Here is a 115,343-nt window from a genome sequence, read left to right on the forward strand (position 1 = left end):
CCAGCCGCAAATCGCTGCGGCTGCTCGGCTCGGTGGGCGAGCCGATCAATCCGGAGGCATGGCGCTGGTATCACCATGTCGTGGGCGACGATCGCTGCCCGATCATCGACATGTGGTGGCAGACCGAAACCGGCGCAGGGATGATCGCGCCATTGCCCGGCGCGACTCCGCTCAAGCCGGGATCGGCGACCTGGCCACTCCCTGGCGTCGAGCCGCAACTGGTCGATGGCGAGGGTCACGTGCTGGACGGTGCGACCGAAGGAGCGCTGGTCATCGCGCGCAGCTGGCCGGGCCAGATGCGCACCGTCTGGGGCGATCACGCGCGGTTCTTTCAGACCTATTTCTCGACCTTTCCGGGCAAATATTTCACCGGTGACGGCGCGCGCCGCGACGCGGACGGCTATTATTGGATCACCGGCCGCGTCGACGACGTGATCAATGTCAGCGGGCACCGCATGGGCACCGCCGAGGTCGAAAGCGCGCTGGTGCTCCATCCGAAAGTGGCCGAGGCGGCAGTGGTCGGCTTCCCCCACGACATCAAAGGCCAGGGCATCTACGCCTATGTCACGCTGAACGTCGGCGAGGAGCCATCGGAAGACCTGCGGCGCGACCTGGTCAAGTGGGTGCGGGTCGAGATCGGCCCGATCGCTACCCCCGACGCGGTGCAATTCGCGGCTGGCCTGCCCAAGACCCGCTCGGGCAAGATCATGCGCCGCATCCTGCGCAAGATCGCAGAGGGCGACGTATCGAGCCTTGGCGACACCTCGACCCTGGCCGATCCGGCGGTGGTCGACGACCTGGTGGCGAACCGGGTCGGCGGTGAGCCGGTCAGCGCCTGAGGTCGACGCGAGGCAGCGCCTGTTCCTCGATCCGCGAGAAGAAATGGGCAACCGAGCGTTGCAATTCATAGCGCGCGGCCTGCAGCGCAGCGAAACGATCGGGAATCGCCAGATTCCCGGCCTCGACCGCGTCGAGCCCTTCTGCGACGGCGCGATCGAGCGTGTCGCGGAGCCATGATAGCCAATCGCGCGTCTGGTCGATGGCGGCGCCCGGCGTTGGATCGATGGGTCCATGGCCTGGTATCACCGCACGATGGCCGATCGTCCCCAGGCGGTCGAGCGAGGCCAGCCATCGTGCGATATCGGCGTGCGGCGTAGACGGCGCGCGATCGTGGAACACCAGGTCCCCGGCGATTAGCATGCCCGTCGTGGCATCCACGATGGCGAGATCGGCCTCGCTGTGCCCCGCGAGCGGGTAGAGATCGAGGCGGCGATCGCCGAACGTCTCATGGTCCTCGCCGAGCACCTTTCCCGGCGCGGCGAATTCGGTCCCACGCATCCAATCGCCGAGCAGCCGATACATGCCATCCGAAAAGCTCGGGCCGAGCGTTTCCAGCGATCTGGCCAAAGCGGGCGTCGCCGCGACGATCGAGCGATCGAATGCGGCCGCGCCATAGATGTGGTCGGGGTGCAAATGCGTCAGGTACACACGGATCACGGGCATGCCGGTCAGCGCTTCGGCCGCCGCTTTGAGCTGCTGGCCGTAGCGCAGTGATGGACCGCAATCGACGAGCACGGTCCCCGCTGCCGTGCGCAGGATCGAGATATTCGCGATCGCCCCGCCATTGGCATGGTCGATCGGCGCATCCACGCCTCGCACCACCCACAAGTCTGGAGCGACCGGCTGGGGATCGATCGTATAGCGCAGCGGCACTGCGTGAAGTGGCGCCGCCACGCCGGCGGCGAGTATGGCAAGCACCGCGCGACGATCGATCATGTTCAACGCGGCGCGGCAACGGTCGTCGGCATCAGCCGCGCGGCATAGTCGATGCCGTTGGTATCGCGTCCGGCCATGGCGATCTCCTCGCCCGGCAGAGCGTCGACGATTAGCGCAAATTCGGGATCCTCGGCGACCGACGCCTCGATCCGCAGGTCGCCGAACCGACGCCCCTCCGCACCGGTCAGCACCACCTCCTCGAGGTTGTAGGTCGGGATATTGCCGATCAGTCCGGTGTCCATCGGATGGCGAAAAGCCAGACGAACGCGCGTCGCGCCCGCGACCCGTCTGGCGACTCCCCGCACCTCCCCCAGGTGCTGCGCCCAATCGCCTTTGACGCGGCTGATGGGCGGCAGCGAGCATCCACCACCGGCCGCATCGATCCACCCACCCGAGACAAGCCAACTACCGTCGGCGAGTTGCACGGCCCCGCGCACCGGCGTGCGCTGATCGAGCTTGATGCGCGTAGAAAAATAGGGCTGCGCCGCGCCCAGCGTATAGTCGACCGCCAGCGGTATCGGATTGAGGTCGGCGAACAGCAGGATGCGCTTCACACCGACAATGCCGCGAGCATCGATCGCGACCGGAAATTGGCGCTGATTTTCGGCAATGTCGGGGAAAATCACCCGGACGCGCGGATCGAACCGTACCGGCGCGTCGCCGAACAGGCTCTTGCCGAGCCGTTGCCACATCGGGGAGCCGAGCGGATCGGCAGGCAATGCCGCCTGGGCAGGCGCGGCCACGACCATCGCCACGACGGCCGCCGAATAGGACGCAACCCTGCTCATCATAGCCTTCTCCCAAAGGCCAAGTTACCGGCCCAATGTGGCGGGCTACATTGCACCTTGGTCCAAGGAGCCAATCCGATGAGCTGGAGTATGGTCGCCGCGCTGGGACTGCTGGGACTGAGTTTGGCGCAGGACACGGCGCCTTTGTTCGATCCCGTCCAAGGCTATCGCCTGACGCATTATCGTGGCGTCGTGCCCGCGCCACCCGACGGCGTGACGCGGATCGACGGTGCGGCGGCACGGACACTGTGGCGCACGCGGCGCGCGATCTTCGTCGACGCGAGCCCGGCAGCAGGCGTCCGCGACGCCGCGACGGGGCGGTGGGCGCTGTACGAAGTGCATCGCACGATCCCAGGCGCGCACTGGTTTCCGGACAGCGGACGCGGGGTACTCGCAACCGGGATCGATCGCTGGCTGACGCAAGGAGTCCGGCGCCTGCAAGCGGGCCATCGCGGGAAGCCCGTGGTGGTGTTCTGCTACGCCGATTGCTGGATGAGCTGGAACGCCGCGCTGCGGCTGCGGCGTGCCGGCGTCCGCGACGTGCGCTGGTATGCGGAGGGGCTCGATGGCTGGCGCGATATGGACCTGCCGACCGTTGCCGCGACACCCGAGCGTTAGCGGGGGCCGGCACTGCAACAGTTTCGGCTTTGCTGACCCCGGACCTAGAAGCGGAAGCGCGCACCGATGCGGAGCGATCGCGGCGCCCCCGGCGCGCTGAAGGTCGAATATTGCAGCGGTCGCTCCCCGCCGATCACCGGCCCGGCGAACGGCCGAGCGACGAAATTCCCGTGCGCGTCGAGCCCCGTCGCCGCGAGTTGCGCGGCGGTCGCATAGCGCTTGTCGAACAGGTTGCCGACCTGGAGGAAGAAACGCACCGCCTTACTCGGCTTCAATTCCATTCCTGCATTGACCACCGCATAGCCCGCGGTTCGCCCCGGGCCGAGATAATAGACACCATCGGGTTGATGCGCATTGTTCTCGTTGCCGCGCGCATAGGCGCCTGACGAGGCGATCATGTCGAGATCGAGCGTCAGGAAGGACGCGACGTCCCAGCCGATCGCCGCCTTGAAAATGTCGCGTGGAACCAACGGAATGCGGTCTCCCTTCGCGATGGCGATAGCGCCGCCGAAACCCGGCGCGACGCCGTCCGCGCTGCTGTTCGCCGAGCCATCGACCAGTTCCGGGCTGCGATAGGTGGCGTCGAGCAACGTGTAATGTGCCGACACGCGCACGGGGCCGATCGTGCCGCTCAGGTCGACATCGATTCCCTGGCGTCGGGTGCGGCCGAAATTACGAAAATAGCCGAATCCCGAAGCCTGGCTGGCGACGAACAGGATGTCGTCGCGACTGACCGTGCGGAACAGCCCGATCCGCAGCGCGAACGACGCCACGGTCAGGTTCGTTCCCGCCTCCATCGTCGTTGCGATCACCTGTTTGAGCGGCGGGTCGCCGGCAAGCGCATTGGGCAACCGGCACGGACTCGCCGGGTCCGCGCAGCCCAGTTCGACTGCCGAAGGCGCGCGACTGGTCTGGCCGAGCGCCGCGTCGAACGTCACGCCACGAACCGGCCTCCAGCGAATGGCCGCGGACGGATTGACGCGCGCGAATACCTGATCGCTATCCAGACTGCCGGTGCCGCCGCCGGGAGAAATGCGGTCGCGGTTACGGATTGCCGTTCGGTCGTACCGTGCCGACAGGTCGATCGTCAGTTTGCCGATGGTCAGCGATTCCAGTCCGTAAGCGCTGAACGTCGCCGTCCGGCCATTGAGATCGACGCGGGCGTCGAACGCGTTCTCGGAATCCTGCGAGCCGTCGGCGAAGGCGCCGGGTCCGGTGACGGTCGCGACGCTGCGATTTGGCGTGAGATAGCCGAATTGTGATTGTTGCCAGAAATCGACCACCGATCGCACGTAGCCGAGCCCCAACGTCGTCCGGCTGCGCGCGCCCGCCAAAGGCCCTTCCCAGGTCAGTTCGCCGGAAGCGCCCCATTCGCGCTGGCGATCCCTCGACCGGTTCTGCAGCCCATTGCATTTCTCGTTGGGTTCGCTGTCGAGCAGGATATTCGCGATGCACCGCCATTTGGGGAACGGCGTATTGGCCTGCGTCTCCCCGTCCAAGGGAAAGCCCGAATAGCCGGCGGCCGCCAGCGCCGCACGCTCGGCTGCGTTGGGTTGATAGACATTCTCGCCCAACGCGTCGTCATTGATGTCGCCGTTGATCGTATCCGTGTCGATACGCCGCCAGAAGAGGGTACCCGAAAGCGACAGCCGATCGGAAAAGCGGTGCGCGGCCGACAGATTGACCAACCAGGCCCGGTTACGGGTCGTGTCGGGCTGAGAGTAGACACTGGCACGATCGGCCGCCAGCAACCGCATTTCCTGCAAGCCATTGCCGTTGAGGTCGGTATCGGCATGGCTCCCCGACAGCGAGACCGAGGTGTTGGCGCCGCGCCAGCGCAGTTTGCCGAACGCCTGAAACGCCCGCGATGGCGAGGCATCGCGCCAGCCCCGTTCCTCGAACCAGTCGCCGCTGGCGAACAGGTCCACGCCACCGCCGATCGACCCGCCGGCCTGCGCCTCCACGGTGCGACGACCCCACGATCCCCCGCTCACCTCCAGCTCGAAACCGCGGTTGGCCGCCCCGTCCTTGGTGACGATCGCGATCGCGCCGCCCAGCGAATTGCGCCCGAACAGCGGATCCGATCCCCGCACGATGCTTATGCGCGCGATGGCCGATTTGGGAATGAGGTCCCAACTGACGACGTCGCCGAACGGTTGGTTGAGGCGTACGCCATCGAGATAGATCGACAGCCCTTGCGGCGTTCCCAGCAGCGGCGACGCGGTAAAGCCGCGATAATTGACGTCGGGCTGCAGCGGGTTGTTCTGGACGTCGTTGATGAACACGCCGCCCGACATGCGGCGAAGATAGTCGGTAATGTCAAGCGCATGCGCCCGGTCGATATCGGCGGCGAGCACGATCTCGGCCGGCGGCGCCGGCACGCGATCGTCGCGATTGCCGAGCGGCGTCGCCACGATGACAATGTCGCTCGCATCGCCCTCCGGGCCCGCAGGCGGAGGCGGCATCGCGGCGGCAATGAGGGGGAGGAACCACGCCATTCCGAGGTCTGTCCGACGCCTCGATCCTGCTGGCAATTCTACTTTGGGAAGGTGGTGCGTTCAGGAATCTGCGGAAAACCGGAAACTGGGCAATTTTTCCTTGCCGCCGAAACGGCATTTGAGGCGTCATGACTTCAATCCGCAGCCTGATCCATTGGGTGACGATCGCTGCGGGAAAGCCGGTCGATGCCCCAGCCACGGCCGACCCGCTGGCGCCCGAACTGCCGGGCGACCACCAAGCGGATGATGCAAGGGGTAGCGGAGGAGGAATCCACGCTAACAGACAGATGATTGATATTAAAGCATTTCCATACCAAAGCCGGTCACGTCGGCGTGGCGGCACCCCAAAAGGTGCCGACCGGATTGCCAGTTGCCATTCCAGTTGCGGTGAGCGATCAGAGATGGCCGTCGAACCAACCGAGTACGCGGCGTTGGATATCGCGCTGGTGCGCGGGATCGTGGAACCAGTGCGGCTCGCCCGGATATTTCACCATCTCCGCCTCCTTCCCCAACATCTTCAAGCCGCGATAGAATTCGAGGCCCAACGTCACGGGTACTCGAGTGTCGCCCTCGCCATGCAATACGAGGACAGGCGTTCGGACATTCGCGAGCATCCGCGCCGATGAGCTGCGATCGTAAGCGGCCATATTTGTGGTGACATCGCCATAATAACCGAGCGGAAAGTCGGGCGTGTCGGTAATCCGTGCGAACGGCACGAGGTCCGTGGGCCCGGCGCCGACCACCGCGGCCTTGAAGCGGTCGCCATGCGTCACTGCCCAGGCCGACATGAACCCGCCATAGCTCCAGCCGCCGATGCCGAGCCGGTTGGGGTCGGCGACCTTCTGCGCGATCAGCGCGTCGACCCCGTCCATCACGTCCTGATAATCCATCCCGCCCCAGTCGTTGCCGACCGCGCGGGCAAAATCGGTGCCCTGGCCGTCCGATCCGCGCGGATTGGGCAGGAACACGACATAGCCGTGCGTCGCGAGCATCTGCGCCCATTCGTGCCAGCTGCCGAGCCAGCCCGACCACCATGCCCATTCGGGACCGCCATGTATCTCGACCACCATCTTGGTCGGCGTGCCGGGCACATAATCCGGCGGGGTGACGAGCACGCCGTAGATTGTCTTGCCATCCTTGCTGTTGCGCCAGCTGATCTCCCTGACCTTGCCGAGCTTCCAGTCGGCGACCTGGGCGTTGATCCTGGTGATCGCGCGCGCTTTCCCGTCGGCGATGGCCCAGACGTCGGCTGGGCGGTCGGGGCTGGAGAGCGCCGCGACCATCTGGCGGCCGTCGCGGCTGATGTCGAAGTCGCTCGATTCGCCGTCGAGTGCCGCGACCGGGACCACCGTCCCTTTTTGCCGGTCGATCCGCACGATAGTCGAGCGCGTCTTCTCGAACGACAGCGCCAGCACCGATTTGCCGTCGGCCGACCAGCGGACATTGGTGAACAGGCCGGGATGATCGTCGGCGAGCGGACGAACCGCGCCCGTGTCGAGGTCGAAGACGCGCAAACCCAGCCCGATGAAACCCGGCAGCCGGATCGCCTCGCCCAGGATCGATTTGCCGTCGGCCGACCAGAACGGCCCCTCGGCGGCATTCTCCAGCACGGTCTTGCCGATCGTGCCGTTCGCGGGGTCGAACAGGACAAGTCGAGAATGGTAGAAAAAATCGTTGATCCGGGTCGTGTCGGCGACGCGCAACGCCATCCGCTTACCGTCGGGCGACCAGTCCATCGCGCTGACATTGACCCCTTCGGGCGAGACGCGGCGCGCGGCGTGGCTGGCGAGGTCGAGGATCCACAGCCGGCTGAAATGGCGGTCGCCGTCGATCTCGGTCCAGTTCGCGCCGCCGGCGATCGCCTGTTTCTCCTGGGGCGATTGCGGGTCGACGCTCAGGAAGGCGATCTGCTTGCCGTCGGGCGACCAGGCGATATCGTTGACGTCGCCGGGCATCGCGGTCAGCGGGATCGCCTCGCCGCCGCTCACCGGCATCAGCCACAATTGGGTGGAGGCGGCGCCGGGCTCGGCCGCCCCTGCCGGCGGCGTGCCGGCGACCGGCGGATTGGGACCGGCGGCGGTCGTCATCGAGAAGGCGAAGCTCCCGCCCTTGTCGGTCGCCAGCGGGTTGGGCCGGTTGGACAGGAACGCGATCCATTTGCCGTCAGGCGACCAGTGCGGCGCGCTGTCGACGCCCGCGCTGACGATGAACGGTCGTGCCGAGGCGCTGCCATCGCTCGGCACCGCCCAGATGGTCTGATGCGGCGAGGCGAAGGTCGCCATCTGCGCCTGCACGGTGAACAGCGCCGTGCGGCCATCGGGCGACAATGCGACGTCGCGCATGTCGCGCAGCTTCATGATGTCGTCGGGCGTGACCGGTCCGCCCGATGCGGTAGGTACCGGCGCCGGCTCGTCCGCCCCCCGTACCATCGGCACGGGGGACAGCGCGATCAGCAAGGCGGCGGTGAGACGGCGGATCATGATCCGCACCGTTACAGCTTCCAGTCGATGCGAAGTCCATAGGTGCGCGGGCGCACGATCGAATAAGCGGGAGCGAACTGCGACGTGAACGGCGCGTTGAGGATGCCGTATTCGTTGAACATATTGTTGACGAAGCCGGTCAGCCGGAAATGGCTCGCCAGGGTGAACGAGGCGCGCGCGTCGAAGATGTTGAAATCGCCGCGCGTGCTGGTCGATCCGAACGCCACCGGGGCCTTCGACAGGTAACGATGCGCGATCTCGAACGACGGCTTGCCCGGCAAATCGTCGCGATCATAGCTGATCGTGTTCGCGACCGACCATTTGGACGATCCCGGCAGCGTCGATCCCGAGACGTAGCCGCCGCCCACCGCGAACGTATCGGGCAGGAAAGTGGTCAGCTCGGCATCCGAATAGGTGACGTTGGTGCTCAGCGTCAGTGCGTGTGTGGCGCGGAACGATCCGGCGAACTCGACACCGACGATGTTGGCGCTGCCGGCATTGGTGACATAGGAATAATATTGCGGCGCCGGTCCGAACAGGCGCGCCTGGATGCCGTGCCAGTCGATATTGTAGATCGAGGCGTCGATCGTCAGCCGGTTCCACAAGGTGGTCTTGATGCCGGCTTCGTAATTGTCGACCTTGTCGCTGGCATAAGCAGTGGGAATGGTCGGCAGCAGGCCGGCATTGGGATTGATCCCGCCGACGCGATAGCCGCGCGAATAGGTCATGTACGCGAGGAAATGCGAATTGGGGCGGAATGCCAGCGAGGCCTTGGGCGTGAAGCCATGGTCCTTCTGGTCGGTATGCCCCGACAAATCGACCGGGCTGCCGCTGACGAAGCCCGCTTTGTTGGTCACGTCGCCCTCGGCGCGGGTGCTGTAATAGCGTCCGCCGACGGTGATCTCGAATCCCTTGATCGGCTTCCAGGTCGCTTCGCCGAATACGCCGAAATCGGTGTTCAGCGTGTCCGACAGATAGCCGTAGATGCGGTCGTTGGGCGCCAGCACCGAGGCCGGATAGGCGAAGCCGCCCGGATTGGCGGTGATGTATGCATTGGCGCCCGGCGCGAACATCTGGTCGTAGGAGAATTTGGTCGCGCGCATATAGCTGACGCCGATCAGCCAGTTGAGCGGGCCGCCATTGTCCTTCGACGCGACCCGTCCTTCGATCGTCTTTATGTTCGCGTTGGCATTGGCATAATCATAGGCCACGTTCGGCCCGGTGAAGGTGCCAGTGACGTAGCCATAGGGGTCGGTGAAGAGCGTGTAGTTCTTCTTCTCGTCGATCGCGCCGAGCACGGTCAGCGTCGCGACGTCGCCCAGGTCCTGGTCGAGGCGCAGGCTGTTGAGGAAGAAGCTGGTCGTTTGCGGTTCGACCCGGCCGGTGCTGCGGCTATAGCTGTTGGCGTAGGTGATATAGGTCTGGTCGTCGAGCTTGGTGTCCTGATAGGCGCCGAGATAGGTGATCTTGGTCCCCTCGAACGGCGTGAACACGATCGATCCGCGCAAGCCGCGCGTGCGGAAATCATTGCTGCCCTTCTTCTCCGGCGTCAGCCCGATATTGTCGATGAAGCCGGCATCGTAGCGTTGTAGCGCCATCACCCGGACCGCCAGCTTGTCCTTGATGATTGGCAGGTTGACCATGACCTTGCCGGCATAATTGAGGTCGCCGCCGGAATGCGCGGTCGACCCGATCAGCCCTTCGGCCGCGGCATCGACCTTGGTCGGATCGGCGGTCTTGACGACGTAATTGACCAGGCCGCCCAGGGTCGACGACCCGAACAGCGTGCCCTGCGGTCCACGCAACACCTCGACGCGGTCGAGGTCGAACGTGTCGACATCGGGAATGCCGATCGGGAAGCCCGGCTCGACGACGTTGATTTCGTTGAGATAATAGCCGACCGTTGTCTGGCCCTGTTCGTGATAGGTGGTCGCCGCGATGCCGCGGATCACGACCTCCGACACACCTGGCTGATAATCGTTGAACACCACGCCGGGCAGGCGGTTGATATAGTCGGACAGGCTGTTGGCGTTCATCTTGTTGAGCTGATCGCCGCTGATCGCGCTGATCGGCATGGCGATCTGGCTCTGGCTCTCCGCGCGCTTGGTCGCGGTGACGATGATGTCCTGACCGTTGTTAGCGTAGCTGTCGTCGTTGGCGTTGGCGGGCGCCGTGGCGGCCGATTGCGCGTGCGCCATGCCGGGCGCGGCGAGCGCGATCCCGAGCGCCAGTGCGGCGACAGACGTGGTTCTGAGAGAGCGAGAAATGCGCACGTTGGACCCCTTCGTTCGAGCGCGGACAGGCCGCTGAGTGTCTCCTGCTGCGCCTCGCTCGGACTGTCTGTCGCTTTCGCCCGATGTCGCCGGCGCCCCTACACCGTTGCAGCTTGGTCCAGATTGGAGAACCGGAAACATCCAAAATGCGGATATCGACGGGTCCAATGCTTGGACCCGTCGCCCTCGCGAGCTTGGATGTTTCGCAATCGCGGTGGTAGCGAGCAGCATCGACCGGTCGCGAACGACAGGGGAGCAGATGATGGATCGCCGCACCTTTCTGGGGGCCACCGCCGCCGCCGCGCTGGCGATACGGACCGGTGCGCTCGCCGCCGATCGCGGGCTCGACGTCGCGTTGATCAACGGATCGTTCTGGACCGGCATGCCGGGGCGGCCGCGCGCGACCGCGCTCGGCATCGTCGGCGACCGCATCGCGGTGCTCGGTGCCGATGCCGTGAAGGCGCGGACGACGGCGCGGACGCGCGTGATCGATCTGGGCGGCGCGTTCGCCATGCCGGCCTTCACCGACGGCCATACGCATTTCCTCCATGGCTCGGTGACGTTGACTCAGCCCGATTTGCTGAGCGCGACCGACCGCGCCGATTTCGCCGCCAGGCTGGGCGCGGCAGCGCGCGCGCGACCGGGCAAATGGATCCTGGGCGGGACGTGGGACGAACAGAGGCTGGGCGGCGCCTTGCCCACCCATGAGTGGATCGACGCCGCGACCCCGGACACGCCGGTTTCGCTGCCGCGCACCGATCTGCATTCCTATCTGCTCAACAGCGTCGCGTTGAAGCTGGCAGGTATCGACCGCAACACCCCGGATCCCGCGGGCGGCGTGATCGTCCGCGACGCCCAGGGCAATCCGACCGGCGTGCTGAAGGACAATGCGACGAAGCTGGTCGATCGCGTCATTCCGCCGATGAGCGATGCCGACGCCGATGACGCCGTCCTTCTGGGTATCCGCCATGGCCTAGGCAAGGGCGTCGCGCACATTCACAATCCCGAAATCGATTGGACCAGCTGGGGTCCGTTGCGCCGGCTCCATGCGCGCAAGGCGCTCGACATGCGCTTCTACGCCTTCGTGCCGCTGGTCGATTGGGAGAAGATGGCCAAGATCGTCGCGGAAGAAGGACGCGGCGACGACTGGCTGCGCTGGGGCGGAGTCAAGGCGCTGACCGATGGCTCGCTCGGCTCGCGCACCGCGGTGTTCTATGACGATTATACCGATGCACCTGGCCAGCGCGGCGTGCGCGTGACGAGCCTGGCCAATTTGCGCGAGTGGATCGGCGCGGCCGACGCACATGGCTTGCACGTCGCGGCGCATGCGATCGGTGACCGCGCCAATGACGACATGCTCGATATTTTCGCCGATGTCGCGCGGACCAACGGGCCCAAGGATCGCCGCTTCCGCATCGAGCATGCCCAGCATCTGCGCCCGTCGAGCATCGGGCGTTTTGCGAAACAAGGCGTCGTCGCCTCGGTGCAGCCATTTCATGCGATCGACGATGGGCGCTGGGCAGTGAAGAGGATCGGCGAGAAAAGGCTGAATGGCACCTATGCCTTCCGCTCGCTGATCGACAGCGGCGCGCATGTCGCCTTTGGGTCGGACTGGCCGGTGGCGCCGCTCGATCCGCTGACCGGGCTCTATGCCGCGATGACGCGGCGAACGATCGACGGCGCCAATCCCGGCGGCTGGCTGCCGGACCAGAAGGTGACCGCCGAACAGACCTTGATCGCCTATACGCGCGGCAATGCCTGGTCGGGATTCATGGAAGACCGCACCGGTCAGCTCGCGCCGGGTTATTATGCCGATATCGCGGTGTTCGATCGCGACCTGCTGACGACCGATCCGCTCAAGGTCCAGGATGCGAAAGTGCTGCACACCTTCGTCGGTGGGAAGCAGCGCTACACGGCTGCCTGAGCCAGCAGCGCGATCGCGGCGCGCGCTTCGGCCTCGGTCGCACTGGCGAAGCCGAGCCGCAGCCCGCGCTCGGCATCGGGGCTCGTCGCGAACGAGCGTGAATCGGCGAAACGGAGACCCAGTGCCGGCGCCGCCCGCTCGATCCGCTCGAGTAATGCGGGGTCCGGAAAGCGCAGCCAGAAGGCCAGTCCGCCGTCGGGCACACGAATATCCGCCTTGTCGCCCAATCGTTCCCGCAATGCCTCGGCAAAAGCGCTGCGGCGTGTGGCATAGATTTGCGATGCCTTGCGCGCGTGGCGGCGAAGTTCGCCGCTTTCGATCAACTCGGCGACCGCATCTTCGGTGAAGCTGTTGCCCATCCCGTCGATCGTCGAAACCTGGTGGGCGATCGCGTCGATCAGCGGCGGCGGGGCCGCGATATAACCGATCCGCAGCGCGGGCAGCAGCAGCTTGGAGAGCGATCCGACATAGATGACGCGCGCCGGCGCATAGCTCGCCATCGGCAGCAGCGGCTGCGATTCGAAATGGAATTCGTGATCATAATCGTCCTCGATCAGCGCGAAATCGAACTGCCGCGCGAGCTCAAGCAATCGCAGCCGGCGTTCGGGACGCAGCGCCACGGTGGTCGGGAATTGGTGATGCGGCGTCAGGAAGATCGCCCGCACATTGTGCCTGCGGCAGGCGCGCTCGACATCGTCGACGTCGATCCCCTGGTCGTCCAGCCCCACCGGCACGATCCGCGCACCGCGCGCGGCGAACGCGGTGACCGCCGGTTCGTAGGTCAGTTTCTCGACCAGCACGGCGTCGCCCGGCGCGATCAGCAATTGGGTGGCGAGGAAGATGCCGTGCTGGCTGCCGCGCGTGATGCAGATATGGTCGGCGGTTACCGCCAGTCCGCGCTCGGCCTTCAGCATGTCGGCGATCGTCGCCCGCAACAGCGCCGTCCCGCGCGGGTCGCGATACGACATGCTGTCGGCGCGCGCGCTGCGCTTGATCGCGGTGCGGTAGGCGCGGCTCAGCACGTCGACGGGAAACAGCCGGCCGTCGGGCGACCCTTCGTCGAGCTTGATGCCACGATCCGCCGACCAGGCGAGCGGGCGTTCGGGGGCTGGCTCGAAGCGATAGGCAGGACGGTCTCGCTCCGCTTCCGCATTGCGCCGCGCGGCCGACGGCAGCGCCGGCTTGTCATCGTCGTGCAGCGTGGAGACCATCGTTCCGCGCGTGCCGTGCGATGTCAGCCAGCCCTGCGCGATCAAGTCCTCATAGGCGAGCACGACAGTCTTGCGATTGACCGACAGCAGCTGGGCGAGTTCGCGGCTGCTGGGGAGAAAGGTGCCCGACAACAGGCGTCCGCGCTCGATCTCGTGGATGATCGCATGGACGATCTGGAGATAGATCGGCGTCGGCCGACCGGGGTCGATCCGTTCGCCAAGAGTGATCTTCCAGGGGCGCAGCATTGGTCCCCACTTCTCCCGTTTTGGTCCGATATGGATGGGTCCAGCTTAGCCTAACCCAGGCGCGGCACAAGCGGGCGGTTGGTCCCCGCACTTTGTCGGACTTGGCGCTTGTCGCCTGGGCCAAAGGCGCGGAGCATCAGCGCCATCGATACCGGCAACGGCCGGGAACAGGGGCTGAATTTTGACCGAACCGAGCGGAGCCGACCCGGCGCAGGCGATCACGGAAGCAACTGGTTTTACGCTGGTCGACTTCTCGATCTATGCGATCGAGAATGAAGATATCGCGGCGCTGATCGCCGACTATCCGCTGGCCTGGGTGATGCCGCGCTGTGCCGACGCCCGCCAGCCGCATCTGCTGCCCTTGCTGGCGCGAACCGATGCCGAAGGGCGCGTCACCACGCTGATCGGCCATATGGGTCGCCGCAATCCACTGGTCGCAGCCTTCGAGCAATCGCCGGACGCGCTGATCCTGTTCACCGGACCGCAGGGTTACGTGTCCAACGGTCACGTCACCAACCCGCGTTGGGCGCCGACCTGGAATTACGGGCAAGTGCGCATCGAGGCCAGGATCACGCTCGAACCGGCCGGCGGTGACGCCGCGTTGCTCGCGCTGGTCGAGGCGATGGATGCCGAGGAACGGACCGGCTGGCGCCCGGCCGATGCCGGCCCGCGCTATCGCGCGATGGAAAAGGCGATCATCGCCTTTCGCGCCGACGTCACGCGGATCGAGCCGCGCTTCAAGCTTGGCCAGGACGAGAATGTCGAGACGTTGCGGGAGATACTCGACCGGCACCCCGATCCCACGCTGGTCCGCTGGATGCGGCGGATCAACCGCAGGCGGTTGGAAGCTTAGGCTGTTCTTCCAGCATCGACCGATACCACCCCGGCCTTCGCCTCACGGGCCGCTGCGGCGCGCTTGCGCCGGGCCTTGCGCGCCGAGACGCGCGGGCGGCGGCGCTTGAGCCAGAGATAGACTCCAGTGACGCACATGCCGAGCGTGACGACACCGAGCACCAGATCGAGCGCGATGCCGACCGCCCCGATCATCTCGCCGGTGTGAAGCGGATAGAGCGAGCGCATCAGCTTGAACCCGGCGCTGTCGCTGTAGGGATTGTCTTCGTTCACGAAACGCCCGTCGCGCCCATCGAACCAATAGGTTACCGGTCCGAGCGCGCGGTAATTCTCGATCCCGCCCGAGCTGAAGCGTAGCCCGACCAGCCCGCGATCGGGTTCATATTGCAGCGTCGCGGGTGCCCAGCCGAGATGGTTGCGTCGCCCAAGCGCCGCGCCCTGCGTAAGCACCTGACGATAATCGACCGTGCGCGCGACGGGATTCGCCAGCGCTGGCCCATCGAACGGCGAAGGCCGGGCTGGCGACAGAAGCTTCACCGCCGGGATCAGCGCTTCCCCGAAGAAGTTCATCGCAACCGAGGTAAAGGCGAGCACCGTCAGCGGCAGGATCAGCCACAGGCCGCTCGATCGGTGAAGATCGAGCAACAGGCGGGGCAGCGGGCTCGACCATTTGAAGGTCCAGGTCCGCTTCCAGTTACGCAGATATGGGCGCTTGAGCGGCCAGGTCAGGTAGATACCGACGAGATTGCTGATCAGCCAGGTCAGCGCGATCAAACCCATCAGCCAGCGGCCCCAATCGCCCGCGAGCAAGGTGAAATGGAATTGGTAGACACCTTGCATCAGATGCGAGCGGTCCCAGCCCGGGCCAGTTTTGCGCGTGCCCGCGAGTGCTCCGGTCGCGCGATCGAGGAAGACCTGATCGTAACCGAGCGCCGGTTTGCCGGGCGCGGCTTCAACCGCGACGGTCAGGTTGCGACCCGCCGTCGCGTTGACCGGGAAATAGGTCGCGACGAGGTCGGGATGGTTGCGTTCGAGGCGCTCGACCGCCGCGAGCGGTTCGACCAGCGCGGGGCTGCTCGGCCTGAACAATTCGGGGTTGAGCCAGGCGTCGAGCGGCTTTTCGAAGCATAATAGGCACCCGGTGGTCGCAGCGATCGCCAGGAAGACGAGCATTGCCAGTCCCGAATAGCGATGGATCGCCGTCCAGAATTGCCGCCGCTCGATCTGCGTCATCGGTTCACGCCCCTTCGATCCGATCAGGCTGCCGTCGTGTCGATCCCCGGTCTACCTCCAAGCTGGAGATCAGGACTGGTCCAAGTCGGGACGCAGCCGCGCCGCCAGCCGGGCGGAGCTCTCGGCAAAAGACACGATCGGCAAACGATAGATCGATACCGTCCAGGATCGCCCGACCCGAACAAATTCGCTCCTCATTCGGCGATGCCAGGAGCGGCGTGGGTTGAGGACCTCCCGCCACTACCCTGTGGCCGCGGGAGAGAACCAAGGTCAAGGCCGGCTAAACGGTCGAAATAGCCCAGTCGCGGCAACGGAGCACGAGCGTCTAAGCGGCTCCCCAGATTTCCGTGGGCACCGAGATCTTGCCATCGGCGTAGAGCCCGGCGGCGAACGTATCGTCGGCGAGAAACCACGGACCGTCCAGATCGACGATGTCGCAGAGCTGGGCCAGGACGAATGCCGGTGCCGCCGAAAGCGTCCCGCCGGCCATATTGCCGACCATGACGCCGAGCCCGAGCTGACGTGCGCGTTCCGCCATCATCAGCGCCTCGGTCAAGCCGCCGCATTTGTCGAGCTTGATGTTCAACACCTGAAAGCGCTGATGCTGCTCTTCCAATTCCTCCATATCCTGGATGCTTTCGTCCGCGGCGATGGGAATCGGCGACCGCCAGCCGTCGAGCAGCGCCTCTTCGCCGCGAGCAATCGGTTGCTCGAGCAACGATACGTCTTCCTCGACGAGCATCGCCGCGAGCCGGTCGAGATCGCCGCCGCCATATCCCTGATTGGCATCGACACCGAGCCACACGTCAGGCCGTGCGGCACGCACCGCCCGTACGCGGTCGGTGTCGCCCGCCAGATCGCCTTCCAGCTTCAGCTTGATGGAGGTCAGCGCGGGGAAGCCGGCCAGGCGGCGCAGAATCTCGGCTGGATCCTCTGCCGGCAGCGTGAAGGTCGTGACCATCGGCTCCGGTCGCCTGACCCCGGCAAGTTTCCAGACGGGCACGCCCGTTCTCAGCGATTCGAGTTCCCATAACGCACAATCCAGCGCATTTCGCGCGCCCCCCGGGGGAAGCAGGTCGCGCAATCCCCGGCGATCGATCCCTGCCTCAACCGCCGAACGGCACCGTTCGAGTTCGCGGTCGATATGATCCGGATCGTCCCCGAGATAATAGACCCCCGCCGCCTCGCCGCGGCCACTGACCCGCCCGTCGGAAATGGTCGCGATCACCGCGGGCATCGAGTCGAACAGATAGCCGGAGATCCGGAACGGCTCGCGAAAGACCATGGCTTCGCGGCGATGTGTGAGCGAAAGGACAGTATCCATGGCTCCCGTGTCTCACGGATGCCGCCTCGTTTCAATATCAGAAACAGTTTCCGATCAGCTATCGCCGTCGCCGGCTTCGCCAGAAACGCCCGTCCTCGCCGCCAAATTGGCGAACCTCTGCATTCCCGGCCCCGCACAAACCGACAAGACCTGACACGGTGCCTCGCCGATTCGGACATAGACGTGCGCCATGCCGCTATCGAAATAGACGGAGTCGCCTTGGGCCAGCGCCAGCGGCGCATAGAGGTCCGAATGCAGCTCCATCGCGCCGGTCAGGACGTAGAGATATTCCTCACCCGAATGGCGAATGAGCCCCCCCGCCTCCTCTACGCTGCGCGCCTTCACGTCGATGATGATCGGCACCATCATCTTGTCGAGCAAGTCGCCCGCCGGATAGAGGTGGGTGTAGCGCTCGGTAGTCGCCCCACTCCGCTCGCCCGCGCGCGAGACGCTACGGCGGCCGAGCGCGGCCGGCGGTTGTTCGGTCGGCGTGGCGCCTGCCACCAGGGTCCCGAGATCGAGGCCGAGCCCCTGCGCAAGCCTGACTAGCTTGTCGTAGGTCATCGCCATCTTGCCGTTCTCGAGTTTCGACAGGGTGGAAAATGGCATGTCGAGACGTGCGGCCAACGCCCTGAGCGTAAGCCCCTGTTCGATGCGCGCGCTCCGCAGCAAGCGCCCGGGATGATTGTTGCTCGTCGGTTTGGTCATGATCCCCTCGTGCCTACACGCTAGCGCAAAGGGCGCCCCAGAGGAACCGCCGTGCGCGTTGGAGAAAACAGTTGCCAAAAGTGAAACATGGTTCATGATGCCGTGGCATTTTAGGGGATTGGAAATGGCGTTCGCGGTTCGCGCAAGGACATGCTGGCTGGCTTCGACGGCGTTGGCGATCGGGGTACCGGCCGCGCATGCGCAATCAATGGACCCGACCAGCTCACCGCAGACAAGCGACAGTCGTGGCTATGATGACGACATCGTCGTGACCGCCCAGAAGCGAAGCCAGAATCTGATCGACGTTCCGCAGTCGATCACCGTCGTCTCGAGCCAGGTGCTCGAACAACGGCATGCGACCAGCTTGCTCGACTACACGTCCCTGATCCCGGGCCTCAGCATTCAGCAACAGAATGCCGGTGAGACCCGCATCATCCTGCGCGGTATCAACACCGGCGGCGCCAGCCCGACCGTTGCGGTCTATATCGACGACACGCCTTTCGGATCGAGCACCAGCCAGACCAACGCCGCGCACCTCGCCGGAGACATCGATCCCTTCGATATCGAGCGGATCGAAGTGCTGCGCGGCCCACAGGGCACGCTTTATGGTGCGAATTCGCTGGGCGGGCTGGTCAAATACGTGACCGCGGCCCCCAAGTTCGATCGCGTTTCGGTGCGCGGCCAGGCCGGGGTCGAAACCGTCGATGGCGGCGGCGTCGGCTGGTCGGGCAACGGCGTGATCAACGTGCCGCTCACCGACACGCTCGCGATCCGCGCGAGCGGCTTCTATCGTAACACGCCCGGCTATATCGACAGCGTCGGGATCGCCGCCAAGGACGTCAATCACTCGGCCAGCTATGGCGGACGCGTCTCCTTATTGTTCAAGCCGAGCGACAAATTCTCGATCAGGCTGACGGCGATGGCGCAGAACATCCGCGCTCGCGGGCGCGATACGATCGATGCCGATGCGGCGACGCTCGCGCCGATCACGTCAGACCCGTTTACCGGCGCGCCGGGATCGGGACTGCTCCGCTATCAGACCCTGCCGGAACGCAACGACGTCGATTACCGGCTCTACTCGGGCACGATCGACTATGATTTCGGCTTTGCGACGCTGACGTCGGTCACCAGCTACGCCACGCTCAAGCAGCACGAGGATATCGACGTCACCCCGCAACTGGGCGACATCAGCCCCTTTTACGGCGCGGCGGGGCCGTTCGGCACCGACGAGCCGTCGAACATCAGCCAGAAGAAGTTCGCCCAGGAGGTCCGGCTGACGTCCGCAAAATCGGACCGGATCGAATGGCAGATCGGCGGCTATTACACCCGCGAGCCGGGGCGCATCTTCCAGCTCTACCGCCCGTTCGATCCCGCTACCGGCGCCTTGCTGCCCGAGGCCGGGACCATCCCCCAGGACCTGCTCGGACCAGGAGTGCCCGCAGCCCCCTTCCCCTTCGCGCACTTCCTGACCGCCGAGCTCGACTCGACGTACAAGGAATATGCCGGGTTCGGGAGCGTGACCTGGCATATCACGCCGGCCTTCGACATCACCGGGGGCGTTCGTTACAGCCACAACGAACAGCGGACGACACAAAGCCTGCAGGGCGGGTTCGTCACGGTGCAGGGCGCCGACGGTACATTGCTCGGAAAATCATCGGAAGGCGTGTGGACCTGGTCGGTATCGCCGCGGTACGAGATCAATAAGCGGGTCGCGATCTATGCCCGCGTCGCCAAGGGTTATCGGCCGGGCGGCCCCAACGTCGTCCCGCCGGGCGCACCCGCCGACTATCCCGCGCAATTCAGGGCCGATACGCTGATCAGTTACGAGGCGGGCGTGCGCGCCGAGACGCCCGACCGGACGTTCGGGATCGATGCTTCCATTTACTATCTCGACTGGAAGAACACCCAGATCACCACGACGTTCGATACCTCGATCGGTCCGGTCACCGCGGACGGCAATGGCGAAGGCGCCAAAAGCTATGGCGGCGAAGTGACCGCCACGCTCCGACCGACGCGCGGCTTCATCGTCGTTGGATCGGTCGCCTACAATGATACCGCGCTCAAGGGGAACATCCTGGTCGGCGGTTCCGATGGCGACCAGCTCCCCTACGCGCCGCGATGGACCGCCAATCTTTCGGCCGACTATGACTGGGCCCTCAGCGGCAAGGTGAAGGCCTTTGTCGGCGGGTCGATCATGGCGATCAGCGATCGCCCCGCAGATTTCGACGCGGCCTATCAGGCGACGTTCGGTCACCGTCTCATCCTCGACGGCTATGCAAGCGTCGATCTGCGCGCGGGCATCGACATGAAGCCGTTTTCGGTGAGTATCTATGCCAAGAACCTCACCAATTCGGGGGGACAGACCTATGCTGGCCCCTATGGTGGACGATATGCCGGACTGATCGACATCGCCACGATCCGCCCGCGCACGATCGGCCTTACAGCGGGATTCGAATTCTGATGCCCACCGGATTCTTCAGCACCGCCACGCGCCTGCTTCGGCTCGCGCTGCCCTCGCTCCTGCTCGTGACATTGCCGGTCACCGCACAAGGGCCAAAACCGAATACCGGCGGTCCGCTAGCTCCGCCCCAGGATCGATCGGGCCAAGCGGCGTCCATACCGAGCGATGACGCGACCCCGACCCTGACCAAGACCGATGTCGATAGCTGGCTTGACGGTCTGATACCCTACGGCCTCGACGCCGGCGACATCGCGGGCGCGGTCGTCGTCGTGGTCAAGGACGGGAAGGTCCTCACGCAACGCGGCTTCGGCTATTCCGATATGAAGACGAGGGCACGGGTCGACCCCGACAATACGTTGTTCCGCCCGGGCTCGATCTCAAAACTCTTCACCTGGACCGCGGTCATGCAACAGGTCCAGGCCGGCAAGCTCGATCTCGACCGCGACGTCAACGACTATCTCGATTTCAAGATTCCGCCAGCCTACGGCAAGCCCGTCACGCTGCGCAATCTGATGACCCATACCGCCGGGTTCGAGGAAACCGCGAAATATCTGATCTCGACCGATCCGACGCACGTGACGCCGCTCGACGCGGCGCTCAAGCGCGCGGTTCCCGCCCGGATCTATGCTCCCGGCAGCATGCCCGCTTATTCGAATTACGGCGCGTCGCTGGCGGGTTATATCGTCCAGCGGGTTTCGGGTGAGCCGTTCGCCGCCTATGTGCAGCGGCATATCTTCGCGCCGCTCGGCATGGCGCATTCGAGTTTCGCCCAGCCCTTGCCGGCGAACCTGAAGCCGTTGCTCGCCAAGGGCTATGCCAACGCGTCCGGCGACCCGCAGGATTATGAGATCATTCCGATGTCGCCAGCGGGCGCTCTCTCGTCGAGCGGCGCAGACATGGCGAAGTTCATGATCGCGCACCTTTCGGCCGACAACCCGTTGCTCGACCGCAAGACGGCGGCGTTGATGTACGCGACCGCCAATACGCCGATCCCCGGTTTGCCGGGCATGGCGCTCGGTTTCTACCATGAGGACCGCAACGGCCTGACCATCATCGGCCATGGCGGCGATACCGACTGGTTCCACTCGGATCTCCACCTCTATCTCGACAAAGGCGTCGGCCTCTATCTGTCGTTCAACAGCGCGGGCAAGGATGCCGCGGCGCATGTCCTGCGCGAGCGCGTGTTCGACAGCTTCACCGACCGTTATTTTCCGTCGACGGCCGCGGCACTTCCCACGCTGGCGACCGCCGCCGATCACGGGCGCCTGATGGTCGGCAATTATGTCAGCAGCCGCGGTTCGGTAACCAATTGGCTGCGGATCGCCAACCTGATCGGCCAGCCGACCGTGGCGTTGAACGACGACAACACGATCACTGTCTCTGCCTTGACCAATGCGGCGGGCCTGCCGAAACGCTGGCGCGAAGTGGCGCCATGGCAATGGCAGGAAGTAGGCGGCGAGGATCGGCTCGGCGCCGTCGTGAAGGACGGCAAGGTAATGGCGTTCGCGCCGCGCGGATATGCGCCGATCTTCCTGTTCGTGCCAGCATCGACGGGCATGAACTGGGGCTGGATCATGCCGGTCCTGCTGGCGGCCCTGGCGGTCATGCTGGTGACGGCGCTAGGCTGGCCGATCGTCGCGCTCGTGCGTCGTCGTTACAAGTACAGCTCCGGCATCACGGGGCGCCCGCTGATGCTCCATCGCGCGACGCGGGCGACCGCCTGGATCATGCTGATCGTGGCGGCAGGCTGGATGGGCATGATCGCAGCGCTGAGCAGCGATGTCGGCAATTTCGACGGCCGGCTCGATGGCTGGATGCGGCTGCTTCAATTCCTGTCACTCCTCGGGATCATCGGAACCGCGCTGGCCTTCTGGAATGCCTGGGTGATCGCGCGGAACCCCGGCAAGCGGCGCCTCGCCACCCTCTGGGCGATCATCATCGCCTTGTCGGCGCTGTTCCTGGTCTGGCTGATGATCGATATGCGAACGCTGACGCTCAGTCTGAACTTCTAGGATGTCGCGCATCTGCAGTGGCGCGGCGTTGGGCAGGCGTGGTTCGGGAAGCGAGGTTTTCCGTGGCCGATAACGTGGCATCGGTGCGGCCGAGGACGCTCTTCGGCCATCCGCCCGGGCTGACCGTGCTGTTCATGACCCAGATGTGGGCCGAGTTTTCCTATTTCGGCCTGCAGGCCCTGCTCGTCTATTACATGACGCAGCATCTCGGTTTCGGGCAGGCGAAGTCGTCGCTGATCTACGGCGCCTATGGGGCGGCGGCGTTCTTCAGCCCGTTCTTCGGCGGAATCGTCGCCGATCGCTGGCTGGGACGAACGCGCAGTGTCGTCATCGGCGGAGCGCTGATGATGTGCGGCCATTTCGCGATGGCGTTCGAGGCCTTGCTGTTCCCGGCACTGGCGCTGGTCGCGCTCGGCAACGGCCTGTTCATGCCACCGCTCGCCGTCCAGGTCGGCGGGCTGTATGCGGACGATGATCCGCGGCAGGCGCAGGCGTTCAGCGCTTATTATATGGGCATCAATCTCGGCGGCTTGCTCGCGCCTCTGGTGTGCGGGACGCTCGGCGAACTCTATGGCTGGCATTGGGGTTTTGCCGCGGCAGGGATCGGCATGCTGGCCGGCCTCATTATCTATCTTCGCTTCAGACACCTGTTGCCCGACGATCCGCCCAGTCGCTCGCAAACGCTTCCTGGTGCCCGTGCCAATCTGACCTCGAGCGATTGGCGCAACCTCCGCTTGCTCGTTGCGATCATCGCCGTCGTGGTGCTGTTCCGCATCGGCTATGAGCAGAGCGGCAACGTGATCGCACTCTGGGTCGAACACCAGACCGACCGCAGCCTCGACATGTTCGGCGCACACCTGGTCATCCCCGCGACCTGGTTCCAGTCGATCAATCCGCTGCTGATCATCGTGCTGACGCCCTTTCTGATCCGCCACTGGGCGCAGCACGCGAAACGCCATGGCCCGGCGAATCTGCTCGCCCGGATGAGCCTGGGGTGCACAATCGCGGCGCTATCGATGGGCGTGATGGTCGTCGCGGCCGCGATCAACGCACAAACCGGTCACCCCGTCGGCGCGATCTGGGTGACGGCCTATTTCGTTCTGCTGACGATCGGCGAGCTCCTGGTCATCCCCGTCGGCCTCACCCTGGTGGGCGCGCTTTCGCCCGTGCAGGTCGCGGCGATGGCGATGGGCGCCTGGTACATCGCCAAGTTTCTCGGCAGCCTTCTCGCCGGCTGGATGGGCGCCTATTGGGGAGTCATTCCCGCCACCTGGTTTTTTGGCCTGGGCGGGTTTTCGGTGTTGGTCGCCGCACTGTTTCTGCTGGTGCTCAGCCGAAAGGTCCCGATGCGTATCGGTTAATGTGAGCCTCAAGCGGAAAAGGCTGCTGGCGATGCGGTGCGGGTGACAGGACCGGCCGGCCCGAGGCGCCGCGTGCCGCAAGCGTCTCCGCGTCCGCGCGCGCTATCTCATCGGCCCAGTTCTCGAGCATGCCTCTTCCGCCGCTTCGACAGCATCCACCGCGCAGGGATCGATCCCTGCCGCAAGCAGGGGCCTTGGCCACGCGGCGCTTCTCGCGCGCGGCGGCAAGGGAAATGCCTGGATATTTGCCGAAGCTGAGCAGCTTTTCCTTGCCGTCGAATCGATATTTGAGGCGCCAGAACTTCGATCCACTGGGCTGGACGGCGCCGATCGCAATCGCACCACGGAAATATTGGAATTTTAGGAAGAAGAATACATCGTCGGATGAAATGGGACGATTCCGGACAAGGGACGATGTGGGTCCCTTGGTAGCGGAGGAGGGATTCACGCACCAACACTAAGCGTATGTATTATTTAGATATTTGTCGCCAGAAGGACAAATCAGGCCGAAAAATACCCCCAAAAATACCCCCAAAAATGTGCGTATGCGACGAGACGTTTTGGAAGTCGGACTAACCGCGTTCTCGTCAATTTTCGCGCTATGATGTGATCCAAATGCAGGAAAGATCGGCACAAAAGTCCGATCTCATGGGCTCGAGACGGCCCCGAATTTGCCAAGCGCGGATCAGACAGCCGATGGAACCGGCGCTGAAATCTTCGCCTTCATGCCTTGCGACGAGGGACCTTGCGGTTTGCCAGGACCAGCGCGCGCAAGCTAGCAACCAGTACGACAGTCGAGCGCCCCACTTTTGCCGCCTCAACATCGCCGGTCGCGATCAGCTGATAAATCCTCGAGCGGCTGAGGCCGGTCATTCGGACGGCATCGGGAATGCGGACGCTGATCGGCTCGATCGTCGCGCGAGCAGCCTCCGGGGTCGGTCGACCAATCTCCGTCATCGAGCCGCCCTCCCCCTCGCCCGGGTCTGCGCGAAGGCGCGGTCACTCTCCAGAAACGCTGACAGCATCGAGGGGATGAGGTCAGCGATCGCTTCCTCGCGGCCGTAAGCCTCCTTGTAGAGGGCGGCATAGTCCTGAAGGTCGGCATGAAGTTGCGGCGTTACCTGGATGCCGAGCTTGACGGGCGTACGGTCCGGGATGCGAGGAAGTCTCAGGTTCACCATCACCGCGCCTCCGGCCAGGGCTTGAGCACGAGGTCTCGATGCACGACCAGTCTGACGGAGGCGCCAGGCCGCACCGTGATGGTCGGCTGCACCTGGAGAACACGCGAGGTCAACTGATCTCCTGCCCGCGAGACGCTCTGCTGCGTCGACTCCCGCAACGCCTGAACGAGGTCGCTTTCGCCACTGAATTGCAATTCGGCGCCGACCCCGAGCAGCGTCGACAGCACGACGCCCTTCAGCAGCGACCATGTGTGGAAGTCGACCTCATCGGCCAGCCCGGCATAGCCCGACGGATCGGCGGCCGGCACATTGTCGATGCGCAACGAGCTGCCATCCGGAAACACGATGCGCTGCCAAATGACCAAGGCCCGGCGCTGCCCGAACGCGACCACGCTGTCGTAGGAACCGATCAGCCGCGCGCCCTGCGGAATGAGCAGGATACGCCCGGTCGCGCTGTCGAAAACCCGCTCGGTGACCTGGGCGGTGACAAGCCCCGGCAGGTCCGACCGTAGCCCGGTGATCAGGCTGGCCGCGATCACGCTTCCCGCCGACAGGGTGAACGGCGACGGCGCGGACGCGACCGTATGAGGATTAGTGTCGGCGCCTCGATCGGTCGCGCGCACGTAATCGGCCTTGCGCCGCTGGCCGTTGGGATCGCGGTCGAGGTCGATCGCCGTCTTGCCGCCGGCGTCGTCTCCGTCGCTTGGCGTGACGACCGCCGGTTGAGTGGGAGTCGCCAACGGTACCGCGCCGCGGTTGCTGGTTTGGACCAGCAGTCCGGACTCGCGCCCGGCCTTCTGCTCGTCCTGACGCCGCTGCCGTGCATCGTCAGCGCGCCGCGGGTCGGCCACTGCCGCCGGTTGCGGCATCTCGGCCAACTGGCGCTGGCGGTCGAGGATCGGGCGCCCGAGATCTCCGGGGAGCGGCGGCCCGAGATTGGGCACGCTTCCATACCCGCTCGGCAACGCGCTCAGCGTATCACTGGGCGGCTTCGCGGCGATCGACTGATCATCGGTGCTGGTCGCGAGGTGGATCGCGCGCGGCTCGAACGCGAACCACGCGGTTCCCACGACGCTGGTCGCGGCGATCGCGACCAGCGACACGATGACGCCGCGCTTGAACCGCATCGCGCGCGCGGGTCGCGCGCGCAGCGCCAACGTCTCCGGGTCGACCTTGGGCTGTACCGGGTAGTCGGTCTCGGCGGAGTCCTGCTCTTCGGCTTCGCTCATGACGGCCTCCGCTTGCCGCGGCCATCCGCGTCGACCCGCGTGATGCGAACGACTGCCTGATGCTTGGTGCCGAGGCGAAGCTCGGCCACATCGAAAATCCGGTCGACGACATAATAACGGCCACGCAGGCGGTAATTGACCAATTGGGCCTCGCCCTTGGCGCCGACGACGAACAGCGGCGGCGCTTCGCCGACCGCGAGGCTCGGCCGAAACTCGATGAAGGTCTGCCGGCCGTCGTCGAACGCGCGCAACGGTCGCCATGCCGGATTGCCGCCAGTGAGAGCATAGTTGAAGTGGAACTGATCGACGTCGAGCCCCGCTGCCACCGGCGCGGCCGCAGCCGTAGCCTCCTCGGACCTCCTGAGCGCGATCAGCGCATCCTGCGGGTAGGTCCAGGACAGCGCGACCATGGCAGGGTCGGCCCGACTGGACAAAGCAAGGTGATAGGTCCGGCGGTCTGTAGTGATCACAAGATTGGTCGCAAGGCCGGATGCGAACGGTTTGACCAGCACGTGCGCACGCTTGTCGGCGCCGCTGCCGCTGGTGGCGTCGCCAATCACCCAGCGCGCGGTATCGCCGCTCGCGACCGCAACGAGCGTCTCGCCTGACTGTAGTACGATGTCCGTCACGCGTTCAGGAGCGGTATAAACCTGATCGATGGCGCCATCGACGAAGGGCACCACTGCGCCGGCATTGATCAAGGCAGCCGGCGCCGGCGGCGCGGTATCGGCTGCTGCGGGACCCGTTGTCGCGATGGCGGTCGGGAGCGCGAGCAGAAAGGGCAGAGGTAACAGGCGCATCATCACTGGTTCTCCGGGCTTGGCTTGGCGGGCACTGGGGCGAGGGTCGCATCGAGCGGCGATCCGGACGGGGCTGCCGGTGAAGGCGTGCTGGCGGCAGCGCTCGGTGTCGGTGCGGGCTGCGCCGGCGGGTCGAGTTCGCGGCTCCAGTCGATCGCGTCGATGTAGATGCCGAGCGGGTTCTTGCGCAGCGTATCGGCCGATATCGGCGGCTTCTGCTTGACCGTCAGGATCGCCGTCCAGTGCGAGACGCCGGTCTGGGCACCGCGATCGAACGCCGTCTCGGTCCACTTGACCTGGAACGACTGATCCGACGCACGCACGACGCTGGTGACCTGGACCGAGACGGTTCTTTCGCCGATCTGGGCGAACGGGTCCGTCGCGCGCGCATAGTCGCCGAGGAACACGGCGCCGCGCTGGGTCACAAAATCATAGGCCGCGAGCCAGTCGCGGCGCATCAGCACCGGATCGAGCGACACCGAGCGGACATTCTCGATGAACCGCGCAAGGTGCCAGGCGATCTGCGGGTCTGTCGGCCGATAGCTGGCCTCGGCCTCATTGACCGCCCGCGCCTCGCCGAGACGATCGACTTCGACGACATAAGGCGTCACGCGACTTTGCAACGACTGCCAGACGACCGCGCCCGACATGGCGGTGGTGAGGCCGAGTGCGCCGAACGCCATCAGTCGCCAATTGCGTGCCTGGACCCTGGCCGAGCCGATCCGTTCGTCCCATAGCTGGCGCGCGCGTTGATAGGGCGTCACCGGCTCGGGCGTTCGCCCGTAGCGCTGGACCGATCGCTTGAAGATCATGACATCAATCCTCCTTCTCCGAAATGTCCGGGGTGGCGCCGGCACCGCCGCGATCGCCTTCTTTCAGCGTGTGCGCGACGATCTGGCGCTGGTGGCGTGCGTGCTGTTCGCGGCGCAGTGCTTGCGCCCAGCCGGGAGCATCGCCTTCCCCTCCTTCCTGGGGTGCCGCGGCCGGCCTGGCGGCTCCGCGATTGGTCAGCGCGTCGAAGGCGGCCTGACGGCCCGACGCCGCCGCATCACCAAGCCCGAGCGATCCGGCCGCCTGTGTTGCCCTGGCGCGAAGCGCGCCGGCGCCGGCTTGTGCGACCCCCGACAGTCCCGCGCCAACACTGCTCGACTGCGCGCCTTCCTGGCCGAGTTTGTAAGCAGTCGAGGCGGCCGACCCCATCGCCGTACCGGCGCGCACGGCGCCGAGCGCGCCACCGGCCAGCGCCGTGCCACCTGTCAGCGCGGCACCGCCGCCGAAAGCGACGACACCGGCCGCGCCGAGCGTGGTGCCGACCGCGGCACCGGCACCGAGTTGCGGCGCGCCCGAGACTAGGCCCGAGGCAATGCCCGGCCCGAAGATCCCGAGCCCGAACAGGGTGAGCGCGGCCAGTACCAGGGTCATCGCCTTGACGACATCGGGCTCGCTGCCTTCGAGCGAATGGGCATATTGGCTGAAAAAGGCCGAGCCGATGCCGACGATGACCGCGAGGACCATCACCTTGATCCCTGAGCTCACCACACTGCCGAGCACACGCTCGGCGAGGAAGCTAGTCCGGTTCCACAAGGCGAACGGGACCAACACGAAGCCGGCCAGCGTAGTCAGCTTGAATTCGATGATCGTGACGAACAGCTGGACCGCCAGGATGAAGAAGGCGAGCACCACCAGCAGCCACGCGATCAGCAGGATGACGATGGTGACGACGTTGGTGAAGAAATCGACCGGCCCCACCATCGTCGCGAGTTGCTGCAGCAACGGAAAGGCGGCTTCCCATCCAGCTTCGGCGAGCGTCCCGGGCTTGAGCAGAGTGTCCGCGGTGATGGTGCCGCCGCCGGCGGTGACGCCGGCCGCGGCGAACGACCTGAAAATGATGTCGGCGAGCGTCGAAAAGCGGTTCAGAATGAACGCGAACGCGCCGACATAGAGGATCTTCTTGATGAAGCGGCCCATCACGTCCTGTTCGCCGCCCAGCGCCCAGAACAGCCCGGCAAGCGTCACGTCGATGCCGATCAGCGTGGCCGCCAGGAAATGGACGTCGCCGCCGAGCAGGCCGAACCCGCTGTCGATATATTGGCTGAACGCGGTCACGAACCGGTCGATGACGCTCAGGTCGTCCATGGCGATGATCCTGTCGAGAAACGGGTCCCCGCGAGGCGGTGCGCCGGGGAGCGAAGGCGCCCGCCTGCGCGGGGAGTGACGGCGACCCCGCAAAGGGGGTGGGCGCGGTCGCCGCCACGCACCGGCGTCAGCGAGGCCTATTGGGGCGAATAGGCCTTGCCGTTGCCGATGAACTTCTGCGTCGCGAGGCGGCCTTCCGCCTCCGCCTGGGCGCGACTGGCGGCGTCGAGCGACTGAGCGCGATATTGCGCGGCCATAAGCTGCGAGATCTCGAGCTGCTGCTTGGCGACGAGCGCCAGGAGCTGGTTGGTCGCCTGGCTGGCCTGGAGCGCACCCTCCGCATCCTGGCTGCGCGAAACGATCGCACTGAGCGAGGCGGTGTCGCCAGCAATACTGCCGACCACACCCGACTGTACCTCGACCGTCCTGGCATAAGCGGCCATCGCGGCGTCATAGCGCGCCTTGGCGGCGGCAACGCTCTGGTTGCTGGTGAGCGCGCCCGAGAGGCCTTGCGGGAACAACTGGTTGAACTGGCCGTCGCTTGTCCCGATACGAAAGCTCACGCCTTTCGCCTGATCCATCAATTGCTGGACCTGGCTCAGCGTCTGGGTGAGCGCCTGGACTTCAGGGAAATCGATCCGGGCCAGGTTCTTCGCCTGATTGGTCAGCATCGCCTCCTGGTTCTGGAGTTCCTGGATCTGGTTGTTGATCTGCTGGAGCTCGCGCGCGGCAGTGAGCAGGTTCTGCGCATAATTGGTCGGATCGAACACGGTGATCTGAGCCGCGGCCGGGCTCGCCAAGACGAGCGCCGGACCAGCGAACACAAGCAAAGACGGGACGGAGAGACTGGAGAGAAAACGGGAGATAAATCGCCGGGACATGGGATTTCCTTTCGGTTGGAGGGTCAGCGATCAGGGGACAGGTCGCCGAGCAGCGGCGCTGCCCAGTCGAGCCCGGAAGCGATGAGGAAGCGCGCGGCGAAACCGTCTGCGCCGTCCGCGAGCACGGCGTCGATCCTCTGCTGGCTGGCGGGATCGGACGCGCCGCACAGGGCCAGCGCGATTGGGCCGAGCCCGAGTTCGAACAGCCGGTTGCCGCGCGCGGATTGCAGGTAATAATGCCGTTTGGGCGTAGCGCGGGCGACGAGCTCGATCTGCCGGTCGTTCAGCCCGAACCGCTCATAGGCCGCCCTTCCCTGCGGCTCGATCGCCCGCTCGTTGGGTAACAAGATGCGTTGCGGGCAGCTCTCGATGATCGCCGGGGCGATCGGGCTATCGGCGATGTCGGCTAGGCTTTGCGTTGCGAACAACACCGCCACGTTCTTCTTGCGCAGCGTTTTCAGCCATTCGCGGATGCGCGCGGCGAAGAGGGGATGGTCGAGAAACACCCAGGCCTCGTCGAGGACGAGCAAGGTCGGTCGTCCGTCGAACCGTTCCTCAAGCCGGTGGAACAGATAGGTTAGGACTGGCGCCACGACACCCGCCTCGCCCATCAGTGCCTCGGTCTCGAAACACTCGATCGAGCTGAGCGACAGGCGCTGCTCGGCCGCGTCGAGCAACCGGCCATAAGGCCCGTCGAGTGTATAGGCGCCGAGCGCGAGGCGGAGAGCGCTTGACTGCAGCAGCATGGCGAGACCCGTCAGCGTGCGCTCCTCGACGGGCGCGGTCGCGAGACTGCCGAGCGCGGACCAGACCGCGTCCTTGACCTCAGGCGTGACCACGACCTTTTCATGGGCAAACAGGGCCGCGATCCATTCGGCCGCCCAGCTGCGCTCGTCATGGACGTCGATGCCCGCGAGCGGCTGGAAAGCTAGCCCCGCGTCGGAACCCGGGCCGTCGCCGCCACCAAGGCCGAGCGCGTGATGCGACCCGCCCATCGCGAGGACGGCAGCCCGCGCCGAATAGCCTTTGTCGAACACGTAGATCTGGGCGTTGGGATAGCGCCGGAACTGGAGCGCGATCAGCGCGAGAAGGACCGATTTGCCGGCGCCCGTCGGTCCGACCGCGAGCATGTGCCCGACATCGCCTACATGGGTGGAGAGACGAAACGGCGTCGCGCCCGAGGTCTGGGCCAGGAGCAGCGGCGGGCCGCCAAGGTGACGGTTAGCAGTCGGGCCGGCCCAGATCGCCGACAGCGGCATCAGATGCGCCAGGTTGAGCGTATGGACGATCGGCTGCCGGACATTGGCGTAGACGTGGCCTGGCAAGGAGGAGAGCCAGGCCTCGACCGCGTTCACGCCTTCGCGCACGCAGGTGAAGCCGAGCCCGTTGACGATCCGCTCGACCGCGCGGACCTTGGCCTCGACCCGCGCGCGATCGATGTCGCTGACCGTGATGGTGGTGGTCAGATAGCCGAATGCGACATAGTCGGCGCCAAGCGCCTGTAGCGCCTGATCGGCATCGATCACCTTGTTGTCGGCGTCGCTGTCGAACAATTGCGCCGGCTGATTGTACATGACTTCGCGCAGCAAGGCAGAAATCGACTTGCGCTTGTTGAACCAGTGGCGGCGGATGCGCGTGAGCGTCCTGGTCGCGTCGCCGCGATCAAGCGCGATGAACCGCGTCATCCAGCGATAGCCGAAGTCGGTCGCATTTAATGCGTCGAGGACCCCCGGCCGGCTCATGTTGGGGAAACCAAGAAGGGTGACGGTGCGCAGATGTTGCTCGCCGAGCCGGGGCTCGAGCCCACCGGTGAGCGGCGTATCGACCAGCAGCGCATCGAGGTACATCGGCGTCTCGGGCAGAGCGACCTCGTGCCGGTGCGGCGACACGCAATTGTGCAAATAGGTCAGCGTCTCAACTGACGACAGCGCGCGGATCTCGGGCATGAAGCCGGCGAACAGGTCGAGCACCCGCTCGGTCTCGGCGACGAACCCGGCAAGGCTTGCCCGCCAATCGCGACCGGCCGGCCCGTCGCTGTCGACGAGGCGGCGCCCGGCACCTTCCGCGGCGTCGGCCGGCGGCAGGAACACGAGCGTCAGGAAATACCGACTCTCATAGTGCGCGCCCTCCGCCTCGAAGGCGGCGCGGCGCTCCTGGTCGACCAGCGCCGAGACGGGATCCGGAAAGTCGCTCGCCGGATAGTCCTGCGCCTCGACCCGTTCGGACTCGACGAACAGGGCCCAACCGGACCCGAACCGCTTGAGCACATTGTTGGCACGTGCGCTGGCGCCAAGCAGTTCTGCTTCGGTGGCGCTGTCGAGATCTGGCCCCCTGAAGCGCAACGTGCGCTGGAAGCTCCCGTCCTTGTTGAGCACCACGCCCGGCGCGACCAGGGCGGCCCAGGGCAGGTGATCGGCGAGCCGATCGGCCCGCTTACGATATTCGCGAAGCGCTAGCATGCGAAGTGACTGCGCTGGCGCAAATGGCGAAGCAGCACGACGGCGAACGCCGGGTCGCGGCGGGTAGCAGCGACGGCGATGCTGTGGCCGATCGCCCAGAGGGCAAGGCCGGCCAGCCATTGCTGCAGCCCGAGCCCGACCGCGGCGGCGAGCGTGCCGTTGACGATCGCGAGACCACGCGGCGCACCGCCCAGCAGGATCGGCTGGCCGAGGCTGGCGTGGATCGGCGCCTCGAACCCGTCGAGATGGTGACCGGCGATCATCACACCAGCGCCCCGCCGCCAAAGCTGAAGAACGACAGGAAGAAGGACGAGGCGGCGAACGCGATCGAGAGGCCGAAGACGATCTGAATGAGGCGCCGGAACCCGCCGGACGTCTCGCCGAAGGCCAGCGAGAGACCAGTAGTGATAATCACCATCACCGCGATGATCTTGGCGACCGGTCCCTGGACCGATTCCAGCACCTGCTGGAGCGGCTGCTCCCAGGGCATGCCCGAGCCGCTGGCGTAAGCGGGGGACGACAATGCCAGGGCCAGGCCCGCAGAAAGCGCGGTCAGCGCGCCGGAACGATATGTCAAATGACGCATGATCAATCTCCTTGGGATGCGCATGAATGATGTGGACAAAGGTCGACGACCGCGTAGCCGCCGTCCGGATCGAGCCCGGCGACACGGACGATGGCGTCGACGCGACGCGCGGTGCCGCGCCCGGCGATAAAAACCACCAGGTCGATGGCCTCGGCGACGAGCCGCCGCGGTACCGTCATGACCGCTTCCTGGATGAGCTGTTCGATCCGCAGCAGTGCCGCGACGGCGCTGTTGGCATGAACCGTGGCGATGCCGCCGGGATGGCCGGTGTTCCAGGCCTTGAGCATGTCGAGCGCCTCGCCGCCCCTGACCTCGCCGACGATGATGCGGTCGGGCCGGAGCCGGAGCGTGGAGCGTACCAGGTCGGCCATCGTCACGTGGCCCGCGCGGGTGCGCAGCGCGACCGTATCAGCTACCGGTGACTGCAGCTCGCGGGTATCCTCGATCAAGATGAGGCGCTCATCGAGATGCGCCATCTCGGCAAGGAGCGCGTTGGCAAGCGTGGTCTTGCCCGAGCTCGTGCCGCCGGCGATGAGGATGTTGCGGCGGTCGACCACCGCGAGCGACAGCCGCCGCGCGACGTCCGCCGTCATGATACCGTCGGCGACATAGTCCATCAGCGTGTAGAGGCGGGTCGCGGGCTTGCGGATCGAGAAGCATGGCGCGAGGCTGACCGGCGGCAGCACGCCTTCGAACCGTTCCCCAGCCCCGCTCCCATGCGGCGGCAATTCGGCCGACACGATCGGCGAGGCGGCATGGACTTCGGCGCGGGCATGGCTGGCGACCAGCCGGATGATGCGTTCGACCTGTGGCGCCTCGAAGCGCACGCCGGTGTCGCTGCGCCCCTCGCCCAGCCGGTCGAGCCGAAGCGCGCCATCCGGGTTGACCATTGCCTCGAGGACAAGCGGGTCGGCGAGGGCGGCGGTGATCGCCGGCCCCATCGCGGTGCGCAGCATCGCCCGGCGGCGGTCGTCGGCGATCGTGCCGTTCGCGGCGCCGCTCACGAGGATGTCTCCGGCGGTTCGATCGGCGCGAAGGTGCGCTTGCCGGTCGCAACCTGGCGGCTGACCTGGCCGACGAACTTCTCGAACCGGTCAAGCCCGACGGCGAGCGCGGCGCTGTCGGCATCGGGCAACGGCGCCGTCACCAGCAATTGGTAGCGGACGAACAGAGCGAGGCTCTCGAGCACCACGTCGAGGTCACGCCTGACCAAAGCGATGTCGCGCGAGAGCCGTCCGAGCCGCCCTTTCACGAGCTCGTCGATTTCCTTCGTTCCGCGCCGTGCCAGCCAGGCCGCGAGCGCGTCGTTGACGAGCCGCGACTTGTTGGCGCCCGGACCCGACGCCAGGGCTTCGAGCGCGTCGCTGATCGCGCGGTCGAGATAGAGGTTCTGGCGGACCTTCATGGTCACAGCCCCGGAATGAGGTCGCGCCCGGCGCCCTCGTCGATGCCGTAAGCGCGCGTGGCGGGCGTGAGCTGCCGCGCCTGATCCATCGCACGCTGGTCGGCGGCCGGATTGTCGTCATCGTCCTGGCCGGCGGCGAGCGCGGGATCGGGGTCGACGGGCGCTACCGCCCTCTCTTCCGCTAGCCCGGGATGGCGCTGCTGCTGGAGGCCGCCCGCGTCCTCGGTACCGTCCGCCTCGGCGGCGCGCTGCAACCGGGCATCGGGCAAGCGTGCGCAGCGGCCCCAGTCGTTCGATCGTTGCGCTGGCCGGTCGGCGTAACGGTCGCCCGCCAACATGGGCGCAGAGCACACGCGGTCGCGGAAATTGCCGTCCTCGAAATAGCGCAATTTCTGGGCGCGGATCGGGGCGAGGCCCGAGACCAGCACCAGTTCGTCGCTTGCCGGCAATTGCATGACCTCGCCCGGGGTCAGGAGCGCGCGCGCAGTCTCCTGGCGGCTGACCATGACATGGGCGAGCCACGGCGCGAGCCGGTGGCCGGCATAATTGCGCATCGCGCGCTGCTCGGTGGCGGTGCCGAGCGCGTCGGAAATGCGCCTGGCGGTGCGTTCGTCGTTGGTCGCAAACGCGACGCGGACGTGGCAATTGTCGAGGATCGAATTGTGCTCGCCATACGCCTTCTCGATCTGGTTGAGCGACTGCGCGATCAGGAAGGCGCGGATGCCGTAGCCGGCCATGAAGGCGAGGCTCGTCTCGAAGAAATCGAGCCGGCCCAGAGCCGGGAACTCATCGAGCATCATCAGCAGCTGGTGGCGGCGCGCGCCCTCTGCGCCCGCATCGAGCCGTTCGGTCAGGCGGCGGCCGATCTGGTTGAGGACCAGGCGGACCAGCGGCTTGGTGCGGCTGATGTCGGAGGGCGGGATGACGAGATAGAGCGAGACGGGCCGCGCCCCTTCGATCAGGTCGGCGATCCGCCAGTCGCAGCGCGACGTCACCTCGGCGACGGTCGGGTCGCGATACAGCCCCAGGAATGACATCGCGGTCGAGAGCACGCCCGAGCGTTCGTTCTCGCTCTTGTTGAGGAGTTCGCGCGCGGCCGAGGCGACGACCGGATGGACGCGCGGCACATCCTGCGTGCCGAGATGGTTGGTCGCCATCATCCGCCGCAGCGTCGAGACGAATGAGCGCTGCGGATCGGAGAGGAAAGTCGCGACGCGGGCCAGCGTCTTCTCCTCTTCCGCATAGAGCACGTGAAGAATCGTGCCGACGAGCAGGGAATGACTGGTCTTTTCCCAATGATTGCGGCGCTCGAGCGCGCCCTCGGGGTCGACCAGGATATCGGCGATGTTCTGGACATCGCGCACCTCGTCGGCGCCGCGGCGGACCTCGAGCAAGGGATTGTAGCGCGCCGAGCGCGGGTCGGTCGGGTTGAACAGCAGGCAATGCGAAAAGCGCGAGCGCCAGCCGGCGGTCAGCGTCCAGTTCTCGCCCTTGATGTCGTGGATGACCGCCGAGCCGGTCCAGGACAGGAGGGTTGGGACGACCAGGCCGATTCCCTTGCCCGAGCGGGTCGGCGCGAAGGCCATGACATGTTCGGGACCGTCGTGGCGCAGATACTGGCCGCCGAGGCGGCCGAGCAGCACGCCGCGGTCGCGGTGCAGCCCCGCCCGCTCGACCTCTTGGGGCTTCGCCCAGCGTGCCGAGCCATAGGTCGTGACATTGCTGCGCTGACGCGCGCGCCACAGCGAACCGAGCACCGCCGCGCCGCATCCGAGAAACCCCGAAGTTCCGGCGAGCATGCCGGCCTTGTCGAAGACGTGGGGGGCGTACGCGTCATAATGATACCACCACCAAAAGAGCGCCCAGGGCCGATAGACGGGAACATGGCCTGCAATCAGCCACGGCGCGCCGAGCTCAGGCTGGTAGGCGAGCATCGCCGCCGCCCATTGGGTGGCGGCCCACAGCCCCGCGAGCACGATCGCGAAGACGACGAGGACCTGGCCGATCAGCATTTTGGTAGGGGTCACGAAATGGCTCCCCGCCGGGCCTATTCCCGACGGCGGAAGACTCCTGCAAAGCGCCTCGAAACTACACCGCGCTGAGGGACGCTGTGCGGCCGGTTACGGCTATCGGCGTCGCTTCGCTTCGCTTCGACCAAGGCAGAAAAGCGGTGAGTCGGTCACTAACGCGATCAGCTCCGATTCGACGGACGGCGCCCGCCTGCGATCGGACCGGGAGCACCGGCAGGGCGTGTACTTGCCGACCAATTCGCCAATTTAGGTGCACGGCAACCGACCCCGAAACTGCGGCGTCCATGAAGCCAAAAATCTTTGGCGCGGCTATGCCGCCTTCGCCGATTTGTCCGACGACCTATGGCAGGCGCTCCCAGAGAGGCCTCAGCAAACTTTTATGCCGATTGTGACCCGGAACGCCTCAGATCAGACTAGGCGACCGCGCGCGCCTAACTGGCCAGCGGTGCAGTCCGATGTTCGAGCCAGTGACGCTCTTCGGCCGCCAGCAGGGGCGACAGCCGCTCAAACACCGTAGCGTGGTAGCGATCGACCCAATCGAGTTCCGCCGATGTGAGCATTTGCAGATCGATCACCTCGCGATCGATCGGCGCCATGGTCAGGGTTTCGAAGCCCAGCATGGGCATCACCGCGCCGTCGACAGGTTTATCAACCACGACCACGAGGTTTTCCGTTCGGATGCCAAACTGGTCTGCCTTGTAATATCCCGGCTCATTGGACAGCACCATGCCGGCCTGGACCGGCACTTCTTCCGGCCGCGCTCTGGCGATGTAGACGGGGCCTTCGTGGACATTGAGGAAATGGCCGACGCCGTGACCGATGCCGTGCGCGCACTCGATCCCGCTGGCCCAAAGTGGCGCACGGGCGATGGCGTCGAGCTGACTGCCGAGCGTCCCAGGCGGGAAGGCGGCGGTATCAAGCGCGATATGGGCTTTCAGGACAAGGGTGAAGCGGTTGCGGAATTCCGCGGAGGCCTTTCCCACTGCAACCGTACGCGTGACATCGGTCGTCCCACTAGGATATTGCCCACCTGAATCGACCAGATAGATGCCGTCCGGCCGGATCGGTGCGTTGCTATCTGCCGAGGCAGAATAATGCGGCATAGCGGCGTTGCCGTCCGCGGCGGAGACAGGCTCGAACGACAAGCCATGCAGTTCGCCGATCTCGCGACGAAAGTTCGTGAGTTTAGCCGCAGCGGACAATTCGGTCAGTTCACCTTTGGGTGCCTCTTTGGCGAACCAGTGCAAGAACCGCGTCAAAGCCGCGCCGTCGAGGACATGGGCCCGTCGGAAGCCGTCGATCTCCGCTTCGTTCTTGGTCGCCTTGGGAAGGATGGTGGGATCGCGGTGGTCGACCGCTCTCGCGCCGCCTGCGGCGAGCGCGTCGTAGATCGCAGCAGGCGTACGGGCCGGATCAACCGCGACCAGCTTTCCCTCGAATGCCTCCAGTGCGCCGTAAAACCGATCATAGGGCACAATACGTACGTCATCAGCCAGATGCTCGCGGACTGCGGCGTCGATTTTTGCTAGATCGATGAAGAGATCAGCGGTCCCGTCGCTATGACAGACCGCGTAGGCAAAGTTGATCGGCGCGATCGGATTGTCGCTTCCCCGCAGATTGAACAGCCAAGCGATGGAATCGAGGGCGACCAGCACGCAGGCGTCCGCGCCGATCGAATGGAGCCAGCTGGTCACATCGGCCCGCTTCGCGCCCGAGCTTTTTCCGGCAAGCGCATCGGGCTGAATGAACGCAGGTGTGACGGGCCGGGCGGGCTGATCGGGCCATAACGGATCGACCGGGTTGCGCTGCAGGGGCACGAGGACGACACGATCGCCTAGCTTCTGCTCGATGGCCTGTATCGCACCGCGCGTATAGAGCCGTGCATCGTAGCCGATGCGAGAGCCTGCCGCAGCGTTCTGCGTGAGCCATTCGGCGATATTGGTTTCCGGCTCGTCCGCATATTGCCAATGCGCTGGATCGACCTGTTCCCGAACTATGCTGGAGTATCTCGCATCAACGAAGATCGCGGCGCGATCAACGAGCACCGCAACCTTGCCCGTCGAACCGGTAAAGCCTGATAGCCAAGCCACGCGCTGCGAATAGGCGGCAACGAATTCGGAGATATGCTCGTCTCCGGTCATCATGATGAAACCGTCCAGGCCGTTATCGACCAATGCAGCGCGCAAAGCGCTCAGTCGGGATTCCGTGTCGCGAACCATCTGCAGTCCTCGGCCTCTGTTCATCAAGTTTCAGTTACGCATGGTTTGCTGCACGCAAATCCATGCACGGGCGCGAATATCCAGTTCGGCGAGTGAGACGGGGCCGAGGCTCAGGACCATGTCGTGAAAAGCTCGGAGCGAGAAACTTTCTCTCAGCGCCGCCTCGGCGTCCACGCGCAAACCATGAATGACGCGTTCGCCGATCTTGTAGCTCAGTGCCTGGGCAGGCATGCCAATGTAGCGATCAACCTCGGATTCGCAGGTCGCGCGCGGCAGGAAACTGTTCTGTTCGAGATAGTCGATGGCCTGTTCCCGGCTCCACCCCAGCCAGTGGATGCCGGTATCCACCACGAGCCTGGATGCGCGCCACAGTTCGAAGCTGAGTAGGCCGAACTGATCTGCCGGTTCATCGTACAGCCCGAGATCGTACCCCAATCGTTCGCTATAAAGCGCCCAGCCTTCGACATAGCCGTTATAGTCCTGCCACGTGTAGCGGCGGAAGTCGGGAAGTTGCTCGAGTTCGTGGGCGATGCTGAACTGCATCAGATGACCAGGCCATGCCTCATGCAAGGTCAGCGCGGGGATCAGGTGTAGCGGCGCCTTTTCAGGCAGCGATGTGAGCCAGTAGATGCCCGGCATCGATCGATCAGCCCGGGCGGGTTGGGCCAACGCAGGCGGCAGCGATGCGGATGCCGCGACTGTCAGAGGCTCGACGCCATAGGTGATGCGCGGCATCCGTCCGAACAACCGCGGCAAAAGCGCATCGACGCGCTTTGCAAATGCGCGCGTGAAGGTGAGCAGCATTTCGGCATCGGGCGCGGTCTTCGCTTCAAGCTCGGCGGCCACCTCCGCCCGTTCGCCCGTCCGGCCCATCCTCGCCAATACCGTGTCGAGCTCGTGCTGGATACGAGCTACTTCCTCCAGACCAATGGCATGGATGGCATCGGGGTCGAGATCGGTGGAGGTCTGCTGGCGGACCTTGAAGCGATAATAGTCACGCCCGCCTGGCTGACTTGCCAGCCCAATCTCATCGCTCAGTTCAGCGTCCAGATTGGTCATGGCATCGCGAATTGCGCGTAATGCAGGTGCAATCGCATCCTCGACGATGGATGCCGCCCTCCTGCGTTGCGTGTCCAGCAGCGCCGCATCCGCGGCAGCAACAGCAGGCGCGAAGCGCGCCGCAATCACGGCGCCCAAGCCGCTGCTGTCGTTGAGATCGGCATCAAGCATGGCCACTAATTGGGGCAGCAGGACGCGGGGTAAGCGATAGCCGCGCCGGAAGCCTTCCCGCAGAGAGTCAAGATTCATTGTCAGGAAGGCGGGCACCGCTTCCATCCGCGCCAGGAAGTCATCGCGATCGTCGAGGGTATCGAGCGGTGTCTGCTGTGCCAGCATAGTCGGCAGGCTCGCGAACCCGAACGGAAAGAGCTGCCCGCGGTGATGTTCATCGTGATGGTAGGCTTCTACGATGGTTGCGAGTTGCTGTTTTAGCAGGGCGAGTGTCGTGCGTTCCTCTGTGTCCAGCGCAGTCGTATCGATTGCCCCGGCGCGGTCGCGCATACCGGCGCACAGCAGCGCGCGGCGATTAAAGTCAGCAGTCCTGACCCCATCCAATTTCCGATTCTCGCTGCGAATGCCCGCAGCGCTCGCCTCCGTCGGGAATTCGCGAACGCGGAACCGCCAGTAATCGGCGGCAAGATCGGCCAGCAACCCGGAAGACGTCGTGGCCTCCGGCGCTATGCGATGAATGACCGGCGGATCGATGGCGAACTGCCCCTTGAAATAGTCGACAGGGGCTTCTTTCCGCGTCGGCAGGGCGTGAATAGCGCGCGCCACGTCCATTCCCGCAACCACTCGCCCAAACGCGGCGAACCCGGCGCCGTCGCTTGTGCGTCCCCCGCCCTCATCGAGAGCGGGCTGCGCGCCAATGCAGATGAAGAAACCTTGCGCGCTTCCGAGTCCCCCATCCAGCCGGGGCAGCGAAATCGTGCCGTCCTCGTGGAACAGTCCGCTGGCGCTCGTGCTCTCATGTTCTACGTCCGCGTGAGGCGTCAGAGAGGTTGTCGCCCCCTGAATGACCTCGATCAACGGGGTGCCGCGATCATTGTCGCTGCGAACGATGCGGCCGAAGCTCCCTCCATCGTAGGACCCGGCGGCGATTTCAGACAGGAATGCCGCGACTGACTTGGGCGCACGATTGGGATAAAGTTCGACCAGCATATCGCCAAGATCAGTGACGATCCGCACGTGCAGCGAGCAAGCGGCATCGCCAGCGGCCGTCCGCCGCTCAATCATGTCAGCCATCAAATTGTCACTCGCTCTCTCTCAGCGACATGGTGGATCAGGCCGGCAAACGGCCGTTCCGCCAGGCGAAGCAGCACGATGCCGGCTGCCCAGGCAGGAACCGCAACGATGGTCATCGCGACCAGCAATTGACGCGGCTCGGCGCCCAACGCGCTCGAGACCCAACCCACCAGTGTTGGCGCGCTGCCGCCGACCAGGCCGGCCACGATCGCCCACACGGCAAAAAGTCTCGCGCGCAGGACCGCCGGGGCCATGTCCTGAAGCAAGGTGGGTACCATGCAACCAATGGCCGTACCCGTCAGCATGAGCGCGCCGAACAGCGCATAGACCTGCCACGTCGCGCCGACGAAAGGAAAGGCGAGGAGCAGAGGGGTCGACAGCAGCATCGCAATCCAGAAAAACCGGATCGTCGCCACGGGACCGAGGCAGACGATTAGCCGGCGAACGATCAGCGTCCCGGTGGCCACGCCACCGACCATGCCAACCGCGGTTGCCAACCCCATTGCTGTGCCATTTTGCGCCGGCGTCGCGCCGAAGAGCCGCGTGGCCGCAACCGGTAGCCAGACAAGATAGCCGCCAAATGCCACCATGTAGAGAGTGAGACCGCCAAAGACTGGTCCGATCGCCGACCGGTTTTGCCAGATGAACGACCAAAACTCCTCGGCTCCGCGGCCTTCGCCCGTCGCGGTTGCTGATGCGCTTTGCGCCGTGTCCAGCCGGGCGAAGGTCAGGAAGATGAGGAACAGGGGCGCGGGAAGCACGACCAGGAAGAAGGCCAGCCGCCAGGATTCGAACGCGCGGACCGCTGCGGGCAGATCGCTATGGACCGCGTCGAGCATTCCGATGGCGCCGCCTCCCAGCGCCAGCCCTGCCGAAATGCCGAGATAAGCGAAGAAGTACATCAGGCCGTTGGCCAGCAGCCGCTTGCGGCCTTTGAACAGTTCGGGAACGAATGACGCGAAGATCGGTCCGGCGCCGGCTTCACCTGCCGCGACGGCGATGGCGGCAATGAACAACTGCTCGAAATTCTGCGCGACGCCGCACGCGGCTGTGCCGAGCGACCAGGTCAAAATGCACAGGGCGAGAATGGAGCGCCGACCAAAGCGGTCGGCCGCCCAGGCGATGGGGTACACGGCGGCGACGGAGAAGATCGCGAAGGCGAGGCCTTGGATCATGCCCAGTTGACTGTCGCTCAGGCCAAGGCTGGCCGACATCGGTGCGGCGGCCAGGGTCAGCACCTGCCGATCGACGAATGCAAACAGCGTTACTGCCAGCGCGAACCACAAGGTGAACCAGCCACCCTTCAGCACATGATCTGGGCTGGGCTGCGCGGTATCAGCCTCGATTGCCGGTGCGGCAGTCGCCATGGTCATGCCCCGATTTACTTTGGCGCCGCGCGATTGGCGGTGAAGCGCTTCAGGATATGATCGTGCGGTCGATCAAACGCCTTCAACACCGGCGGTGTTTCGCCGAACAGATGCGAGACGAAATAGGCCCAGCGTCGACGCATGCCGTAGCCCAGCCAGTCGTGACCACCGCGCGGCAGGAGGACCAGATCGACATCCTTGTCCGCCTCGATCAGGCTCTGCACCAGTTGGAACAGGCCCGCCGGGTGGCAGCCGGCGTCCATCATGCCGTGGACCAACAGGAGCTTGCCCGTCAGCCCATCGGCATAGGTTTTTGCCGCCTGCGCCGCATAATGCTCAGCGTCATAGGCGCCGTGATAGCGTTCGCCCCAACTATGCCAGAACAGCGCCTGATCATAATTGCCGCCACCGGCGACCGCGACCTTGAAGAAGTCTCCGAAGCGCAGCGCAGCATGGGCTGTCATGTAGCCCCCACCGGAAAAGCCGGTGATGCCCACGCGATCGAGATCTATCTGGCCGTTGGCTTGGGCAAGCTGGCGAATCGCCGTGACATGATCCTCCAGGTTCGAAGCCGTATGCGCGGCGCGATAGGACGCCGTGCGGAACGCCTGTTCGCGATTGGCAGTGCCCCGCCCGTCGAGCACGAGAACGTAGGCACCCAGCGACGTAAGATGCACGGCTTCTTTATAGGTGCCTCCACCAATATCACCGCTCGCGAAGCTGGAATGCGGCACATTGTGAATCTGCGGCCCGCCGTAGATCAGGTCGATCAGTGGGTATCGCGCGTCGCTTTCATAACCGAGCGGCTTGAATAGCAAGCCATAGGTCTTCGTCGCGCCATCGGCGGCTAGGCACTCGACGGGCTCGGGATCGTGCCAGCCGTCCGGCAATTCGCCCTTCGCCGTTTCGAGCAGGAGGATCTCCCTGCCATCCCGGCCACGGAGCCACGTCCGGGGCAGGTCGGTGACGGAGCTGACCGTCTCGATGAAATAATCCCCGGTCGGCGAGAGGCCAGAAATCGCCTCGGCGTCCAAACCTTCCATGACCTTCATCATCGTGGCCATGGCACCTGGCCGCCAGACGGCATGATCGCCCGGCGCATCGGAGAGCATCCGCACTTCGCCATCGAGCGACGCGACGCAGGGCTTGGTGATATAGGGGTTTTCCGCCGACGCGATGCCGGCGGCGAGGAAGAATATCTCGCGCCTGTCGGCATCGATGCGCAGGACCTCGCGGACCTGCCAGTCACCCTCGGTGATGGCGCCGCGCAACGCGCCGGTCGCCAGATCGTAAAGATAAAGGTGGCCGCGCCCGCTACGTTCGGAGTACCACACCAACTCGTTGGTTGCCGGTAGCGGCGCGATCAGCGCCTTGGTATAGACGTTGACGCTGACCTCGACATAGCTGGCAGACTCTTCGCTAAAGACGATGCGCGTGGCCCCCGTGGCGACATCGAACGCGACGACGTGAGCCTTTTGTTCGCCGCGCTCGATGTCCACGAAATAGCCCGTGCGACTGTCCGCACTCCACCATGCCATCCCGGCCCCGAATACCGTGGCGTTCATGCGCACCGCACCGAGCCGGGGATAGCGGGCCTCAACCTGCCGCCCGGTCGCCACCTCGATCGCGATCATACGAAATTCGGTGACCTTGGGGTCTTCGGGCAGGCTGGTTCGGTTGGAATGGATCACCGGCCGCACGCCCGATGCCGGCGCATATTCCGCCAGAGAGAGAGGGAGCACATGCCGCTCGTCAGTCTGCAGGGTCAGAATCCAGCGGCCATCCGGTGACCATAATGCCTCGGGTAGCTCGGTTCCGCGGATCTGATTGAGCTGGCGCAGCGCCACGCCGGGCATGGCATAGGCATATTCAGGCGTGCCATCGGTGGTCAGCGCTCGCTCGTCTCCCGTAGCCAGATCGCGGAGCCGAAGATCGTCCCCCGCCATGAACAGCGCGGAGCCGCTATCGGGCGAAGGGAGCCAGTTCCGGTCGGCCGTCTTTTCGGTCTTGATCAGCGTTCGTGACGACCAATCATAGGCATAGGCTTCGCCGTAAGCGGAAAAGGACAGAACCGTAGTCGCCAGATCGAAGCGCGGGTTGCTGACGATCAGTTCCTTTGGGTCGATCGGCACGTCGAGCAGATCGGCGAGCGCCTTGGCGACCGTGCTACGGATCAGCGTCGCATGACGTTGACCCGTAGCGGCATCGACGATGGCATATTCGGTGCCGTCTTCGCCCGCCCTCTCATACCAGAAAACATTGTCGTCGATCCACACAGGGAAGATCGCACCATTGCTGACGGCTTCTCCCAGAAAAAGGCTCGATTGCGCCGCTTGGGCGCGTTGTTCCCAGCTCAATGCCATAACCGGAATTCCTATTAGTATTTTACGCTGAAGCTGGCGCCAATCGTGCGGGGCTGCTGCCGGGCTGGATACACCAGGGCCGCGAACGAGGGGTAAAGTACGCTGTCGCGGTTTAGGATGTTGCGCGCGAAAACCGACGCGCTCCAATTGTGCCGCGACGCACCAATTCGCGCGTTCAAGATACTTTGCGTATCGGAATAGGCCGGGACGGTCTGGAAGTTGCGGATGTAGACCTGGAACTTCTCCGAATATTGATAATCGAGCCGTACGAAGCTTGCAAGTGACCCCAGATCGAAGCGATATTCGGCCGATGCGGAACCGGTAAAGCGGGGCACATAATCAGCCCGGTCCCCGGCAAGATGCTCGGCCGAGTTGCTCCGATACGACATGTTGTTCCACCCGCCTGTCAGTGTGAGCGTCAAGGCCGGAATCGGCAAATAGGTCAGGCCGCTGTCGACACCCCAGCCCGACAGCTTGCCGCCATTGGTGGTGAAGTTGGTTGGCAGGCCGGGGATATTGGTGGTCGTCTGGACGTCGCCCCACTCGTTCCGGTAGCCCGCAATTTCCAACGAAAGCTTGCGGTCGTCGGTCTGGAACTTGCCGCCCAACTCGTAGCTCCACAAAGTGTCCGGCCCGAAGCTGGGCGGCACGACGCCGTGGCCACCACCTGCCGAGGTCTGGTTGAAGCCGCCGCTTCGAAAACCCTTGCCGACGTTCGCGTAGATGTTGACGCCGTCCCTGGGCTGCCACGACAAATTGAAGCGGGGGCTGAGCGCGTGAAACTTTCCGCTGGCTTGATCGACCGCAGCAAACCCGAAGACTGAGCTGGTGGTATCCTTGACCCGTTTATCCTCGAAGTAGCGCAGTCCGACGAGCGCCGTAAGCGTGGGCATGATCGCGTAACTTGCCTCACCGAATACGGCCCAGGACTTCGAATTTTCCGGAGCGGTCCCGCTTCCGCTAATCAGAAACCCGGGCGGCAGGACGGCGGGCGTCTGGACATCGCTGCTCTGAGCAAATGTCCGCGAGTTGCGATAGAAACCGCCAACCGTCCAGTTGAAGGGAGAGGTCCCATCGGACGACAAGCGCACTTCCTCGGCGAAAATGTCGGATGTCGTGTGGCCGTCAAGCGCAATCGACGAGACGGCTCCTGCGGGGACGCCAAACAAGGGCAGGAATGGCAGGAAGGTTGCAGTCAGATCGATGACCGAGGTGTCCTTGCGGTGCAACAAGCTCGTCGAGCTTAACAGGGTTACTCCGCCGAAGTCGTAGGTGACCAGAGCATTGGCCATGGTCACCTTGGAAGTATTAGGAGTAGCAACCTTATCGAAGACCTGCTGGTCTGCTGTGCTCAGGTTCTGGGCACCGATCTCCAACTCCTGATGCTGCACCGTGAAGCCGACCTTCAGGTTCTCGCCCAGCATCATCGCCAGCTTGCCGCGCAGAGTGAGGGCGTGGCCAGAGTTGATGTTTCGCTCGCCCAGTACCGGGTTGTCGATCCATCCGCCGAACCGCTGGTAGGAGCCGGCAAATCGTGCACCGAGCTGATCGGTGACGATCGGTACGTTTACGACCGCTTCACCCTTCCAGTCCGCTCCTCCGCTATCGACGCCGGCAACTTCGCCCCCGGCCGAGGCCGAGAAGCGGCCGAGATCGACGTCATTGGTAATATAGCGGATGGTGCCGCTGACCGAGCCCTGGCCGTATAGCGTACCCTGCGGACCGCGCAGCACCTCGACACGATTGATGTCCAGCAAGCGCACATCCTGGCCCGACTGGCCAATCTCAACGTTCAGCGGTATTTCGTCTTGATAGACCCCAAGCGTCGGCAAGCCGCTGTAGACCGAGACGCCGCGCATATTGACGCGCTGCTGGCCGGGCGCGAACTGCGTGATCGCGAGACCCGGGACCGAAAACTGCAGATCTTCGATGGCGTTCGCGCTGCGCTTGCTCAGTTCGTCGCCCGTCACCGCGGCGATCGAGATCGGCACGTCGATCAGTTTTTGATCCCGCTTCTGCGCGGTTACAATGATGTCGCCGCTTGCCTTGCCATCGTCTGCTGCAGCGTCCTGCGCCCGGGCGGACGTCGGGAGTCCGCCCGCAAGCAGACTGCAAACCGTAACACAAACCGCGTACCCTAGCCCCTTTTTCATACACCAGCTCCCCTATCGCGTGAATCAGAGCGTGCGCCCGCTTTTATTTTTTGGCAAGTGGTTTTAATGAATGACACCAGCGCTGCAGGGCGGTAGCCATTGGCCAGGGGAGTGCCATGCCGAAACGCGATGAAAATTATATGCGAAACCAGCGCGATGCGATCGCCAGCGCGGCGCTCGAGGTACTGATCGAAAAGGGCTACCACGAGACAACTTTGCGCGACATATGCCGAGCGGCGGGTGTATCGAACGGGGCGCTTTATTCCTATTTCCCGACACGCGAAGCGGTGGTCGTCGCGGCTTGCGCAATCGACCACGCTAAGCAGGCGAAAGCCGATTTGCCCGGCAGCTGGGAGGCTTATGCCAATTTGCCCGAGGCCCAGCACAGGGCGGTGGGCGCATACGGATCGAAACGATTCAGACTGTCGCTTCAGTTCGTTGCCGCCATCTCACAGATGGAGGACCCTCCCGAAGGCTTGCCGCTGATATTCGAAGTCTATCGTGATAATATACGGCGAGCCTTGCTCAGTTTTCACGCCCGCGGCCTAATAACTTTACCGTTGGGCATTGAGACGACCGCAGATCTGCACTGCCAACTTTTCGTCGGCGCCGAGTATCAACTGACAGCGAATCGCGAATATTCATCGGAGCGGGTTTGCGCAGCCTTGAAAGTTGGCTTGGCTCTATCGGCTGGGATGATCGAAGAACCGAACGCTGAGTGGAGCAGAAGTGAAGGCGAGGCTCGTCAAACCGTTGGAAGCTGACCCGCCATCGGTGCGGCTGTCGCTGCCAACTTTGCGTTGGCCGCTAGGAAATTTTGGTATGAGCCGTTCGGTGGTCTGGTTATCCCGCGTGCCTCGGTTAACTGGGTGGCGAACACCGTCTCGTCCAGAGCAACCCGCACGTTATTATAAGCCGCGAAAAACTCCCGAAGTGTTTCTTAAGCTCAACCAGAATGTTCGCGGATCATCGGTGATCTTGTAATTCTAACCCCGCGCGTTCTCGTGGTTGCTCGCCGCCGGTCCGCCTTAGAGCGGTTTGGGAGCGATCTGAATCGAAGGGAATTCCCATGTGGCGGGTTTTCTGATTCAGCATCCGTGCTGGCAAAGGGGGCCGGTATGGATGGGTCGAGCCTTATCACGTGATCTTCGCGATCGTGTCATTGCCGCGGTCGAAAGCGGCGTGTCGTGCGGGCGCCTGCCAGGAGGTTCGGGATCAGCGCGGCGAGCGCGATCCGGTGGCGGCAACTGGCGCTTGCTCACGGCACGCCGGCCGCCAAGCCGCAGGGTGACGACCGTCGGACGGCCAGGATCGAGGGACATGCGGACTTCATCCTCGATGCGATCAAGCAGGAGCCGGACCCGACGCTCGCCGAATTGCAGGCGATGCTGGCCGAGCGCGGCGTAAGCGTCAGCATCGCGCCGCTCTGACGGTTCGTCGATCGCCACGGGATCACGCGAAAAAACCGGCCACGCGACGGAGCAGGATCGCCCCGATGTCTTGAGGCAGCGCGAGGCATGGTTCGAGGGCCAGGTCGACCTTGACCCCGAGCGGCTGGTCTTCATCGACGAGACCTGGGCCTCGACCAACATGGCGCGGCGCCATGGCCGCTGTCCGCGCGGCGAGCGACTACGCGCCGGCATCCCCTTCGGGCACTGGAAGACCACGACCTTCGTCGCCGGCCTGCGCCGCATCGGCATGGTGGCACCCTGGGTACTCGACGGTCCGATGAATGCGGGCGCGTTCCTCACCTACGTCACCCGCCTCCTCGTGCCCGTACTCGATCGCGGCGATGTGGTCATCATGGACAATCTGTCGAGCCATAAGGCACCCGCCGTTCGCGCGGCCATCGAGAGCGTCGGCGCCACGCTGCTCTTCCTCCCGCCATACAACCCGGACTTCAACCCGATCGAGCAGGCCTTCTCCAAACTGAAAGCCCATCTGCGAAAAGCCGCCGAGCGCACCATCCACGGTCTGTGGAACGCCGTCGGCTGCATCCTCGATCTCTACTCCCCGCAGGAATGCACCAACTACTTCGCCGCCTGCGGATATGATGCAAAATGATCGAAAACCGCTCTAGGCTCAGGATCTGTAATTTGCAGTCGCTTGGCGGTTGTCCCTTGAGGGTCTCAAGGATCTGTCCGCACTCGCCGTCCTGGCGGTCGGTGGTGCTGTATCGGGTCTCACAAGGCCGGACGTTGCATTGACTCGAAGCGGGCTTGGCGGCCCATCTAGTCACCTTCGCAGATCATCCGTCCCTGCGTTCCCTCGCGGGACACCGTCATCGGGTCAGCTTGAGAGCATCACCGCTGGCGAACTGGTTTTACCGTATCTCAAGCCTCGAACAAAGTGCCATCGCGCAGCATGGCATGCATGATGACAGCGAGGCGGCGAGCGAGCGCGACCCTGGCCTTTCTCAGGCCACGCCGCTTCGCGATCTTGAGCGCCCAGGTCTTCAGCGCGAAGCTCTGCTTGGTGCGCGTCAGGATCGAGTTCGCCGCTTCGTAGAGCAGCTTGCGAACGGTGCTGTCCCCCTGCTTGGTGATCCGGCCGGTCCAGTCGAGCTCACCCGATTGATGCCGGCGCGGAACCAGCCCGAAGTAGGCGCCGGCCGTCCGCGATCGCTTGAACCGGCTGGCGTCGTCGACCGCGGCGGCGAACGCGGCCGAGGTCTGCACACCGACGCCGGGGATGCTCATCAATGCCTGGCAGACCGGCGAGGCGGTACTGATTGCTTTCAGCTGACGATCCAGCTGCCCGATCTCGACGACGAGGCGCTCACGGGCACGGAGCAGCGACGCGACCGCTTCGCCAAGACCAGGGACAGAGGCGGCTAGCCGCATCCGCGCGAGGAACCGTTCGCCCTGACCGACCCCGAGCCTGATCCCGAAGGTAGCGCAGAGACCACGGATGGTGTTGTCGAGCCGGACGCGCGCCTCGACCAGATGCCCGCGGGCGGTAATGACCGAGCGCACGCCGTGTGCCGCCGGCGACTTGACGTGCACTTCCTTGTAGAACCTCGTGCGCGCCAGCTGCGCTAAGCCAGCCGCGTCATGCGGATCGGTCTTGTTGGCCTTCATCGCCTTCAGGCTCTGGTGCGCCTGACGTGCGTCGATGCAGACGATCGCGACGCCCAGTTCACGCAGGCCCAGCGCAATCGATGGGGTCATCCGGCCCGTCTCGATCACCGCGCGTTCAATCGGTCCATATTGCTCCAGCGCCGCGGCAATCGCCTCAGGCGTGCTCTCGACGCATTGCGTCCCGATCTTGCGTCCATCGGCATCGACGACACACACGTGCGTCGTTTCCATCGACAGATCTAAACCTGCATACTGCTTCATGGCTGCTTCCTTCCTTCAGGCTTCGACAACCAGAAGGTGCGCCGCTCAGCCGGCCCAAGGAAGCAGCCACAAATTACACGATGACTCATTGATTGAGCCAGAAGATGACGGTGGCGGCGATGCAGATGGCGGACATGAAGGTGTGTGCGCAGCGATCGTAGCGGGTGTGGATACGGCGCCAGTCCTTTAGCCTGCCGAACATGTTCTCGACCTTGTGCCGCTGGCGGTAGAGCACGGGATCGTGGGGGATAGGCAGCTTGCGGTTGGCCTTTGAAGGAATGCAGGCTGCGATCTTGCGTGTCGCCAGGGCGGCGCGGAACCAGTCGGCGTCGTAGCCCTTGTCGCCGAGCAGGACTTTGGCCTTGGGGAAGGCATGGATCATGAGCGCGGCGCCCTTGTAGTCGCTCATCTGCCCTTCGCTCAGCAGCATGATGAGTGGCCGGCCCTTGGCGTCGCAGACCGCGTGGAGGTTTGAGTTCAGGCCGCCTTTGGTGCGTCCGATACGTCGGGGAACAGCCCCTTTTTGAGCAGACTGGCGGCCGTGCGGTGTGCCTTGAGGTGGGTCGCATCGATCATCAACTGATCAGGCTTGCCACCCTTTGCCGCCAGCGATGCGAAGATCTTGTTGAACACACCCAGCCGGCTCCAGCGGATGAAGCGGTTATAGATCGTCTTCGGCGGCCCATATTCTGCCGGCGCGTCTCGCCAGCGCAGACCGTTCCTGATCACGAAGATGATGCCGCTGATGATCCGACGATCGTCGACCCGCGGCACCCCGTGCGACAATGGAAAATACGGCTCGATCCGGCGCATCTGCGCCTCCGACAGCCAGATCAGGTCACTCATGCCAGCGCCTCCTCGCGCCGCCATTGAATCAACCGATCGACAATTACGCAAGCAATTTAATAGGTCCTGAGCCTAGGGTTAGTGGATGCCTGATAGAGCATCCACCGCCATGATCTTGCTCAGATATTGCCGACGCCTTTCCGCCCATGAGTGGTCACCGCACAACGGGTACCGCAACGGAAGACAAACAACTGCCCCGTGAAACCAGCCAGCGACCGCCAGCATAAGTCAGGCCCTCCCTCGGCGTTCGCTGCGGTAGCCACGAACCCTTGAAGGGGGATTTTGCGAATTCGGGAAAACAGCTTGACGGCCATGGCTCTTCCGTCGGCGTGACCGAAGCCTGTGAAGGTTGCCGTCTCTATGGGCGGGCGGACGTCACGTATGTCTGTGGCGAGGATCGGGGCTTCACGAACTGATTGGCGAAGCGATCCGTTTCGCCCTCGACCGATGGGTCGAAAATTGGGATGCGTTGCTGAACGTCCGCTATCAGCCGGTTGCCCGCCCCTAGAGCAAAAGCTTCTGCAAGTAAGCCGCGAATTCCGGCACCTCTCCGCTCCGCCAGCGATCGTCGGTGTGGATCACCTCGATGCGATCCGCCGCCATCGGGGGTCGAAACTGAAACTCGATCACCTCGGCGATCGAGCCATGCAGCCAGCGCTCGTATTCGCGGCGCGCCAACAAGACGGGCATGCGATCATTGTACGGCATCACCGCATCACTGGCCGCCATCGTCATGCCCGCGAATACCGGGCCGATGTCGGGCAGGTTGCGGCAGAACCCGGCCCAGGCGACGAGCGGCTCGTCCTTCACCGAAAACCATGAGCGGGTCTTGGCGCCCTGATCGCCGGCGGGATTGGCGAAATGAGTAAGCGGGATCAGGCAGCGATAGCGCGGCTCGACCACCAGCGTATCCCACATCGGATTGGTCAGGTCGGCGACCAAGCCGATGATGCCAGGATCGTCACCGCGGAGCGCTCCCTCGCGCGTGCGCCGTGGGAATCCCCATTGTGCGATTTTGAGCAGCCGCCGGCCGCCATTCTCGATGACGATCGGGCCTTCGAGGCCCTCGGTCATCTCGGCAGGCATCGAAGTGATCGGCGCGTCCTCGACGCCGAATTGCTCGGCGATCTGCTGCGATCCGATCTGGGCGACGAACAATCGGGCCATGTCCTTCTCCCTTTTCGCGACTCGGCTTGATCGCGATCTAGCACGAATCACTTGCCAGATGTTCCTTTTTTGTTCTAGCCTCCCCCTCCCGCCGCTGACCGGCGATTCGACAGCAATGGAGGTCCGACATGCAGCACGATGCGCTGCTGCGCGCGATGGCGCGCGCAATTTATGACGCCTGCTATCCGAGCGAGGATTGGGCGCCAGTACGGTTTGACGAGGCCGAACGGTTGGGCACCATCCACTATCGCCAGGCGGTCGACGCAGTTCTGCGCGCCCGGGCGCTGAGCGCCGCGAATGGCGAGCAACTCCAGCTGTTCGAGGCCGCCTGATGGCGCGGCCCGACCGACCGACGTGGAACCCGCTCCAGGCAGTGGCCCAGGCGATCGCCGACGGCGAGCCGTGGATCCTGGCTTGGACGCTGCACTCGGCAACATCCTATCGCCTGCTCTCGCGCGGGACCGGAATCCCCGATCACCGCCTCGACGACATCTATCGCGGCGCGCCGCCCGGCCGATCCGAATTGGCCGCGCTCGCCAGGGTCCGGAAAGCCGATCTCGACGACGTGATGCTGACGCTTCCTGGCGAAACGCCGGCGCAATGACATGGCGCGCTACGACGCCGCCGGCTGCCCGCTCCCGACCAATTTGCTCGAGGCGGCCGCCTGGCATTTCGCGATCGTGGCGACCTGCCGAAAGTGCGGCGCCGAGGGGGTGTTCGACCCGCACGCCTTATGGAATCTGTTCGAACGCAAAGGCTGGGACGTCGGTATCCGCAGCGTCGCCTATCGATTGAGGTGCAGGCGGTGCGGCGCGGGCGCGTTCGTCTCCTGGTCGAAGGATAAGGCAGCCACCGTTCAACTGCCGATGCCGGACCCGCGCAAATGGAAGCAGGCGCTCAACCGACTGCGGAGTTGATCGCCACCTCGGCGGCGATCCTCACCGGAACGGACGCGCGCAAGCTTGCGCCCTACCCAATCCGGAGGCAGGTTCGACCTCCCACAAGGGAGGATCGTCTATGTATCGCTTTGCTCTTGCCCTGGCCGCTGTCGCGATGGTCGCCACCCCGTCGATCGCCGCCAATCGTTGTCGCGCGCCGAACGGGAAGTTCATCAAATGCCCGCCGCCAAAAGCCACGCCCGTCGCCAAGAAGTGCCGCGGCGCCCATGGCAAGTTCGTCAAATGCGGAACGCCGGGCGCCAGGCCGGCTTGAGCGAAATTCTCAGGGTCGGGGCGATCGCGCCTCGACCCGCCGAGGTCACATCGACACGTCAGCCTCGCGCTTGATCCAGGGCTCGTCAGTTCGCGTCATCTCGATCAGCGCATCGGGAAAGCGCCGTTCCTGAAACGCGATCGCGCTGTCGAAGTCACCATTCAGCCAGTGATCATACTCGTCCGGCAGCAGCAGCACCGGCATGCGATGATGCACCGGTCGGATCGCTTCGTTGCAGTCGGTCGTCACCATGGAATAGACCGCCCCCCATTCGTCGCTGACGCGCCACAAGCCTGCGGCCGCGAAGATGGGTTGATCCTTCACGTTGAGCCAGGTGCGGGTCCTGGCGCCCTTGGGACCTTCGACTTCGGCATAGGCCGTCAGCGGAATGAGGCAGCGCCATCGCGGCTTGCGCGCCAAACCAATCCACATCGGCTTGTACAAGTCGGCGATGTTGTTGACCGGCTTGGGCCTGGCGCTCGGCGACATACCCTTGAGGCGAAGCGGGAACCCCCAGGTCATTGACTGCATGACGCGGGCGCCGCCTTCCTCGCGAACCACCATGCCAGGCGTTCCGGGATAGGATTCTTCGGGCGCGTTGGAGAAGGTCGGTACCTCCACCCTGAAATGGGCGGCCACCTCGGCGACGCTCTTCCTCATGGCGGTGAGATTGCACATCGGGCGAAGACTATCAGGTCGGGTGCCAAGCGCCAGACCCAGGCCGCTCCCGCCAATGGAGCGGCCCGTCCGGCTTCACGGCCTCGAGCTCCTTGATGCGCGCCAGGATCCTTTGGAACGTCCGGTGCCCCTCCATCTCGCCTTGCGCCAGGAGTTCGTCCGCGCGCGGCGCGGCGACGAACCAGGCATTCTCACCATGCTGCCGGACAAGCAGATTGGCACAGGCCCAGGTCTCGCAGTCGTCGATCATCTCAAACGACCCTAATCGTCCGCAGGAACGCTACCTAGCGATGGCCATGCGGCGCACCAATCCTGGGCGGCGCGCGCCCCGCCCCATAAGATCAGTCGATCGACGGCCCGCTGCGTCCCCTTCCGATTGACCAGCTGATCCCGTCGCTCCGCATGATCCCTGACACCGGTTTTCCGATCTGGCGTTCAAGCATTGGCCGCCACGGCACGAGCGTGAACTCGCGCGATTTCTCGATCACCGCGAACCGGCCGCTGACAAGGTCGACCGACCGGCGCAGCAGGCCCTCGACCCGCGCGCCCGGTTCAGCTTCGGCAAAGGCCAGGCCGTTGTCCTCCGATAGCTCGCCGGCCACCCTCAACAATTCGCGACGCTGGAGGATGGCGAGCAGTCCCTGCCGATAGCGGACCGCGCCGTCGTGTTCGTCGGCGAGATCGGACGCCATCAACCACCGGCGCCGCCGGTCAAATGCGTCGCGCACGTCCGCGCCAAATCCCGCATCGCGCAGAACAGTCGGAGCGCCGGCGATGAGTTCGCGATCGAGCCAGGTCGCCGCGTCCGCTTCGATCAACGCCGCCAGCGGCCGCGACGACAGAATGTCCACCGCGACGGGACGATCGCGCAACAGTCTCATTTCATGCGCCGCGGCGCGGTCGAGATGATCCCCAGAAATGACCCACTGTCCCGAAGGTTCGCGGGTCACGTTCGAACTCAACCGGCGCATCGCTTCGAGCCGCCGGACATGCGTTTCGGCGAACGCCTCGGTCGCGGTCGGATCGTGGCACCAGTGGCCGCGCGTCGGGCGCGGCCGGTTCGTAGATGACCTGATCGACCGGTGCGCGGTCGAGACGGCGGCTGGCGGCTCCCCAGCCGGTGCATAGGGCGCACCGCCTAGGGGAGGATTTGCACCTGTGCGTATCTTCTCCCACCCGTCAGAAATACCTGGCGCTGAACCGGCAGACCGTCTCGCGAACCGCGCCGGCGACCGGCGCTTTGGCTTGTGCGCACGGCGGATGCCCAGCACACACCAGGGAGCATTCGATAATGGACCATAGCGCAGAGAACACGGCCGAGCGAACCGGATCGGCGACGTCGCTGCCCAATCTCGACGCCTTCTGGATGCCTTTCACCAACAACCGCGAATTCAAGAAGGCGCCGCGCCTGCTCGCCTCGGCGCGGGGCATGTATTACACCACGACCAACGGCGACCGCATCCTAGATGCCACTGCCGGCCTGTGGTGCGTCAACGCCGGCCATGGTCGCAGCAGGATCATCGAAGCGATCCGCGCTCAAGCCGGCATCCTCGATTTCGCGCCTACATTCCAGCTAGGGCATCCGCTGGCGTTCGAGCTCGCCGAACGGCTGGCGGCGATCATGCCGAAAACGCTCGACCGCATCTTCTTCACGAACAGCGGCTCGGAATCCGCCGACACTGCGCTCAAGATGGCGCTCGCCTACCAGAAAGCGCGTGGGCAACCGGGACGCACCCGCCTGATCGGCCGCGAACGCGGCTATCACGGCACCAATTTCGGCGGCACATCTGTTGGCGGGATCGGCGGCAATCGCCGAAGCTTCGGAGCGCAATTATGGGGTGTGGACCATTTGCCCCACACGCATCGCCCGGCCGCCGCTTTCACTGTCGGGCAGCCCGATACCCATGAGGATATGGCCGGTTCGTTGGAAAACCTTATCGCGCTCCACGGGCAGGAAACGATTGCGGCGGTTATCGTCGAGCCGGTGGCGGGATCGACCGGCGTGCTGATACCGCCGCGTGGCTATCTGGAGCGGCTGCGCGAGATCACCAAGCTCCACGGCATCCTTCTGATTTTCGACGAAGTGATCACGGGCTTCGGCCGTATCGGCGCCGCGACCGCGTCCGAAGCGTTCGGCGTCACCCCCGATATACTGACTCTGGCCAAGGGGCTCACGAACGCGACCGTGCCGATGGGCGCCGTCGCCGCGACGCGCGAGGTTCACGACACGATCATCGACAATGCCGCGCCGGGAATCGAATTCTTCCACGGCTACACTTATTCAGGGCATCCGCTGGCGGCTGCCGCGGGCCTGGCCGCGCTCGACATCTATGCTGGCGACGGCTTATTTCAACGCGCAGCGAGCCTCTCCTCGATTTGGCAGGAAGCAGTTCACAGCCTGGATTCAACACGCCATGTCATCGACATCCGCACGATTGGCCTGATCGCTGGAATCGAGCTGGCACCGCGCGCCGATGCGCCCGGCGCGCGCGCCATGGAGATATTCCATCGCTGTTTCGACGAGGGGCTGCTCATCCGCGTCACGGGCGACACCATCGCTTTGTCTCCTCCCCTCATCATCGATGCCGGCCAGATCGAACAAACGGTCGCGCATCTCGCGCGCGCCATTGGTGGCGTCGCCTGACTGGTCATACAGTGCCGCAGCGCGCACCAGGAATGCGATCGCGAATGTTGCGTTGCTCACCGCCGGCGTGATCAGGAGTCCGGGCCCGTTGGTCGACGGTGCCGCAGTGATCGTCGTCAGCTATGTGCTTGCCGGTCGCGACCAGCAGTGCGCCGGTGGCCATTTCGGCCCGCGCCTGAAGCTATCATCCATCGCGACACTTCGGGTCACGCGCCCCTCGCCCTCATGTGAACCATCCCTGATTTCGTTGCCGCACGCGCCCGGCCGCGCCGGCGTCACGCGCGGAAAAGTCGCAAAGTGTCGCGCGCCAAGCCAAAACCCCTCAACCCGGATGCTCCTCGAGGATTCGATCGAGAATCGCGTCGAGATTGCTCGCAATCACGCCCTTGATCATCGCGAGTTGATCGGGTCCGATTTCCGGCCAGCGGTTGGCGCGGAACACCGACGCTCTCGAAACCTTGAATACGAGAACCTGACCGAAAAGCGCCACCCCCCTGACGCGCGCCTCACTCTCGGAAATGCAATGGTCAACCGCTGCTAAGAGCAGCGCGACGATTCCATCGAGCATCGGGCCCATGGCCTCGTCGTAGATCAGGGCGAATCCCGCCCCTGCCTCCGCCTGCTCCATCACGATGAACCGCGAGACGGCTTTCGTTTCCTCCGCTCTGGACACCTCGGCGGCGCGCTCGAAAACGCGATGGAGCGCCCGGCGCGCTGCAATAGGATCACGCTGCCCGCTGCAGGCCCTCGCAGCGCTGTCAACTTCCGCGACCCATCCACGTCTGCGGCGGGCGGCTGACGTGCCGCGCCGTGGCCAGGTACAGGCCGTGCTTGTTGCCGAAGTGATACGTTATGGACGACATGATCGTGCAGGCTTCCGCGGCGATCGCCCGCGTGCTCGCCCTTTTGAAGCCAACCTGGCCGAATTGCGCCAGCGCCAACTCAAGCAACTTGCGCCTCATATCGTTCGGCTCTTCCGTAGCCTGGCTGACAGTCATATTCCCCCGCCGAACGGATCGGGTCTTGCTGGCGACCAAGTCATCATATCCCGCAACCTGACAGAGTTCATACAGGTGGGTGGCCCGGCAGTCTCCACATTATTGGATGCTGTATACCCTAAAAACCGCGAGTGCATTAGAGCTGGTCAGCGCCAGCGCCAGCGCCGGGTGCCGGCAAGCCGTTAGGTTGCGCCCGGATCGCAACCGGTAACCCGGTCCGTCGCCAAGCAACAGGGAGCGATCGTCGTCGACATGCACGTGCTCGGCGCGGACCATAACGCCAGCTCCGCCGTTCCTTGGACAAGCGGTTTGGGGGCCGGTCAGCCAGGCGCCGTTTCACCCCACGCTGCTTGGCGCGCAAGCAACTGCGGATGCGATCGCTGCCGCACTCCGGCTTTAACCCCTCCCGAACGGTTACGAAGCAACCGAAAAAGCGGGGGCACGCTTGTCCGGCAGTCGCGGGTCCTGGCGACAATCTGAAGCGCGTCATCAAGCGCTGGCAGGCAGCCGTTCGATGAACCCGACCGGATGCGCTGCGCTCGGCGCCCCCGCACTTCGCTTGCGCCAATCATTGCCGCCGGCTCCGGTCAAATATCTTGCGTATAATGGGAGTCGACGCGCTACTCGAGGGCGCAACGAGCCTGTCCCGCGGAACCGGCCCATGGTGGTCTCCGCAGCGACGGGCGCCGTCTGGGATCGCGATCCACCGGTGCGGCGACGCGCGGGCGTCGCTTAGTGGATCATGTTTTCCAGCGCGGTGGCAACCGACTGCATCCCGCGCAGCTTGGGATGGAAAGGCACGCCGTCGCCAGGCATAGGGTGAAGGCCGTTCATCCACGGCTCGCGCGCGCAGGCGTCGTGATTTCTTGTCAGTCGCGAAGCCCGCAGAACGGCTGCACCGCCGGCGCGGGCGGCACGCGCTGTAACAGTCGCGAGCCTCGCCGCGATCGCTCTCGCGCCGTCCGCGTCAGTCTCGGTTACCCCGATGGCGGCACAGGTCCCGTGAGGTGGAAGCACCAACGGATAATCGACGAATATGAGCCGTGCGGCGGGGGCACGGCGCCTTACCTCGGCGACGATCCGCAGCAGCGATTGTTCAAGTGCAGTCCATTGGGCCTCGGTCGGTCGGGTGACGTCGGGGCATCGCCGCACACTGCCGGTGCGGTGCGCCTCGACGCGACAGGATGCGCCAAACAGGAAGCCGACGAAGCCGACGTCGTTCCCCCCGATCGTCAGGGTGACCAGCCTCGTATCGGGCATAATCGCGTCGACCTGCGCCGGCAGTTGATCCCATGAACCCAGGATGTGTGCGGTCGTCGCACCGCTGCAACTCACGTCCGTCAGCCGCATGCCAAGATGTCTGGCAAGCCGATGGGCGTAATTGTCGGTCGACCGGCCGCATCGGTTGGAAGGGATGTCGGCACTCTCGCCGATGCCGGGGCCGGCGGCATAGGAACTCCCCATTGCGACATAGCGCTGGCCGACAGGCGAAGCGGATTCCGGGCGAGCAGCCTGGCCGTCCAGGCATCCCGCGAGCATGGGGAGTGCCAAAAGCGATGAACACCAGCGCACCATCCTCAAACCGACCTCTCCTACCCAAGCTGGTTCTCAATCATCCACGACGGACGAGCTTGCATTGGCGAGCCTCCCGGATACCAGCGCGGAAAAGCCCAGTTCCTATGATACCGGCGAGGCTCATAGCTCAGCGAGCAGCTTCTTCTTGTACCAGCCGTTGAGCATGACGCTCTCCTCCACATGGGGGCTCTGATCGCTCTCAACGACAATCCAGCCTGTGTACCCGATGTTACGCAGCGCTGCGGTAACTTCCGGGAAGTCCACCAATCCGCCCGGTGTCCCCATTTCATAATACCAGCGATCGATCCCGCGCTCGGCACCCGCCGTAATGATCGGCATCGGCCAATATTCCATTTCCGCGTTCTCGCGGGCATAGTCGTCGAACGTGTCCACGGTGGTCGCGTCCTTGAACTGGACGTGCGCAACACGTGCGCCGTGCTCTTTGAGGAAGGCGACGGGGTCGAGCCCGGCGATGACGAATTCCGCCGTATCGAGCGCGACATGGACTAGCTCCGGATCCGTAAGAGCCAGGAGCTTGTGGATATCATCCTCACGCCTGATCCCGCCCAGGAAATCCACATGAAGCGCGGTCTTGACGCCGGCCGACTTCGTCGCCGCGCCGACCCTGTTCCAGCAGTCGGCAAGGACGCCGATCTTCTCCCCAGTGATCGGCGCTTCTTTCCAATATGGGCCACATGGTCGGGCGAGGAGCCGCGAGCCACCGAGCTCGGCAAGGAGCTCGGCCGCCCTACCCGCGCTCCCTGCCATCCTTTCGTGGTCCGCCGGTGCCAGGGGGTTGCAATGATCCAGACCGGCGAAATAGCTGCTGACGCAGCTAAGGCCACACCCCTTTAGAAATTCGATAAACTTGGCCGACGATCCGAAATAAGCGGGAATCGTGTGCCCTCCGAGCGCGACATCGGTGATCTCGATTGCCTCGAACCCGCAGACCGAGATCGTCTTGAACGCGCTCTCCATCTGATCGAGGCGGGCCAGATCGGTCTCGACCGTCCGCCATTGATTGATGGCGTAGCTCCAGCGAATATTATCCATGACGCGGTCCTGATCAGGGGTAGATGGGCGAGAGTACGTTGTCGATGTACCACTTGGCTCGACAAGTGCTTTCCGCGTAGTTCGCGCCGCCAATGTCGGCCTTGTCATGCTCCACCGTCAGCCATCCGGTATAGCCTTTGGACTTTATGGCGCGCATCAGCTTCGGAAAATCCACGAGCCCCTCTGCCGTTCCCATCTCCCAGAACCAGCGGCTCGTCGTGCTTGCAGCCCTTTCGGGATCGGGCGGCGTTCGATAGTCGTCGACCGTGTCGGTGTGATGCGTGTCCTTGAAATGGAATCCGGTCACCCGATCGGCATATTGCAGGTAGAGTTCGGTCGAATCGATTCCGACGATTTCATGCTGTGCGGTGTCGATGAACAGGCCGACATATTCCGGGTCGGCATAAGCGTAGAATTTGTCGATCTCTTCGCGCGAGTGCAGCGCGCAGTAGAACTCATGGTGACAAGAAAGCTTGATGCCGTGCGTCTTCAGCATCCGGCCGATCCGTGACCAACATTCGGCCATCGTCTTGATCTTGTCGTCCGTGACCGGCTCGACCAACCAGTATCGCGACACTGGCATGACGATGAAGGAGTCGAGCGTGATGCCCTCGAACGCCCGCACCTTGTTTTCAAAATTGCGCAGCAACGCGTCATGCGTCTCGGCAAGGTGGGTGCGATCGTCGTAGAAGGCGACGAACATGTTGACGAACCGCTCGATACCTCGATCCTGCGCGAATTGCTCCGCCTTCCGCGCCGAGCCGAACAGCTGAGCCTGTGCCAGCAAACGGAACTCGAAAGGGTCCACGCCCTGGAACCCGACGCCCGCCAACTGGCGATAGAAGCGATCGGCATATTTAATACCATGCTGCGGCGTAACCCAACCGCTTGGCGACCGCATCGTCCAGTGGTCCATGTACGACCACTTGATGTTTCTGCTTTGGTATTCCGGCCCGACGCCGGACGACTCTGCGGTACTCACCGATCGTGCTCCTGGTTTGTCATTCCGCAGCCGGCTTCGCCGACGCGGACTCGAATCTGCTCTTCGAGCAGCTGCAACGGCCCGCCCGGCCGCCTTCGTCCTTTCTGGAGCAGCATAAGTCGCCGCTCACCTCCGCCTTTCCCAATGGATGTTGTTCTCCGGAATGCGCAAAACGGGCGCCCGCCTGAAGGCTACTTCGGGCGGGCGCCTCGGCGCGATCAGAAGTGGGCGTCGAACTGAAAACCGACCAGGCGGCGCGAATTCGGATCGAGGATCTGCCACAGCCCGCCCTGAGCGAAGGCGTCGCTCGGATAGAGCTGGGTCGGATAGACCTTGTCGGTCAGGTTGCGCGCAAACAATGCTATCGACCAGGTGTCGCCGGCCTTGAGACCGATGCGCGCATTCACTAGCGTCTGGGCGGGTATTACGTATTTTGGATTGGCAGATAGATACATGGATTGCTTCGCCCGCGCAGCTGCATCGGCTCCGAAAATCAACGAATAGCGATCGGTCAGCGGCACCTCCTGCTCGATCGAGATCGTCGCCTTGAATTTGGGCGCGTAGTTCAATTGCTGCCCGCCGAGGTTCGACAGATCGGCACCGGTAAAGCCCGGCGGATATTTGGCGTCGTTGTAGATGCCGGAGATGTTCACCGTCGTGTAGCGCCAGGGCCTGCCGAACACTTCGAATTCGATGCCCTTGCTGATAACCTTGGGGACCGTCAGGTTGGTGCAGGCGATGCCATTCGGCGCCGACACGCACGACTGAGTCTGGAAATCCCTGACCTTGGTGTAGAAAACGTCGGCCGCGAAATTCAGCCGGTTGCCGAGGAATGATTGCTTGAGCCCGACCTCATAGCTGATCGGCCGTTCCGCTCTGACGGGCGAGAGAAAGTGCACGGTCGATGTCAACGTGTCGTTGATCTGAGGAGCCTTGTAGCCCGTCGACACCGTCGCATAAACCATCGTGCTCTTGGAGAAATCATGCTGGATACCGGCACGCCAGGTTAGCGCGTCGGCTGTGGTCCGCGTCGAAAATGCGTCGGGCACGCCAGCGTTGATCGGGTCGGCCTTGGTCTCGGATATAGTCGAGTGCGTGTAGCGCGCGCCGGCGATCAACCGCGTCGATTCGCCGAGGTAAAACGTGCCGTTGCCGAATGCCGCGTAATCATTGGCCTCCGAATTCGAGATCGCCACGCCGTCACCCAGGACAATGTCGAAGCCGAGGAAGGACGGATGCGCGATCAACTGTCCATGCTGACGATTGAAGAACGTCGCGTGTTGAAAATAGGCACCGACGACCCACTCGAAACGATGGTTCGAGTCGGACGCGAGCCGTAGTTCCTGTGTCAGCAATGAACGCCTGGTCAATTCGGGATCACCCGGAACTCCGCTGGTCAGCGAGACGACCGGGCTACAAGCGACGAAATCGCAATTTTGCAGATACTGGCGCGCATAAGTCGGGGAAAGGCTGATGATGTCGGCAAGCTGGCTACCGGACACCTTCCTGTAGGAAGTGATCGACGTGAGGGTGTTGGCGCCGAGCTTCAGGTCGAATTGGCCGGACACGCCGCCGATCTCGGACGATCCGGTGTTGGGATATCCAGCGCAATTGTCCGTGTTGCTAGGACTGGGCGTGATTCCGCAAGCATTGAGGGCCTGCGCCAGGAGCGATCCCGGCGTGGCGGCACGCCAGATGAACCCGCTCGCGTGATCCGTCCTGGAGTGGTTGTAGTCACCAATGAGATTGAAGGTCAGCGTATCGGTGATCTCCCACAGATAGCGCCCACGAAAGCCGAAATTGGTCGAGTCCATGACGTTGCCGTTCGAGCGATCGACCGACAGGCCATTGTTATTGAAGAAATAGCCCGCGACGCGGAGCGCGGATGTCTCGCTTACCGGGAGATTGATCGCGCCGCGAAGGGCGCTGCGCGAATATTCCGCGCCCAATCCACGAATGCCGAATTCGCCGGAAACGTAGCCCGACGTCTCATCGATTTTCGGCGCGCGCGTCGTGATATTCAGAACGCCGGCCGAAACCGAGCTACCGAACAGCGTACCCTGAGGGCCTTTGAGCACCTCGACTCGCTGGGTGTCGAAAATATCGCTGATGTTGGCGTTACCGAGCACAACACCGTCTAGGACCACGCTGACCGAGGAGGCAGCCGTCGCGTTGCCGACCTGGTTGGTCCCGATCCCGCGCACGAACGCGCCCCCGCCCGGCGCGGCGCCCGGCGCCGTGAACTCGAGCGAGGCGCTCGCCTGGGAGAGATCCTGAATGTTCTGCACGCCGCGGCGGGCAAGCTGGTCGGCTGAAATCACGGTGACCGCGATCGGCACCTCCTGGACGTTCTCAGACCGCCGCTGGGCCGTGACGATGATGTCCTGGTCTGATGCGAACGTCTGGGCCTCGCCATTCGACGTCGCCGCGGGCTGCTTCTGGTCGTCCTGAGCTTGCGCCCGCGCGACGCCACCAACCGACGACATGATCGCCATCGACGCGACGGAAACGAAAAGTTTTGACATACTATATTTCATGCTACATCTCCCCAGTGCCTCGATCTTTTCTTGGTTGATCGAGTTTTTTTTGAAGTAACTTTCCGACTGCAACAGAAAATCATTTTCATACGCAGATATTTACATAAATATACTTGATCAAAACAGGGACAGCTTGCCGCCAGCCGCAACATAATCACGGAAAACATCGAACCGTATCTTCGAGGAGACGGGCCAGCCCACCTCGGGGCGGGAGTGGAGCAGCATGATCCTGCCGGGAGCGCGATGCCACTCGGGCCAGGTAGGGCTGGCGCCATCATTGGGCTCACCCTTCGTCATGAAGTTGACCCACCGCGTTTTGATCTGATCAGCGACCTGGCGGTCGTCCGCCGTGAACTTCACCCCATTTATGGTCAGCGCGCCCAGGACATAGGGCACTTCCGCGGTATGGAAGGCGCGGAACCTGCTCGGGTCTGAGCCCGGATAGCGGTGGTTGAATTCGTAAAGATAGAGAGCGGCCTTCTGAGCCGCGGCATGGCGTTCGGCCCAGAGGACTAACTGGGACATATAACGGTCGCGCCCGATGTCATCCATCGACTGCGACGCCTCCTCGCCATTGGCATGCGGGTAGACCGTCAGGAAGCGCGCGGCGAAGTCGCCATAGCGGCTCGACACGTAATCCTCGAATTGCTGCGGGGTCACCCCGCTCGGCGTACCGAAGATGAAAGCCTCGTCATGGTTGTACCCTGCCATGACCGGCACGTCCGAAATCACGCGGCCGTCCGCGCTTTCTGGATTCCACGCAATGATCTTGCGGTCGATATTGGGCGCCATCAGAATCTGGGGCGTCGATCCTTTGGCCGGGGGATTGACGGCGGTCGCCGCGAGAAGGGTATCGGCGGACAGGTGGCGCAATTCGCCGACGCTTCGCACACCCAGCCGCTCAGATACGCCCTGCCCGATCTTTTCCGCTTGTGCGAGCGTGCGGCTTTGGACGCCTAGGCTAGGACCGCTCTGGATCACCGCGCGCGCAAACAACCCCTTGGCGGCCGGCGACACGAGCAGATCGCTGACGGCCGCGGCTCCCGCTGACTGGCCCGAGATGGTGACGTTTGCTGGGTCCCCGCCGAAACGGTCGATGTTGACGCGCACCCATTTCAACGCGGCGATCATATCGAGAATGCCGTAATTGCCGGACGATTTGAGCGGCGATTCCGCCGTAAGAGCCGGATGGGCAAGAAAACCGAAGACGCCGAGACGATAGTTGATCGTCACCACGACCACGCCTTTGCGAGCCAGGCCCGAGGCATCATAGACCGGCACCGACGTCGATCCGCTGCCGAAGCCGCCCCCGTGGATATAGAGCAAGACGGGTCGCTTGCGCCCGGATTTCGATGGCGACCAGACGTTGAGATAGAGACAATCTTCCGACCGCCGCCCGACGTTGACGAACTCGTCGGTGAACGGGCCGAATGACCTGCCCTCGGTCTGATAGCAGGCTGGGGAGTAGCGGGTCGTGGCCAGCACGCCCTGCCAGGGACCTACCTGGGCTGGCGCACGCCAGCGAAAATCGCCGACCGGCGGCTTGGCATAGGGGATGCCGAGGAAGATGTTGAGATCGCCGTCGCCAAAGCCCTCGATCCGGCCGCCGCTCACGGTGACCCGAGGGCCAGCCGACGCGGCGGTCGTACCGAGGGCCGCCACCGCCGCGAGCGCACAAACCACACCTGCCCTCATTCCTCTCTCCTGCCATTCAGCAAAGGATCGCCCGACTTAGCATCGGCGCGTTTCTTTCAATTCCGCGAGTGCTACCTCGTGATAATACGAATTGCAACACCCATTCTAATTGACGATCGACGAAACGCGCCATCGACATTGTCGCTCGGAAGATCGCTCGACGCACCCGACGACACGCAACGCCGGAGCGAGTCATACTCGGCACACAATTGATGAATTAAGTTTTTGTACTATCTATATTAATTTAGATTTCGCCAGCAAACTTCGCCCGCCGCATTGCGAGGACGCAACGTGTTCGGAGCCAAGATTTTGGCACGGCCCGCGGTCTTTGGCAGTTGACACGCCCAGCGTCGACGCTTTAGCTATCCAGAACCGCAATTCTATTTCTCGAGCCAAGTGTCGGGAGCAGCGGTCGGAGGAGAGGCTGGATGAGATTTTCTGTTTTCCTGAACGCGCGCACCACGGCGGCAGACCAGGATCGTCGCCTCATCTCGGACCTGATCGATCATGCAACGCGTGCGGAAGCGCTCGGATTCGATGCCGTATTCATCCCCGACCACCATTTCACGGGGTATATGCCGGTAGCCAGCGACCCGATGATGTTCGCGGCCTATCTCGCCGCAAAGCTCCCGCGGCTTCATTACGGCTTCTCCGTCACTTCCGTCCCGCTGCACAGTCCGGTGCGCTTCGTCGAGCGGGTGAACATCCTCGACCAGCTGACCAACGGACGCCTGCTGGTCGGCGTCGGGTCGGGAACCACGCCGGAGGAAATGGTCGGCTTCGGTGTCAACTATAAGGAAGCCTCGGCGATCTCCGACGCCAATCTCGCCATCGCCGAGCAGCTCTGGGCCAAGGAGATCGGCGATCCGCCGATCGAATTCGACAACGGGCCACACAAGGGCAAGGTACTGCAACGGATCGCGCCGGCGCCCTTCACGCCGGGCCATGCCCGCCTGATGCCTGTCGCGATGAAGGAAGCCAGTGCCCGGCGGGCAGCGGAGCATGGCTGGCCTGCCTTCATACCGGCCTTCACCCCGCCCAATATCGGCGGCACCGAACCGCTCAAGCATGTCACGAAATATTTCACCGCGTACCGCGACATGCTTCTGGCCGCCGGCCATGACCAGGCACGCGTCGACGATGCGCTCTCCTGGACGACACACACTTATCAATGTGTCCATGTCGCCGAAAGCGACGATCAGGCACGCGAGGAGCTAGAAGTGATTCTGCGCGCTTATCAGGCCGCCGTGGATCGCGAGAAATACTTCGCCGACCAGGCTGAACGAGACGCCGCCAACAAGAAGACCGACGAGACCCCGACGGCGCTGACCGACGAGTGGATCGCGACTTGGTGTCTTTATGGCAGCCCCGAAACGGTGATCGCGCATCTCGAACCCTATGCGGAACTGGGGATCGGCAACATCCTTTGCGGCACAACCACCGGTCCCCTCGATCAGCAGCGTCTTGCCTGGGCGGATCGGACGCTCGAACTGCTGTCCACGCGTGTATTGCCGCGGTTCAAGGTCGCGTGATGTCTGCGCGCCCGTTCATCGTCGGGATCGGCGGAACGACACGCCCCGGCTCGTCGGGCGAGAGTATGGTGCGCGCGGTTCTGGCGGCCACCGAAGACGATGGGGCGCGAACCGCGATGTTCGGTGGTGCCGAGTTGGCCGCGTTGCCGCACTTCGCGCCTGAGCGGGGCGAACGCACGCCCGAACAGCTGGCTTTCGTCGCCGCCATTCGTAGCGCGGACGGCCTGGTGATCGGAACGCCGGGCTATCATGGCGGCATATCGGGGCTGGTGAAGAATGCGATCGATCTTCTCGAGGATTTGCGCGCGGACGAACGGGTCTATTTCGACGGCCGAGCGGTCGGATTGATCGTCGTGGCGGCCGGATGGCAGGCGGGCGGCGTCACGCTGCAGGCATTGCGCGGCGTGGTTCACGCAATGCGCGGATGGCCGACGCCACTCGGCATCACCGTCAATACGGCGGAACAAAAGCCGTTCGATGCCGAGGGACGATTGGCCGACCAAGGGCTGCGCGCGCAGGTCGCCGCGCAGGCCGGGCAGGTCATGCACATGGCGAGGATGAAGCGGTGATCGACAATGACGCGCTGACGCTCACCGCCGGGCGAGACATGTGGTCCACCCACCCTGGCGGTAACGCGCCGTCGGTGCGAATGGCCGACGGCCCGATGGGGATTGCGAGCGGCCGCGTGGACGAGCGGGACGTCTCGGTTCTGACGCCGAGCGGCGTCGCTATGGGCGCTAGCTGGGATCGCACCTTGGTGGCGAAGGTCGCCACCATCGTCGGAATGGAGGCGAAGCGCCTTGGCGTCGACCTGATCCTCGCGCCCAACCTCAACCTGGCGCGCACGCCCAACGCCGGCCGCGCGTTCGAGATGTTCGGCGAGGACCCGCTGCTGGCCGGCGAACTGGGTGCAGCCTGGATTGGCGGAGTGCAGCGCTGCCGGGTCGGGTCGGTCGCGAAGCACCTCGTCTGCAACGACACGGAGACGCAGCGCGACCGCTATGACGCGATCGTCGACGAAGCGACTCTGCGCGAAATCTATCTGATGCCGTTCGAATTCGCCGTCCGCGCCGGCTGCGCGGGGCTGCTCGCTGCCTACAACAAACTGAACGGCGAATATTGTGCCCAGAACGCTCACATCCTCTCTCGCGTTGTGCGTGAGGATTGGCGGTTCGCGGGTTTCACTGTCAGTGACTGGTTCGGTACCCACGCGGGCGCCGCGTCGATCAATGCGGGGTTGGACCTGGAAATGCCGGGCCCGGCCCGTTTCATGGGAGAGAAGCTGCGTGAAGCCGTGACAGCTGGCGAGGTCGCGCCGGAGCGCGTGGCGCAGGCCGGCCGTCGCATGCTCGACGCGGCCCGACGCTGGTCGGGGCCTGCGCCCGCCGCGCCCGACGATGACCGTGACACTGTGCTGACGGAGGCCGCGGCCGCGGGCTTCGTTCTGCTCCGCAACGAAGATGAGGTGCTGCCGCTGGTTCCGGGAGCGGTCCGCCGATTGGCGGTCATCGGGCCGAATGCGGTCGCACCCTGCTTTCAGGGCGGTACGTTCGCCAGGATCGCGCTCCGGCCCGATGCTACACTGCCTCTTCCGGCGCTCGCGGCGCGGTTCGGCCCAGCCACGGTGCGCTTTGCTCCGGGCTGCCCCCCCGCCTACCGCCTGCCTCCGATGCCGGCGACGCCTGCGTGCGACCTTGGCGACGGCACGCGCGGTATGACGGTCGAGTATTTCGCAGACCATGATTTCACCATCGCGCTCGGTCGCGAGACTCGCGACACCAACTCGCTCACCTGGTTCCATGGCATGCACGAGCTCGGCGCGTTCGATCGCTCGGGCGGCGTCAAGGCAAGTGGGTGGTTCACGCCCGCCGTCGCCGGCACGCACCGGTTCTTGATCGGCGGAACTGGATCCGTGCGCCTGCGGATCGATGGTCGCGAGGTGCTGGCGGCGGAGCGATACATCCCCGCCGCCGACGTGATGGGTGCGCTCAAGAGCGGCGACAGCGAGGCCGTGGCAATCGCGCTGGAAGCGAACGTGCCCGTTTTGGTCGAAGCGGAGCTGCGCTACACCGCCGCCCGCGCGCACGGCCTATGGTTCGGAATCGATCCGCCGCACGATGCCGGCGCCATGCTGGCGGAGGCAGTGGCGGCCGCGCACGACGCCGACGCGGTACTCTTGCTGGTCGGCGAAACGGCCGATGCCGGCGTGGAGAGCAAGGATCGCGAGACCACGGCAATTCCCGCAGATCAACAAGCGCTCGCCCGTCAGGTCATAGCGGCAAACCCAAAGACGATCGTCGCCGTCAATGTTGGGCATGCGTTCGATCCTGGCTTTGCCGAAGGCGCCGCCGCACTGCTTTGCGTCTGGTATCCAGGCGAGGCGTTCGGGCCCGCGCTGGCCGCCGTGCTTGCCGGAGACCTGGAGCCATCGGGTCGCCTGCCGCTGGCGCTGGCCGCAACAGAGTCTGACTATCCGGCACTGCACGCGGTTCCCGACCAGGCGGGACGCCTGCCTTATGCCGAACGGCTTGGCATCGGGTATCGCGGAATGGCCGAGCACGGGCGGCAACCGGCCTTCGGATTTGGCGAGGGGGTTGGCTATGGCCGCTTCGTCTTCGAGAGCGCCCGTGTCACGTCGATGGCGCACGGTGGCCTCGACTGCCGGGTCGTGGTCCGAAATGTCGGCCGGCGCGCAGCCGCGGCGGTGGCGCAGGTTTATCGCGAGGACGACGGCCTGGCGCTGTTGGGCTTCGCGAAGCAGGTGATCGCCGCGGGCGATGTCGAAGAAATCGTGGTGGCGGTCGACCCGATCGCGTTGCGACGCTGGCGTGCGGACGAGTGGCAGACGCCTTCCGGCCGATTCCGGGTTGGCATTGGCCCGTCGTCGCTCGACCGGCCGCTCAAGGTCGAGATCGATTTGGCCGACCAACGACAACTCGCGCCGATCGACAACAGGAGAGACTAATGGCTCGCGTTTCCGAAATCCGTTTCGTGGGATATGCCGTCCCTGACCTGGCCGCCGAACGCCGCTTCTACAACGACGTTTGGGGGTTGGCCGAGGTTCCGTCCGACGACGGCATGGCCTATTTCGCGGCGGCCGGCACCGCGGAGAAATATGTCGTTCGCCTTCGCCAGGACGAGACCCAACGTGTCGATATGATCGGTTGGGCGGCCGACACGCGCAGTGATGTCGACGCGCTGTTCGAGCAAGTGCGGGAGGCTGGCGGACGGATCGTCACTGAGCCACAGCAACTCGCGACGCTGGGTGGCGGCTATGGATTCCGCTTCTTCGATCCCGACGGGCGTGAGACCCAGATATCCGCCGACGTCGAGCAGGGCGAAGCGCGCGCGCTCGAACGCGGCGAGGCGATCCCGGTCAAGATCAGCCACGTCGTGATCCACTCGCCCGATCACAAGGCGCTGGTCGCGTGGTATGAGCGCGCGCTCGGCTTTCGCGTGTCCGACTGGCTCGGCGATTTCATGTGCTTCATGCGCTGCAACGCATGGCATCACCGACTGGCCATTCTGCCCGGCCCGCCTTGCCTCAATCACGTCGCCTATGACGTTCTCACGATCGACGACATGATGAAGGGCGTCGCGCGTCTGAAGAAGAACGACGTCGCCATCCAGTGGGGGCCCGGACGTCATACGGCTGGCAACAACACGTTCAGCTATTTCACCACGCCCGCCATGAACGTCGTCGAATATACTTCCGAACTCGAACAGGTCGACGACGAGCATCACCAGCACCAGGTGCACGCTCCGTCGCCCGAGGCAATGGACCAGTGGGGCATCGGCGTCGGTGGCCCACAAGCCCTGCCCCAGCCGGCGCCCGACAAGGGTCTGTGGCAGGTCGCGCCGGCATGACGATCGCACTGGTCAAGCGGGCGACGGCTTGCACGACGTCGCTCGTGGCTAGCCACCGGGCAGCCCCCTCGCCCCCGATCGTTAGCCGGTTGAGACGCTGCCCGGAACGACCCCGTTCTTCTCCGGCGCGCCCTGCTGCAACCCGTTGACGCAATTGTCAGATTCCCGCGCCCATCCTTCGAGACCCCATCATGGCCATGTTTCAATATTTCCCGAACAACTATGTCTGGAACCTGTCGGTCGACATAGCGATCGAGAGCGGCGCCCGGATCGGCGAGATCGAGGACATGTGCCGGCCGCTGCTTGAGGCGGCGCAGAGAGGAGAGGACGCCGGAACTGATCGGTTCCTGGTCGAATGGGTCCGGATGGCGGACAAACTGGCCGAGCTCGCCGCCGACGACGAACAGCGCGGGCGCGCCTTTTCAGCGGGCGCCAAGCTGCAACGTGCGAGCCTCTATTATATCACCGCCGAGCGGATGCAGGGCCAAGGCAGTTCCGAGCGGATGGAGACATTTCGCAAGGGCCAGGACGCATTCCGCCGAGCGATGGCGCTTGGCCGCGAAAATGCCGAGCGCGTCGAGATTCCCGTCCCCGGCGGCAGCCTCCCGGGCGTGCTGACGCGGGCTGCGGGAAACGCGCCACTGGTTGTCTTCGTCAACGGCCTCGATAGCTGCAAGGAGCTGCTCTATTGGACCGGGTTGCCCGGAGCCCTGCTGCGCCGGGGTGTTTCGACGCTGTGCATCGACCAGCCGGGGACCGGAGAGGCGTTGCGCGCCGGGGGGCTGCACGCGACACACGAAAGCGAGCGCTGGGCATCGCCGGTCGTCGATTGGCTCGAGGCGCAGCCCGGCGTCGACGCGCGGCGGATCGGCATGGCGGGCATCTCGCTGGGCGGGTATTTCGTGCCGCGTGCCGTCGCCTTCGAACCGCGATTTGCGGCCGCCGCGGTGTGGGGGGCCAATCATGACTGGGCGGAGGTGCAGCAGAAGCGGCTGCGGCGCGAGGGCGAAAATCCAGTACCGCATTACTGGAAGCATGTGATGTGGGTGTTCGGCGCCACCGATATGGACGACTTCCTCGCCAAGTCCGCGGGTATGACGCTTGACGGCATCCTGGACCGTATCCGCGTACCGTTCCTGGTGACGCACGGCGAAAACGACCGTCAGATCGGTCCGGAATACGCGCATCGTACGTTCGACCAGCTTATCAACAGTCCTGCGCGCGAACTGAAATTCTTCACCGCGCGCGAAGGCGGCGTCGAGCATGTCGGCGTCGACAATATGTCGTTCGGTCGTGACTATATCGCCGATTGGCTGGCCGAAGCGCTGGGAGGGTACGTCGCATGAGCCGTCGCTTCGTCGATCTGTCGATCACGCTCGATCCGTCGGTGATTACCGATCCCCCATTCATGCGACCGTCGATCCAATACCAGACCCACGCCGACACAATGGCGGAGCTCCAGACTTTCTTCCCCGGAGTGACGGCAGACGAGGTGCCAGGCGGAAAAGGCTTCGCGGCATCGGAAACGCTCACCCTCTCCACCCATAACGGCACGCACCTCGACGCACCCTGGCATTATCACCCGACGATGAACGGCGGCGAGCGGGCGATCACGATCGACGAAGTCCCGCTCGACTGGTGCTTCAGACCCGGCGTGAAGCTTGACCTCCGGGCGATGCCAGATGGCCATATCGTCACGGCAAGCGAGATCGCGAATGCTCTGGCTGACACCGGCCACGATCTCCAGCCGCTAGATATCGTTCTGGTGAACACCGCGGCTGGCGCCGCGTTGGGTCAGCCCGACTTCCTCGGCAAGGGTTGCGGCATCGGTCGCGAGGCGACGTTGTACCTTACGTCGCGTGGCGTTCGGGTAACCGGTACCGACGCCTGGTCATGGGACGCACCATTTGCCCACACCGCACGCCGGGTCGCGGAAAGCGGGGATACGTCGTTGATCTGGGAAGGTCACAAGGCCGGAAGCGAGATCGGCTATTGCCACATGGAAAAGATGACCAATCTGGACCTGTTGCCCCCCACCGGCTTCCTCGTTTCGTGTTTCCCGGCAAAGATAAAGGGCGGCTCTGCGGGCTGGACGCGCGCGGTGGCGATCTTCGACTGAGCGCAGGACGTGCGATCGCGCTTGACGTGGATCGCCGAAAAGCGCCAATAATAGAATATTGATTCTAAAAATGGGAGCGGATGATGGCCGAGCGGCTGCGCATGGGTCTGATCGGCGGCGGACCGGGATCGTTTATCGGCCCGGTACATCGGATGGCCGCAGAACTGGACGGCCAGATCGCGCTGGTCGCAGGAGCGTTCAGCAGCGATGCCGCGCGCTCGGCTCTTGCCGGCGAGATTTACGGCATCGATCCGCGGCGTGCCTATCCCGACGTCGCGGCCATGCTCACCGCCGAAGCTGCCCGCGCCGACCCAATCGATTTTGTCGCGATCACCACGCCCAATTGCCACCACCTGTCGGCCGCAACGCAGTCGCTGGCGGCGGGCTTCGCCGTCGTGAGTGACAAGCCCGCCACCGCGACCCTGGAAGAGGCGCGCACGTTGCGCGATGCCGTGGCCGCGGCCGGTCGCCCTTACGCCCTTACCTATACTTATACCGGCTACCCCCTGGTCCGCGAAGCACGCGAGCGCGTCCGGCGCGGGGCGATCGGAGCGGTCCGCAAGGTCGTGGTCGAATATCCTCAAGGATGGCTTGCCGGCCCAGCCGAGCATGCGGATAACCGGCAGGCCGTATGGCGCGTCGATCCGACGCAAGCAGGCCCCGGCGGCTGCATCGGCGATATCGGCGTCCACGCGTTCAATCTGGCGGAGTTCGTCACAGGGCTGTCGGTGGATCGGTTGCTCGCCGACCTCGGCACGGTCGTACCCGGACGCCGGCTCGACGATGATGTCAGCGTGCTCTTGCGCTTCGAAGGCGGCGCGCGAGGCGTATTGATGGCGTCGCAGATTTCGATCGGGGAGCTGAACGGACTGCGCATTCGCGTCTATGGCGAAACCGGGTCGCTCGATTGGCACCAGGAACAGCCGAACAGCCTTTCGCTCCATTTCTCCGACGGCTGGACCGAGGTGCTGCGCACCGGCGACGCCGGGTTGGGCGCCGATGCGCGCGCCGCGACGCGGCTGCCGGGCGGGCATCCGGAAGGTTATCTCGAAGCATTCGCGAACCTGTACCGCGATGTTGCCACGGTGCTGCGCGGCGGCACCGCGCCCGCCTTGCAAGGAGTCCACCAGGGCGTGCGCGGCATGGCGTTCATCGACACGGCGGTGCGCGCCAGCCGGGAGCAATCCGGCTGGGTCGCTTTTGACGGCCGGTAGGGGAATCGCACAATGAAGACGATCAAGGGACCGGGCATCTTCCTTGCCCAATTCGCGAGCGATACGGCACCGTTCAACCGACTCGATACCATCGCCGAGTGGGCAGCGGGCCTTGGCTACGCAGGCATTCAAATTCCGAGCTGGGATGCGCGACTGTTCGACCTCGCCCGCGCCGCCGAAAGCCAGGTCTATTGTGACGAGATCAAGGGAATGCTTGTCGAAAAGGGACTGGCGATCACGGAGTTGTCAACGCACCTCCAGGGTCAGTTGGTCGCCGTGCATCCGGCTTATGATGCGATGTTCGACGCGTTCGCCCCGCCGGCGGTGCATGGCAACCCCGCGGAACGACAGCGCTGGGCGGTAGAGCAGCTTCATTTGTCCGCGCGGGCGAGCCGGCGCCTCGGCCTGACCGCGCACGCAACTTTTTCAGGCGCGTTGGCCTGGCCTTATGTCTATCCGTGGCCGCAACGTCCGGTGGGACTGATCGGGGACGCCTTCGCAGAGCTTGCACGCCGCTGGCGCCCGATCCTCGACGCCTTCGATGAGGCAGGCGTCGATCTGGCTTACGAGATCCACCCGGGAGAAGACCTGCACGACGGCATCACCTTCGAGCGGTTCCTCGCGGCAGTCGACGAGCATCCCCGTGCAAGGCTGCTCTACGATCCCAGCCATTTCGTGCTTCAGCAGCTCGACTATCTGCAGTTCATAGACTTCTATCACGAGCGAATCGCCTGCTTCCACGTCAAGGACGCGGAGTTCAATCCGACTGGGCGCTCCGGGGTTTACGGTGGCTATGCCGACTGGGCGGATCGCGCCGGTCGCTTCCGGTCACTCGGCGACGGCCAGGTCGACTTCGGAGGGATTTTCTCCCGAATGGCGCTCAACGATTTCCCCGGCTGGGCCGTGCTCGAATGGGAATGCGCGATCAAACATCCCGAGGCCGGCGCCGCCGAGGGCGCGCCGTTTATCCGCGATCATATCATCCGGGTTACCGACCGCGCATTCGACGACTTCGCGGCCGCAGGCGGCGACAGCGCGCTGAACCGGCAGGTGCTCGGCCTAGCCTAATCTCGAAGACCCCACCCAATGTAAAGGAAGACACTATGTACCTCTCCGCCTGCATCGAATGGCTCTTTGCCGACGAGTGCCCAGACTTCTGCGATCGTATTCGCGCCGCCAAGGCCGCGGGCCTGAAAACGGTCGAGTTTCACCTGTGGCGCGACAAGCCGCTGGACGATATCCGACGCACGCTGGACGAAACAGGCGTCGGTCTGTCGAGCATGGTCGTCGAGCCGCGCCGAAGCCTGGTCGACCCCGCGCAACATGAGGAATTCATCGGGGCGGTACGCGATAGCCTGGGGGCAGCGCGGCACGTGGGCTCGCCAACGCTTGTAGTTGCCTCGGGCTTTACGCGGCCAGACGTTTCGCGAGAAGAGCAGCACGCTTGTGCGGTATCGGTATTGAAGCAGGCCGCGGTCCTGGCAGGCGAGGCCGGCATCACCTTGCTGCTCGAACCACTCAATGATCGGGTCGAGCATCCCGGCATGTTCCTCGTCAGCACTGTTGAGGGGCTCGACATCGTCGCCGAGGTCGGCAGCCCGCACCTGCGGTTGCTCTACGACATGTATCATTCGACGGTGATGGATGAAGACCCCGCGAAGGTGCTCGCCGACCGTATCGACCTAGTCGGTCACGTCCAGGTTGCCGATGTGCCGGGCCGCCATGAGCCGGGCTCCGGCACGATCGACTGGGCCCGCTACATGGCCGTGCTGCGCTCACTGGGTTATGATGGCGCGCTCGGATTGGAGTATAAGCCGACCGGGCCGACCGAGGAGACGCTGGCACGTACCCGGACCGCCCTGGGACTCTGACCCCGTGCCGGCAGCCGCGTCCAATTGACGCGCGCTGTCCCGGCAGACAGACGAAATCTGCCCACATGCGCGTTTTGACGCAGGCAGGAGAGCCGACTATGTCCGCACTATGCTGAACACGAACGCCAAAAAGAGAACCGAAGATACCATTACGAAATCGGCTTCGTCGAAAGGCAGCGGCGGTGCGGCCACGCCGGAGCCAGCCGAGAAGGCGCTGAGGGTACCGCAGCAGTCGCGCAGCCGTGCCTCGTACGAACGGATGCTCGATGCAGCGGAGAAGCTGTTGCGCGAGAGTGGTAGTGACGAAATAACGCTTACAGAGGTGGGTAAGCGCGGCAAGGTCTCGATCGGATCGATCTATTGCCGCTTCGACAGCAAGGACGACTTGATCAGGGCGGTACAGCAGCGGGTGTCCGCTGCGATCACGGAGGAGCAATCGGGCATGTTGGCGCGGCTGAGCCGGCACGCGACGACGCTCGAGGGCCTGATGGGCATGCTGGTCGACGAGCTCGCCGAGTCGCTTAAACGGCATGCCAGCATCCTGCGGCCGATGATGCTCCGCGCCAACCAGGACACCGTCGTCGGGAGCATGGGAAGAAGCGCCCATGACGCTGTTGCGCGCGTGGCAGTGGACGCGATGCTCCGGTTCGGCGACGATTTCAGCCACAGCGAAAAAGAGCGAGCGGCCCGCGCCATCTATTCGGTCATTTATGCCGCACTGGCGCGCTTCCTTGGTCTGGGATCGTCGATGGAATCGTCGGAACAAGGCGATTGGGAGGATCTGAAGTTCGATCTTGCGTCGATGGCGACCGCCTATCTGACGACAGGAAAAGATCGCGCCCGCTGACTATGGGCGATTGACGCACCAAAATTAGAATGATAGTTCCGAATACGAAAGGCGCTAGTCCGAGGTCTTCGGGCGAGGCGGCTGTCGGTGCCTGCGATGGGCGCCTGACGGACATTCAGCGGCGGCACCAATCGGCGAGCGCTGCCAGCTGTTGCCTCCTGCGAAGCCCTATCGGCGGCGCCGACGTTCATTCTTGCCCGCGCCGGGGCATCCAGACGGGAAGAGGAATGCATGTCCGGCTTTGACATCAAACAAGGCGTTAGTCTGTACAGCTACCAGGAAGAATATTTTCTTGGCCAGAAGTCGCTCGAGGATCTGATCGCCGTTTCCGCTGAAATGGGCGCCTGCGGGATCGAGGTCATTAGCGAGCAAACCTTCGCCGATTATCCCAATCCCTTGCCCGCCAGTACCTACGATGCCTGGCACGCATTGATGGCGAAGTACGGTACGACGCCGGTCTGCCACGATTTCATGCTCGACTATAAGAAATACAAAGACCGGCCGATGCCGTTCGAGGAACAAGTCGCGTCGTGCAAGATCGATATCGACCATGCCGCTCGGCTCGGATGCGCTTATGCCCGCTCGCTCGTGTCGGTCGCGCCGGAAGTCCTGGTGGCGTGCGCCGATCATGCCGAGAGCCGCAACGTCCGCATCCTGGTCGAGGTGCATGCGCCTCTTCATTTCGACCATCCGTGGATCATCCGGCACGCCGAGGCCTTCGAGAAGTCCGGGTCCGACTATTTGGGCTTCCTGCCGGACATGGGCATGTTCCTGTTCCGCTTTCCGCGGGTGTGGAAGGAGAAATTCCTTCGTGACGGCGTGCCGCAGCCCATCGCCGACTATATCGAGCAGGCCTATGAAGACCGCGTGCTTAGCGAGTATGTCATGCTCGAGGTCGAGAAAATGGGCGGCACCGGTCCCGCCATGGCGATGGCCGCGACGCTGCGCCACAATGCGGCGTTCGAACCCAAGCGCATGCTCGATTTCATGGGCCGCATCTGGAACATCCACGGCAAATTCTACGAGATGACCGATGACGGTATCGAATATTCGATCCCGTATGACGAGATCTTCCGGGTTCTGAAGAAGGGCGGCTACAAGGGTTATGTCTGCTCCGAGTATGAAGGCAACCGGTGGATCCAGGATGCTTTCCCGGTCGACTCGATCGAACAGGTGCGCCGCCAGCAGGAGATGTTCCGGAAACTGATCGCCGAACCGGCACTTGCCCAACCTACCCTCGTCTAAGGAGCAAGAACGATGTTCGACAAATACATGATCTGTGAGGACGGATTCGAGAATGTGATCGAAGGCGGCCAGGTCGTCGGCTTCGCGTTTCTCGCGCGGCTACCTTATTATCGCGGTATCGGATTCTCGATGATCGAGGATGTCGCGGTCACTGTCGATGGCGAAGCAGTCCCGCGCGACGCGGTGCGCGTCACCAAGAACGGCCGCAGCTGGACGCTCGACGAGATGGAGACCGAATATACCGAGCGGTGGAATTTCGGGGAGAAGGTCCGCATCGTCATCGTGAAAGAGGGTGGCCTCGCTCCGGGCCTTCACAAGCTCGCGCTCGCCGAGCGCATTCGCGTCTCCTACCTGCCGTTCGTGCCGACGACGCGCGACGGCAAGGAACTCGAGATCGTCGCCTGAGGGCGATGCTCCGTTGGTGCCACGGCGGCGGCACGACGTCCCGCTCCCGCTCGGCGCGCCTCTGACTGTCCCGGACAAAGCCCGCCATGACCAGCCTTGCATCGTCGCCCGCGGGAATCGAGAGCGCCGCCGCCCGGGCGGCGCGCTTCAGCCCGGCGGCGCGCACACTCGCCTTCGCCACCGTCAGCGTCGCGTTCTTCATGGACGTGCTCGACGGAACGATCGTGAACGTCGCCATTCCCGCGATCCGGGGCAGCCTCGGCGCTGGCGACATTGCCGTGCAGTGGATGGTTGCGGGCTATTCGACCGCCTTCGCGATCCTGTTAATCGGCGGCGGTCGTCTCGGCGATTTGCTGGGCTATCGACGCATGTTCGTTGGCGGCATGGCCGCCTTCACGCTCGCCTCCGCTCTTTGCGGGTTCGCGCAGACGCCGACACAGCTCGTGCTGGCACGGTTGTTCCAGGGCGCGACCGCGGCGTGCATGGGACCGCAGGTACTTGCGATCATCCAGCTGCTGTATCCGCCCGCCGAACGCGTCCGGATGCTGTCCTTCTTCGGCCTGCTCGGCGGCCTTGCCGCCGTCCTGGGTCCCGTCATCGGCGGTGCGTTGATCGAGGCGGACATCGCAGGACTTGGATGGCGAACGATTTTCCTGATCAATCTGCCGGTCGGCTTTGCCGGCATCGTCGCCGGCACCTGGCTATTGCCGGGCGGCCGCTCCGCGCATCCGTTGCGATTCGACCTAGCAGGCAACGCGCTCGTTGTGCTCTTGCTGTTTGCGTTGGTCTTCCCGTTGGTGGAGGGGCGCCAACTAGGCTGGCCGTGGTGGTGCTGGGCGCTGTTGTTGGCGACGGTGCCAATCGCGGCATGGCTGCTTGCCCATTTGCGCCAGCGCATGGCCCGGGTCGGGTCGGCGCTGGTCGACCCCGCGATTTTTCGCGAACGGAGTTTCGGCAATGGACTGCTGACGTCGGTGATATTCGCATCGGCGAGCAGCGGGTTTCTGCTGGTGCTCACCATGCTCTTGCAGGTCGGTCTCGGTCTGGACCCGCTGGCGGCGGGACTTGCCCATATGCCGCTGGCGATCGGCGTCGGCACCGGTGTCAGTCTGCTCGGACGGCGGATCGTATCGCGGCTGGGTCGATCGGTGATCGCCGTGGGCGCGGGCGGCATGATCCTGGGAGTGATTGGGTTAGCGGCCACCGTGTTGCTGGGCTGCCCGATTGCGGCCACCGAAGCCTGCCTGTTCGTCGCAGGTCTGGGGATGGGCACCATCTCGGGGCCACTGTCTCCGATCGCGCTCTCGCGCATCGACAAGCATCATGCCGGCGCCGCCAGCGGCACGCTCAAAACCGTCCAGCAGCTCGGTGCCGCGCTCGGCGCCGCCAGCGTGGGCACGCTGTTCTTCGTAATCGCGGGCGGAGCGGTGCAGGCCGGTCCCACGCGCCACGGCTTCGTGGCTGCGGCGGGAGCGGTCGCCGTTCTCCTGCTGCTCGTGGCCGCGCTCAGCCAACGCTTTCCGCGCAAGCTCTTCGACCAAACCTGACCCGACTGGACCAGCCATGCGATTTGCCACACTCGACAACGCCACAAGAGACGGGTGCCTGGTGGTGCTCTCCCGGGATCTTTTGCGATGCAGCCCGGTCGCCGGCGTGTCGACGCTTCAGCAATTACTGGACGACTGGGACGCGAATCTACCGGCCTGCGTTGCCGCCGCAACGGTGCTGGAGGATGGGTCGGGAGATGCTTTCGACTGGCGCAGCACACTCGCTCCGCTGCCCCGCGCATGGCAATGGCTCGACGGCTCCGCTTATCCTTCGCATGGCAAGCTGATGGATCAGGTGCTGGGCGTAGCACCTGAATCCACCGGCCGCCCGCTGATGTATCAGGGCCTTTCGAACCAGTTCCTGGCGCCCCACGCGGACGTTCCGCTACCCGACGAAGCGCACGGCATCGACTTCGAGGGCGAGTTCGGTGTGATCGTCGGCGACGTACCGATGGGCGCCGACGCGCCGACCGCCGCCGCTGCGATCCGCCTGCTCGTCCAGATCAACGACTGGTCGCTGCGGGCGCTGGCGGGTCCCGAGATGAAGACCGGCTTCGGCTGGGTCCAGGCGAAGCCCGCCTGCTCGATGGCCCCCATTGCCGCCACGCCCGACGAACTGGGCGAAGAGTGGCGCGACGGTCGGATCCATCTTCTGCTGTCAACCGATCGCGGCGGCGAACGCTTCGGTCGCGTCTCGGGCGGCCCGATGGCCTGGAACTTCATCGATCTTATCGTTCATGCTGCCCGCACCCGGCAGCTGTGCGCCGGAACTGTCATCGGCTCGGGCACTGTGTCGAACGAGAACTTCCGTGAGGTGGGATCGTCCTGCATCGCCGAACGGCGCGGCATCGAAATCGTCGACCGCGGGGTGGCCGAGACCCCCTTTCTTCGGTTCGGCGAGCGCGTTCGGATGGAGGCGCTCGACAATCAGGGCAGATCGGTATTCGGGGCAATCGATCAGCAGGTTGTAGCCGCCGCCGGGTAATCCCGGGCGATGCATTCGCCGGAGGGAACAGGCAAATCATGGCATTTGCGCCGGCAGCCGCGGCCCCACCGCGCGTTCCGGATATGCGCCCGCAGCATGTCAGGACGCGGTGGCGGCAAGTCGGGATCGGCGCGCCAAGCTTGCCGCCGCGACCAGTCCGGACACTAGGCCGATGAGCCCCATCAGCAGGAACGCACCCTGCATCGATCCGGTGATGAGATCGAAGCGGTGGACGAGCCAGGGACTGACAAACTGACCCAAGAAGAAGCACGCCGTCCACACGCCCATGCCGCGACCGCGATGCTGGACCGGCAAGCGGGTCTGCGTCCAGGCGATCAGCGACGGGACCGTCATCCCGGTGCCAATCTGCTGCAGCACCACCGCCGCGATCATCCAGCGATAGTCGGGAGCGAGGCCGATCCCGACCAGGCCCAGCCCGAGGATAAGAAAGAAGGCGGCTAGCTGCACAGCATTGGCCGCTCCGCCCAGCAATCGGAAAAACAGCGATCCGAGCATCACGAACAGGCTGGGGATAGCGATAAGCGCGCTCAGACGAGCGGGGTTCGTGACGCCAACCTCGCGAAAAGCGAGCCCGCCATTGATGGAGAACACGTAATACATAGTCGCGGTTAGAAGCGTGACGCCGCCGGTCAGCAGTATCCATGCCCATGGAAAGCCAGTTGCGACCGGTGTCCCTACCGAACCTTCCGGCTCTTTCGTGGCGACGGCGGGCTCGAACAGGAAGAAGTACATTGCCAGCGCGATCGGAAACGCGACCGCATAGACGAGAAAGACGCCATTCCATCGCACCGCCGTCACTGGGCCGGCGAGGAGAATCACGCCGGTGGCAAGAAATGGGCCGACAACGCCCTGGATGAACAACCAGTCACGCCGGCCGGAATCGTCCCAGTAATCGCCTAGGAGGGTGTTGACGATCGTCAGGATCGCCGCTTCGCTGAGTCCGAGCACGAACCGCGACGCAAAAAGGAAGTCGAGGCTCTCGACGAAATAGGGCAGCGTCCCGACGATCCCGTACAGAAACGTCGCCGCGATCAGGAGATTACGTCGACCGAGCAGATCGACCAGCCACCCCGCAAATGGCGCCACCAGCGCGATCGTCAATCCTGGTGCCGCGACCATCATCGGCACCTTCCAATGCGCCGCCGGGTCGGAGCCGAAATGGTCGATGATCGATGGCACCGCAGGGAGCATCGTTACAATCGCAAAGATCGGCAGGAAGGCGGACACGACAATCGTGATACCTTGGGGTATCAATGTCAGCCGGCGCATCGTGGCCAAGGCGCGCATCCCATCTCCCTCTCGCCGACGCATCTGGCCGACTGATAACAGAATCGTTGTTCTCATTGTGAGTTGAGGCAATAAGCCCCATTCTGTCAAGTGCGTTAGGGGAAAAGGCCGTCTGTCGAATTATGCAGAGCCGATGGGGCTTGGCTGATAAGAATATCCGTTCTATTGTTGGGCCAACGATAATGTGAGGAGAGCATGGGTTGGCAAGCGAGGTCTTCGATTATGTGATTGTCGGCGCGGGCTCGGCAGGCTGCGTGCTCGCCAACCGCCTGAGCGAGAATCCGCAAAACCGCGTCCTGTTGATCGAAGCCGGCGGCCCGACAAACCAATGGTTCATCAAAATGTCCGCCGGTTTCATGGCGGTAGGACAAAAGCCGGAGTTCTTTTATCAATTTCCGGTCGATCCGCTGCTTGGCCGGGAACCGGAAACCCACAAATATGGTCGCGGCCTGGGCGGCTCATCCGCGGTCAACGGCATGTGGTATCTCAGGGGCATGCCGAAGGATTATGACGGCTGGAGCGAGTTAGGGCTTCGCGACTGGAGCTGGGCCGAGATCGAGCGCAACTACCGCTGGCTCGAGAGCTATCACGACAAGGGAGCCGACCCGTCACGCGGGCGCGATGGCCCATTGCAGGTGACTCAATCCGATCTGAAGGATGCGATTCTTGAACCGATCGCAGATGCATTCAAGAATATGGGGCTACGCTGGCTGAAGGATATCAACACGCCGGGCACGCAGGGAGTCGGGCGCACGCAGTTCACGGTGGACAGGCGCGGCGAACGGTCGTCGAGCTGGACAGCTTTCGTCGCCCCAATCAGGTCTCGAGCGAACCTGACCGTGGTGTCCCACGCCGTGGTAGACCGGATTCAGGTCGATGACGCTCGCGCCACGGGCGTCACAGGCCGCCTCGGCGATGGCACATCGTTTGAGTATCGTGCCAGCAGGGAGGTCATCATCTCGGCTGGTGTATACAACTCGCCCGCACTGCTGCAGCGGTCGGGTATCGGTCCGGCTGAACTGCTCTCGGAGCACGGAATCCCGGTCAGGCTGGACCTGCCGTCGGTCGGGCTGAACTTGTGCGATCATAACACGATCTCGATCAGTTTCGACCTCAACAACCACACCGGCGACAATCGCGAGTTCGCGGGCTGGCGTCTCTATCGCCATGCCCTGCAGTATTTCCTGTTCAGGACCGGTCGCATGACCAGGGTGGGGATGCCGCTGACGGCGCTCTACTCGACCGCCGGTCAGACCGACTGGCCGGATATCCAGATCGCGGCGGCACCGTTCGCAATGAAGTCGTCGAAACAGATGAAGGCGGACCCCGGCCGCGGGCCGCTCACCGAAACGCCTGGCATCACTTTCCTGGCCTTTGACTTGCGTCCTCTCTCCCGCGGCTCGGTACGAATCGTCTCCACCGACCCGACGCAAAGCCCGTCGGTTAATCCAAACTGGTGGTCTGATGGCCGCGATCGATCGAAGGCGGTCGAGATCCTGCGGATGCTGAGGCGCCTCGCCGCCTCGCCTTCGCTGACCGACTATGTTGGCGAAGAACGGACGCCGGGCCAGGCGGTCCAGACAGACGAGGACCTCATCGAGGAACTCAAATGGATGATCAGCCCCGGCCTTCATGGGACCGGCACCTGCTCGATGGGCCTATCTCCGTCGACTTCGGTGGTCGACGGGCGGTGCCGGGTTCACGGGATCGAGGCGTTACGAGTGGTCGATGCGTCGATCATGCCGACCCCGGTGTCCGGCAATACCAACGGTCCGACGATGGCTGTGGCGGCTCGGGCGGCGGAACTCATCCTCGCGGACCGGGCCGATTGACCTTCTCCACGGTCCTGTCGATGCGACTGACGACCGATCGCTAACAGGTCGGAAAGCCGACCGAGGATTTGGTCCGGAAACTGATCATGGTCGGTCACCGTCTGCGCCGGTGCCGAATATGCGCCGTTCCAGCGCCAGCCGTAAGCCGGTCAGCTTCTCCACCATTGGCGGAATTGCGGGTTGCTTACCCGAATGGAGCACCGACATCGACAGAGCAGCGCGGGCTGAATTTGCTTGGTCGCGGACCGGAACGGCGCAGCAGAGGAGCCCCTCCTGTACCTCGCCGTCATCGATCGCAAACCCCTGGCGGGCAACCTGCGCAAGCTCGTCGCGCAGCTGTTCGCACGTTATGATCGTTCGGTGCGTAAGCGCAATGAAAGGGCCGCCGGCAAGATAGTCGTCCAAGTTCCCGGCACCGAGATGAGCTAAAAGGACCTTCCCGATCGCGGAGCAATAGCCTTCCAGCTTCATGCCTTCGAGCGTGAATATCGCCGGCCCGGAAGACGCCTTGGCGAGATAGCTCACCATCTCGCCGTCCCATCGACCGAGGTGGACAGTCGTGCGGTTGGCTCTGGCAAAACGCCGCAGCAACGGCAGTGCGGCGGCCCGCAGGACCTGATCCGATCGATCCGACCCTGCGAGTTCGCCAAGTTCGAGACCCATCGTGCGTCGCCCCTGCCCCGACTGCACGAGCAAGCCCTGACGCTCGAAGGCCGCGATCCAGCGCTGTGCCGTCGACAGCGGAACGTTCTGTTCCTTCGCGATAACCGCAATCGAGCTGCTCCCGCCGTCTCTGACGACGGCCTTGAACAGTTTTAGTGCCCGCTCAACGCTCATATCTGAGCCGACTACCTCACCTGGCGAGGTAATTGAAGGCTCTTCGGCTTTCGCTCCACAGCCTCCGGACATATCGCGCGTCTCAGGAGGCTTTTCATGACCAAGACGATCAAGGCCGCGATCATCGGCTCGGGAAACATCGGTACCGATCTGATGATCAAGATGATGCGGGCGTCCAGTGCGCTGGAAATGGGCGCCTTTGTCGGTATCGATCCCGACTCCGATGGCCTCAAACGCGCGGAACGCATGGGCGTCGCGACCACGGCCGAGGGTATCGACGGTTTGCTGGCGCTCCCGGTCTGGTCCGAGATCGGCATCGTGTTCGATGCGACCTCGGCGGGAGCGCATCGCCGGCATAGCGATCTGGTCACGCAAGCGGGCAAGGTGATGATCGACCTCACGCCTGCGGCGATCGGCCCCTACGTCATTCCAGTCGTGAACGGCGACGCCCATCTCGAGGCCGCCAACGTCAACATGGTCACCTGCGGTGGCCAGGCGACGATCCCGATCATTGCGGCGGTGTCCTCGGTCGCGACGGTGCATTATGGCGAAATCGTCGCGTCGATCGCATCGAAGAGCGCCGGCCCGGGAACGCGCGCCAATATCGATGAATTCACCGAAACCACCGCGCGGGCGATCGAACAGGTCGGCGGCGCAGCCAAGGGCAAGGCGATCATCATCCTCAACCCGGCCGAACCGCCGATGCTGATGCGCGATACGGTATTCACCTTGTCGTCTGGCGCCGACGAAGCGACGATCGAGGCCGCGATCGAAGCGATGGTCGCAAAGGTCAACGCCTATGTCCCCGGCTACCGGCTCAAGCAGAAGGTGCAGTTCGAGCGCTTCGGATCGAACAATCCCGTGACCATCCCCGGCCTCGGCAGGTTCGAGGGCCTCAGGACCAGCGTGTTCCTCGAGGTCGAGGGCGCGGCCCACTATCTGCCTGCCTATGCAGGCAATCTCGACATCATGACCTCCGCCGGGCTCAGGACCGGGCAGAAGATCGCGATGCGCATACTCGAGCGGGAGGCCGCGTGATGACATTCGACCCCACACAGACCAAGCTCTATATCCAGGACGTCACGCTGCGCGACGGCATGCATGCCATCCGTCATCAATATGGCATCGATCATGTCCGGAAAATCGCCCGCGCGCTCGACCTGGCCAAGGTCGACGCCATCGAGGTTGCGCATGGCGACGGCCTGAACGGCTCATCGTTCAACTACGGTTTCGGCGCCCACACCGACTGGGAATGGATCGAGGCCGTCGCCGAGGTGCTGCAACACAGCGTGCTGACCACCTTGCTGATACCCGGGATCGGCACGATCGATGAGCTCAAGCACGCTTACGCGCTGGGCGTGCGCTCCGTTCGCGTGGCGACGCACTGCACCGAAGCTGACGTGTCGAAACAGCATATCGAGGCGGCGCGCGGGCTCGGCATGGATGTTTCTGGGTTCCTGATGATGAGCCACATGTCCGAGCCGGACGCGCTCGCGCAGCAGGCAAAGCTGATGGAGACGTACGGCGCACATTGTGTCTACGTTACCGACAGCGGCGGGGCGATGGACATGGACGCTTATCGCGCGCGATGCGAGGCCTATGACCGCGTGCTCAAGCCGGAAACGCAGCGCGGCATCCACGCGCACCACAACCTGTCCCTGGGTGTCGCCAACTCGATCGTCGGCGTCCAATCGGGCGCGATCCGCATTGACGCCAGCCTGGCCGGCATGGGCGCGGGCGCCGGCAACGCGCCGCTCGAGGTCTTCATTGCGGCAGCCGAGCGCAAAGGCTGGTTGCATGGCTGCGATTTGTACGGGCTGATGGATGCGGCCGAGGAACTGGTCCGGCCACTGCAGGACCGCCCAGTCCGTGTCGATCGTGAGACCCTCAGCCTCGGCTATGCGGGCGTCTATTCGAGTTTCCTGCGTCATGCCGAAAAGGCGAGCCAGGACTATGGCATAGGCACGCGCCAGATCCTGGTCGAACTTGGCCGCCGGCGCATGGTCGGCGGGCAGGAGGACATGATCGTCGATGTCGCACTGGATCTGGCAGCGGGTGGTTCGGAATAGCTTCCTTAACCGTATTTGCGTGTGCCAGCTATCCCTGACCGCTGCGTAAGAGCGACATGCCGTTGGTATGGTGACGGATCGCGCCGAGCGCGCCGCATCGGCCCCGCTTCCCGCCAGCTTGACCCTCCCGAACACGGTGTATACTGCATACACAGTCAGGATCAGTACGGATCGGAACAGATGTCAGCTGCCAAGCATAGCGAACGCTTCGATCGGGGCGACTGGTCGATCCTTGTACGAGCGGTTCTCGGTGTGGCGACCTCAACGATCCCCGTCGCGATCATTCCGCTGGGAGGATTCCTGAAGCCTCTCCAATCGGCTTTCGGCTGGGGGCGTGGCGACGTATCGTTGGCAATTACCGCGATTGCTCTGTCCATGGCGCTGGCGATGCCGCTGGCGGGACGGCTCATCGACAGGTTCGGCATCGTGCGGCCGGGCTTTGTGTCCGCCTGCTGCTTTGCTGCCGGGCTGCTGGCCATGCCCTGGTCGATCATCCATGGCGGCCTGCCAGGCCTGTACTTGTGCGCGGTCTGGATCGGGGCGGCGGGATCGGCGTCCAGTTCGGTTGCCTATGTAAAAATGCTTTCGGCCCGCTTCGACCGATCGCGGGGCCTCGCGCTCGGCATTGCCATGTGCGGCGTGTCACTGGGAGCCGCGATCGCCCCTGGAATTGCCGTGTTCCTGATCAACCACTACGGCTGGGCCGCCGGTTTTTATGGACTGGCCGCGCTGCCGATTTTCGTCGCCGCACCGGTTATTCTGTCATTCGCCGGGAGCGGAAGCGCGGCGAGCCCTGCCGGCCAATTGCTCGCGCAATCCGACCTGTCCGGGATGACCTGGCGGGAGGCGTCACGCACGCGCGGCTACTGGAGCATGTTCGTATTGTTCCTCGCCGCGGCACTCGCGTTGCACGGGCTGGAAATCCACTTGCAGCCGCTGCTGTCGGATCGGGGCCTATCGCCGCAGGCAAGCGTCGCGGCATTCAGCGCACTTTTCGTTGTCTCGCTGGCCGCGAGGATCTGCTGCGGCTTCCTGTTCGACCGGATTTTCGCGCCGTATGTCGGGGCATTATGCTTCTTCGCCTCGGCCATTGGCGCGGTGATGCTAGCCTTGCCGATGGCGTCGGCCTTCCCGGCGATCGCCGGAATCGTGCTCATCGGCGTCGGCACAGGCAGCGAAAGTGATCTGCTCGCCCTGCTCGTCGGTCGATATTATGGTCCACGGGCGTTCGGCCAGATCTATGGTTCGATCTTTGCCGCATTCATGATCGGAAGCGCAGTCGGACCCTATTTGGTCGGCGCCCTGTTCGATCGTTTCGGCAGTTATGGTTTCGCCTTGGGAGGGACAGCCGCGGCGCTGGTGCTCGCCACCGCTTTGTTGACGGCGCTGCCCCGGTTCCCCCGAGCGCCGACGCCCTCATCGTCGCTCTAGGAGCAGAATTCATGCATATCGGAGATGATATGACCTCGACACTAGAAGGCAAGGTAGCACTCGTTATCGGGGCAGGCGCAATCAAGCCGGGCGAGGTCAGCAACGGCTATGTTCAGGCAAACGCCTCTTCGGGTACCTCAACGTTGGCGCGGCACGGCCGCCGGGGGTCGTGATGCTTTCACAGAAGACGGCTTTCATTACGGGCGCGTCCCGTGGATTAGGACGCGCCGCCGCCCTCAGCCTGGCGCGAGCCGGAGCGCGGATCATCGCCCATTTCGGCTCCAATGAAGACGCCGCCAATAGCCTCTCGGATGAAATCCGCGCCATCGGCGGCGACGTCGAACTCATCCGTGGGGACCTCGTGGGCCCGGAGTCCGTGAACGGCGTGATCGCAGCGCTGGGGGCACGCGCCGCCGAGATCGACATCGTCGTCGCGAGCGCCGGCGCAGCGCGGCTCAAGCCATTCGGCGAGCTTACCCTCGAGGACTTCGACATGATGTTCGCGCTCAACGTGCGGACACCATATTTCCTTGTGCAGCAGCTCGCGCCTCACCTAAAGCAAGGCTCATCGGTGATCTTGCTATCCTCTGTGGTGGCTCGAGCAGCATCGGTCGCGACCTCGGCGTACGCGGCCACGAAAGGCGCTGTCGATGTGTTGGCGCGCAACTTCGCCCTCGAACTCGGCCCAAGGGGAATCCGCGTCAACGCCATCGCGCCCGGAGCGATCGAGACGGACATGGCGACCTTCCTCAAAACTGAGGCTGGACGCGAACGCATGCTTGCCCAGCAGGCGCTCAAGCGCTTGGGTCAACCCGAGGATGTCGCGGATGTGATCCTTTTCCTTGCTACCGATCAGTCGCGCTGGATCACTGGTCAGACGATCGAGGTGAGCGGAGGCGCTCGACTTTGAACCGGCAACCGGACAGCGCATTTCAGCGCACCGTCCGCGCATAGAGGCCTTTCGGTCGGGACCGAGAACGTTGATCCGGCGGCGGCGCGATGGGCGGTTTCTTGCCTTGGCGGATCATGATCGTAATAGCCGCGCCCCGGCTCGGGAGCGCGGCATAGCTGTCCAGACGCGCCCAAGCCGCCCGCGCAACCGGCCCATGCTTGCCCGCCGGCTGGCATTCGTCGATATGCCGGCAAACGTCTTGTTCGCGCGACGTCCCGCTCAAGCTGGGCTGGAAGGCTCGGCCGAGGGCCCACGGTCGGATCGGCGCATTCGCCCGAAAGCGAAGGCGTGCACGCGAGCGCAGACGCCTTCGCTTTCGGGTACATCCAATTATCGGATGTGGTCGGGGGTCTGTATCCCCCGATTGTGTTCATGGCAGAGCTCTCGCCACTTCATGATGGGCAGATCCGCCTCGATGAGGCCCTCCGTGAGCCAGGCGCGATCGTCCTTGTAGAACGTCTGGAGCCCAACCCGCGCCTCGATGTCCTGGTTGTTGAAACCTTCCAGCGACAACGGCTTCCAACGGTTCCAGAATTCCTGCCGGTGCGCTAGCGCCTCAGCCTCCGAGTTTACCCGCTTGCCGATGAGGATCAGGTAGTAGTGGCTGTCCTCGGTCACCGGCGTGTACCATTCGAACTGATAGTGGCCCGCGTCCGGGAAATTATCGACCCGCGCCGAACAGGGAAGCCAGGTCGATGCGCCCGACGAGCGCGACTCGGGCCCGGGCGGCCGCGAACTGCGCGTCCCCTTTACAACCACATTGCCGTCGACCGTTGCGTCGTACACGACACTATGTTGCTCAAAGTCGTCATACACCCCCTTGGGTTCGCCTGCCTCTTCATAGACGGTGATGTGCGCGGAACTTGCAATGTGCCCGATGGGAAGACCGCGCTGCGTGTTGCCCAAGAGCGGCGACGTTCGATGGATATAGACATGGAGAGCGTCGAAGCCGTTTTCCGCCGCCAGCCGCCAGTTTGACTGGACCAGATAGGCGTGACCCTCCACCGCCATGTCGTCGTCGAGGAAATAGGGCGGAACGTCCTCGCGCAACGGCTGCGGCGTCACACCCTCGTCCCCCAAATACACGAAGAGGACCCCCTTCGCCTCCTCGACCGGATAAGTCTGCACCTTGCGATTGCCGATCACCCGGCTATCCGGAGCGGCCAAGATATCACTCAGAACACCATCGAACCATCGATAGGTAAAACCGTGATACCAGCAGGTTATGGTGTCGGGGGTATAGCATTCTGGCTTCTGCGAAAAGGGTATTCCCCGATGAATACAACGATCCCGGATAGCATAAACCTTGCCATTGATCCGCTTTAAGAGGATATTCTCTCCCGCCAAGGTGACCTTTTCGATCTGTCCCTCGCCTACGTCTCCGGATAACCTGACAGCATACCAGTGATTGCGGAAGCCTAACTTTGCCTCTAGGTATCCTCTCCAACGAGGCACTTTCTTGAGAAGGCTCTCATCGACGAACGTGGCTTCGTCCCTCATATCATAACCCTTTTTGTATTCTGCACTCTGTGTTCCGTATACACTAATTGGAAAGCTTGTCAAAGCGCTGTGGCGAGGTCAGCGTGCAGTTGGAGGGCGGCGAGTTGAAGGATGCATCTAGGAAAGCAGTGTTGGGCCGGAGCTTGCGTGAGCAGGTCTATGACCTGATCCGAGGCGACCTCTCCCACGGCCGACTCGCTGCGGGCGAGCGCTTCGTCGAGGTCGAGCTCGCGGCGCGCTATGGCGTTTCCCGCACGCCGGTTCGGGAGGCGCTGTTTCAGCTGGTTAACGATGGGCTCATTGTGAGCGAAGAGCGTGGGTACCTGGTGCCTCCGGACGACTCCCGCAGTTTTGCGGATCGGCTGGAAGTGCACCTTCTGCTGGATCCAAAAGTTGCCTTCTATGCGGCGCAGTCCGGTGACAAAGACGGCGTCAAAAGGATGACCCACGCCTTTGAGGGGTTACGCAAGGCGCACAAGGCGGGTAAGTTCGAGGCATTTGTCGATGCGTCGCACGAACTCCGCGTCGCCATGCGCGCGATGTGCCGCAACGTTGCGCTCCGCCGATGCGCCATGCTGGTCGAAGACCAGTTCCTTGCCGCCCGCAACGAGATGTTCAGGGACCCTGCCAACCAGGCGATCGACGTGCACTACACCCAGCTTTTGCTGAACGCGATCCGCAAAGGGGCCGCGGTAGAAGCCGAACAGATCGTGCGGAACTTCATGATCACGGTCAGCGACAGGACGCTGGGGGAGGAAGAAAGCGAGCGGCTGCTCCAGAGGACCGGCACGCAGAGATCCTCGAATTCCTACGAGGACAAAAGCATCCCGACGACGCCCCGCCCTCGCCCTTCGCCGGCCCGCCGAGCGCGTTCTCGCTAGACTAGAGTAGAGGCCCGCGACCAACCGCCGGCGCGCGATGACTCGCGCGGTCGGGAGGATACCCGATGTTGAACCGCGTCGGAAATGCGACTGCCGGAGAGGTCATCGGACCGACAGCACGGTGACCGCACCCCCAGGCCCGGGCTCGCAACATGGAGTTGGATCAGCCCGCGCGAACCATTCGGCCGCACAATGGCGAGAGCCCGACCCCGAAAAGCGTTGCTCCCCGGCCTCTGCACGCTGACGGCGTTGCGTGGGTCGGCATTTCCGAATGCGGCGAGTTTCGCGGGACCTTGCAATTGCGCCGTGATCGGAGAGGGCGCGTTCGGGCAAAGTCTGCCACGGACGTCGCAGACCTCGACGAGCACATAGGCCAAGCTCCCTTGGTGACCGGTCCGCTCGCGTTCGAAGCTTCCGACGGCGGGATGTCTTCAATCTAGCAATCATGCGGCAGCCCGACCTGCCGCCAGCCTTCGTCCACAGCGGTGGCATTCTCGAAGCCTTCGCCGCCCCTTCGGTGGAAGCGCCAACCATCATTGAACGCGCGGATCCGACGCCCTTTCTTTCGGCATCCTCCGTTTTTGCGAACCGGGCATTGACAGGTTGGCAGATCAGCGCACTGATGCCGGCGGCAGCAACTGCAAGGGCTTCGCGCCGCCCGAGCGTCCATGGCTCATCCGAATGCGACATCATCGACCTCCGCGCGACATGGGGCCGCACAGCCGGCACGGGCCAATCCGCAGGCGGCGAGGTGCGCAGCTCGGTATCGATGCGTTCGATAAACTGCGGCGTGATGGCCGGGAGCAGGCGAGTCTATTGACGCAACGTCGCGCTGCCAACGAATGGCCTGTCGGTGAGCCTGAGCAGGATAGGAAGCTCCCTTGCGATAATCGGACGCGTCGCCGTCCCCTTGACCAATTCGGCAACCATCACGGTGTCCACAAAGAGTTGAAAGGGTGCCGGCGTTGGCTGCACAAACGCTGCGATCACCGCGTCTAGGGATGTAGGCGGATCTTCATCGTTCATGTGGAACCTCTCGTATCCTCGCAACTTGGAGCGACAATCGGTGATGGCACGCCGCGCCGAACAAGGCGGCCTTTCGTCACTTTTTCGCGAAATCGAAGGCGTTCTTGATCGCGGTCCGGAGCACAAGGTTGAACTGCCGCGCAGTCTCGCTGGGCAGGCGGTCGAAGCCATGCGGAGCGCCGCGATAGACGTGCAGTTCCGCCGGAATGCCCACGTCGATCAGCCGGCGTGCATAATCGACGTCCTCGTCCACGAAGAGGTCGATCGATCCGACGGCAATGAACGCCGGCGGCAGACCTCGCAGATCGCCTACGCGGGCCGGAACAGACCCTGCGGGTACGCGGGCGGACCCGGCCGGCACACCCAGCAGCGACGTCCAGCCGAAACGATTGTCAGCGGGTCGCCACATGATCTGCCCCAGATGGGGCGGCATCTTCCGACTGCTTCCGGTCCGGTCGTCGAGCATCGGGTAGATCAGAACTTGGTAAACTAGAGGCACCTCGCCGCGGTCGCGCGCTGCAATCGCGAGCATCGCGGCGTGGCCGCCGCCTGCGCTGTCCCCCATGACGGCGATCCGTTCACGGTCGACCCCCAACTCCGCGGCGTGAGCATAGAGCCATTTCAGCCCGGCATAATTGTCCTCCAACGCGCCTGGAAAGCGTGTTTCGGGGGCCAGCCGGTAGTCGATGGTGACGATCACGCAATCGATTGCAGCGGCATGTTCTTGCAGGGAACGCAAACCATCCTTCGCGCTACCCATCACGAAACCGCCGCCATGGATGTGCAGGATCGCGGGCTTCAGCGCTCCCGCCGCACCGCCGTTGATCACGAACGCCCGGACGTCGGGCGCCCCCTTGGGGCCGGGAATCATGCTCTCCACCACAGGGGGAGTAGCGGCGGGCGGCGGGGAGACGAACAGAGCGTTCGGTTTCCGCAGGTTGGGCAGACTCTTAGCGTCCCATGGTGGCATCGCGGCAATCCGGCGCAGAACGGGAAAGAGCGGTTTGTATTCCGGACTAACGAACCGCATCGGATCGGTGCCACCGACATCCAGCGCGGCGGCGGCACCGCCAGTGAAGAGATAGGCCAAGCCGATGCCAAACGAGGCCAGCTCGCGTCGAGAAATTTGATCCATAGTCCGTCTCCGATATTGCAGAATACCGCACGCCCTTTGCGCTGCAGTCGATCGTCAGGAATCGACTGCACCTGAGCTCCCGGCTAATTGCGGGAGGGTATGCGGCAGTTATAGTTGACCGCGCTGTCGGGCGCGGCGCCAGATTTCAAAACCGCTTGGCGCGGATACGCGCAGAGCAGGCGCTGCCGCTCCGGTTGGACGGCGGGAGCACCCCCGAGACCCAGGCCAAAGCGCGCGGTGATAGCGTCAGGCGCGCGCCCCTTCTCGACCCACTCCTGCAGGGCCGCAGCCATGCTGTTGTCGGGCTTGTCGCCCGGCTGTGGCGCGTTGTTCTGGCCGAACGAGGCCGGTCCGTTGCCCCCGAAGCAATGCTGCACGTTGGGCACCATGAACAACCGCTCCGAATTCTTGGCGCGCGATGAATTGCGATGGATGGCAGCGTCGAGGTCGAGCGTGGCTTGCGGCGGAATAGCCGGATCGGCCCAGCCATGCCATAGGATCAGCTTGCCGCCGCGCGCGAAGAATTTGGAAAGACGCGGTTGGACGTCGAGGTCGCCGGACAGCTCCGCCTTCAGCCGCGTCGGATCCGTGTCGAAGTTGAACGCAGCGGCGGTCGGGAATTGGTCTTGAATGAAATTCTGCGTCAGGCCGTCGGCGTGAAGTTGAGCCCCGAAGGCGCCCGAGGCATCGGTCAGCAGGTACGTCGCCCAGCCAAAGGGTCCGGATTCCGCGCCGGCTGGAAGATAGCCACCAGTGAGTTGGCGGCCTGCGCTGTCGCGCGCACCGGCTTGGATGCGGGACAGCGCCTTTGTCTGGGCGGGACTGAAACATTGGGCCGAACTGTTCGTGCCGCATTCCAGCCTCTTAACGTCGAACCCGCACTTCCGAGGATCGGAAATAAGTCCGTCCGTCGGATGGCACTGCCGCTGAACCTCGCTCTCGAGGAGCTGCATCTGATCGACGCGGATCGCCGCACCGGCCGGAAGTTGCGCCTGAACGGCGTTGATCATCGCAATCGCGACATCGGTCCAGGACGCGGCCGGCGCCCCGGCCAGCACGCCGTCATAGTCGTCCGGAAAACGCGAAGCCTCGATCAGGCCCTGCCGGCCCCCACCGGAGCAGCCGATGAAGTAGGACTTGTCCGCGCGGCGGCCGTAAAATGCCTCGACCAGTTGCTTAGCGTGAACGGTCGCCAAGTGGACCGCGCGCCAACCATAGTCGCGAACGCGCTGCGGATGGCCCTTGGCCCAGCTTGCGTCGAGTTGTCCTGCCCCGGTGTGACCGGTATCGGTCGCCACACCAGCCTGGCCGACCTTAATTATCAAGCTCAGCGACCGATAGTCAATCATTCCCCCGAAACCACCGATGCCGACGCCGCTCAGGCGCCCGTCCCAGCCCTTGACGGGCAGCCATACCTCGAAGCCGATGTCCGACCCTGCTTCCGGATGGATTCGGCCAACGACCCGGCAGAAGGCGGGAAGCTCTGGGAGGGGCATCATCCAGCTCACCCCACGCGCACCGACGGCCGCGCCTTCAACCGGCGCCCTGTCCGGCTGCGCCGTCGCGCTGACGACGTCAACGTCATCGAGTTTCAGCCCGGCCAGCTTCTCGCAGGGACCTGCCGCGCCCGACTGCGCCAGCGGCGGCGGCGCGATCGGTCTTGGCGTCCCGCCCCACGTCGCCGCAGCGGCGGCCGCGCACAGTAGAACGGCGGATAACGAAGCAAGGTGCTCGCGGGTCTTCAATGCGTCGCTCCAGCCGGTGCGCCCGAGCAGCGCATGCCCGAGTCTTGCGTGCGCATTCTGTATGCAGTATTCACGCGACGCAAGTGGAGAAATCTCGATGGCGGAACCGAAAATGATCACGCGCAGAACTGTACTTGGGTCATCGGCTCTACTCGCCTCCTCGGCGACCCTATTGACCTCCCCTGCGACGGCCTCGAACGGCAGCCTGAACGAGGCCGGCTTTCAGACTCTGGGCGAGATTGACCAGTGGGTCTCCATCCGCGGCCGCAGCGCCCGGAACCCGGTCGTTCTCATCATCCATGGCGGCCCGGGGGAGGCTCAGTCCCCGCTGAGCGCCCTCTATACAAGTGATTGGGAGAAATTTTTTACCGTCGTCCAGTGGGACCAGCGGGGCAGCGGTCGAACCTTTGGCCGCAACCGCGAAGCCGACCTGTCAGCCGAGCGCTTGGTCCACGACGGGATTGAACTCGGCGAGCGATTGAAGAACAGATTCGGCCGCCGACCCATCCTGATCGGGCATTCCTGGGGGAGCTATCTAGCGGGGCGGATCGCAAAGTCGCGGCCAGACCTCTTCACCGCACTTGTCGGAACCGGCCAGTTGTCGAGTTGGCGAAGACTGATCAGGGACGAGCTGGCGTTCGCAACCGCGCGCGCCCAGGCCACAGCCAACGCCGAAGCACTCGCCGCCCTCCAGGCGCTGAACGCCGACGCCCTCGCCAGCAACGGCCCCTATTTCGATCTTCGGCGATGGCTGAACCTTTATCTCGCCCCGACCGACATCGCCTGGAGTGACGCGATGCACCATAATATCGAGGTGGCTGCAGGCATGACGCCCCAGGACGCGAAGGATTGGCAGGAGGGCCTGTTCTTCTCCTTCTCCCGCCTTGGCTCGACAGTTAGCCAGATCGACATGTCTGATGTCGGGTTCGCTTATGATATCCCGTACGTTCTCCTGCACGGTCGAGACGATTATGTAGCGTCGGCGAAGGCAGCCATGGACTATTTCAACAAGGTCCGAGCGCCTTCCAAGCGCGCGCGCCTGATCGACGGCGGTCATTATGCGATGATGACACATTCGAACGAGTTCCTGCGCAACCTGGTGCGGCACACAGGATGAGCGGTACTGGTTGCCTGGCGAGACGGAAATCTCTTTTGCGGATTTTCTGACAAGGGAGCGCGATCGGCGGCGCTGGACATTTTCCGCATCAATGGCTCTCCTCGAGGCGCCTTTGTTCGTTTCGGTCGGTCGAATGACGCGCGACGACATGCATCACTTGAGAGGCGGAAGGCAGTTCGCCTCTTTACCGTCGTTGATGTTTTCGCTCATTTTCGGCGGAGGTTGCGATCGGCAGCCACCGACATTTCCCGGTCGCGCGCCGCTCGTCATTCTGGATAATACCAACTCGTCGGCAACGCGCGGGCAATAGCTCCGGGCAGGACCGACCACAGGAAGAAGACTAGGAACAGGGCGCTGGCACCGGTCCAAATCAGCCATAGAAGGGACCGGCCGATCGCGCGGTTGACGTTGCGCATCGTATCAGCCGGTTCTGGGCGGCAAATCCTAGTAGGTCGATCCTTTACCATTCGCGCCCCTGCAATTTGACGGTGACAGGCGAACCCAATGTCGTCGCGGACCTGCCCAGCGCGAAGCGGTAGCTGCCCGCCAGAATCTGCCAGCGTCCATTCCGCCAAGTGGCCAGAATGCGCGGATCGAGCGTGACCTCGAGTGTTCGCCGCTCGCCGGGTTTCAAATCGACGCGCTGGAACCCCGCAAGCCGCAGCGTGGCACCAGCGGGCGTGCCGACGAGATAGACCTGGCCGACGTCGGCGCCGGCCCGTTTGCCGCTATTCTGAATGGCGAAGCGCGCGGTCGGCTGTCGTCCAGGTAAAATCGACATGGGGCCGTGATCGAAGCTGGTATAGCTCAAACCGAACCCGAACCCGAACAACGGCGTGGCGCGCTGGCGCGCGAACCAGCGATATCCGACGTCTGCGCCTTCGATATTGTAGTCCACGTCGAGCGTTTGCCCCGGTTTGCCTTTGCCGATGAAGCTTGGTTCGACCGTCGCGCTGCCGGGCAGCTCCGGGCGCGGCAATTGCGCGATTGAGGCTGGAAACGTCACCGGCAGACGACCCGATGGATTGACGTCGCCGAACAGGACTCGCGCGATCGCCTCGCCACCCCGTGCACCGGGATACCATGCTTCGACGACAGCAGCGGTCTTGTCGAGCCAGGGCATCAGCACCTGGCTCCCGTTTTCGAGTACGACGATCGTGTTCGGATTGGCCGCGGCGACAGCCGCGATCAGAGCGTCCTGGCCTTCGGGCAAGGACAAATCGGGCGCGTCTAGGCCCTCGCTCATCCACTGCGTCGCAAAGATGATCGCGACGTCGGAATGCTTGGCGGCGGTGACGGCGTCGGCGATGTACCGACCGTTGCGATAGATCACCTCGGCATCGGGCGACCGCGCCCTGATCGCCCTGAGTGGCGAGGACGCCTGATAGGATTGCGTGAGCACAGCGGCGAACGGTCCGGCCGCCGTCGGGATGGTGACGATGGGTCCACCTTCCCCCTGCGTCTGCGACGAGCCTCCGCCCGACAGAACGCCGCTATCGGCGTGCCCTCCGATCACGGCGATGCGTCTTGCCGACGCAGCGAGTGGCAATGCGCCGCCGCGATTGCGCAACAGGACGATGGAGCGTTCGGCGATGTCCTGGGCGACCTGCGCACCGGCGGCGACATCGATCGGTGCCCTGGTCGGCGGGTCGCGATCGACGCCTATGGCGAACATCGATCGCAAGATCCGCCGGTTCATGTCGGCGAGGCGCGCGCGGTAGCGCGGATCGTTTTGCGCGGCCGTCGACAAGGCGCCGCCAAAATACAACTTGTCGTCGAGCTGGGCACCGGATTGCTGGTCGAGACCGCTGAGCGCGTAATCCAGACCGTGGACGGCACCCCAGTCGGACATGACGAAGCCCTTGAAGCCCCAGTCACGCTTGAGCACCTGATTGAGCAGATAATCGTTGCCGCAGGCGGATTGTCCGCCGACACGGTTATAGGCGCACATGATTGCCCCGGGATTGCCGCGTTCTATAGCTATCTCGAAGGCGAGAAGGTCGCTCATCCGAAGTGCCGCATCATCGATCACCGCGTTGTGGAACTGGCGCCCTGTCTCCATCGAATTGATCGCGAAATGCTTCAGCGTCGAGATGACGTGACGCGACTGGATGCCCGAAACTGCGGCCCCTGCGAGAATCCCGGTGTGGAGCGGATCTTCGCCAAGATACTCGAAATTGCGCCCATTGCGCGGCTCGCGCACCAAGTTGATGCCGCCGGCCAGCACAACGTTGAATCCCTTGGCGTGGGCCTCCGCCGCGACCATCGCGCCGCCTGCGCGGATCAGGTCGGGATCCCAGGTCGCCCCCATGGCCAGCCCCGAGGGCAGAGCGGTTGCGCCATCCTTTCGCAGGCCGCCGACATAACCGACGCCGAGACCGGCATCGGTTTCTGTCAGGGCGGGAATACCGAGCCGGGGGATCCCCTCGACATATCCGGCACCAAAGGGTGCTTCGGCCGGAATCTTGCTACCCAAATAGGGCACCGCCATAATGCCGTGGGTCAGGCGGACGCGCTCATCGTCGCTCATCTGGCGCTCGGTACTCGCAGCGCGGGTATCAGGATCGGCGGGTACGTCGCTCGACTGCGCCCGCGCCAGCGTGGTTATTCCGGTCAGCCCAACCATTGCCCATCCAAGCGCCGTCTTTCTTCGCTTACCCATATCCATTTCCGTTGGCCTCTGTTTGCGCGGCGAATTGTTGGCCCGATCTTTCGATAAGAGGAGCCACGATACTTGCAGCGAAACCCCTCGTGCCCCTGCCTGATCGTATGGAGCGCGCGACAGGGGTTCTCATTCGCGTCCACAATGTGCTCTTCGGGTCGCCCGCCTCCCAGGATCTCGGCGGATTAGACCCATCGGCGACATGACGCGCCGCGGCCGGACGAATATGCCTTGGCGGCAGATTCGTCGGCCGCATTGCCAGTCAGGTTCAGAACTTCACGCTCGCAAAGCCGCCGACTGTTCGCCGCGCCTCGCTTGAAACGCCACGGACGTTACCGAACGGGAGCGCATCGAAAAGCGTCGAGAACTCCTGGTTGAAGATGTTGCGGGCATAGATGCCAATTTGCCACTTCTCGTTCGTCGGGCCGAAAGCGAGCCTTGCGTTCGCCAGCGCATAGCTCTTTTGAATGGAGGCAGGGTTGGCGACCACCTGGAAGGTCTTCGACCGATAGGACACACCGACGTTGGCGTGCATCATGAAGGCGTCTCCGAGGTGCTGATCAAGCGATGCATCGAGCACGGCCGACAATCGCGGCGCGTTGGTCAGACGTGCACCAGCCAGCTGGACCCCGCCTCGCAGATAATCAGTGAACACGCTATCTGCATAGGTGACGCTGCCGTTGAACGAGAGCGCCTTGGTCGCGCGAACGTTCAATTCGGCTTCCACGCCTTTGGAGCGAAGGCCGCCGGCATTGATGACCAGGAAGGCCGGCGCACCGTTTACCAATCGGAGATCCTGGGCCTGGAAATTGGTATAGTTCTGTAGAAACGCAGCGATGTTCAAACGCACTTTGCGATCGAGGAACTCTGACTTGATGCCAGCTTCGTAACTTTTCACCGTTTCGGCGTTATAGGGTTGTTTCAAACCGGAAATGTAAGCGACGCCCGGCCCTTTGTACCCGGTCGCGTAGCTGGCGTAGATCATGATGTCTTCGCCAATCTTATACGTCGGCGAAATCTTGTAAGAAAAATTGCTTTTACTTACGCCACCGGGCGAGGGCGGCACCGGCGAGATGGGTATCGCTACATAGCCGAGGGGTGTCGTTCCGTCGAAGGACGTAGCGGAGCGATTGTCATCATGAGTAAATCGACCGCCGAGAACGAGCTCCAGTCCCTTGGCCAGCTCGATATTGAAATTGGCGAAGGCGGCCTCACTCTCGATCCGGTTAGTATAGTGTTGAATGCCATTTGTTGTGGATAGATAGACGCCAGGCGGCAAGGTTCCACCCAGCCGGCCCGCTTGTTCCTGAGTGGAATCAAGATCAAGACGGTTATAATAGAGGCCAAAGACATAACGGATCGGACCGTTACCAGGCGATGCCAGGCGAAGTTCTTGGCTCAACTTGCTGGCGCTAATCGTGCCCACATTGTAGGGTAGAAAATCGAAATTTGGCTCGAAATCGAGTGGCAACTGGCTGGTGTAATCCAGCTTTCGATAGGCGGTGATCGACGTCAAACTGTGATTGCCGAGATCAAGTTTCGCCGAAAGGGATACCCCCCCGGTCTTGAAGTTCACGAAACTCTCGAACCGGTCGCCGTTGTTAAGATTGTCGGGCGTCGCTGCCGCGCCGGCCCCGGCCGCCGAAGGACCATAGGCCGGAATGGTCACCGAACGCAGCGTACCGAGGGGAATGTTATCCCAGTGGGTGGAATAATCGGCCGTCACCACGAACTCCAGCGTCGATGAGGGCGCGACAAGCAGCTTGGCCCGAACACCCCTGTCGCTCACATCGCCCATGCGCTTATCCAGCAGGGTATAACGGCCAAGCCCATGCTGGCCGGTCTCGAAAGCCGACACCCGCAAAGCCGCGATATCACCCAGGGGAATATTTAGATTGCCGGTGATCCGCCGATCCAAACGCTCTCCGAGGCTTGCGCTGAAATCGCCTTCGAGTTTTTTGAGTACCGGTTTTTTCGTCACAACCGAGATCACGCCAGCCGACGCGTTTTTGCCGAACAGCGTTCCTTGCGGCCCCCGCAGCACTTCGACCCGTTCGATGTCGGCGAGGCCGGCTACGCCGGGATTGCGGGGAAGGTCATAAACGACGTCATCGACAACGACACCGACCGCCTGTTCGGTAGAAAAGTCGAACACCTGCGTCCCGACACCGCGAACTTGGAAACCGCCACCGCTGGCAGGATCGTATTGCACGCTGGGCGCAAGATACTGGATATCGGTCAGGCCTTTGTACCCGGAATTCTCGATCGACGCTGCGGTCACTACCGAGATCGCGATCGGAACATCTTGCATATTCTGCGCACGGCGCTGCGCGGTGACAACAATGTCTGCCAGCGCTCCACTTTCCGGAACAACCTCCTTACCCGCCGCACCCGCTTCCTGAGCATGCGCCACAAGCGAAAAAGACATAGCTGCCACAGAGACCGCACTGCCAACGAACCACTTGATTTTCATCTTTCCTCCCCAGAGCTGCAAATGCCGGCGTTTCCAATTGAACGAACGCGGGTCGGTCATAATTTTGTAAGTGTGCGAGGCGGACGACCGTCGCCACATCCGCAGTTTTTCAACATTCTAGCAGGCAGCCATGCCCACTACTCGCCTCGTCCTTCCCCCTTCGGGCATGGGGCAGACCATAAGGCGCACTCCGACATTGTCAATCTATGTGTACTGCGCACTGTATACATTGCACATTGATTTCGAGCAAGGCAACGACAGGCCAAATTGTTGTGCGCTTGGCGTAAGGGGTTCTGCGGACCGGAATGAGCGGCCGCAACGCCGTGGCGCGTCAGGTGGCGGTCCCACGGTTTCGCCCGCGAGATTACGCTTTCTCATGGCGGAGTGCCGCAACGGAGGGCGACAGCGGCGCGTGCAAGGGTTCACCGCGGCGACGATCCCTTACCAGGCTCCGTCAATACGGTCTGATCGCAGTCTCACGAACCGGCTGCGTTGGCCGCAGGGCCGATCATCGCCGCTTGGCCGCGGTGCTATTTCTTAGTCGGCAAATCGCGGGAGGGGGCGTAAGTGAGATATGGGCATCGGGCTGCCCTGCCCTTTTTACCGATCCGATGAAGGTGGCATTGGAGTCACCGTGAGCGGTAAAGGCGTTTCCTAGGACAGCCCAAAATACCCCTAGGTATTTGATACTAAGCGCGTTTTGTGAAACATCAGCTGCATCGAATGCCAAGACATTTCATCACATCCGACGCGGGCTGTGGGAGCGAACGTGGGAGCAAAACCAGTGGGAAGATGGAATTTCTGTCAGCGTCAGCCCGAGGCCTTGAGGGCGAGGTTCTGCACCTTTATTTGCCGCTGACGCCGGCATCAGGGAGCGCCACCCCCTTCTCCTTTGCGTAACGGTCCCAGTCCGCAACTAGTTCTGCGAGCTTCTGAGGCTGCGCTACCGCAAGATCGGTAGTTTCGGCCGGGTCGGTCGCGAGGTTGAACAATAGCCACTTCCCACTACCTGAAACAGTAGCTCTATCTGATGGGGGCAAATAGACTGCCTTCCAATCACCCTTACGCAAAGCCCGACGATAGAACAGCTCGGTGCCCAAGGGTTCCGTGGGATTGTGAATTTCAGCTGAAGTGTCTTCCAGGACCGGAACCATGCTCCTGCCCTCGAACGGCAGTATCGAGCGACCCTTGAAGGTCTGCGGCTGCTGTATGCCAGCCAGCGCAAGCAGCGTGGGCGCGACATCGACAATACTTAGATAGCCGCGCGCGATCCGGCCACTGCCGATCACGCCCCTGCCGGACGCGAAAGCCGCAACCCGCGTGCCACCTTCGGTCGGATAGCCCTTTGTTAACCAAGATGGCGAACTGTTCGCCGCCGCCCAACCCGGGCCGTAGCCAACATATGATGTGGCGCTGCCGATATTGGAAAGACTGTTGTCGATGAGCCGCTTCAAGCGATCAATGGGAACGCTGGGGGGTAGGAGAGGCGCATCGAGCTTGCGGCCTTCCGCTCCATTATCGGAAAGGAAAACGATGACGGTGTTCTCGTACCGACCGGTGCGCTTGAGCTCGGCGATGACCCGTCCGACGTTCTGGTCCATCCGATCGACCATCGCCGCATAGACTTCCATCTTGCGCGCCTCGAAGGCCTTCTCAGAGGGCGTCAACGTCTCCCACGGCTTTACGCCGCCCAGAGGGTGCGGTTGTTGATCGAGGGCGACGAGGCCCAACCTCTTCTGACGCTCCAGCCGTTCCGCGCGCAATACCTCATAGCCGGCGTCATAGCGGCCCTTGTACTTGGCAATGGTTTCGGGCGGTGCCTGCATCGGCCAGTGTGGTGCAGTGAATGCGAGATAGGCGAAAAATGGTCGCTTCTCCTTGGCACCTTCGTCGAGAAAGTTGATGAGCCGTTCGGCGAAATAGTCTGCGGAATAACGTCCAGTTGGGTAGAGTACGAATTTGCCGTTATAACGGTAAGTCGAATTCGCGTTTAACCGCTTCCAGATGCCTCGCTGATCGACACCGAAATGATTGCCATCACCCTGAAGCAGGGCATATGAACGCTCGAAACCTCGCGCCGCCGGCCCTCTGTCCTCTGTCAGTCCCAAGTGCCATTTGCCGGACATCAGGGTGCGATAGCCGTCCTGCTGCAGCAGTTCCGCGATCGACGCGACGCGGTCGTTGAGAAAGCCTTCATAGCCCGGACGAGTGGCCAAGGATGCCGAACGTGCCTCAAGCATGGTGCCCAGGCCTGCCTCATGATTGTCGACGCCGCTGAGCAACATCGAGCGACTGGGCGAGCAGGTCGGTGCAGCATGGAAGCCAGTAAATCGCACGCCGCGATTGGCCAATGCATCCAGATTTGGCGTTGCAATCTCGCCGCCGAACGTGCCCAAGTCGGACCAACCAAGATCGTCCGCAACGATCACCAGAAAATTCGGTCGCACGCGCTGCGGGGCAGCTGGCTCCGCCCCGACCGACTGGGATGGCGAGGGGGCCGCTCCCGGTCGTTCGGCGGTCAACCGCGCGGACCCCGGCTGCGCCAAAAGTGTGCTTGCCAAAATGGCGGCGAGGAACGTGGTCTTGTTACTCACAAACGATCCACTTCACTTTAATGAATCTCAAGAAATAGTACCAGAAGAACCGCAACTTTCCGATATCAGTTTATAAATCTATTAAAAACCAAATATTCATAGAATAGCCGATTCGATCTACTAGGTACTCATCAAGATCGATTATTGAACGTTCACGTCCTAACGGGTCGCACCAGCCCGCACCCTGCTTGAATTTCCATCATTGGGAAATGTCCTCCATCTACACGGGGCCGGACGTTTTTCCGAAGACCAACGCCCCTGGCCCGGCGAGGTTCGGGGGCATCCCGACGGATGATTTATGGAAAGTCCTAATACCGCGCCGTGAACCCAACATAAAAGCGGCGGCCGAGCGGGTCGTAGAGCGAGGGGTCGGTCTGTCCCGCGAACCCGTCCACATCAAGCGGCTGTTTGTTGGCAAGATTGGTGACGCCTGCGCGCATTTCGAACGCTTTGGTCACGTTGATCCGGCCAAAGACATCGAATGTGCTGTAGGAACTCACACCGGGCCGGACGCTGGTCGGGCTCGTCACGCTTGTCGCCGAGCGCATCCCGTCGAGATAATTCCAGCGCACCCCGATCGTCGCGGAGTCCGTGGCGTAGGCGAGCGTGGAGTTCACCTTCCACCTAGGAACCGAACCCAGCGGCCCGCCCTGCGTACCGGCGAACTCCAGGAACGGCAGGTTCGACAGGCTGGCGATCTTGAAACTGTTCACATAGGTGCCGGCCACATTGGCGAGCAGCGATCCGTTGCGAAGGCCGATGCCCCAATCGAGCTGGAAGTCGATGCCGTCGGTCTTGAACCCACCCGAGTTCACCGGCCGCGTCGCCAGATTGATGATCTGCCCACCGGCGGAGCGCGTGATCGCCTGACAGAACACGCTGTTCTGATCGAACGTGGGATTGGCGCCGATCTCGTTGAAGCAGTTACGCAGCGCGGTTGTCGCCGGAATGTAGTTTATCGCGTCCTTGATGGCGATGTTGTAATAGTCGATCGAGAACGACAGGCGCCTGAAGATGCCGCTGCCCGGACCGGGCCGGAATACGGCGCCGACGGTATAGGTGTCCGCCGTCTCGGGTATGAGTGCGCTGTTCGAGACGGTAGTTCCACCGACTTGTGGTACGGGGAAGCTAAAGCTGTCTACGGTCGCTGCGGGCACGCCTTGGGTTATACACAATTGACGAACCTGAGCTCGGCCAGGATTTGTCGCCTGTCGGAAAGTAGATGCGATATCGCAGGGGTCACCCTGCCCCAGGGCCGTGAAACCGATGAAAGGAGGGTTTGCTACCGCACCGCGAGACAACTCTGCGATATTGGGCGCGCGGATCGCGCGTTGATATCCGCCACGCAGACGCACCACATCGATCATGGTCCAATTGAAATCGACCTTGTAGGTGCTGACGCCGCCGCTGCTGCTATAGTCCGAATAGCGGAACGCCGGGCTGATCGTCAGTTCCTTGATGCCAGGAACATTCTTCAGGATCGGCACCAGAAGCTCGCCGTAAATCTCCTTAACGTTGATTGAGCCGGTCGAAGGCTGCGAAGCTGAAAGGCTGATGAAATCGGAAGTGCCGGTGGTGCTTAATACCGGATCGTTGTGCATCTGATATTTGATTTCGCGATATCCGGCACCGGCCGCGAAGCGCACGTCACCGGCGGGCAGCGTGAAGAACCGCCCCTGGAGGTTGGCTTCCACGACGTTCTGCGTGATCTGCGAATCCTTGGGCGCTTCCCGGCTGGCAAATGCAACGCATTCCGGCGACAACGGGTTGTTTCCGAATGGATTGAAGCCACCCGTGCACAGGCTGTTGCCACCGTCGGGTGCAAACAACAGCTGCTCAAGGCGCCGATAGGAAACGGCACCGGAATAGGTCGTTTCGTCGATCTTGGTGCTGCCATGGGTGCCATAGATTTCCCACGAACCATCGATCCCGGGCAGCTTGCCGCTGACGCTTAGCAACAACTGATACAGTTCGGTATTGAACCGCTGCGCACGCGGGCCAAAGGCTTCCAGCGACTTGATTAGGCCGAAGTTCGCCCCAGCCTGCGGGCGGGATTGCAGCAGCGACTTCAAGTCGGCCGGTACGAACGGGTTGGTTACGGGAAGTACGAGGTTCCACACATTGAACGCGGCAGGAACGCCATTCTGCTGAACGTTCGTGTCGTACTTGGTGAACATGCCTTGGGCCATGACGGTCAGCGAATCGCTGAATTCATATTCGGCGCGCGCAAATGCGTTGTAGCGAGTCAGCGGCGTCGTGAGCAGCGTGTTGCTCGACTGGTCGTTCGTGAAAACGAGCTGACCGTTGACGTCCAGGAAATAGCCTGCATCGATCCCCGGGCCGCGATAATTCTTCACCCCGTTATTCTGAGTGTAGAGCGTGCCGTCTGCATTGAAACCGATGTTGGTGTTCGGCGTGACGACGCCGGTTACACCATATTTGCCGTTGAAGAGCGTCGACAGCGCCAACGCCGTAGGCAGGTTTCCGCCCGGCAGGAAATTCGGCGGCACGAAGTCCTTCGGACCGATCGGACCGGCTAGCGTCGGCTGGTACACACCCTCTGGCAGGGCATTGCTGCCCCCAAGCCCGGCGGCGCGCGCGCGAGCAAAATAATCGCGCGAATTTATCGTGACGCTGTTGCGCCCGTAATAGCCCCCCGATAGCATGATGCGCCCACGGCCATCGGCGAAGGTCTTGCCGGCCGTTAGCTCCAGATTATAGGTCGCGCCATCGCCCAGTTCGGTGACGCCGGCTTGACCCGAAGCTATCACGCCGTTGAAGTCACGTTTGAGCTTGAAGTTGATCACGCCCGAGATCGCGTCGGAACCATAGACCGCCGACGCACCGCCCGTGATAACCTCGACATTGTCGACCAGCGCGGCGGGAATCGAATTGGTGTCGATCTGAAGGCTCGGCGACGATGGCTGCGCACGGCGGCCGTCGATCAGCACCAGGTTGCGTGAGGCGCCCAAGCCACGAAGGTTCAGTGTTGGCTGGCCGACATTCGACGCCTGCAGGCTGGTCTGGAACGCCGTGGCCCCCGGCGTGAACTGCGGGAGGGACTGAAGCTTCTGCTCCACCTCTACCGATCCCTGGCTCTGGAGCGCCGCTTCGTTCATCGTAAGAATCGGGCTGTTCGACGAGAAATCCCGCCGTGCGATCCGCGAGCCCGTGACGACAATGTCGGCCTTCTCTGTCGAGGCGTCGACCTGCGGCCCTGCACTCGCCACCGAGGGAGGTTGCTCCTGATCAGGCTGGGTTTGCGCATAGGCCTGCGAGGAAGCCATTCCCGCAAAGCCGATCAAAATGCCGGCGCGCGATGCATTTATGAATAGACGCTGTTTCAACGACTTCATGCCCCCTCCCCCGATGGTCCGTGTGCGCAGCACGCTCGTCGCATGCGCTTTATAGATATACAGTATGCTGTATACACAAAAAATAGCGACGCTTGTCAAGATGGCTTGATAAGGGGTCAGGGGAATCGAAAGTAATCATATTGCCTGACGGATGATGCCTTCGAGATAGTTGATGTCCTACGCGGAGCGCGGTCTCCAGGGGGTGCACGAGATTCGCATCGTCCGCTCGCGCACCAGCACTGTAGAGGTTGCCTTGGACCCGATGCCGCCCAATGCCACGGACACATTCATCATGCTCAGGGACCGAAAGGAATAGCCCAACCCGTCGGAGGGCAAGGCCGCCGTGGTCGAACGGATCGAGGCCGGGCTCGCCCGGGTGCAGGGCCATGCCTATGAGGTCACCCAGCCGACCCAGATGCGGTTCAACGAGTTGATAGCCGGCGTGCGATCTGAAGTGGCGGTGAAAGTGTTCGGCGAGAACTTCGCCGAATAGAACGCGACCGACGCGAGGATCGCCCGCGTGCATCGCCGCACGGGGCGGGGCGCCGGGGACGTCAAGGTCGAACAGAGCGAAGGCCTGCCGATGATCGACATCGCCTATGCGCAGGATCGTGCCTCGCGGCTCGGAGTTCCCTGCGGCGTGCCCATCGCGCCGCCGGTCAACTGGATATTGATCGCCAGGCGCGCTGGAGTGGCAGCTTCTGATCGGTGAAGAGCAAATCGTCTGAGATTGGTCTGGGCGCGCGATATCCGATCGGATGGGAATCAGACATTTTCTAACGCGGAAAGACTATTTGGGCCACACGCAACGCACAGCGCCGGCGAGATGCTCTCCCGCCGACGCTGTCCGATCCAACTCTCGCCTGCCGCCGGGCCAGGCGCGCCGTAACGTTGAGCCGATCAATTCCGATCCGTTGGCTTCCAGATCCAATCGGCCCGATCTTCACCAACGGCCACTGTCTTCATGGCCCAATTGGCTGCTTCGTTGACATCGCCGTGTCCGACATAGCGGGCCACGTTGGGATAGGCATAGAGCGGCCGTGTCCGAACGAGGGTGCCTGCCTTGTCATGCTGCGTCGCCACAATACCGTCGGGCGCACGACCATGCTCAACCCAGTCGACGATCGCGGCGAGCATATCGAACTCGTTCGGCGCGTCGCCGCCACGGCAGTGGAACATGCCGGGCACGATGAAGAGCCGGAACCAATCGCGCGTCGAGGTCAATCCGCCTTCGCGATTCCAGACTTGCGCGTAGTAATCGATAAGTGCGTCCGGCGGGACGGCGTAATCGTAGCTACCATGATAGGCGATCAAGCGGCCGCCGCGCGCGTGAAAGGCGGCGAGATCGGGAGCCGCCCTGGGCGCAACCGGATCATATGTTGTTGTTGCAGCTTCCGTATCGGCAACGTCGCGATCCCAGTTGAAATCGCGGAAATTGTACGTCGGCCGCGGGGTCGGGAAAGCCAGGAAGCGCAGCGATTGCCGAGTGACCTCCGCCATCAGCGGACCGTTCCAGTCAAGCTCACTGCCACGCGGCGCAGCCCCAGGGTAAAGCAGCTTACCGGCACTATTGCGGGCGCCATCGTACATGGCGCGCGCAGCGGTCACCTGGGCTTTGGTCAGGCAGTTGGACGTATCTTGAGTCCGGCATTCGATCTGCACCGGATCGAAGCTGCAGCGCCGCGAATCTTCGATGATCCCGTCCTTGAGCCCATCCTTGGTGTCGCACGCCGCGTTGACCGCTGCGTGCAATACCTTGAGCGATTGAGCATCGAATACCGGCTCGTTGTCGCGGCCCATCAATGTGGACGCGATCCAATTGTTCCAGATTCCGCCCAAACGGCCGGCGAACGCCGGATCTCCGGCAATGACGCCGTCGAAATCGGTGGGATGGTTCTGGGCGATTTGGAGCCCCTCGCGACCGCCGGTCGAGCATCCCTGGAAATAACTATAGCGAGGGCCATTGCCGTAATAGGCCGCGATCATCGCCTTCGCCGCGACCGCCAGGACATGCGTCGCCCGCCCGCCGAAGTCGCGGCGCAGCATCGGATCGCCTGCCCAAACCGGAGCCACCCATACGCCACCGATATGGCCGAGGTTACTGGCAGCTACGGCAAAGCCACGTGACTGGCCGACCCGGCAATTCTCGATCGGATTGAAGCCGCAAAAACCGCCGCACCCGCCCTGGAGATACCGGCCGTTCCAGTCCGCCGGCAGGCGCAATTCGAACTGTATCTGCGGCGCGATCGTCCCCGATATCTTGCAATAGCTCGAGACGCCCGGCGCCGCAGCGACGGTTTCCGCACTCGCGATCGCCGTCGCTGCGTCAGGCAGACCAGCAAAATCGAGTGTCGCCATGCGTTCGCAATTCGACATGGGCTTGGCTTGCTGCGCCTGCGCCGGGCTTGCGAACAGGCCGCAATATCCGAGCACTATCAGGATAATGTACAGAGGTTTGAGTGACATAAGCGATCTCTTCCTGCTGGCCGCGAAACGGCCGTTGGTCAGTTCGTGTTCGACGGCCGCCGTCGGGTCAACGCCGCACAATTGACCCGACGGCTCCCTGTCAGAAGCGCAACGCCGCCTTCATGCTGATCGTACGGGGCCCTGGCGAATAGATGCGGATGCCGTCGACCGAGTCATAAACGCCCAAATAGCCCACCTTGTTGGTAAGATTCTCGACCGAGATTCCATAGTCCACCCGGTCGGTGCGAATGCCGATCTCTGCGCTGACCGACGCGAACTGAGGCAATTTGGTGTAGAAAGTGCTGGCAGCGCTGAACGAGCTGTAGGAGGCGCTGCGATAATTAACCGAGGCGCGGCCGTAAGCTTCGACCCGATGTCCGATATCGCCCTTATACTCGAGGGAGGCATTCGCCATGATCCGCGCAATAAAGGGCAGGCGGTCGCCCTTGTGGCCAACGGTTCCGGAGGCGATGACATCGGCTGGCAGGTCAGTGCCGAGTTTGGAATCGACATAGGTCATGCCGGCGCCAAGCGTCAGATGGCGATCCGGCCGGTAGGTCAGATTGAGTTCGGCGCCATTGGTGCGCGTGATGCCAGCGTTGATCGTGTAGGTGAACGCACCCGCGGCTGTCTGAGCGACGAGTTGCTGACCCGACCAGTCGATATGATATGCGCTGATGTCGAACGAAAGCTTGAGGTCGAAGAGCAGGCCCTTCACCCCCGCCTCATAATTCCACAAACTGTCTGGGCCATAGGTGCCGGGAAATACCACGCCTGCCTGCTGTGCCAGGGACGTCGTGCTGTTTACGCCACCAATGCGGAACCCCGATGCCGCCCGGGCATACAGGCTGATGTCAGGCGTCGCTTTCCAGAGAAGCGAAAAATTGTAGCTCGGCTTCTTATCATGCGTAGTCTGATCGGAGACGACCGCGAGCGGGCTCAGAATTCCGCGAAAGAAGTCCGGAAAGATAGTCTGTCGGTTCTCCGTTATCCGGCGCGTGTCAGCCTTGAAATACCGAAAGCCGACCGTGGCTGTGAGGTTCCCGACAATTGTATAATCACCCTGAATATATGCCGTATATTGGTTGGATATGGTCGTGTTCAGCGAGCCGAACTGATAGTCGCTATTTCCCACACCCGGACGCCTGAATCCGTCCGCGATACACTCTTCATAGGTATAGCATCGCGCGAGACCAGCACGGTCGTTGGTAACTGCATTTGTTCCATTCAGGTTTTTGTCATACTCATAGAAAAGGCCAGTAACGATCTGAAAGGGACCGCTGAACTTGGATGAAAAGCGAATCTCGCCGGTCGCATATTCGAAATTGATCGTCGGCACATAGACGGTTCCGGCCAAACGAAACAGATGCGCGGTCACACTGCTGTCCCGCGCAGCCAGATTGTCCTGCTTGCCATATGACCCGGAGGCAACGATGTTGCCGAAACCAAGATCATAGTCCGCGGTCGCGTTGTAGAGCTGCACCTTTTCCCGGAAGAACTCCACCGATGGGGAAATCGACTTGTAAGGACCCTGATCCTGCTGCCAAGCAGCGACGCCATCGACATGGATTCTTTGTTGGCTCGCCGATAAAAGCAAGCTCAGGTCCGGAGTCGGCTTGAGCAGCGCCGAAACGCGAAAGCCGGTGATGTGCGAATCATTGACGTTGGCATGGTAGACGCCATTGATCGTCTGATCGATATAGCCGCCGCCCGACTGCCCCCAGACAACGCCTCGAACGGCCAGCACGTCCTTCACGACCGGCACATTTAGCGTCAGCGAGCCATCGTAGTTGGGATTGCCACCATCAAGGATGCCGATCGCACCCTCGGCATGACCGCCGAAAGAGGTCAGGTCGGGCTTCGCAGTAATCACGCGCAAAGTGCCGCTGACCGAGCCCGAGCCGAATAAGGTGCCCTGGGGACCCTTGAGAATCTCGATATGGTCAATGTCGCGGAGTTGGAGCGCAGGCCGCCCATCTCCCAAGATGCTGGTCGGGGCGCCTGTTCCGCCAACGATCGGCATTTCGTCAAGATACAAGCCGGTCGTGGCCCCGGCTTGCGACTGGATGCCACGAATGACTGTCCGCTGCTGGCCGGCACCGAACGTGGTAATGTTGAGCGACGGATCAACCTTGCGGAGGTCCTGAAAGCTCGTAACATTCGCCTCCTTCAGGGCCTCCCCCGAGACGGCGGCTATGGCGAGGGGAATATCGCGCGTTTTTGTATCGCCACGCCGCGTAGCGGTAACGACGATATCGGTCCCGGCGGGGGGCGCATCGTTCGCCTGAGGCGCTGCCGGCGAAGCATCCGAAGCCGGGCCGCTCTGGGCGCACGCCTGCCCGGACAGCGCCAACAACAACGCGCTTGCGGCAACTGAGTACGTCATGCGGCTTCTAAGGAGCCGGACACGACTGTTGAACGCGATCATTTTCACCCTCCCTTTTTCTGACAAGCCGCGAGCTGCATGCTTGCATGCCCGCTGCCAGAAACGGCCCGCGACCTACGTGGACCTCATTACCGCCGATCCGCAGCGCCATGTGATACAGCCCAGGACGGTTTAGGTATGCCGCATGGTGTATACATTAATTGACGTTGTCAAGTCGAGGATCTGGCGTCTTTCGGCGATCGAACGCGCGAGCCGGAAAGAGCGCTACGGCAGTGAAAGCGGCGGCCGGCGTGAACGCGCCGCGCCCGTAAAGGACACGGCGAGCTCATGCTTTGCGGCGAAGCGCTGCCAGGTCGGACGAGCGCGCTCGGGTAAGTCAATCCGCTCGCGCAAAGAGCGAACCATCCCGTTCTTCGACGGCGTAGGTTTTCAAAGCCCTGGTGCAGGGAAATTCCGTCGCGGCACCCGTACGGATATCGAAAGCACCGCCGTGGAGCGGGCAGAAAATGACGCCATCCTCGACTTCCCCTCCCGATAGCGACACGAGCGCATGCGTGCACATGTCGTCGGTGGCGTAGAAGCCGTCTTCGAGCCGATACACCGCGATGCCGTCATCGAATCCCGGCGGCGTGACCTGGATGACACCGTTCTCGGGGACGTCGCCGGCTTTGCAAAGATAGATGCTGTTCATATTACCATAAAGTCCCGTCAAATTTGATGCTTGTGGCCATCGTCATGCCTCGACCTTGTCTTTCTTCAGGACGAGACCGTCATATTCGCGGCTGTCGACGATCGCCTCGACGATCATCGGTCCTTCAGCGGCAAAGGCGGCGTCGAGCGCAGCACGAAATTCGTCAGGCGCACTGGTGCTGATGACGGGAACACCGAAGAGATTACTGCCGCCGATCGTCCCGCCAGGACGCACCGGCGTGCCGTAGATCGGGTTACCCTTCTTCTCCTGCTTGATCCTGATCAGCGCCAGGTCATTGTCGGTCAACACGACGACGACGATCTTCGTGTTGTAGCGCACCGCGGTCGCGAGTTCGCCGACGGTCATCAGAAAACCCCCATCCCCGACCACCGCGCAGACGGCGCGATCGGGATGAACCATCTTGGCCGCAATCGCCGCCGGCAGGCCGAACCCCATCGTCGACCAGCCGTCGGTCATAAGTTGCGTGCCGGGCGCCGGTGTACGCCAGAGCTGCCCGATCAGATGGGTGTGTGCCCCGACGTCGCAGGCCATGATGCCGTCCTGGGGGAGCATGTCGCGCAAGATCGTCAGGACCGCACAGGGTCCGAACGGACCATTTCCCGGCTCGAGCTTCTTGAACATCGACGCGCGACGATCGGCCAGGGCCGCCATGTCCCAATCCTTGGCGTCGCTTTGCAATGCCAGGAGCGCGTCCAGGCTGGTTTCGATGTCGCCGACGACGTCAGCCGCAACGGGATAACCTTCCTCGATATCCGCCGGTTCGGTATCGAGGCTCACCAGCGGCACTCGCGGCATCCAGCTTTCGTAGTTAAACTCGACCGGATCGTAGCCGACGCCGATGACCAGATCGGCCTGGGCGTGGGTTTCGCCAACCTCGTTGCTGAGCGCATGGAAGAGGACGCCGGCATAACTGCGATGCTGTTCGGGCAGCAACCCCTTCGCCATCGGCGTCAGGACGACCGGCAGATCGAACCGCTCGGCGAGTTCCCGAACCTTGCCCCCGACTCCCGCCGCAACGGCGCCAAGGCCCACCGCGATGATCGGCTTGCGAGCAGCGAACAGAGCTTGCGCGGCAGCGGCGACCGCCGTCGGATCGGCAGTTGGCGGACCCGCGGGCGGGGTGAAGGTGACCGATTCCTCCCCTGCCTCCGTCGCTGACAATCCCACGGGAAGCCCTACGTGTACCGGGCCGGGACGAGCGCTCATCGCTACTGCCGCCGCGTCGAACAACGTCGCCTTCACCGAGTCCGCGGCGAGCCGCGTCGTCTTCTTGGTGAGCGGGGCGAATAGCGCCTGGTGGTCGATGCCCATCTGCACGGTTCGGCCACGCAATTTCGGGCCGAATTCATCAGTCAGCGCGATCATTGGAGAGCGATCTAGCAAAGCTTCGCCGACACCGGTCGCGAGATTCGTGGCGCCGGGACCGAAGGTGCCGAAACATACCCCCGGCCTTCCGGTAAGGCGGCCATAGACCTCCGCCATCATCCCTGCCCCACCCTCGTGGGTCGCCAGGATGAATTCGATGCCGTCGGCCTTGCGGAGCTCCTCCATGTAATCGACCCAGCCCCCACTGGGCACGCCGAAAACATGCGTCACGCCGATTTCCTTCAGCGCTTCCACCAC

93 protein-coding genes and 1 pseudogene (1 of these 94 running past the window's edge) are annotated in these 115,343 nt (G+C 63.5%); 38 read left to right on the forward strand and 56 right to left on the reverse strand.

Translation table 11 applies throughout. The features are described from left to right. Nucleotides 1–839 (forward strand): AMP-binding enzyme (locus SMA01S_RS02180; protein ID WP_157093751.1); only part of this gene is annotated, 839 nt, incomplete at its 5' end. On the opposite strand, the gene SMA01S_RS02185 is transcribed toward SMA01S_RS02180, so the two are convergent. Together SMA01S_RS02185 and SMA01S_RS02190 are read right to left on the reverse strand one after the other, a co-directional pair. Further along, entirely contained in the window at nucleotides 829–1,776 is a 948-nt protein-coding gene (locus tag SMA01S_RS02185; protein ID WP_066816878.1) for a quinoprotein relay system zinc metallohydrolase 1, read from the reverse strand. The two genes, SMA01S_RS02180 and SMA01S_RS02185, sit on opposite strands and share 11 nt — an antisense overlap. A 2-nt stretch (nucleotides 1,777–1,778) precedes the next feature. Then, the gene (locus SMA01S_RS02190; RefSeq protein WP_066817470.1) at nucleotides 1,779–2,564 is read right to left on the reverse strand and encodes a quinoprotein dehydrogenase-associated SoxYZ-like carrier; all 786 of its coding nucleotides are present in this window, start codon (nucleotides 2,562–2,564) and stop codon (nucleotides 1,779–1,781) included. A gap of 78 nt (nucleotides 2,565–2,642) precedes the next feature. Here SMA01S_RS02190 and SMA01S_RS02195 point away from each other — a divergent pair, with 78 nt between their 5' ends. Then, nucleotides 2,643–3,182, forward strand: coding sequence for a rhodanese-like domain-containing protein (locus SMA01S_RS02195; protein WP_245649115.1), 540 nt, complete (start codon nucleotides 2,643–2,645; stop codon nucleotides 3,180–3,182). A 44-nt stretch (nucleotides 3,183–3,226) separates the two neighbouring features. On the opposite strand, the gene SMA01S_RS02200 is transcribed toward SMA01S_RS02195, so the two are convergent. The 3 genes from SMA01S_RS02200 to SMA01S_RS02210 form a co-directional block, all read right to left on the reverse strand. Further along, a complete protein-coding gene (locus SMA01S_RS02200; RefSeq protein ID WP_084249985.1) occupies nucleotides 3,227–5,680 on the reverse strand; it encodes a TonB-dependent receptor in 2,454 nt (817 codons plus the stop codon). A 395-nt stretch (nucleotides 5,681–6,075) separates the two neighbouring features. Next, the gene (locus tag SMA01S_RS02205; RefSeq protein WP_157093752.1) at nucleotides 6,076–8,160 is read right to left on the reverse strand and encodes a S9 family peptidase; all 2,085 of its coding nucleotides are present in this window, start codon (nucleotides 8,158–8,160) and stop codon (nucleotides 6,076–6,078) included. A gap of 11 nt (nucleotides 8,161–8,171) precedes the next feature. Further along, nucleotides 8,172–10,433, reverse strand: coding sequence for a TonB-dependent receptor (locus SMA01S_RS02210; RefSeq protein WP_245649116.1), 2,262 nt, complete (start codon nucleotides 10,431–10,433; stop codon nucleotides 8,172–8,174). 262 nt (nucleotides 10,434–10,695) lie between these two features. Between SMA01S_RS02210 and SMA01S_RS02215 the strand changes: the two genes are divergently transcribed. Then, entirely contained in the window at nucleotides 10,696–12,357 is a 1,662-nt protein-coding gene (locus tag SMA01S_RS02215; RefSeq protein WP_245649117.1) for an amidohydrolase, read from the forward strand. Here the strand turns inward: SMA01S_RS02215 and pdxR are convergent. Further along, nucleotides 12,342–13,814 (reverse strand): MocR-like pyridoxine biosynthesis transcription factor PdxR, encoded by a 1,473-nt coding sequence (gene pdxR / locus SMA01S_RS02220; protein WP_066816881.1) that lies wholly within the window; start codon nucleotides 13,812–13,814, stop codon nucleotides 12,342–12,344. The two genes, SMA01S_RS02215 and pdxR, sit on opposite strands and share 16 nt — an antisense overlap. Before the next feature lie 181 nt (nucleotides 13,815–13,995). Here pdxR and SMA01S_RS02225 point away from each other — a divergent pair, with 181 nt between their 5' ends. Further along, nucleotides 13,996–14,667 carry an FMN-binding negative transcriptional regulator gene (locus SMA01S_RS02225; protein WP_245649118.1) on the forward strand — a complete coding sequence of 224 codons (672 nt, stop codon included), beginning with the start codon at nucleotides 13,996–13,998 and terminating at the stop codon, nucleotides 14,665–14,667. Here SMA01S_RS02225 and SMA01S_RS02230 read toward each other — a convergent pair. From SMA01S_RS02230 to SMA01S_RS02240, 3 genes are all read right to left on the reverse strand, one after another. Then, entirely contained in the window at nucleotides 14,664–15,899 is a 1,236-nt protein-coding gene (locus SMA01S_RS02230; RefSeq protein ID WP_066816883.1) for a PepSY-associated TM helix domain-containing protein, read from the reverse strand. The genes SMA01S_RS02225 and SMA01S_RS02230 overlap by 4 nt on opposite strands. A gap of 325 nt (nucleotides 15,900–16,224) precedes the next feature. Then, a complete protein-coding gene (locus SMA01S_RS02235) occupies nucleotides 16,225–17,223 on the reverse strand; it encodes a dipeptide epimerase (protein WP_066816885.1) in 999 nt (332 codons plus the stop codon). Nucleotides 17,224–17,277: 54 nt separating this feature from the next. Further along, entirely contained in the window at nucleotides 17,278–17,931 is a 654-nt protein-coding gene (locus tag SMA01S_RS02240; RefSeq protein ID WP_066816887.1) for a helix-turn-helix domain-containing protein, read from the reverse strand. Between the two features lie 124 nt (nucleotides 17,932–18,055). Between SMA01S_RS02240 and SMA01S_RS02245 the strand changes: the two genes are divergently transcribed. From SMA01S_RS02245 to SMA01S_RS02255, 3 genes are all read left to right on the forward strand, one after another. Then, the gene (locus SMA01S_RS02245; RefSeq protein WP_066816889.1) at nucleotides 18,056–20,392 is read left to right on the forward strand and encodes a TonB-dependent receptor; all 2,337 of its coding nucleotides are present in this window, start codon (nucleotides 18,056–18,058) and stop codon (nucleotides 20,390–20,392) included. After that, entirely contained in the window at nucleotides 20,392–22,404 is a 2,013-nt protein-coding gene (locus SMA01S_RS02250) for a serine hydrolase (RefSeq protein WP_066816891.1), read from the forward strand. The genes SMA01S_RS02245 and SMA01S_RS02250 overlap by 1 nt, the downstream gene beginning before the upstream one ends. 62 nt (nucleotides 22,405–22,466) lie before the next feature. Beyond that, nucleotides 22,467–23,765, forward strand: a complete 1,299-nt coding sequence (locus SMA01S_RS02255; RefSeq protein WP_245649119.1) for a peptide MFS transporter — start codon at nucleotides 22,467–22,469, stop codon at nucleotides 23,763–23,765. On the opposite strand, the gene SMA01S_RS24035 is transcribed toward SMA01S_RS02255, so the two are convergent. The 19 genes from SMA01S_RS24035 to SMA01S_RS02345 all read right to left on the reverse strand — a co-directional run bounded on the left by SMA01S_RS24035 (nucleotide 23,734) and on the right by SMA01S_RS02345 (nucleotide 46,878). After that, the gene (locus SMA01S_RS24035) at nucleotides 23,734–24,213 is read right to left on the reverse strand and encodes an Arm DNA-binding domain-containing protein (RefSeq protein WP_245649120.1); all 480 of its coding nucleotides are present in this window, start codon (nucleotides 24,211–24,213) and stop codon (nucleotides 23,734–23,736) included. The two genes, SMA01S_RS02255 and SMA01S_RS24035, sit on opposite strands and share 32 nt — an antisense overlap. Before the next feature lie 275 nt (nucleotides 24,214–24,488). Then, a complete protein-coding gene (locus SMA01S_RS02260) occupies nucleotides 24,489–24,722 on the reverse strand; it encodes a helix-turn-helix domain-containing protein (RefSeq protein WP_066816895.1) in 234 nt (77 codons plus the stop codon). Beyond that, on the reverse strand, nucleotides 24,719–24,946 hold the full coding sequence (locus tag SMA01S_RS02265; RefSeq protein ID WP_066817484.1) for a DUF2274 domain-containing protein: 228 nt from the start codon (nucleotides 24,944–24,946) through the stop codon (nucleotides 24,719–24,721). Before SMA01S_RS02265 ends, SMA01S_RS02260 begins: the two co-directional genes overlap by 4 nt. Continuing rightward, entirely contained in the window at nucleotides 24,946–26,175 is a 1,230-nt protein-coding gene (locus tag SMA01S_RS02270) for a TraB/TrbI/VirB10 family type IV secretion system protein (protein WP_066816896.1), read from the reverse strand. Before SMA01S_RS02270 ends, SMA01S_RS02265 begins: the two co-directional genes overlap by 1 nt. Continuing rightward, a complete protein-coding gene (gene trbG / locus SMA01S_RS02275) occupies nucleotides 26,172–26,978 on the reverse strand; it encodes a P-type conjugative transfer protein TrbG (RefSeq protein WP_066817487.1) in 807 nt (268 codons plus the stop codon). The genes SMA01S_RS02270 and trbG overlap by 4 nt, the downstream gene beginning before the upstream one ends. Then, the gene (trbF, locus tag SMA01S_RS02280) at nucleotides 26,978–27,787 is read right to left on the reverse strand and encodes a conjugal transfer protein TrbF (RefSeq protein ID WP_066816897.1); all 810 of its coding nucleotides are present in this window, start codon (nucleotides 27,785–27,787) and stop codon (nucleotides 26,978–26,980) included. Before trbF ends, trbG begins: the two co-directional genes overlap by 1 nt. Nucleotides 27,788–27,791: 4 nt before the next feature. Beyond that, nucleotides 27,792–29,111 carry a P-type conjugative transfer protein TrbL gene (trbL, locus tag SMA01S_RS02285; RefSeq protein ID WP_066816898.1) on the reverse strand — a complete coding sequence of 440 codons (1,320 nt, stop codon included), beginning with the start codon at nucleotides 29,109–29,111 and terminating at the stop codon, nucleotides 27,792–27,794. A gap of 137 nt (nucleotides 29,112–29,248) precedes the next feature. Next, entirely contained in the window at nucleotides 29,249–29,992 is a 744-nt protein-coding gene (gene trbJ, locus SMA01S_RS02290) for a P-type conjugative transfer protein TrbJ (protein WP_066816899.1), read from the reverse strand. 23 nt (nucleotides 29,993–30,015) lie between these two features. Continuing rightward, nucleotides 30,016–32,451 carry a conjugal transfer protein TrbE gene (gene trbE, locus SMA01S_RS02295; RefSeq protein ID WP_066816900.1) on the reverse strand — a complete coding sequence of 812 codons (2,436 nt, stop codon included), beginning with the start codon at nucleotides 32,449–32,451 and terminating at the stop codon, nucleotides 30,016–30,018. Beyond that, nucleotides 32,445–32,714, reverse strand: a complete 270-nt coding sequence (locus SMA01S_RS02300) for a VirB3 family type IV secretion system protein (RefSeq protein WP_174543069.1) — start codon at nucleotides 32,712–32,714, stop codon at nucleotides 32,445–32,447. The genes trbE and SMA01S_RS02300 overlap by 7 nt, the downstream gene beginning before the upstream one ends. Then, nucleotides 32,714–33,037, reverse strand: a complete 324-nt coding sequence (locus SMA01S_RS02305; RefSeq protein WP_157093754.1) for a TrbC/VirB2 family type IV secretion system protein — start codon at nucleotides 33,035–33,037, stop codon at nucleotides 32,714–32,716. The genes SMA01S_RS02300 and SMA01S_RS02305 overlap by 1 nt, the downstream gene beginning before the upstream one ends. Before the next feature lie 2 nt (nucleotides 33,038–33,039). Beyond that, nucleotides 33,040–33,993, reverse strand: coding sequence for a P-type conjugative transfer ATPase TrbB (gene trbB / locus SMA01S_RS02310; protein ID WP_066817490.1), 954 nt, complete (start codon nucleotides 33,991–33,993; stop codon nucleotides 33,040–33,042). Nucleotides 33,994–34,037: 44 nt separating this feature from the next. After that, nucleotides 34,038–34,442 carry a CopG family transcriptional regulator gene (locus tag SMA01S_RS02315; protein WP_066816904.1) on the reverse strand — a complete coding sequence of 135 codons (405 nt, stop codon included), beginning with the start codon at nucleotides 34,440–34,442 and terminating at the stop codon, nucleotides 34,038–34,040. Between the two features lie 2 nt (nucleotides 34,443–34,444). Next, the gene (locus SMA01S_RS02320; RefSeq protein WP_066816907.1) at nucleotides 34,445–36,469 is read right to left on the reverse strand and encodes a conjugal transfer protein TraG; all 2,025 of its coding nucleotides are present in this window, start codon (nucleotides 36,467–36,469) and stop codon (nucleotides 34,445–34,447) included. A gap of 434 nt (nucleotides 36,470–36,903) precedes the next feature. Then, nucleotides 36,904–38,691, reverse strand: coding sequence for an aminopeptidase P family protein (locus tag SMA01S_RS02325; RefSeq protein ID WP_066816908.1), 1,788 nt, complete (start codon nucleotides 38,689–38,691; stop codon nucleotides 36,904–36,906). Nucleotides 38,692–38,721: 30 nt separating this feature from the next. Then, complete coding sequence (locus SMA01S_RS02330; RefSeq protein WP_066816909.1) at nucleotides 38,722–40,995, reverse strand: DUF885 family protein; 2,274 nt, start codon at nucleotides 40,993–40,995, stop codon at nucleotides 38,722–38,724. Continuing rightward, nucleotides 40,995–42,368, reverse strand: coding sequence for an MFS transporter (locus SMA01S_RS02335; protein WP_066816910.1), 1,374 nt, complete (start codon nucleotides 42,366–42,368; stop codon nucleotides 40,995–40,997). The genes SMA01S_RS02330 and SMA01S_RS02335 overlap by 1 nt, the downstream gene beginning before the upstream one ends. Before the next feature lie 8 nt (nucleotides 42,369–42,376). After that, complete coding sequence (locus SMA01S_RS02340; protein ID WP_066816913.1) at nucleotides 42,377–44,725, reverse strand: S9 family peptidase; 2,349 nt, start codon at nucleotides 44,723–44,725, stop codon at nucleotides 42,377–42,379. Between the two features lie 14 nt (nucleotides 44,726–44,739). Continuing rightward, nucleotides 44,740–46,878: a TonB-dependent receptor gene (locus SMA01S_RS02345; RefSeq protein ID WP_084249988.1), complete on the reverse strand. Its 2,139-nt coding sequence runs from the start codon at nucleotides 46,876–46,878 to the stop codon at nucleotides 44,740–44,742. A 116-nt stretch (nucleotides 46,879–46,994) separates the two neighbouring features. On the opposite strand from SMA01S_RS02345, the gene SMA01S_RS02350 reads away from it, so the two are divergent. Together SMA01S_RS02350 and SMA01S_RS24040 are read left to right on the forward strand one after the other, a co-directional pair. Beyond that, nucleotides 46,995–47,642 (forward strand): TetR/AcrR family transcriptional regulator, encoded by a 648-nt coding sequence (locus SMA01S_RS02350; RefSeq protein ID WP_066816916.1) that lies wholly within the window; start codon nucleotides 46,995–46,997, stop codon nucleotides 47,640–47,642. 358 nt (nucleotides 47,643–48,000) lie between these two features. Then, nucleotides 48,001–48,942, forward strand: a pseudogene (locus SMA01S_RS24040) (IS630 family transposase). Between the two features lie 269 nt (nucleotides 48,943–49,211). Here SMA01S_RS24040 and SMA01S_RS02365 read toward each other — a convergent pair. The 3 genes from SMA01S_RS02365 to SMA01S_RS02380 form a co-directional block, all read right to left on the reverse strand. Beyond that, entirely contained in the window at nucleotides 49,212–50,219 is a 1,008-nt protein-coding gene (locus tag SMA01S_RS02365; protein WP_066816918.1) for an IS110 family RNA-guided transposase, read from the reverse strand. A gap of 85 nt (nucleotides 50,220–50,304) precedes the next feature. Continuing rightward, nucleotides 50,305–51,065, reverse strand: a protein-coding gene (locus SMA01S_RS24045; RefSeq protein ID WP_157093756.1) for an IS5 family transposase whose coding sequence is annotated in 2 segments (ribosomal slippage) — nucleotides 50,305–50,732 and nucleotides 50,732–51,065 — 762 coding nt in all. Because the reading frame shifts where the segments join, the coding sequence is not laid out codon by codon here. A 504-nt stretch (nucleotides 51,066–51,569) separates the two neighbouring features. Then, nucleotides 51,570–52,232 carry an SOS response-associated peptidase family protein gene (locus SMA01S_RS02380; RefSeq protein WP_066816926.1) on the reverse strand — a complete coding sequence of 221 codons (663 nt, stop codon included), beginning with the start codon at nucleotides 52,230–52,232 and terminating at the stop codon, nucleotides 51,570–51,572. 128 nt (nucleotides 52,233–52,360) lie between these two features. On the opposite strand from SMA01S_RS02380, the gene SMA01S_RS02385 reads away from it, so the two are divergent. From SMA01S_RS02385 to SMA01S_RS02400, 4 genes are all read left to right on the forward strand, one after another. After that, nucleotides 52,361–52,564: a hypothetical protein gene (locus SMA01S_RS02385; protein ID WP_066816928.1), complete on the forward strand. Its 204-nt coding sequence runs from the start codon at nucleotides 52,361–52,363 to the stop codon at nucleotides 52,562–52,564. Then, nucleotides 52,564–52,836, forward strand: a complete 273-nt coding sequence (locus SMA01S_RS02390; protein WP_066816930.1) for a hypothetical protein — start codon at nucleotides 52,564–52,566, stop codon at nucleotides 52,834–52,836. Before SMA01S_RS02385 ends, SMA01S_RS02390 begins: the two co-directional genes overlap by 1 nt. Before the next feature lies 1 nt (nucleotide 52,837). After that, the gene (locus tag SMA01S_RS02395) at nucleotides 52,838–53,149 is read left to right on the forward strand and encodes a hypothetical protein (protein ID WP_066816932.1); all 312 of its coding nucleotides are present in this window, start codon (nucleotides 52,838–52,840) and stop codon (nucleotides 53,147–53,149) included. 100 nt (nucleotides 53,150–53,249) lie between these two features. Beyond that, a complete protein-coding gene (locus tag SMA01S_RS02400; RefSeq protein WP_066816934.1) occupies nucleotides 53,250–53,444 on the forward strand; it encodes a hypothetical protein in 195 nt (64 codons plus the stop codon). Nucleotides 53,445–53,489: 45 nt separating this feature from the next. On the opposite strand, the gene SMA01S_RS02405 is transcribed toward SMA01S_RS02400, so the two are convergent. From SMA01S_RS02405 to SMA01S_RS24050, 3 genes are all read right to left on the reverse strand, one after another. Beyond that, nucleotides 53,490–54,122 carry an SOS response-associated peptidase gene (locus tag SMA01S_RS02405; RefSeq protein ID WP_084249989.1) on the reverse strand — a complete coding sequence of 211 codons (633 nt, stop codon included), beginning with the start codon at nucleotides 54,120–54,122 and terminating at the stop codon, nucleotides 53,490–53,492. 13 nt (nucleotides 54,123–54,135) lie between these two features. Then, nucleotides 54,136–54,372 carry a hypothetical protein gene (locus SMA01S_RS02410; RefSeq protein ID WP_066816935.1) on the reverse strand — a complete coding sequence of 79 codons (237 nt, stop codon included), beginning with the start codon at nucleotides 54,370–54,372 and terminating at the stop codon, nucleotides 54,136–54,138. 91 nt (nucleotides 54,373–54,463) lie between these two features. Further along, nucleotides 54,464–55,393, reverse strand: coding sequence for a DUF3363 domain-containing protein (locus SMA01S_RS24050; RefSeq protein WP_245649122.1), 930 nt, complete (start codon nucleotides 55,391–55,393; stop codon nucleotides 54,464–54,466). Between the two features lie 20 nt (nucleotides 55,394–55,413). Here SMA01S_RS24050 and aptA point away from each other — a divergent pair, with 20 nt between their 5' ends. Continuing rightward, a complete protein-coding gene (gene aptA / locus SMA01S_RS02425; RefSeq protein ID WP_066816938.1) occupies nucleotides 55,414–56,766 on the forward strand; it encodes an omega-aminotransferase AptA in 1,353 nt (450 codons plus the stop codon). Between the two features lie 322 nt (nucleotides 56,767–57,088). Here the strand turns inward: aptA and SMA01S_RS24055 are convergent, their stop codons facing one another. The 7 genes from SMA01S_RS24055 to SMA01S_RS02460 all read right to left on the reverse strand — a co-directional run bounded on the left by SMA01S_RS24055 (nucleotide 57,089) and on the right by SMA01S_RS02460 (nucleotide 65,606). Beyond that, nucleotides 57,089–57,613 (reverse strand): CerR family C-terminal domain-containing protein, encoded by a 525-nt coding sequence (locus SMA01S_RS24055; RefSeq protein WP_084249991.1) that lies wholly within the window; start codon nucleotides 57,611–57,613, stop codon nucleotides 57,089–57,091. Then, nucleotides 57,525–57,764 carry a TetR family transcriptional regulator gene (locus SMA01S_RS02435; RefSeq protein WP_066816942.1) on the reverse strand — a complete coding sequence of 80 codons (240 nt, stop codon included), beginning with the start codon at nucleotides 57,762–57,764 and terminating at the stop codon, nucleotides 57,525–57,527. The genes SMA01S_RS24055 and SMA01S_RS02435 overlap by 89 nt, the downstream gene beginning before the upstream one ends. Nucleotides 57,765–58,496: 732 nt before the next feature. After that, nucleotides 58,497–59,339, reverse strand: coding sequence for an SGNH/GDSL hydrolase family protein (locus SMA01S_RS02440; RefSeq protein WP_084249992.1), 843 nt, complete (start codon nucleotides 59,337–59,339; stop codon nucleotides 58,497–58,499). Between the two features lie 120 nt (nucleotides 59,340–59,459). Beyond that, nucleotides 59,460–60,392, reverse strand: a complete 933-nt coding sequence (locus SMA01S_RS02445; RefSeq protein ID WP_066816946.1) for a sugar phosphate isomerase/epimerase family protein — start codon at nucleotides 60,390–60,392, stop codon at nucleotides 59,460–59,462. A gap of 13 nt (nucleotides 60,393–60,405) precedes the next feature. Then, nucleotides 60,406–61,374: a sugar phosphate isomerase/epimerase family protein gene (locus SMA01S_RS02450; RefSeq protein ID WP_157093758.1), complete on the reverse strand. Its 969-nt coding sequence runs from the start codon at nucleotides 61,372–61,374 to the stop codon at nucleotides 60,406–60,408. 218 nt (nucleotides 61,375–61,592) lie between these two features. Then, nucleotides 61,593–63,899, reverse strand: coding sequence for a TonB-dependent receptor (locus SMA01S_RS02455; protein ID WP_169804166.1), 2,307 nt, complete (start codon nucleotides 63,897–63,899; stop codon nucleotides 61,593–61,595). A gap of 129 nt (nucleotides 63,900–64,028) precedes the next feature. Further along, on the reverse strand, nucleotides 64,029–65,606 hold the full coding sequence (locus SMA01S_RS02460) for a carboxylesterase/lipase family protein (protein WP_066816952.1): 1,578 nt from the start codon (nucleotides 65,604–65,606) through the stop codon (nucleotides 64,029–64,031). A 428-nt stretch (nucleotides 65,607–66,034) separates the two neighbouring features. Between SMA01S_RS02460 and SMA01S_RS02465 the strand changes: the two genes are divergently transcribed. The 14 genes from SMA01S_RS02465 to SMA01S_RS02530 all read left to right on the forward strand — a co-directional run bounded on the left by SMA01S_RS02465 (nucleotide 66,035) and on the right by SMA01S_RS02530 (nucleotide 81,238). Next, the gene (locus SMA01S_RS02465; protein WP_066816954.1) at nucleotides 66,035–67,138 is read left to right on the forward strand and encodes an LLM class flavin-dependent oxidoreductase; all 1,104 of its coding nucleotides are present in this window, start codon (nucleotides 66,035–66,037) and stop codon (nucleotides 67,136–67,138) included. Further along, entirely contained in the window at nucleotides 67,138–67,707 is a 570-nt protein-coding gene (locus tag SMA01S_RS02470) for an NADPH-dependent FMN reductase (protein WP_066816959.1), read from the forward strand. The genes SMA01S_RS02465 and SMA01S_RS02470 overlap by 1 nt, the downstream gene beginning before the upstream one ends. A gap of 80 nt (nucleotides 67,708–67,787) precedes the next feature. Beyond that, nucleotides 67,788–70,103 (forward strand): beta-glucosidase, encoded by a 2,316-nt coding sequence (locus SMA01S_RS02475; RefSeq protein ID WP_218016803.1) that lies wholly within the window; start codon nucleotides 67,788–67,790, stop codon nucleotides 70,101–70,103. Continuing rightward, complete coding sequence (locus tag SMA01S_RS02480; RefSeq protein WP_066816961.1) at nucleotides 70,103–71,005, forward strand: VOC family protein; 903 nt, start codon at nucleotides 70,103–70,105, stop codon at nucleotides 71,003–71,005. Before SMA01S_RS02475 ends, SMA01S_RS02480 begins: the two co-directional genes overlap by 1 nt. Before the next feature lie 191 nt (nucleotides 71,006–71,196). Next, nucleotides 71,197–72,351 carry an alpha/beta hydrolase family protein gene (locus tag SMA01S_RS02485; RefSeq protein ID WP_066816962.1) on the forward strand — a complete coding sequence of 385 codons (1,155 nt, stop codon included), beginning with the start codon at nucleotides 71,197–71,199 and terminating at the stop codon, nucleotides 72,349–72,351. Then, nucleotides 72,348–73,124, forward strand: a complete 777-nt coding sequence (locus SMA01S_RS02490) for a cyclase family protein (RefSeq protein ID WP_066816963.1) — start codon at nucleotides 72,348–72,350, stop codon at nucleotides 73,122–73,124. The genes SMA01S_RS02485 and SMA01S_RS02490 overlap by 4 nt, the downstream gene beginning before the upstream one ends. 83 nt (nucleotides 73,125–73,207) lie before the next feature. After that, on the forward strand, nucleotides 73,208–74,338 hold the full coding sequence (locus SMA01S_RS02495) for a Gfo/Idh/MocA family protein (protein ID WP_066817495.1): 1,131 nt from the start codon (nucleotides 73,208–73,210) through the stop codon (nucleotides 74,336–74,338). Nucleotides 74,339–74,350: 12 nt separating this feature from the next. Beyond that, nucleotides 74,351–75,406 (forward strand): sugar phosphate isomerase/epimerase family protein, encoded by a 1,056-nt coding sequence (locus SMA01S_RS02500; RefSeq protein WP_066816964.1) that lies wholly within the window; start codon nucleotides 74,351–74,353, stop codon nucleotides 75,404–75,406. A 35-nt stretch (nucleotides 75,407–75,441) separates the two neighbouring features. After that, on the forward strand, nucleotides 75,442–76,209 hold the full coding sequence (locus tag SMA01S_RS02505) for a hydroxypyruvate isomerase family protein (protein WP_066816967.1): 768 nt from the start codon (nucleotides 75,442–75,444) through the stop codon (nucleotides 76,207–76,209). Nucleotides 76,210–76,318: 109 nt separating this feature from the next. Then, nucleotides 76,319–77,056 (forward strand): TetR/AcrR family transcriptional regulator, encoded by a 738-nt coding sequence (locus SMA01S_RS02510; protein WP_084249995.1) that lies wholly within the window; start codon nucleotides 76,319–76,321, stop codon nucleotides 77,054–77,056. A gap of 231 nt (nucleotides 77,057–77,287) precedes the next feature. Then, the gene (locus SMA01S_RS02515; protein WP_066816969.1) at nucleotides 77,288–78,301 is read left to right on the forward strand and encodes a sugar phosphate isomerase/epimerase family protein; all 1,014 of its coding nucleotides are present in this window, start codon (nucleotides 77,288–77,290) and stop codon (nucleotides 78,299–78,301) included. Between the two features lie 12 nt (nucleotides 78,302–78,313). Beyond that, nucleotides 78,314–78,706 carry a C-glycoside deglycosidase beta subunit domain-containing protein gene (locus SMA01S_RS02520; protein WP_066816974.1) on the forward strand — a complete coding sequence of 131 codons (393 nt, stop codon included), beginning with the start codon at nucleotides 78,314–78,316 and terminating at the stop codon, nucleotides 78,704–78,706. An 86-nt stretch (nucleotides 78,707–78,792) separates the two neighbouring features. Further along, complete coding sequence (locus SMA01S_RS02525) at nucleotides 78,793–80,253, forward strand: MFS transporter (RefSeq protein WP_084249996.1); 1,461 nt, start codon at nucleotides 78,793–78,795, stop codon at nucleotides 80,251–80,253. 16 nt (nucleotides 80,254–80,269) lie between these two features. After that, nucleotides 80,270–81,238, forward strand: coding sequence for a fumarylacetoacetate hydrolase family protein (locus SMA01S_RS02530; protein ID WP_066816976.1), 969 nt, complete (start codon nucleotides 80,270–80,272; stop codon nucleotides 81,236–81,238). 99 nt (nucleotides 81,239–81,337) lie between these two features. Here the strand turns inward: SMA01S_RS02530 and SMA01S_RS02535 are convergent, their stop codons facing one another. Further along, a complete protein-coding gene (locus SMA01S_RS02535) occupies nucleotides 81,338–82,546 on the reverse strand; it encodes an MFS transporter (protein ID WP_066816978.1) in 1,209 nt (402 codons plus the stop codon). Between the two features lie 200 nt (nucleotides 82,547–82,746). On the opposite strand from SMA01S_RS02535, the gene SMA01S_RS02540 reads away from it, so the two are divergent. Next, complete coding sequence (locus SMA01S_RS02540) at nucleotides 82,747–84,378, forward strand: GMC family oxidoreductase (protein ID WP_066816980.1); 1,632 nt, start codon at nucleotides 82,747–82,749, stop codon at nucleotides 84,376–84,378. An 84-nt stretch (nucleotides 84,379–84,462) separates the two neighbouring features. On the opposite strand, the gene SMA01S_RS02545 is transcribed toward SMA01S_RS02540, so the two are convergent. After that, a complete protein-coding gene (locus SMA01S_RS02545) occupies nucleotides 84,463–85,215 on the reverse strand; it encodes an IclR family transcriptional regulator (protein ID WP_066816982.1) in 753 nt (250 codons plus the stop codon). Between the two features lie 96 nt (nucleotides 85,216–85,311). Here SMA01S_RS02545 and SMA01S_RS02550 point away from each other — a divergent pair, with 96 nt between their 5' ends. The 4 genes from SMA01S_RS02550 to SMA01S_RS02565 all read left to right on the forward strand — a co-directional run bounded on the left by SMA01S_RS02550 (nucleotide 85,312) and on the right by SMA01S_RS02565 (nucleotide 89,625). Beyond that, entirely contained in the window at nucleotides 85,312–86,253 is a 942-nt protein-coding gene (locus tag SMA01S_RS02550; protein WP_066816984.1) for an acetaldehyde dehydrogenase (acetylating), read from the forward strand. Continuing rightward, on the forward strand, nucleotides 86,253–87,284 hold the full coding sequence (dmpG, locus tag SMA01S_RS02555) for a 4-hydroxy-2-oxovalerate aldolase (protein WP_066816985.1): 1,032 nt from the start codon (nucleotides 86,253–86,255) through the stop codon (nucleotides 87,282–87,284). The genes SMA01S_RS02550 and dmpG overlap by 1 nt, the downstream gene beginning before the upstream one ends. Nucleotides 87,285–87,464: 180 nt before the next feature. After that, nucleotides 87,465–88,715 (forward strand): MFS transporter, encoded by a 1,251-nt coding sequence (locus tag SMA01S_RS02560; RefSeq protein ID WP_066816987.1) that lies wholly within the window; start codon nucleotides 87,465–87,467, stop codon nucleotides 88,713–88,715. 172 nt (nucleotides 88,716–88,887) lie between these two features. Further along, on the forward strand, nucleotides 88,888–89,625 hold the full coding sequence (locus SMA01S_RS02565; protein WP_066816989.1) for an SDR family NAD(P)-dependent oxidoreductase: 738 nt from the start codon (nucleotides 88,888–88,890) through the stop codon (nucleotides 89,623–89,625). A gap of 372 nt (nucleotides 89,626–89,997) precedes the next feature. On the opposite strand, the gene SMA01S_RS02570 is transcribed toward SMA01S_RS02565, so the two are convergent. Beyond that, entirely contained in the window at nucleotides 89,998–91,167 is a 1,170-nt protein-coding gene (locus SMA01S_RS02570) for a Rieske 2Fe-2S domain-containing protein (protein ID WP_066816991.1), read from the reverse strand. Between the two features lie 143 nt (nucleotides 91,168–91,310). Between SMA01S_RS02570 and SMA01S_RS02575 the strand changes: the two genes are divergently transcribed. Continuing rightward, complete coding sequence (locus SMA01S_RS02575; protein WP_169804168.1) at nucleotides 91,311–92,048, forward strand: GntR family transcriptional regulator; 738 nt, start codon at nucleotides 91,311–91,313, stop codon at nucleotides 92,046–92,048. Here the strand turns inward: SMA01S_RS02575 and SMA01S_RS25340 are convergent. Next, nucleotides 92,045–92,425, reverse strand: a complete 381-nt coding sequence (locus SMA01S_RS25340; RefSeq protein WP_169804169.1) for a hypothetical protein — start codon at nucleotides 92,423–92,425, stop codon at nucleotides 92,045–92,047. The two genes, SMA01S_RS02575 and SMA01S_RS25340, sit on opposite strands and share 4 nt — an antisense overlap. Before the next feature lie 68 nt (nucleotides 92,426–92,493). Between SMA01S_RS25340 and SMA01S_RS24405 the strand changes: the two genes are divergently transcribed. After that, on the forward strand, nucleotides 92,494–92,868 hold the full coding sequence (locus tag SMA01S_RS24405; RefSeq protein ID WP_157093759.1) for a hypothetical protein: 375 nt from the start codon (nucleotides 92,494–92,496) through the stop codon (nucleotides 92,866–92,868). Here the strand turns inward: SMA01S_RS24405 and SMA01S_RS02580 are convergent. The 3 genes from SMA01S_RS02580 to SMA01S_RS02590 form a co-directional block, all read right to left on the reverse strand. After that, a complete protein-coding gene (locus SMA01S_RS02580; RefSeq protein ID WP_066816998.1) occupies nucleotides 92,862–93,074 on the reverse strand; it encodes a hypothetical protein in 213 nt (70 codons plus the stop codon). The two genes, SMA01S_RS24405 and SMA01S_RS02580, sit on opposite strands and share 7 nt — an antisense overlap. Before the next feature lie 76 nt (nucleotides 93,075–93,150). Next, nucleotides 93,151–94,209, reverse strand: a complete 1,059-nt coding sequence (locus tag SMA01S_RS02585) for an alpha/beta hydrolase (protein WP_066817000.1) — start codon at nucleotides 94,207–94,209, stop codon at nucleotides 93,151–93,153. An 83-nt stretch (nucleotides 94,210–94,292) separates the two neighbouring features. Further along, entirely contained in the window at nucleotides 94,293–96,074 is a 1,782-nt protein-coding gene (locus SMA01S_RS02590; RefSeq protein WP_066817002.1) for a tannase/feruloyl esterase family alpha/beta hydrolase, read from the reverse strand. Here SMA01S_RS02590 and SMA01S_RS24060 point away from each other — a divergent pair. Next, the gene (locus SMA01S_RS24060; RefSeq protein WP_169804170.1) at nucleotides 96,052–97,071 is read left to right on the forward strand and encodes an alpha/beta hydrolase; all 1,020 of its coding nucleotides are present in this window, start codon (nucleotides 96,052–96,054) and stop codon (nucleotides 97,069–97,071) included. The two genes, SMA01S_RS02590 and SMA01S_RS24060, sit on opposite strands and share 23 nt — an antisense overlap. Nucleotides 97,072–97,531: 460 nt before the next feature. On the opposite strand, the gene SMA01S_RS02600 is transcribed toward SMA01S_RS24060, so the two are convergent. From SMA01S_RS02600 to SMA01S_RS02615, 4 genes are all read right to left on the reverse strand, one after another. Next, nucleotides 97,532–99,697, reverse strand: coding sequence for a glycoside hydrolase family 3 C-terminal domain-containing protein (locus tag SMA01S_RS02600; RefSeq protein WP_218016804.1), 2,166 nt, complete (start codon nucleotides 99,695–99,697; stop codon nucleotides 97,532–97,534). A 304-nt stretch (nucleotides 99,698–100,001) separates the two neighbouring features. Continuing rightward, on the reverse strand, nucleotides 100,002–102,266 hold the full coding sequence (locus SMA01S_RS02605) for a TonB-dependent receptor (protein WP_218016805.1): 2,265 nt from the start codon (nucleotides 102,264–102,266) through the stop codon (nucleotides 100,002–100,004). A 785-nt stretch (nucleotides 102,267–103,051) separates the two neighbouring features. Then, complete coding sequence (locus tag SMA01S_RS02610; protein WP_084250000.1) at nucleotides 103,052–104,800, reverse strand: arylsulfatase; 1,749 nt, start codon at nucleotides 104,798–104,800, stop codon at nucleotides 103,052–103,054. Nucleotides 104,801–105,108: 308 nt separating this feature from the next. After that, entirely contained in the window at nucleotides 105,109–108,156 is a 3,048-nt protein-coding gene (locus SMA01S_RS02615) for a TonB-dependent receptor domain-containing protein (RefSeq protein ID WP_066817007.1), read from the reverse strand. Between the two features lie 343 nt (nucleotides 108,157–108,499). On the opposite strand from SMA01S_RS02615, the gene SMA01S_RS24410 reads away from it, so the two are divergent. After that, entirely contained in the window at nucleotides 108,500–108,649 is a 150-nt protein-coding gene (locus SMA01S_RS24410) for a hypothetical protein (protein WP_157093761.1), read from the forward strand. Between the two features lie 27 nt (nucleotides 108,650–108,676). Further along, nucleotides 108,677–108,868: a hypothetical protein gene (locus SMA01S_RS02620; protein WP_066817009.1), complete on the forward strand. Its 192-nt coding sequence runs from the start codon at nucleotides 108,677–108,679 to the stop codon at nucleotides 108,866–108,868. A 188-nt stretch (nucleotides 108,869–109,056) separates the two neighbouring features. Here the strand turns inward: SMA01S_RS02620 and SMA01S_RS02625 are convergent, their stop codons facing one another. The 4 genes from SMA01S_RS02625 to SMA01S_RS02640 all read right to left on the reverse strand — a co-directional run. Then, on the reverse strand, nucleotides 109,057–110,622 hold the full coding sequence (locus SMA01S_RS02625) for a tannase/feruloyl esterase family alpha/beta hydrolase (protein WP_157093762.1): 1,566 nt from the start codon (nucleotides 110,620–110,622) through the stop codon (nucleotides 109,057–109,059). 100 nt (nucleotides 110,623–110,722) lie between these two features. Next, nucleotides 110,723–113,050, reverse strand: coding sequence for a TonB-dependent receptor (locus tag SMA01S_RS02630; protein ID WP_084250001.1), 2,328 nt, complete (start codon nucleotides 113,048–113,050; stop codon nucleotides 110,723–110,725). Between the two features lie 334 nt (nucleotides 113,051–113,384). Continuing rightward, a complete protein-coding gene (locus tag SMA01S_RS02635; RefSeq protein ID WP_066817011.1) occupies nucleotides 113,385–113,699 on the reverse strand; it encodes a non-heme iron oxygenase ferredoxin subunit in 315 nt (104 codons plus the stop codon). A gap of 42 nt (nucleotides 113,700–113,741) precedes the next feature. Beyond that, nucleotides 113,742–115,343 carry the 3' portion of a thiamine pyrophosphate-binding protein gene (locus tag SMA01S_RS02640; protein WP_066817012.1) on the reverse strand. It continues 21 nt past the right edge of the window, so 1,602 of the gene's 1,623 nt are visible here — the last part of the coding sequence; its start codon lies off the right edge, out of view; it ends in the stop codon at nucleotides 113,742–113,744.

The sequence above is a fragment of the Sphingomonas mali NBRC 15500 genome (assembly GCF_001598415.1).
GTDB classification, from domain to species: Bacteria; Pseudomonadota; Alphaproteobacteria; order Sphingomonadales; family Sphingomonadaceae; genus Sphingomonas; species Sphingomonas mali.

Bases quoted from the DNA above. Each gene is read 5' to 3' on its own strand.
- SMA01S_RS02185 (WP_066816878.1), bottom strand. From the start codon at position 1,776: ATGATCGATCGTCGCGCGGTGCTTGCCATACTCGCCGCCGGCGTGGCG.
- SMA01S_RS02190 (WP_066817470.1), bottom strand. From the start codon at position 2,564: ATGAGCAGGGTTGCGTCCTATTCGGCGGCCGTCGTGGCGATGGTCGTG.
- SMA01S_RS02195 (WP_245649115.1), top strand. From the start codon at position 2,643: ATGAGCTGGAGTATGGTCGCCGCGCTGGGACTGCTGGGACTGAGTTTG.
- SMA01S_RS02200 (WP_084249985.1), bottom strand. From the start codon at position 5,680: ATGGCGTGGTTCCTCCCCCTCATTGCCGCCGCGATGCCGCCTCCGCCT.
- SMA01S_RS02205 (WP_157093752.1), bottom strand. From the start codon at position 8,160: ATGATCCGCCGTCTCACCGCCGCCTTGCTGATCGCGCTGTCCCCCGTG.
- SMA01S_RS02215 (WP_245649117.1), top strand. From the start codon at position 10,696: ATGGATCGCCGCACCTTTCTGGGGGCCACCGCCGCCGCCGCGCTGGCG.
- pdxR (WP_066816881.1), bottom strand. From the start codon at position 13,814: ATGCTGCGCCCCTGGAAGATCACTCTTGGCGAACGGATCGACCCCGGT.
- SMA01S_RS02230 (WP_066816883.1), bottom strand. From the start codon at position 15,899: ATGACGCAGATCGAGCGGCGGCAATTCTGGACGGCGATCCATCGCTAT.
- SMA01S_RS02235 (WP_066816885.1), bottom strand. From the start codon at position 17,223: ATGGATACTGTCCTTTCGCTCACACATCGCCGCGAAGCCATGGTCTTT.
- SMA01S_RS02240 (WP_066816887.1), bottom strand. From the start codon at position 17,931: ATGACCAAACCGACGAGCAACAATCATCCCGGGCGCTTGCTGCGGAGC.
- SMA01S_RS02245 (WP_066816889.1), top strand. From the start codon at position 18,056: ATGGCGTTCGCGGTTCGCGCAAGGACATGCTGGCTGGCTTCGACGGCG.
- SMA01S_RS02250 (WP_066816891.1), top strand. From the start codon at position 20,392: ATGCCCACCGGATTCTTCAGCACCGCCACGCGCCTGCTTCGGCTCGCG.
- SMA01S_RS02260 (WP_066816895.1), bottom strand. From the start codon at position 24,722: ATGACGGAGATTGGTCGACCGACCCCGGAGGCTGCTCGCGCGACGATC.
- SMA01S_RS02265 (WP_066817484.1), bottom strand. From the start codon at position 24,946: ATGGTGAACCTGAGACTTCCTCGCATCCCGGACCGTACGCCCGTCAAG.
- SMA01S_RS02270 (WP_066816896.1), bottom strand. From the start codon at position 26,175: ATGAGCGAAGCCGAAGAGCAGGACTCCGCCGAGACCGACTACCCGGTA.
- trbG (WP_066817487.1), bottom strand. From the start codon at position 26,978: ATGATGCGCCTGTTACCTCTGCCCTTTCTGCTCGCGCTCCCGACCGCC.
- trbF (WP_066816897.1), bottom strand. From the start codon at position 27,787: ATGATCTTCAAGCGATCGGTCCAGCGCTACGGGCGAACGCCCGAGCCG.
- trbL (WP_066816898.1), bottom strand. From the start codon at position 29,111: ATGGACGACCTGAGCGTCATCGACCGGTTCGTGACCGCGTTCAGCCAA.
- trbJ (WP_066816899.1), bottom strand. From the start codon at position 29,992: ATGTCCCGGCGATTTATCTCCCGTTTTCTCTCCAGTCTCTCCGTCCCG.
- trbE (WP_066816900.1), bottom strand. From the start codon at position 32,451: ATGCTAGCGCTTCGCGAATATCGTAAGCGGGCCGATCGGCTCGCCGAT.
- SMA01S_RS02300 (WP_174543069.1), bottom strand. From the start codon at position 32,714: ATGATCGCCGGTCACCATCTCGACGGGTTCGAGGCGCCGATCCACGCC.
- SMA01S_RS02305 (WP_157093754.1), bottom strand. From the start codon at position 33,037: ATGCGTCATTTGACATATCGTTCCGGCGCGCTGACCGCGCTTTCTGCG.
- trbB (WP_066817490.1), bottom strand. From the start codon at position 33,993: ATGCTGCGCACCGCGATGGGGCCGGCGATCACCGCCGCCCTCGCCGAC.
- SMA01S_RS02315 (WP_066816904.1), bottom strand. From the start codon at position 34,442: ATGAAGGTCCGCCAGAACCTCTATCTCGACCGCGCGATCAGCGACGCG.
- SMA01S_RS02325 (WP_066816908.1), bottom strand. From the start codon at position 38,691: ATGGTTCGCGACACGGAATCCCGACTGAGCGCTTTGCGCGCTGCATTG.
- SMA01S_RS02330 (WP_066816909.1), bottom strand. From the start codon at position 40,995: ATGGCTGACATGATTGAGCGGCGGACGGCCGCTGGCGATGCCGCTTGC.
- SMA01S_RS02335 (WP_066816910.1), bottom strand. From the start codon at position 42,368: ATGACCATGGCGACTGCCGCACCGGCAATCGAGGCTGATACCGCGCAG.
- SMA01S_RS02340 (WP_066816913.1), bottom strand. From the start codon at position 44,725: ATGGCATTGAGCTGGGAACAACGCGCCCAAGCGGCGCAATCGAGCCTT.
- SMA01S_RS02345 (WP_084249988.1), bottom strand. From the start codon at position 46,878: ATGAAAAAGGGGCTAGGGTACGCGGTTTGTGTTACGGTTTGCAGTCTG.
- SMA01S_RS02350 (WP_066816916.1), top strand. From the start codon at position 46,995: ATGCCGAAACGCGATGAAAATTATATGCGAAACCAGCGCGATGCGATC.
- SMA01S_RS02365 (WP_066816918.1), bottom strand. From the start codon at position 50,219: ATGAAGCAGTATGCAGGTTTAGATCTGTCGATGGAAACGACGCACGTG.
- SMA01S_RS02380 (WP_066816926.1), bottom strand. From the start codon at position 52,232: ATGGCCCGATTGTTCGTCGCCCAGATCGGATCGCAGCAGATCGCCGAG.
- SMA01S_RS02385 (WP_066816928.1), top strand. From the start codon at position 52,361: ATGCAGCACGATGCGCTGCTGCGCGCGATGGCGCGCGCAATTTATGAC.
- SMA01S_RS02390 (WP_066816930.1), top strand. From the start codon at position 52,564: ATGGCGCGGCCCGACCGACCGACGTGGAACCCGCTCCAGGCAGTGGCC.
- SMA01S_RS02395 (WP_066816932.1), top strand. From the start codon at position 52,838: ATGGCGCGCTACGACGCCGCCGGCTGCCCGCTCCCGACCAATTTGCTC.
- SMA01S_RS02400 (WP_066816934.1), top strand. From the start codon at position 53,250: ATGTATCGCTTTGCTCTTGCCCTGGCCGCTGTCGCGATGGTCGCCACC.
- SMA01S_RS02405 (WP_084249989.1), bottom strand. From the start codon at position 54,122: ATGTGCAATCTCACCGCCATGAGGAAGAGCGTCGCCGAGGTGGCCGCC.
- SMA01S_RS02410 (WP_066816935.1), bottom strand. From the start codon at position 54,372: ATGATCGACGACTGCGAGACCTGGGCCTGTGCCAATCTGCTTGTCCGG.
- aptA (WP_066816938.1), top strand. From the start codon at position 55,414: ATGGACCATAGCGCAGAGAACACGGCCGAGCGAACCGGATCGGCGACG.
- SMA01S_RS02435 (WP_066816942.1), bottom strand. From the start codon at position 57,764: ATGACTGTCAGCCAGGCTACGGAAGAGCCGAACGATATGAGGCGCAAG.
- SMA01S_RS02440 (WP_084249992.1), bottom strand. From the start codon at position 59,339: ATGGTGCGCTGGTGTTCATCGCTTTTGGCACTCCCCATGCTCGCGGGA.
- SMA01S_RS02445 (WP_066816946.1), bottom strand. From the start codon at position 60,392: ATGGATAATATTCGCTGGAGCTACGCCATCAATCAATGGCGGACGGTC.
- SMA01S_RS02455 (WP_169804166.1), bottom strand. From the start codon at position 63,899: ATGTCAAAACTTTTCGTTTCCGTCGCGTCGATGGCGATCATGTCGTCG.
- SMA01S_RS02460 (WP_066816952.1), bottom strand. From the start codon at position 65,606: ATGAGGGCAGGTGTGGTTTGTGCGCTCGCGGCGGTGGCGGCCCTCGGT.
- SMA01S_RS02465 (WP_066816954.1), top strand. From the start codon at position 66,035: ATGAGATTTTCTGTTTTCCTGAACGCGCGCACCACGGCGGCAGACCAG.
- SMA01S_RS02470 (WP_066816959.1), top strand. From the start codon at position 67,138: ATGTCTGCGCGCCCGTTCATCGTCGGGATCGGCGGAACGACACGCCCC.
- SMA01S_RS02475 (WP_218016803.1), top strand. From the start codon at position 67,788: ATGGCCGACGGCCCGATGGGGATTGCGAGCGGCCGCGTGGACGAGCGG.
- SMA01S_RS02480 (WP_066816961.1), top strand. From the start codon at position 70,103: ATGGCTCGCGTTTCCGAAATCCGTTTCGTGGGATATGCCGTCCCTGAC.
- SMA01S_RS02485 (WP_066816962.1), top strand. From the start codon at position 71,197: ATGGCCATGTTTCAATATTTCCCGAACAACTATGTCTGGAACCTGTCG.
- SMA01S_RS02490 (WP_066816963.1), top strand. From the start codon at position 72,348: ATGAGCCGTCGCTTCGTCGATCTGTCGATCACGCTCGATCCGTCGGTG.
- SMA01S_RS02495 (WP_066817495.1), top strand. From the start codon at position 73,208: ATGGCCGAGCGGCTGCGCATGGGTCTGATCGGCGGCGGACCGGGATCG.
- SMA01S_RS02500 (WP_066816964.1), top strand. From the start codon at position 74,351: ATGAAGACGATCAAGGGACCGGGCATCTTCCTTGCCCAATTCGCGAGC.
- SMA01S_RS02505 (WP_066816967.1), top strand. From the start codon at position 75,442: ATGTACCTCTCCGCCTGCATCGAATGGCTCTTTGCCGACGAGTGCCCA.
- SMA01S_RS02510 (WP_084249995.1), top strand. From the start codon at position 76,319: ATGCTGAACACGAACGCCAAAAAGAGAACCGAAGATACCATTACGAAA.
- SMA01S_RS02515 (WP_066816969.1), top strand. From the start codon at position 77,288: ATGTCCGGCTTTGACATCAAACAAGGCGTTAGTCTGTACAGCTACCAG.
- SMA01S_RS02520 (WP_066816974.1), top strand. From the start codon at position 78,314: ATGTTCGACAAATACATGATCTGTGAGGACGGATTCGAGAATGTGATC.
- SMA01S_RS02525 (WP_084249996.1), top strand. From the start codon at position 78,793: ATGACCAGCCTTGCATCGTCGCCCGCGGGAATCGAGAGCGCCGCCGCC.
- SMA01S_RS02530 (WP_066816976.1), top strand. From the start codon at position 80,270: ATGCGATTTGCCACACTCGACAACGCCACAAGAGACGGGTGCCTGGTG.
- SMA01S_RS02535 (WP_066816978.1), bottom strand. From the start codon at position 82,546: ATGCGCGCCTTGGCCACGATGCGCCGGCTGACATTGATACCCCAAGGT.
- SMA01S_RS02545 (WP_066816982.1), bottom strand. From the start codon at position 85,215: ATGAGCGTTGAGCGGGCACTAAAACTGTTCAAGGCCGTCGTCAGAGAC.
- SMA01S_RS02550 (WP_066816984.1), top strand. From the start codon at position 85,312: ATGACCAAGACGATCAAGGCCGCGATCATCGGCTCGGGAAACATCGGT.
- dmpG (WP_066816985.1), top strand. From the start codon at position 86,253: ATGACATTCGACCCCACACAGACCAAGCTCTATATCCAGGACGTCACG.
- SMA01S_RS02560 (WP_066816987.1), top strand. From the start codon at position 87,465: ATGTCAGCTGCCAAGCATAGCGAACGCTTCGATCGGGGCGACTGGTCG.
- SMA01S_RS02565 (WP_066816989.1), top strand. From the start codon at position 88,888: ATGCTTTCACAGAAGACGGCTTTCATTACGGGCGCGTCCCGTGGATTA.
- SMA01S_RS02570 (WP_066816991.1), bottom strand. From the start codon at position 91,167: ATGAGGGACGAAGCCACGTTCGTCGATGAGAGCCTTCTCAAGAAAGTG.
- SMA01S_RS24405 (WP_157093759.1), top strand. From the start codon at position 92,494: ATGCGGCAGCCCGACCTGCCGCCAGCCTTCGTCCACAGCGGTGGCATT.
- SMA01S_RS02580 (WP_066816998.1), bottom strand. From the start codon at position 93,074: ATGAACGATGAAGATCCGCCTACATCCCTAGACGCGGTGATCGCAGCG.
- SMA01S_RS02585 (WP_066817000.1), bottom strand. From the start codon at position 94,209: ATGGATCAAATTTCTCGACGCGAGCTGGCCTCGTTTGGCATCGGCTTG.
- SMA01S_RS24060 (WP_169804170.1), top strand. From the start codon at position 96,052: ATGGCGGAACCGAAAATGATCACGCGCAGAACTGTACTTGGGTCATCG.
- SMA01S_RS02600 (WP_218016804.1), bottom strand. From the start codon at position 99,697: ATGGTTGGGCTGACCGGAATAACCACGCTGGCGCGGGCGCAGTCGAGC.
- SMA01S_RS02605 (WP_218016805.1), bottom strand. From the start codon at position 102,266: ATGACCGACCCGCGTTCGTTCAATTGGAAACGCCGGCATTTGCAGCTC.
- SMA01S_RS02615 (WP_066817007.1), bottom strand. From the start codon at position 108,156: ATGAAGTCGTTGAAACAGCGTCTATTCATAAATGCATCGCGCGCCGGC.
- SMA01S_RS02625 (WP_157093762.1), bottom strand. From the start codon at position 110,622: ATGTCACTCAAACCTCTGTACATTATCCTGATAGTGCTCGGATATTGC.
- SMA01S_RS02630 (WP_084250001.1), bottom strand. From the start codon at position 113,050: ATGATCGCGTTCAACAGTCGTGTCCGGCTCCTTAGAAGCCGCATGACG.
- SMA01S_RS02635 (WP_066817011.1), bottom strand. From the start codon at position 113,699: ATGAACAGCATCTATCTTTGCAAAGCCGGCGACGTCCCCGAGAACGGT.